The sequence below is a fragment of the Vibrio cidicii genome (assembly GCF_009665415.1).
Lineage (GTDB): Bacteria > Pseudomonadota > Gammaproteobacteria > Enterobacterales > Vibrionaceae > Vibrio > Vibrio cidicii.
Window position 1 is genome coordinate 1,208,263 of the sequence record NZ_CP035921.1, and the last position, 115,343, is coordinate 1,323,605.

The following is a 115,343-nucleotide window of genomic DNA, read 5'->3' on the forward strand; positions in this document are numbered from 1 at the left end:
GATATTTTCGAACAAGGCCACCAGAAACTGACCGCAGCAGGGTATGTGCAGTACGAAATCTCCGGTTACAGCAAACCGGGTTATCAGTGCCGTCACAACCTCAACTACTGGCGCTTTGGCGACTATCTCGGCATCGGTTGTGGTTCCCACGGTAAACTGAGTTTTGCCGATGGGCGCATCATTCGCACCACCAAAATCAAACACCCTCGTGGCTACTTAGCGGCATATCAGAATATGGTCAAACCCTATCTTGATAGTGAGCAGTTGGTTACGGCGCAAGAGAGACCATTCGAATTCTTTATGAACCGTTTTCGTCTAATGGAAGCCTGCCCTAAGCAAGATTTTATCGACACCACAGGGCTAGGATTAGAAGCGATTGCAACGACGATTCAATGGGCGTTGGAAATGGGCTACTTGCGTGAAGATGCCACGCAATGGCAGATCACGGAGAAAGGCAAACTGTTCCTCAATGACCTGCTCGAAGCGTTTATGCCTGACGAAGAGTAAGTTACTCCACCATCAAATTCGCGTCGAGCATTTGCCAAATGTGTAAGGCAAGATAAGTGCGGTAAGGCGTTGCGGCTTGAAGAATCTTCTCTGCGGCAACGCCTTCTTTTTCGGCCAAGAGCTTAAGACCACGAGCGAGGGCAACATCGCCAGCCGACCACACATCGGGCAAAGCAAAGAAAAACATCAACGCCATTTCCGCCGTCCACTGACCCACTCCCCACAACTGCACCAACTGCTTGGTAATAAAGTCCGCGTCATTGCTGTGATAGATTTGCGCAGAAATCGTGCCGTCGTTGAGTGCGCGGTTAATCCCAAGCAAGGTTTTTACTTTAGCGTTAGATAGGCCACAAGTGCGCAGCGCCTCATACTGTTCATCCACCAGCACCGCGTGCAGCGAACCATGTTGCTGACACTGCGTTTCGACACGCCCCCAGATGGTTTTCGCCGCGTTGACAGACAACTGCTGCCCCGCCACCGCGCGGCTCAGATAGGGTAAAAACTTATCCGCCTCTTGGCGCTCAAGGCTTTGCGGGCCATTGAGCGTAAGGACTCGACTCAGATGAGAGAACGCCGCACATTGGCTTAATAACTGCTGATGGATCTGTTCACGGTTGACTGTCATTAGCTTCCCTGCCTCCATCTCGTGAAAAATAGTTCCGTTAAAAATAGCCGTATTAAAAAATAGAGCGCCCGATACGCTGTGAAAATAGCTCAAGCGCTTTCGTCCCTGCCAGCGAGTTACCCGACGCATCAAGCTCTGGTGACCAAACCGCAATGGTCATATCGCCCGGCACCACGGCAATAATCCCGCCGCCAACCCCCGATTTGCCCGGCATACCGACACGGTAAGCGAACTCTCCGGCGCCATCGTACAGCCCACAGGTCGCCAGCAGCGCGTTGAGCTGCTTGGTCTGCACCGGGGTAATCACTTTCTTACCTGTGTGCACCGAAGTGCCTTTGTTGGCGAGATAACTGAAGGTTTTCGCCAGATCGACACAGCTCATCTTTAGCGCGCAGGCGTGAAAATAGTTGTTCAACACAGGAATCACGTCGTTGTCGAAATTGCCAAACGAGCGCATCAGATACGCAATCGCCGCGTTACGATCGCTGTGCATCATCTCGGAAGCCGCCACGATTTTATCGTAGCAGATATGGTTATCCCCCGAGAGCTGGCGAACAAACTCCAGTAGGCGCTGGCGTGGTGCGGACAAACGGCTGGCGAGCAAATCCGCCACCACAATCGCCCCAGCATTAATAAACGGATTGCGTGGAATTCCCTGCTCCATCTCAAGCTGGATCAGCGAGTTAAACGCCTGCCCCGAAGGCTCTTTGCCCACTCGACGCCAAATCTCATCGGGCTGATACAAACACATTGCCAACGTTAAGCTTAGCGCTTTGGAAATCGATTGAATGGAAAAGCTCTCTTCGGCATCACCGGCCGCGATGATTTCACCGTCATTGGTGTACACCGCCATACCCAGTTTCTCCGCCGGAACTTTCGCCAGTGCGGGAATATAATCGGCAACCTTGCCACGCCCAATCAAGGGGCGAACTTCGTCCAGAATTTCAGCGAGCAACGCTTTTGTCGGCTTCATGACTTTTTACCTGACTGCTTGTTATTTTTCTTGTAGGGTCAAAAAAGCCAACATCGATAATGTTGGCTCTTTGTTATGCAGTGTGCGGATTTTACAAAAACCAGTCAAACACTAATTGGTACGTTTGTACTTGATGTCCCACACACCGTGACCTAAACGGTGTCCACGTGCTTCAAACTTAGTTAGAGGACGCTCTTCTGGACGCGGAATGTAGTCACCGTCCTGTGCGATATTGGCAAAGCCTGGCGCTTGATTCATCACTTCAATCATGTGCTCTGCGTAGTTTTCCCAATCTGTCGCCATGTGGAAAATCCCTTCATTCGGGATCAATTTCTGGCGTACCATTTCAGCGAACTCAAGCTGCACGATGCGGCGCTTATGGTGACGCTTTTTATGCCACGGATCAGGGAAAAACAGTTGCAGCGTCGCCAAGCTGTCATTGGGGATCATGTGTTCAAACACTTCCACCGCATCATGGCACATTACGCGCAAATTGGTCAGGCCCGCTTCGCGTGCATCCGACAGACACGCACCGACACCTGGGCTGTGCACTTCGATACCAAAGAAGTTTTTCTCCGGCGAGTTTTTCGCCATTTCGACCAGCGAAGCGCCCATGCCGAAGCCGATTTCAAGAATCACTGGATTATCGTTACCAAAGACCTCTTTCCAATCAAGAAGTTGTGCTTGGTAGTCGATGCCCATTGTCGGCCAGCACTCTTTCATCGCATTCTCTTGACCTTTGGTTAAACGGCCTTCGCGACGAACAAAACTGCGTATCTTACGGATCAACTTACCGTCTTCATTGAATTCGTTAGTGGTCACTTCACTCATGGATTCTGCCTGCACATTGATTAATCAAAGCGGGGATTATCCAAAGAATTTTCTTTGGCGCAAGTGTTATCCGTAAAAACGAGTATCCCCACACTTTGTCGGTTGTACTTTCACCCTATTCTGTGATGCAATTTTGCCTACAAATAATAGAACACAGAGCAAGTCGTGACCCCTTTTGCTAATGCCATTTTGAAATGGTACGACGCCTACGGAAGAAAAAATCTCCCTTGGCAACAGAACAAAACTGCCTACAGCGTCTGGCTGTCGGAGATCATGCTGCAACAGACACAAGTTGCGACCGTGATCCCTTATTATCAACGCTTTTTGCAACGTTTCCCGACCGTGACCGATCTGGCTAACGCCGAGCAAGATGAAGTCTTGCATCTGTGGACTGGGCTTGGTTACTACGCGCGGGCGCGCAACCTGCACAAAGCGGCCAAAATCGTCGCGCAGCAATATCAAGGCGAGTTTCCCACCGATATTGAACAGATGAACGCCCTGCCGGGCATTGGTCGCTCTACCGCTGCGGCGGTGCTCTCTTCTGTTTATAAACAACCGCACGCAATCTTAGACGGCAATGTCAAACGCACCCTTTCAAGAGCTTTTGCGGTTGAAGGTTGGTCTGGGCAAAAAGCGGTTGAGAATCAACTTTGGCAGCTCGCCGAAGCGCATACACCGCAGCAAGATGTCGATAAGTACAATCAAGCGATGATGGACATGGGCGCGATGATTTGCACGCGCAGCAAGCCCAAATGCAGCTTGTGCCCGGTAGCGGATTTGTGTGTCGCTCAAAAGCAAGGCAACCCACTCAATTATCCCGGCAAAAAGCCGAAGAAAGAGAAACCGACCAAGCAGACTTGGTTTGTGATGCTGCATCACGACAATCAAGTGTGGCTAGAGCAGCGACCGCAAAGCGGAATCTGGGGCGGGCTGTTTTGTTTCCCGCAACAACCAGAGGATGACCTGAGCGACTTGTTGGCCAAACGTGGTATCCGTGACGAGCACATTCGTACGCAGCAAACCTTGATCGCGTTTCGCCATACCTTTAGCCACTATCACCTCGATATCACGCCGATTCTGTTGGATTTATCAAAGCAACCCGATGTGATAATGGAAGCGGGCAACGGTCTTTGGTATAACTTAGCTCACCCCGAAACCATAGGTCTGGCGGCTCCGGTCAAACAGCTACTGGAAAGCCTGCCCCATGAACTTCGTTAAAGCTTTATTTAAGGAGTCACTATGAGCCGCACTGTTTTTTGTGCTCGTCTAAACAAAGAGGCTGAAGGCCTAGATTTTCAACTTTACCCGGGCGAGTTGGGTAAACGTATTTTCGATACCATTTCCAAAGAAGCTTGGGGGCAGTGGCAGCATAAACAAACCATGCTGATCAACGAGAAAAAGCTCAATATGATGGATCCAGAACATCGCAAACTGCTCGAAACCGAAATGGTGAACTTCCTGTTTGAAGGCAAAGAAGTGCATATCGAAGGCTATACTCCACCAAGTCAATAAACTGGGTTTGCAAGCTCTTCAATCAATGACATCATTGCCGACGCACTGATGTCATTTTTTTGTTTAATGGAACCGCCATGAAGAAACTTGGATACATACTGATCACGCTATTGCTGGCAGGTTGTAGTCGGGAATTCATCGAGAACATCTACGATGTCAACTATGAACCGACCAACCGCTTTGCCAATAATTTAGCGCAACTGCCCGGTCAGTTTGAAAAAGATACCGCAGCGCTGGACGCGCTGATCGATAGTTTCTCCGGCAACATTAAAAAGCGTTGGGGCAGCCGAGAGATAAAAATGGCGGGTAAGAGCAACTACGTCAAATACATCGACAACTACCTCAGCCGAGCCGACGTCAACTTCACCACTGGCAACATTTTGATTGAAACCGTCTCACCCACTGAGCCGGAAAAACATCTCAAAAATGCCATTATCACCACCTTGCTCACTCCCGATGATCCCGCGAACGTCGATCTCTTTTCCTCCAAAGAGATCCATTTAGAAGGACGCCCGTTTCTCTACAACCAAGTGGTTGATCAAGACAAAAAAGCCATTCAATGGTCTTGGCGTGCCAACCGCTTTGCCGATTACTTGATTGCTACCCAGCTTAAAACCCGCACCGTGGACTTCAAAAAAGCCTACTACGTAGAAATTCCCATGGTGGCTGACCACATCATGAAGCGCAGCTACCAGTACGCCGATATCGTGAGGAAAGCATCGCAAAAGTACGGCATTGATGAAGATCTGATTTACGCCATCATTAAGACCGAAAGTAGCTTCAACCCCTATGCGGTGAGTTGGGCCAATGCCTATGGCCTGATGCAGGTGGTACCCAAAACAGCAGGTCGCGATGTGTTCAATTTAGTCAAAAACCGCTCTGGTGAACCTTCGCCGGAATATCTGTTTAACCCTGAAAACAACATCGACACAGGCACGGCTTACTTCTATCTGCTGAAAAATCGCTACCTCAAAGACGTCGCCCACCCGACATCACTCGAGTACTCGATGATTTCGGCCTACAACGGCGGCACGGGCGGTGTGCTCAACACCTTTAACCGCAGCGATCGCAAACGCGCCATGCGCGATCTCAATGCCTTACAGCCCAACCAAGTGTATTGGGCCTTAACAAAAAAACACCCCAATGCAGAAGCCCGGCGCTACTTAGAGAAAGTAACTCAGTTTAAGAAAGAATTTAATCAGGGCTAATCTTTGTAGAGACCAAGGGTAAAGTTTCATCACTCAGACTTTTTTCAACGATTTATTGAAAAAGGGGTTGACGCTTGAAGAGAAAATCCGTTTAATATCGCTCCGTTGCCCGGATAGCTCAGTCGGTAGAGCAGAGGATTGAAAATCCTCGTGTCGGTGGTTCGATTCCGCCTCCGGGCACCACGAATTAAAATCGTTGGTGCTAAGTGTACGAGCGATAACAATATAGTGTGCCGACTTAGCTCAGTAGGTAGAGCAACTGACTTGTAATCAGTAGGTCACCAGTTCGATTCCGGTAGTCGGCACCATTTACAATAACTCTTGCATTGCAAGAGTTACCGAATAGTTCCTCCTTAGCTCAGTCGGTAGAGCGACGGACTGTTAATCCGCAGGTCGCTGGTTCGAGCCCAGCAGGAGGAGCCACTTTTAAAGCCAAGTCACTGACTTGGCTTTTTTCTTTTCTGCGTATCGCTATTTTCTCCTATCCCCCGCACTGCATTATTCAAACGAGTGTTGTACCACATAAAAAATCACTTATTTCACGGTAAAAATTTAATCCACATCATGCTTTCTATACAGGCTGCTATTCGTTTCAAATTGACTACACTAAGATGAAATATACGTGAAACAGATCTAACAACCGCTTTAATTTGTTTACGCCATCATCATACGAGCCATTATATGAAACTAAAAACACAAGCTTATTTATTATCGGGAATTATCTTACTCGCCCTGCTTGCTTTAACCGCAACGGGTCTCTGGACGCTACGCGTGGCCAGCAACTTAGACAACAAAGCCCGAGTCACCGAATTGTTTCGCAGCGCCTACAGCATATTAACCGAGATCGAAAAAATGTCGGTAGAAGGCAAAATCCCCGAGGCCGAAGCCAAAGCACTCGCCACTCGCCTATTGCGCAACAACATTTATAAAGACAATGAATATGTTTATGTCGCCGACGACAAGATGATATTCATCGCTACACCACTTGACCCGCAGCTTCACGGCACAAGTTTCCATGACTTTAAGGATGGTAAAGGCAACAGCGTTGGTCAGTTAATTCTCGATATTTTAGGTCGCCGAACTGGGCAATTGGTCGAGTACACATGGACACAGAAACAAGCCGATGGCTCAATTGAAGAGAAACTGTCAATAGCAGAAAGAACACCGCATTGGAAATGGGTGGTTGGCACGGGCATCGGTTTCAACGAAGTGAACGCGCGCTTCTGGTCTACCGCACAGTGGCAACTTTTCTTGTGCTTAGTGATTGCGGGCGCCATCTTGACCGGACTTATCATCTCTATCAGAAAAATGCTCAACTTGTTGGGCGGAGAACCCAATGACGTGCGCAAAGCGGTGCAAGCCGTAGCCCAAGGCCATATTCAAACCAGTTTTGATACCCAAGCTCCGCAGGGAAGCATCTACCAAGCGGTACAAGAGATGAGCCGTTCATTGGCGCAGATGATCACTAACTTAGACGGTTCAATGCATGCTCTACGTGGCGAACTGGCATCGGTTGAATCCCGCTCGGATTCCATTGCTCATCTGTCTGCTTCTCAACAGCAGTCCACTGCCATGATTGCCACTGCTATGACAGAAATGGCCTCATCTGCTAACCATGTGGCAGATTCGGCCAGCGATACAGCGCGCAATACCGATGAAGCGGACAAACAAAGTCAGCACACACAAAAACTCATCAACAACACCGTAGCGAACATTCAAGGCCTTGCTAATCAATTGGGAACCGCAAGCCAAGCGGTGGCTGACCTCGATCAAGATGTCAATAACATTGTCAAAGTACTGGATGTCATCGGCGATATTGCCGAACAGACTAATCTATTGGCGTTGAATGCGGCGATTGAAGCGGCTCGTGCAGGCGAGCAGGGGCGTGGCTTTGCCGTGGTTGCTGACGAGGTTCGTAATCTTGCGGGTCGAACCCAAGCAAGCACCAAAGAAATTCAACAGATGATTAATAACTTACAACAAGGATCGCGCAATGCCATCCAAACCATGGAAGTGTGTGCCGAGACTAGCCAGAGCACAGTCGTTGAATCACAAAATGCTTCCGATGCCCTGCAACAAATCGTCATTGCACTGGAATCCATCAGCTCAATGAGCCAGCAAATCGCCACTGCGGCAGCCGAACAGACCCAAGTGAGCGATGACATTGCAAAAAGAATCAATATGATTGAAGACAGCGGCAACCAACTAACGGCCGTGGTGACAGAGAGCCATAACAGCACCCGTAGCCTAGCGTCATTAGCGAATGATCTGGAAAGTTGGGTCAACAAGTTCTCCGTTAAAAACTAAACGCACTCCATTTCAACAAAAAGCACGCTTTATCGCGTGCTTTTTCGTATTCAAAGCCATAAAACAACCAATTAATCTCGTAAAAAACAGGCGCGATAATGTTTACAGACTGTACACTCTTGTCATCAAATGGATAAAAACGCCCCGTTACGCACACAAAAACAGCAAACGATATTTTTTTTGCATTTTTGTATTGACCTCCCTAACGAAAAACCGTTTAATACACCTCGTCGCCCGGATAGCTCAGTCGGTAGAGCAGAGGATTGAAAATCCTCGTGTCGGTGGTTCGATTCCGCCTCCGGGCACCACGAATTAAAGTCGTTGGTGCTTAGTACGAACGACAGTAAAAAGAATATCGTGTGCCGACTTAGCTCAGTAGGTAGAGCAACTGACTTGTAATCAGTAGGTCACCAGTTCGATTCCGGTAGTCGGCACCATTCTTTTGCCTCGATAGCTCAGTCGGTAGAGCAGAGGATTGAAAATCCTCGTGTCGGTGGTTCGATTCCGCCTCGAGGCACCACTTTTGATAGCTGTGTTTTGATGAAGTTAAAATAACTTTTTGAAAAACATCGGCCAGTGCCCTAGGCGGGCCCGTTATTCCGCCTCGAGGCACCACTTATTAAAGTTGTGCTAAAACACAATAAAGAATAGTTCCTCCTTAGCTCAGTCGGTAGAGCGACGGACTGTTAATCCGCAGGTCGCTGGTTCGAGCCCAGCAGGAGGAGCCACTTTTCGTTAGCAAGATTTATCTTGTTAACAAAGCCGACTTAGCTCAGTAGGTAGAGCAACTGACTTGTAATCAGTAGGTCACCAGTTCGATTCCGGTAGTCGGCACCATCAAATTAAAATAGTTCCTCCTTAGCTCAGTCGGTAGAGCGACGGACTGTTAATCCGCAGGTCGCTGGTTCGAGCCCAGCAGGAGGAGCCAAATTCAGAAAGCTGCATCACCGATGCGGCTTTTTTTACGCTTTATTCCTGTGTTACTTGTCCCAAATAGCTTGTTTCCTGCGATAAAAAGCTGGCGTGTTTCCAGCGCCAGCTGGTTAAACATCTCGCTTGAGTAGAGCCGAACTCTACAAGTCCCCTAAGCAAATGTATTTAGTTTCGAGGAACTCATCCAAACCTTGTCTCGCCCCTTCTCGCCCAAGGCCAGATTCCTTGATACCACCAAACGGTGCTACTTCGGTCGAGATTAGCCCTTCATTTATGCCAACCATACCGTATTCTAACGCCTCGCTGACTCGTACAGCACGCTTGAGGCTTTCAGTATAGAAATAGCTAGCCAGCCCATATTCCGTGTCATTGGCCATTGCGATCACTTCATCATCATCCGTAAAGTCAACAATCGGCAACACCGGGCCAAAAAGCTCTTGATGAATAATGTCCATTTGATGCGTTACACGATCAAGTAAGATTGGAGGCATAAAATGACCGGGTAAAGATTGAGGAGTTATCAGCAGTTGTGCCCCTTCAGCCAAAGCCTCTTCAACAAGTGCTTCCAACCTATGTTTCGCCGCAATCGAGATCAGCGGCCCCAATGAGTTACCCTCTTCCAATCCATTCCCGGCTTTAAGCTGTTCTACTCGTGGTATGAGCTTGGCAAGAAAAGCATCCTTAATATTGCGATGCAGATACAAACGATTAGTGCACACACAAGTTTGTCCAGCATTACGAAACTTCGACGCCATCAAGCCATCAACGGCTTGGTCGAGATCCGCATCATCAAACACAATAAAAGGAGCATTGCCGCCCAGTTCCATCGACACCGCTTTTACAGTGGATGCGCTCTGCTGCATTAATATTTTTCCAACTCGAGTAGAGCCGGTAAATGAGAGTTTTTTAATTCGCTTATCCCCCGTGAGTAATTCACCGACTTCGCTGGACTGAGCACTCACTATGACTGAAAGTAAGTGTTCGGGGATACCCGCCAGATGCGCAAGATGCACAGCAGCCAGGGCGGTAAGCGGTGTCAGCTCTGAAGGTTTAACCACCATGCCACATCCTGCCGCTAGAGCAGGAGCCGCTTTTCGCGTGATCATCGCTAATGGAAAATTCCATGGTGTTATTGCTGCACAAACCCCGACAGGTTGGCGAATGGTCGTAATACGCTGATGCACCTTGTTTGCCGGAATAACCTCGCCATACGCGCGCTTTGCCTCTTCAGCAAACCACTCCACAAACGAAGCTCCGTAGGTAACTTCAGCAAGACTTTCGCGAAGAGGCTTCCCTTGCTCAAGCGTCATTAAGGTGGCCAGTGCCATCTGGTGTTGGATAAGTAACTCAAACCAACGCTTCAACAGCAGAGCACGTTCTTTTGTACTCCTTGCAGCCCACTCTTTCTGAGCAACACTGCATGCGTCAATCTGGCTATCCACGCTTTTCAATGAACTCGGCTCAAGTGAGATTAACGTTTCTTGCGTTGCCGGATTGATAACATGCAGCCCCTCAGAGACGGCGAGTTCTGTCAGTAACGCATCGAGTATCGGATCATTTAGTTGCAGCATATTGTCTCTCCTAGCTATTCCATGCGCAGGGTAATGCGACCAGCACGCACTGTAAAGCAAACAAAGGTTTCATAGCGGATGACTTATACCAGTCTGATGAGTAGCTAATACAAGATGAAACTTCAACAAAACACAACGATTCATCTCTGAGCGCCGCGTGGGTAACCCAAGGAACAATCGTCGCTTCGCCAATCCCTCTCGCGGGACAGACAGAACCAAACAGATACGCATATTCAAATTGTTGTTGCTTCACGGCTCTGGGACGTGTTCCTTTCTCTGCCCATAACCGTGTTGTTGTGTTTTGTTGCCCAAATCTGGCTTCATCTTGAAACCAGACATCCACATGCTCTAAAGCGATATGCCCTGGGATGTTCAGGATCGTTTCAATTTTGAATTTTTTAAAATCGTCTGGGATTGTCGAGGATGCCTGGGTCGAGAAGTTATCCAAGAGAAGCCCATGTGGTCGAGCAGGTATGTCGCGCATGGAATCAATTTTTGGAAGGCACTGGTAAGATGAAAACAATGTTGGATTGAGCTAACTAGTCAGCTTTACAGATAGGTATAAATCCGAAAAACAAAAACCCCAACATTTCTGCTGGGGTCTGGAATACACGGGCGGCTTTCTAATCGACTGAACTACCGCTACTTATTAGTTATACTGTAAGTCTGGCACCAGGTTTTACCTAATGCGATATATTTAAAGCCTAGCGATGTCCTACTCTCACATGGGGAAACCCCACACTACCATCGGCGCTACTTCGTTTCACTTCTGAGTTCGGTATGGAATCAGGTGGGTCCAAAGTGCTATTGTCGCTAAGCAAAATCATGGTGCTGATACCCAGAATCGAACTGGGGACCTCATCCTTACCAAGGATGCGCTCTACCGACTGAGCCATATCAGCATTCAAACTTAGAAAACCCGCTAGACAAAGCGAGTTTTAAAATTAAAAGCCTGGCGATGTTCTACTCTCACATGGGGAAGCCCCACACTACCATCGACGCTGTTTCGTTTCACTTCTGAGTTCGGGATGGAATCAGGTGGGTCCAAAACGCTATGGTCGCCAAGCAAATTCTTTCTCTCTATTTCTAGAGAATAATTCGGAAAGCTGTTTCAGTTCTTTTTAACACATTCAAATTTGTTCTTGCTTTGAGTCCACCAAAACCCTTTGGGTGTTGTATGGTTAAGCCTCACGGGCAATTAGTACAGGTTAGCTCAACGCCTCACAGCGCTTACACACCCTGCCTATCAACGTTCTAGTCTCGAACAACCCTTTAGGACAGTTAAACTGTCAGGGAAGACTCATCTCAGGGCTCGCTTCCCGCTTAGATGCTTTCAGCGGTTATCGATTCCGAACTTAGCTACCGGGCAATGCGTCTGGCGACACAACCCGAACACCAGAGGTTCGTCCACTCCGGTCCTCTCGTACTAGGAGCAGCCCCCTTCAATCTTCCAACGCCCACGGCAGATAGGGACCGAACTGTCTCACGACGTTCTAAACCCAGCTCGCGTACCACTTTAAATGGCGAACAGCCATACCCTTGGGACCGACTTCAGCCCCAGGATGTGATGAGCCGACATCGAGGTGCCAAACACCGCCGTCGATATGAACTCTTGGGCGGTATCAGCCTGTTATCCCCGGAGTACCTTTTATCCGTTGAGCGATGGCCCTTCCATTCAGAACCACCGGATCACTATGACCTGCTTTCGCACCTGCTCGAACCGTCATTCTCGCAGTTAAGCGGGCTTATGCCATTGCACTAACCTCACGATGTCCAACCGTGATTAGCCCACCTTCGTGCTCCTCCGTTACTCTTTGGGAGGAGACCGCCCCAGTCAAACTACCCACCAGGCACTGTCCGCGACCCCGATGAGGGGCCAACGTTAGAACATCAAACATACAAGGGTGGTATTTCAAGGACGGCTCCAACGCAACTGGCGTCACGTCTTCAAAGCCTCCCACCTATCCTACACATGTAGGTTCAATGTTCAGTGCCAAGCTGTAGTAAAGGTTCACGGGGTCTTTCCGTCTAGCCGCGGGTACACTGCATCTTCACAGCGATTTCAATTTCACTGAGTCTCGGGTGGAGACAGCGTGGCCATCATTACGCCATTCGTGCAGGTCGGAACTTACCCGACAAGGAATTTCGCTACCTTAGGACCGTTATAGTTACGGCCGCCGTTTACCGGGGCTTCGATCAAGAGCTTCGCTTACGCTAACCCCATCAATTAACCTTCCGGCACCGGGCAGGCGTCACACCGTATACGTCATCTTGCGATTTTGCACAGTGCTGTGTTTTTAATAAACAGTTGCAGCCACCTGGTATCTGCGACTCTCGTCAGCTCCATCCGCGAGGGACTTCACCATCAAGAGCGTACCTTCTCCCGAAGTTACGGTACCATTTTGCCTAGTTCCTTCACCCGAGTTCTCTCAAGCGCCTTGGTATTCTCTACCCGACCACCTGTGTCGGTTTGGGGTACGATTCCATCAAATCTGAAGCTTAGAGGCTTTTCCTGGAAGCATGGCATCAATGACTTCACTGCCGTAGCAGCTCGACGTCGTGTCTCAGCCTATCGAGTGTCCGGATTTACCTAAACACTCAGCCTACGCACTTGAACCTGGACAACCGTCGCCAGGCCCACCTAGCCTTCTCCGTCCCCCCATCGCAATTTGATCGAGTACGGGAATATTAACCCGTTTCCCATCGACTACGCCTTTCGGCCTCGCCTTAGGGGTCGACTTACCCTGCCCCGATTAACGTTGGACAGGAACCCTTGGTCTTCCGGCGGGGAGGTTTTTCACCCCCCTTGTCGTTACTCATGTCAGCATTCGCACTTCTGATACCTCCAGCATGTTTTACAACACACCTTCAACGGCTTACAGAACGCTCCCCTACCCAATGTTCATAGAACATTGCCGCAGCTTCGGTTTACAACTTAGCCCCGTTACATCTTCCGCGCAGGCCGACTCGACTAGTGAGCTATTACGCTTTCTTTAAATGATGGCTGCTTCTAAGCCAACATCCTAGCTGTCTAAGCCTTCCCACATCGTTTCCCACTTAGCTGTAATTTGGGACCTTAGCTGGCGGTCTGGGTTGTTTCCCTCTCCACGACGGACGTTAGCACCCGCCGTGTGTCTCCCGGATAGTACTTACTGGTATTCGGAGTTTGCAAAGGGTTGGTAAGTCGGGATGACCCCCTAGCCTTAACAGTGCTCTACCCCCAGTAGTATTCGTCCGAGGCGCTACCTAAATAGCTTTCGGGGAGAACCAGCTATCTCCGAGTTTGATTGGCCTTTCACCCCTAGCCACAAGTCATCCGCTAATTTTTCAACATTAGTCGGTTCGGTCCTCCAGTTGATGTTACTCAACCTTCAACCTGCCCATGGCTAGATCACTCGGTTTCGGGTCTAATGCTAGCAACTATACGCCCAGTTAAGACTCGGTTTCCCTACGGCTCCCCTAGATGGTTAACCTTGCTACTAACATTAAGTCGCTGACCCATTATACAAAAGGTACGCAGTCACACCACGAAGGTGCTCCTACTGCTTGTACGTACACGGTTTCAGGTTCTATTTCACTCCCCTCACAGGGGTTCTTTTCGCCTTTCCCTCACGGTACTGGTTCACTATCGGTCAGTCAGGAGTATTTAGCCTTGGAGGATGGTCCCCCCATATTCAGACAGGATAACACGTGTCCCGCCCTACTCGATTTCACTGAACATGCGCCTATAACTACGGGACTATCACCCGGTATCGTTGGCCTTTCCAGACCATTCGTCTAACGCATATAAAGCTTAAGGGCTAATCCAATTTCGCTCGCCGCTACTTTCGGAATCTCGGTTGATTTCTTTTCCTCGGGGTACTTAGATGTTTCAGTTCTCCCGGTTCGCTTCGCTGCACTATGTATTCATGCAGCGATACTGGCTTATGCCAGTGGGTTTCCCCATTCGGAAATCGGTGACTCAAGTGGCTCTTACTGCCTCATCACCGCTTATCGCAAGTTAGTACGTCCTTCATCGCCTCTGACTGCCAAGGCATCCACCGTGTACGCTTAGTCACTTAACCATACAACCCGAAAGGGTCTTTACGTTAAACAACCAAGGTTGCTATCTCATTATTTGAATGAGCGAGATAGCTTTGATTTGCCGGACTCAATTTTGAATCGTCACTTAAAAGTGACATTCCCAAGAACACTTGAATGTGTTTTGTTGGTGCTTGTCTTAAAGACAAACATTGAGAACTTTACAAACAACAATAAATTGTTGTTTTGTCAGCTTTCCAAATTGTTAAAGAGCAATGTCATTTCTCGATGAGAAACCACTTTTTAAAGACTTTCAGCGTCGAAAAATCGACCATCCACATGAAGGGGAGGCTGAATTAAGCAACACAAAAATATTTAAAGAGTGGTGGGCGATACCGGGTTCGAACCAGTGACCCCCTGCTTGTAAGGCAGGTGCTCTCCCAACTGAGCTAATCGCCCACGTATTTTACTTCCTGTGGAGGAAGGAAATGGTGGGTCGTGCAGGATTCGAACCTGCGACCAATTGATTAAAAGTCAACTGCTCTACCGACTGAGCTAACGACCCGTGGTATCCCGTAGGGGAGTCGAACCCCTGTTACCGCCGTGAAAGGGCGGTGTCCTAGGCCTCTAGACGAACGGGACGATGGTGGAGCTAACCGGGATCGAACCGGTGACCTCTTGCATGCCATGCAAGCGCTCTCCCAGCTGAGCTATAGCCCCACTAAAATACTCTAAACTTTCTAAACCATATCAATCTGTGTGAACACTCATCGCAATAATCATCGTATAAGGAGGTGATCCAGCGCCAGGTTCCCCTAGCGCTACCTTGTTACGACTTCACCCCAGTCATGAACCACAAAGTGGTGAGCGTCCTCCCGAAGGTTAAACTACCCACTTCTTTTGCAGCCCACTCCCATGGTGTGACGGGCGGTGTGTACAAGGCCCGGGAACGTATTCACCGTGGCATTCTGATCCACGATTACTAGCGATTCCGACTTCATGGAGTCGAGTTGCAGACTCCAATCCGGACTACGACGCACTTTTTGGGATTCGCTCACTTTCGCAAGTTGGCCGCCCTCTGTATGCGCCATTGTAGCACGTGTGTAGCCCTACTCGTAAGGGCCATGATGACTTGACGTCGTCCCCACCTTCCTCCGGTTTATCACCGGCAGTCTCCCTGGAGTTCCCGACATTACTCGCTGGCAAACAAGGATAAGGGTTGCGCTCGTTGCGGGACTTAACCCAACATTTCACAACACGAGCTGACGACAGCCATGCAGCACCTGTCTCAGAGCTCCCGAAGGCACTCCAGCGTCTCCGCCAGATTCTCTGGATGTCAAGAGTAGGTAAGGTTCTTCGCGTTGCATCGAATTAAACCACATGCTCCACCGCTTGTGCGGGCCCCCGTCAATTCATTTGAGTTTTAATCTTGCGACCGTACTCCCCAGGCGGTCTACTTAACGCGTTAGCTCCGAAAGCCACGGCTCAAGGCCACAACCTCCAAGTAGACATCGTTTACGGCGTGGACTACCAGGGTATCTAATCCTGTTTGCTCCCCACGCTTTCGCATCTGAGTGTCAGTATCTGTCCAGGGGGCCGCCTTCGCCACCGGTATTCCTTCAGATCTCTACGCATTTCACCGCTACACCTGAAATTCTACCCCCCTCTACAGTACTCTAGTCTGCCAGTTTCAAATGCAATTCCCAGGTTGAGCCCGGGGCTTTCACATCTGACTTAACAAACCACCTGCATGCGCTTTACGCCCAGTAATTCCGATTAACGCTCGCACCCTCCGTATTACCGCGGCTGCTGGCACGGAGTTAGCCGGTGCTTCTTCTGTAGGTAACGTCAAATGATGCTGCTATTCACAACACCACCTTCCTCCCTACTGAAAGTGCTTTACAACCCGAAGGCCTTCTTCACACACGCGGCATGGCTGCATCAGGCTTGCGCCCATTGTGCAATATTCCCCACTGCTGCCTCCCGTAGGAGTCTGGACCGTGTCTCAGTTCCAGTGTGGCTGATCATCCTCTCAGACCAGCTAGGGATCGTCGCCTTGGTGAGCCCTTACCTCACCAACTAGCTAATCCCACCTGGGCATATCCTGACGCGAGAGGCCCGAAGGTCCCCCTCTTTGGCCCGTAGGCATCATGCGGTATTAGCCATCGTTTCCAATGGTTATCCCCCACATCAGGGCAATTTCCCAGGCATTACTCACCCGTCCGCCGCTCGCCACCCGAGAAACAAGTTTCTCTGTGCTGCCGCTCGACTTGCATGTGTTAGGCCTGCCGCCAGCGTTCAATCTGAGCCATGATCAAACTCTTCAATTAAAAGTTTTTTGAAGCTTGCGCTTCGGCTCAATGAATACTGATAAGTTTCTAGTCCCTAGAAGCTAGTTCCTAGAAAACTTGAATTGACTGTGCTCGATACCGAAGTATCAAATTGGTCACTCAGTTCATTGATAAGTCTTTTGGATTATCATCAACGAGTGCCCACACAGATTGATAGGTTTATATTGTTAAAGAGCTTGCTTTTCGAGAAGCTTTTCTCTCAAAGCGGAGGTGCATTCTAGCGAGTTAATTTGAAGAGTCAAACACTTTTTCAAATTTCTTTTTTAGAAGCCTTACCCTCTTACTGCACTGCTGAAGCCTTGTGGCGTCTGCCGTGTCAGTGGATGCGCATTATAGAGAATGCTTTTTTCTTGGCAAGTGGGAAATCGCATTTTTTGATAAAAAAACGCTTAAGTGAACATTATTCGCTCAAGCGCCCATTTTGCCTTAATTTACACTCAGCTTGCACAGAGGATATTCACAAAATCCTGTGGATAACTAGTCATCACTATCAAAGAAATAAGAGATCCGCGATCTAGGATTCAGGTACTCTTTCACTTTTTCAGGCAATTTGCTGGGGTGAATAGCACTTACAATCTTAATATCTTTATCGGCAAGATCGATGATCGGAGCCTGCGTCCGAGGCACGGTAGGATCATAGACCAATACATTAGGGTAAAGAAGGTGAGATGCATTCACCGAAATAACTAAACCAACCATGTTATTGGAAAGTTGAACAACCGTGCCCGGCGGGAATACGCCCATGAATTTGATCAAAATGCTGAGGTTCTCAACATTATAAAGATGCTTACAGTTCTTATATAAGAAAGAAAGCGCGGTATAAGGTATCTTTTGCTCCGCCTGAACATTGTGGTGGCACAAGTTATCAAACGCATTGGCAACGGCAATCACTTGAGTGAGTTCATCAATGTCAGCACCTTTCAGCCCTTCAGGATACCCCGAGCCATCATTCATTTCATGATGTTGTGCTATCACTAATTTGGCACTTTCAGGGAAATCACCGATGGTACTCGCTAAATCAACACCGTATTTAGTATGCAACTTGAGGTAATTGAACTCGGGCTCGGTCAAGGGCGTCTGCTTACGAATGATCGCGGAAGGCACTTTAATCTTGCCAATATCGTGAAAAAGAGCGGCAAAAGAGAGCTCTTTCAAACGCTCTGCATCAAAGCCTTTCACTCGGCCAATCATCATAGCTATCACCGAGACGTTAAGTGAATGAAAATAGATGTCTTCAAATTCACTTTTACCATTCATCAAATGCAACGTGACATTGTCATCGCTCATGAGCTTTTCAACAATATCATCAATAAGCTGTTTTGCTTCATCAACCGCATCCATTGGCCGATTACGTATTTTCATCATCACGGAGCGCATTCTTGCCAATGAACGCTCAAACTCTTTCTCACATTGAATCACACGACGTCGGTATGAACTGAGTTTTTCAATGCGCTTTTGCTTTTCACTCCAAAGTTTTTGGGTTTCGACGTCAAGTTTATCCGACTGGCTTTCATCATGGCTTGCAGTTTGATTGGCAGGAAGAAGCTGTGTATCGCTCTGACTCACGTTCAGATAGACATACTTCACGCCGAGGTGGCGAATCATATCGACCTGCTCCTGATCTTTAATTTTGAAGCTATTAAACAGGAAGGGGTGTTCGTTCCACTTCAAGGGCAGACGTATATGTAATCCAGGCTGAATACGATCTACGGTAATTTTAATCGTTGGCACTTCTCGTTCTGACCTAAAATTGCTACGTAAGTTGTGAATATTAGTGGAGATTGCGAATTAATTCATCAATAACACTTCACGATCATATTGGTAATGCTAATAAAAAGGAGCGACAACATCATGCGCATCTCTTGCAATACTTAGGACGTCGTCAAGAAACCTTAACAACCCACCGCTGGTATAGTAAACAGCCAGAAGAGTGTTATTTTCTCCTTAAGTACAAGATAGCTGACAACAGACTAAGTTGCAGATAGGTAAAGTACGCTGCTATGAATTTCTCTTAATTTGCAATAACCAGTTTAATTCGTCCATCGGCAGCATTGCTATAAACTGTATTCCTTATCCAGCGAGCACATCTCATATTAACTTGCGGGAAACATGCCAATGGGCAAAGACTTTCTCATTCAATAGTGGATAAGCTTACCACAGCTATCCTATCAAAAAGCTTGCTGTCAGCCTTTCATGGCATAGAAAGGAGAAACAAAGCAGAAAGTAGTCACAATGACTTTTTTACCAGACATGGTCACTTGACCTGTCTACTACTCTACAGTTCATACTATCCAAATACTAAGAACACTTGGGTCAAATCTCACATGTACTTGATTTCGGAATTGGCAGCAAAGGCTGGCATCTCTCGCACCACCTTACTCTATTACGAGAAGTTAGGGCTGATTAACGGCCAGCGTCTTGACAATGGATATCGCTATTACAGCGAAAACGATTTGCAGCGACTGTTATTGATTCAGCAACTTCAAAGCGCAGGGCTCTCACTAAAGGAGTGCGAACAATGCTTGGACGCGAAGTTAAGTAGAAGCTTATTGGAAAATCGGCTGACTCAACTCAACCATGAAATTGATAAAAAAATCCACGCTCGTGAGTTGCTACTGGCGTTACTTGGGGAACGTCCACAAAGAGAGTTACACCATTCCCTGAGTCAAAGTGCGCCTAGCGCTTACTTAAACTGGTTAAGTACGCAGGGTTACAGTGAAAAAGAAGCGCTCCGATTAAAGTGGCTATCAAAAGATATGAACGAACACGAGAGTTACATGAAAGACTTTATGACGGTCTTTGCAACCTTAGAAAGATGGGGGCCAGGGAGTTACAAGGACTCTTTAAAAGCGATTTCATTAATGTCGCCTCAGACAATGACCGATATTTTAGACATTGGTTGTGGCACTGGCATCTCAACATTACTGCTAGCCGATAATAGTACCGCGCACATTACCGCCGTGGATAATGAGCCTTTTGCCATTAAGCAGCTCGATAAAAAAATACAAAACGCACAGTTGCATGAGCGCATTTCTCCTGTTTGCGCCTCCATGACGGAACTGCCATTTCAGGCAAAGAGCTTTGATGCCATTTGGGCGGAAGGCTGTGTGTACATTATGGGAATGGAGAACGCACTAAAACAATGGAAGCCGCTGTTAAAAGATAATGGCGTTTTGATGGTGAGTGACTTGGTGTGGCTGACTGACTCTCCCGACGAAGAGACAAAACAGTATTGGCTGGCAGACTACCCAGACATTCAATCGATACCTAAACGACTCGCTCTGTTCCAAAAGCATGGCTACGACGTGATCGAACACTTCTCATTAGGCGTCGATGCATGGCAAAACTACTGGCGACCTCTGCAAGACCGAGTTGAGGAATTACAAGCTGCTATGCCTGCGTCCCAAGTGTTATTAGACATTAACAAAGAGATTTCGATTTACGAGCGCAGTGCTGCAAAAGATTTTACCTATCAGTACTTTATTTTAAAAATTGCAAACTAGAGATAGATATATGAAATACGCTTTGTACAAACAAGAACAAGCTCAAGAAATCATTACACTGTTCAATAACACATTTTCGGATTCAGAGGGTAAAGAAGAAGGTGCATTAATTGCGAAACTCGTGGAAGACTTTCTCACTTTACCAACCAAAGATGAGGATCTTTATGTGTTTATTGCTCAAGATGAAAGTGAACGCATTGTCGGCAGCATCCTTTTCTCTCGCCTATCGTTTCCAAATGGTGAAAACATATTCCTTTTAGCCCCCGTGGCCGTTGCAACAGATCGTCATGGGCAAGGTGTAGGTCAAGGACTGATCAAATTTGGGTTAGCGACACTGAAAGAAAAAGGCGTCACCGTTGCCATTACTTACGGGGATATCAACTTTTACTCAAAAACAGGATTTGCCCCAATCAGTCAGGATTTGATTCAAGCCCCGCTAGAATTGTCATATCCCGAAGGTTGGATTGCACAATCTTTGCTCGGTGAAGCGATCCCTAACATTGTGGGCAAACCAACATGCTTACCGGCTATCGACAATCCCTATTATTGGTAGTTAATTGGCGTGAAAATTCCTTCGTTTCTGAATTTAGGTATCGATGCTTAAACGCTATTTTCTAAGCGGCACTCTTACCATGCTCACCTAGCCACAACGAACATACCGTGTATGTTCTAAGCAATTATTCTTTGATAACCTAAAGAAACCACTGATAAATTTGAGGGCTATGATGAAAGTAAGAAAAGCCGTTTTAGATGACTTACCCTACCTTGTTGACTTCACTGCTGAAGAGGCAAGAGAGGCTGAGGGGAGCATTAAGATCCCAGAAACACTTGAAAAGGGCATTCTGGTCGCACTTCGTGACCCTTCAATTGCTACCTATTGGGTTTTAGCGGATAAGAACAACACTCCCGTAGGGAGTGTCTCTGTGGTTCGCGAGTGGAGCGACTGGAACGCTGGTTATTACTGGTGGATTCAAAGCATGTTCTTATCCAAATCACAGCGAGGCAAGGGTCGTATGTCATTGCTTTTGGATGCGGTAAAACATGAAATGAAGGAACAAAAAGGCTTAGAGCTGCGCCTATATGTTCACAAAGAAAACCGCACAGCTGTTAGAGCTTATCAAAATGCTCATTTTTCAAAGTCCGATTATGAAATCATGATTTTAAGCGATTGAGTGAATTGTCATCGGTATCGTACCCACTTACGTTACCCCAAATAGGTCAATTTATGACAAGATATATGTGTCCTGACTCTTAGGTTAGAAAGGTGTGGGGCATTTCCAAGTCAGATCACTTTAGAGCCTATTGGAGCGAAAAAGAGGTGACAACAGAAAAGGAAAACTCAGGTAAGCACCTGAAAAGTTGAATATTTTCAAACACCAAAAACGACGAAAGGCCGCTATAAAAGCGACCTTTCTATGTATGGTACCGGTGGGCGGACGTGAACCGCCACTCCCGAAGGAAACGGATTTTGAATTCCTCTTAAGCACTTGTAATTACTTGCATTTAAGAGGATTTCTTGGGATATCAAGGACCATGAAATAGGATTTAATTGGATCTTTTTAGCATGCGTCGAGCACAGATTTAAAATGGTGCACACACTAGACCACCCTTTGTAACACGTTAATTAGATGGTACGCCCCACACCTAAACTACACTCAGCATAGTCGCTGAACTTCGGGAGGTGCCATCATGTCAGCTATCAAAACAATCGGTATCGATCTTGGTAAATCTACCTTTCACTTGGTAGGTCACGACCATTCTGGTCAAGAGCTATATCGACATAAGTTTTCTAGGGCAAAACTAATGCAATTTATCTCTGTACATGAACCTGTAACCATAGCAATGGAAGCTTGTTGTGGTGCAAACTGGCTAGCTAGACGCTGCCAGGAATTTGGCCATGAGGTTAAGCTCATTCCACCTCAATACGTTAAGCCGTATGTTAAAAGCCACAAGAATGACTTCATTGACGCTGACGCTATAGCCGAAGCTGCGACAAGACCTAAAATGAGGTTTGTAACGCCTAAATCTGAGCAAGCGCAATTAGGAAGTGTGACTCGTCGAATTCGAACTGGCTACATTAGGGAAAGGACGGCTGTGATGAACCGAATTTCTTCAATTCTTGTCGAGTTTGGCTTTAGTTTCCCTCGTGGTCATGCAAATATGAAACGGCTTTTTCAGTGGCTTGCTGACACTGGGCAATCAGTTCCTCCACTACTTGTTTTTGAGTTACGAGAACAATTAGATCATTACAATCTCCTCAATGAGAAGATTAAAGAACAAGATAAGAAGATTGAAATGCTTAATGATGACAATGAGCTGTTTACTTTGCTGCAATCTATTCCTGGTATCGGGCCAATGACTGCTGCCTGTTGTCTGTCAGCAGTATCCAATCCAAAAGATTTTTCTAACGGTCGTAACTTTGCTGCTTGGATAGGATTGGTTCCATTCCAATACTCAACAGGTGGAAAATCGAGGCTTCTTGGTATATCGAAGCGGGGTAACAAAGAGCTTCGCGAACTGTTTGTTCACGCAGCTAGATCAGTGCTGTGGCGAGATGCAACTGCGGAGAAATATTTTGGTACATGGTTACTAGACTTGAAGAGTCGGAAGCCTTTCAATGCAGCTTTGGTTGCTTTGGCGAATAAGCTAGCCAGAATCGCTTGGTCAGTCATGGCAACTCATAAAACTTTCGAGATCAGAACATAAATCAAGTTTGCATATGAAAATGAAAGATGACAAAACGGTTAGACCACCAGATTGAAAACCTGTTGTCCAGAACAGCAACTAGAGTGCTTTCACATTTTTGAGGACAATCTGGCGCGGATCTCATCGTGGAGCTGGGGCTAAAGCAAAAAGTCTCAATTAGACTCCGAATACATTAGCGCAAACCAACTCCGTTATTTTGAATTTTTACTTGCAAAACGGGGCGTACCATACATTCATTGTATCTATCTCCTTATTTTACAATATAAAAACCATAGTCGACATCCTTTAAGAACACCACCAACTCACTTCTATTATGCTACGTAGCGCAGCGAGAACCGGTACAGCTATCGTGATTAGGTCAGCTGGATAAACTTTGCAAGTGGTATTGGTCTTGAATAGAGATAACCTTGTACGTAATCACACCCCATATCGGCCAATGCTTGCTGCTGTTCAAGCGTCTCAACGCCCTCTGCTATAACTTCAATACCTAGCTTATGTGCCATCACGATAATAGATTCACACAGAATCGCGGAATCAGCAGGGCCATTAAGTTGCTGTACGAAGTGCCGATCTATTTTCAGGTAATCAATATCATATTCTTGGATGTAAGCTAAAGAAGAGTAGCCTGTGCCAAAGTCGTCCAATGAGACCTGAAAACCTGCATCCCTAAAATGTAGCAGAGCAGAAAGACTCTTACCTTTGTTGTCCATCAACAAGCCTTCGGTGATTTCGACCACTATGCTACTAGGCTGAATGTCGTTTCCACTTAAGTACTCAGGCCATTTAAGCAACTTACACTCTGCATCTGCGAATTGCACTGGCGACACATTAATGCTCAATCGAAAGTCTTCACCATAGCGCTGCTGTAACGTTTTCAATACCTGGCAACTTTTGTTAAACACCCACTCTCCGATCGGTATGATTAGCTTGGTTTGCTCAGCGAGCGGGATAAACTCATCCGGCGCGACAAGTCCACGCTCCGGGTGGTTCCAGCGAATCAACGCCTCAGCTTTAGCCACTTTTCCTGTTTTGAGCGACACGATTGGCTGGTAGTAAAGTTCAAACTGAGAATCTTGGAGGGCATATCTTAGTTCGCGAACCAAGCGAATCCGTTGTTCTGCTTGATCTTGCATAACCTGAGTAAAACAGCGAAAACAGTTTTTCCCCGCTTGTTTGGCTGCATACATCGCCTGATCGGCTTTTTTTAGCAGTTCAGCGGCAGTCTCACCATCGTTAGGGTAGAAGGCAAGTCCAACACTCGCGGATACAAAGATCGTTTCCTCCTTTAACAAAAATGGACGCTCAAAACTGGTCAGTAACCGTTCTGCTAAGCGAATAACAGGGGAAATGCTGGAAAGATCACCCATAACAACAATAAACTCATCTCCACCTTGACGTGCGATCATATCTTGCGAACGCGTATTATCACGTAGGCGTTGAGCCACTCTTTGCAGTAAAAGATCACCCATGTCGTGTCCCAAAGAGTCATTGATGTGTTTAAAGTCATCGATATCAATAAACAGCACTGCGCTTAATGTTTGATTGCGCTGCGCGACAGACAGCTGATGATTTAAGTGGTCGCTGAGTGTGCGCCGGTTAGGTAGATTAGTTAAGGGGTCATAATGAGCCTGGCGCCATATGATTTCTGTCGATTTCTTTTGCTCCGTAATGTCACGATAGAGAGCAATAAAATGAGAAACCGAGCCATCGGCTTGATATATTGCGTTGATGCTTAACCACTCAGGGAAAACTTCACCATCCTTACGCTTGTTATAAATTTCTCCCTCCCAACGGCCGTCTTTGCTCAAACACTGCCATAGTTTGGCATAGAACTCGTCACCATGGATGCCAGATGCAAGGATACTGGGATTCTTACCTAGTACTTCATGTTTTTGGTAGCCAGTAACCTGAGTAAACGCCGGGTTAACATCGATGATGCTGCCATTGTGATCGGTGACCACCATACATTCACGACTATTACTGAACACCGAAGCCGCCAATTTCAATGACTCTTCATCCTTCTTCCGCTCAGAGATATTACGAATCACAACAATGATATCTTGCGAGTTGGAAATGGAATTTACGCGAGCTTCAAAATGCTGCTCATCCCCTAAGATTGACAATCGATACTCCCAGGTAACCACCTCTTTTTTATCGCGTAACTCTGCTGTTTTTTGCTGCCAAAGTTGACCAATCTCTTCAGGTAGGACATCCGATATTTTGTTACCTACAAACACATCAGGACTCACATACAAGTCATTGGTATTGGCGGCACGATAATCAACAATCACCTCCTGTGTATCGACTCGAAAGTACAAATCGGGCAAAGCACTAAAAACGGCATCAAGTTCACTACTCCGCTTTTTCGCCACTCTTTCGGCAGTTAAACGAGCACTCGACATGCGAAGAAAATGCTCTTCTAAAATTCGTATTTCTTTTGCACCTTGTGTGTTTAGCCCTTGTGGCTGAATACCCAACCGGAGATTGAATGTAGCTTGGGTTAACTTTTCCAATGGTTTAATAAGGCTGGTATTCAGAATTTTTATCGCGAGTAGAGTCACAACCAAAACGCAGGCCAAAAAAGACAAAATGCGAGTCATAAATCGCTCATTGATGTGATTTAAAGCGCTATCTATAGGGATGCCAACACTGACTGTAACGCCTTTGTTATCCAACTTCGTGTACAGCGTTTGGTGAGTAAATATGCGTAACACTTGGTCTGTGCCTGTTACTTGCTCTGTGACCAACTGGTAATGTTGAGAAGGCTCGATGTTAACGTTGTAGTTATCAGGATCTCGTCCATGCACTTTTGAATCGAAAGGGTAATTCGCCACAATCCTTGCTTGCTCATCAGTAACAAACACCACCGCGTCAACAGGTAAATTGTATTCAGCGAGCCACTGACTCCATGCATCCAGTGAGACAACCGCTACCACGACCCCAACAAGCTGGTCGTTTAAATCAACGACGGGATAGGAAAAATTTATACTGGTTTTCCCTGAAGCTCGGTCCAGTTGATAACGACCAATCGCAAATGCATGCTGGGTGAGTGATTGCTGAAAATACGGACGATCAAAGACATTGACATCTTGCTCTAGTGGCAGCGCATTGCACAATAGATCGCCATTGGCCGAAGGCACGCCAATGTTAATATAGGTTGGGTTGAACTTGAGTATTTTACTAAGAAACTGCCCACAAGCGGAACTGCCGGGTTGTTGAACCTCCGGTATGCTAGCCAAGTACTCAAGGTAATGTTCGGTGTCACCTATGATTTTTTCCTGAGTCGAAAACAGTAACTGAGCAATAGTAACTGCTTGCTGAGCATGCAGTTGAATTGCTTGTTGTCGCTCTTGAGTGGTTTGATAAAAAATCATTAACACTGCGGGAAGTGTTATTATGCAAACCAAAAAATAAAGCCTAACTTTTAGCGTTCCCAACATGTTTTCCAAGCTTCCTGTCTTTATAATTATTCTTATACCCAAGTAACTTCAAGATCCCCCCTTCGCGAGAATAATTTTATTGGCAAGCGCGACAACGATGAGAAATTTGAGTGGCTGTAGATTCAGAATCGTTAATAAGGTGTGCAAGCGAGGCAAACTCACCGCTTACGTACGAATCTCTCGCCCTGTGTCAAGGCACTCGGAAAGGGCCTATGCTTCGACTACATCATTGACTTGAAACAAATATCGGCAAACACCTTGAATTTAATGGGCCATGTTCAATGTAGGACATAATATAACAGTTGGCAAACATGAACTGCGCACTTTTGTACGAAAGCATGGAACACAGCAAAATCTCGCGAGTTAAATTATGTAAACTGGTCAAATCTGCCAAAACCACTCCAAGGAAAAGGTCTATCTGAAGAAGGTTTTCTAGCATTCATAGATGGTTATATTAGAGAAAATAAGTAAAAAAAGGTGAGTGAAAGCCGCAGTCACCTTACGCAACTGCGGCCTTAAAAAAACCATGCTATCGACTACTTCAGCTCATAGAACAGCTCGGTCAAAGCCGCTTCACCAACCAGATCAACTAACTGCGCAACAAAGCCATCAAACTCATCAGTAAACCCAATTTTCGCTAAGCCATATTCAGCAGTAACTTGATCCAACGATAGGTTACGAACCTCACCCTTATTCTTAGCTCGACGAGCCTTGTCATTTAGCGAGGTAACGGCTTTACCCAAATCACCACCAGCAACCAGCGCGGGATTAGCAAGCAACAAATGGCGCGCAGACGGATAGAGCTTACCTTGGTAGAACATAGATTTGGACTGACCCTTTAACTTCTCACGCTCGGTGTGTGCAGCAGACAGCGCTTCCTCTACAGATATACCAGCCTTTATGCGGTTCATTAACGTACTTTGCGCCACACCTAGCTCTCTAGCCGCTTGTCGCATACTTGAGTACTCAGTGCCATCTATAACAACTTTCTTGCGGTAGTCACCTTTAGGGCGCGCTTCTAGTTCAAGGGCTTGCTCTAGTTTCCACCCGAACTTAGTAACGCGCTCATTAACCAGCTTGGGGTTCAAGCCATAGTGACGCGCAGCAGCTGTTCGGGAAGGGAACTCAACTCCCTCAATTTCATAGATATTTTTCATATAGTTATCACTTTTCAATTTGCTAAGCATAAAACCACACAGAGGCCGCCTGGACAAGCCAGACGACCTCTGCATGGTCACTACTCTAAATAGACCTTAAAACGGTGCATCATCGTCTACAGGAGCTTTTTGAGCTATACCATCGCCGAAGCTGACCTTAGATTTAATCTGCTCATACAACGCCAGCATGTCGCGCACCAGTTCTGCGTTTGGTCTCGGCTGTCCGTTAGGCTTCACCCAGTTCTGTTGCTCCCATTTAGGTGCCCATTCAGTGAGGGTTTTTATCGTCGCGGCATCCATCCCTATAATCTCGATAGAACTCACCTCCTGATCTAGCAAACTTTTAGCGATGTTTAGTGTGTTCATACAGAGCTGGTAGCGCATTGCCGAAACTGTAGGTTTCTTAACTTCAAATATTTGCGTGTCACCACCTACAACCGAAACCGTCGAACCCTTACCGCCAACACCAAGCTTACAGGTAATGGTCTTTTTCGTAGGTCTTGCTGCTAAAGTACTCAAAAAGCTTAAATCTTCTTTTGGTCGAGAACTACTGTATCGATTTCTCTTGGGCTTACTGCGCGCAAGGCGAGCATCACGTTCAACCACCAACTCCTGCAAGTATTCTTCGGCTTGTTTGTAGGTGAAAGCCCCCTTCTTCTTACCACCGGGGTTAGCAATAATTTTCTTACATTCAGTCCATGTTTTTACGATACGAGCTATGTTGTTATTTACCGATGCGTAAAAGTTAAATTTTTGATTAGACATAATAATGCTCCTTAAATTTTATTGAGTTAGCCGCCGGAATGACGGCTGTGAATTTGAATAAATGTCATTGCGTGTGAGGTTGGGTTTCTTATATCCCCAACGGTGCAATGGTTGATATGTAAAAAAGCCCTTTGAGATAAGGGCTTTCGATAGGTCAATATTTACGATCTCAACGGGCGTTGAGAGCTTCTCGCAGTGAGGAACGAGATTCAGGGTTGAAGAGGATTTCAACTTCGAAGTCAGGAAACTTCCAGACTATTAAGCGAGCTAAGTTGATGGTCAGCTCTGTCATCGGTACAGCGCCTTCAATCAATTTGGTATTCTTAGCACTACGTACTGCGGTCGCTTTGGTTGGATAGCCAATATCGGTCATCCACTCAGCTAATGCTTTAGCGCTAATCTGCTTCTTGCTCATACCACCTTGCTCTTGCGCGTAGAAACGCAAGAATAAGCGAGCCATTAAGCTATCCGAAGTCTCATCAGCCTTTAAACGCAGGTCCTTGTGACTCGTGCTTTCTGCCATTACCAAACGGTCTTGCCATGAGCACCAATCATCAACATCTTTTAGAACATGGGACTTGCGCCAGCGATCAAAGCGCAATCTTGTAAACAGCATCTCATCCAACGACTTGTGTGGTTTGGTTTCAAGCGCGATATGCTTACGTCCTTGCACATCAATCATCACCGGATTCAATAGTTCTCGCTTCTGGTCGAACTCCATGTTCAGGAAGATAGACCGCTTTTTCCAACATCAGATCCTTATGCTCTAAAAAGCGCATCCGGTTCGGTGTCAGGTAGCTACCATCAACTTTGTCTCCTGGTTTACGGGTTAAATATTTATCCACCATATAAGCACTTTGGTCATTGATGGTTGGATCGACTTTAACGCCACCTTTAGCCAGTATCGGCTCATAGCCTTCACTTTCGATAACGGTGTACTGAGCACGAGTCTTAGCACCGATAAGTTGCTTCGCTTGATGCTTGAGTTCTAGTACTTCACCGCCAGTTGGGTCTATACGGTGGTAGAGCTCTCGGAACCGCTGACAAATAGGACCTTTTAAGTCTATTTCATTCAGATCAGCATTAGTCAGGAAGCCGTCTGTCGTCACTGAAACAACAACCTTGTCATCGGGGATGTTATGTAACATTTCCCCTAATAAGGCACGAGCAAGCCCTGTGGTATAGGCAGCAAAGAAAGGGTTGGTTAGAGTGGATGGTGGTAGTTGCGTGGAGTAACCAGCTTGGATATCGAACGACCTCTTTGGGCGCAACGATTGAGCTAGCTTTCCATAACAACTATTTAACATCTCCTTGGTCAACTTTTCATCAAAGCTATTTTTAACGAATGACTTACGGCGTTCTCGACCCCAACGCATGAAGTCTTCGAAGATTCGTTTATCATTCTTCCATGGCACTACAAACGCTTGCTTGATGGTAATTTCCGCACCTTGGTTATAAGCAACTTCAAGTTCATGACCAGTGCAGTGCGTCTCACCCGATAGCGGAAATATCAATCCATATTCAGAGCGCACGGCTAAGCTTGGAAATCGAGTATGTTCAGGGAACTTAAACTCCACCCACGCCAGAGCACATTTGTCTCCAAACAGCTCTTTCAGATCTCTGGTCATGTACATCTGATCGTGCGCCAACTCGCGTAAACCTAGACAAATTGAGCTATAACATGATGGAACATCATAATCTTGCCATGTATCAATATCTGTCGGGCCAGCGATGAATGACTCGTTGCGACCACCGTGGTAACACTGGGTAGCAAAGTTTTCCAACGTCATGCGAGCCGTTACAGGCACATCACGAGTTATCGTTAGCGGTTTACTTCGGTCAGAAGGCCACACTTCTTTAGTCACCTTCTCAAAGCCAAACAAACCACGATAACCGCGCTTATCCTCTAAGCTATTCACAAAGGCTTTAACGGCGATACCGCCGATGGTGAACGGAACCGAATTTAGACCGAGTGTATTTTGACAGAAGGAAGAAACCCGCTCGAAATGACGAGCACTGATAATTGAATCAGTAATTGCATACTCAGCGAATTTCTCCGGTTGTGCTTCCAGAAACTCATCCATTCGAGAGATAGAGTACGGCTCTGGAATTTCTACCTTTGGAATCTTCAATAGCTCTCCGACAGAGGCTAGTGACGATCCATTGGGCGAAAGCAGCATGGTGTCGTAGAACGTGATATACAAGGTGTGTCGGTTGCGGGATTTGTCGTGAACATTGAGAGGCTCTTTATCGATACGTCGAGACATGACTTTATCAAGTTCCAGTCCGTATACGTCATCAAGACTCGCCACCGTCTTACGTAAACCTTTGACATGTGTCTTGAGTTGGTCAAAAGCTTGGCTGAAGTTAAACAAATCAGCCGATAGCCAATGAGCACACAAAATGATGTCAGTCGGCCACTTATCAAGTACTTCATCTTCCATCGCTTTTTCGATAGCCTGAACCAAGCATTTGTCCAGTGCTAGTCGTCCCGATTTTTTGGTTGATTCAGGGAACAAGATAATCGTTGATAACTTACCCTCGAAAAGAACCGCGAATTGGTAGCTCAAGATACGGTTGTAGCCTCCGCATTTAGATTCTACATACTCAGTATCCATGGCTATCACGGGACGTTCAAAGAACGGTGTTGCCTTTCGCTTTTTACGCTTGGTTTGCTTCTTCTTTTTGGGTTTGCGGAGCACTATGGATTTAGCTTTGCGCTTTACGCCATCAAAAGAAGCAGGCTCACTCGGTTGAGCTTCCCCCCAAGCACTTACCGCTTCTTCAGTCCAACCGGATGTTGCTAGATTGTCCATGCTTAAGTCAGAAGACTGCTCTAACCAATCATATGTTTCGTTCATATAACTACTCTCCAGAAACGCAAAAAGACGCACTAAGGCGTCTTTTTGCAAGGTTTACAATGATGATTACTTAAAGTCTGACCAAGCAATCTTAGGCAGGTCATTACCCTCACTGTACGTCAGTAAGGCTTCTGTAATCGCGTCACGCAAACCTTCGAGGTCACTGAACTCTTCAGGCGTAAACATAGCAAGCAAGTTGTCACTGTTTACCACCGTCATCAACAATGCACCCGACTTTGGAGAGATGAAAGCACCGCCAACCGTATCTGCATGAATCCAGCCACCGCTTTCTAACATGAAGCATTTATTCTTCTCAGGTTTCATCTTCTTCGATACCTGTTTAAACAATGACTCAGCCTCTTCACCAGTTTCAGCAACGATTAGATTGCCTCTTGCACCCAGAATAAGCAGCAGATCTTCAGACGGAAGAACCGTTTTGCCACCAAACACATTCGCTACACCAGAGTTAGTACGCACAAAAATAGAGTTACTCATTTTGATACCTCAAATCATTTAAATTGTTAAAGAGCAGCGAAGAAGCTCGCTGCCCCCTCGAAAACAACTAAGCGAGAGAATCGCTGCGTTGCTGAGGTTCATATTAGGGATGAAAGAAAGCACTCAACTAAGAAGAGAATCGAGTCGACAAGCCACAAAACAATTAACTCGTCGCTCAAAGTCCAGCGAAGATTTAGCGCAGAACCTAAGTCACGAAAGGCACTAGAAGAAATATCACTCGTCAAGGTTGTGATAGTAAAAAGATCAAGGTTAGGTACACTTTTGTTTGATTTTTATAGGCAGATACTAAAAAGCCCAAAGACGTCCTACCGGACGCCTTTGGGCTTTTATCTGTATTGAGAAATATTACTGTGTTAATGCATTGTCATCTCTTTTTCCCAACGCTCAACCTCACTACGCAAGAAGCGCACACTGCGACCTATACGCATCACTGGCGGTAAGCTTTTAGGGTTGCGAGTTACATTAGTTCGCACGGTTGCCGGGTTTAAGCCGTACATTTCAGCAAATTCTTCAATAGTTAGTACTCTGGACATATCGAACTCCTTAATCGATTTGTAAGTTGGGTAGCATAGCGTCAACGGTCTGCTGAGAGGCTTGCGCTAGATGGGTGTTTTGGTAATAGGCATAACGCTCGGTCACATTCACATTAGAATGACCAAGACTTTGCTGCGCGAGACGAATATCGTTCGTTGCAATCAACATTTGGGTTGCGTAAGTGCGGCGAAGATCGTGGATAGTAAAAGGTGCGTCCAGACAGCCTTCTTGCTTCATGGCTTGCTGAATGCGCTCCATACAAGCGCGTGGGTAGGCAATATGCTCGCCTTGGCTCTTTAACGAGGGGAACACCCAATCATTGAACGACACTTTGAGACATTTACGGATCAGGCGTTTTGCAGGCTCGGAGAAATAAATTCGCTGCGATTTACCAGATTTCGTCATCGGCAGGAGCGCAGAAGAAAGATCATCGGCAAGCATAGATCGAGTCAAACTCATCACGTTGCCAATGCGCATACCTGTCAACAAACTCAACATCAGCGCACTCGCATGTAGAAAGTTCGGCTCAGCACACGCATGACGACAAAAGCTTTCCGCTTCTTTCGAGGACAACACTCGGTCTTTCGCATTGTTCTCCACCCGTTTTTTAACGCCCTTTACTGGACTTTTATCAATAATCTCGTGCTCAACCGCCATCGAAAAAAGTTTCGACAAGAAGGCGTGATAACGGTTAATGGACGCATGACTTAAGTCAGTAAGTGAATTGAGAAAACGCTCAACATCACGGCGAGTCACGTCCGTAACACGCTCTTTACCAAACGCAGCCATTACGCGCTTAGAACGGGATAAAAAGGTCTTAGAATCGCGGTGATGATTACGACTGTATGGAAGTACAACGTCATCAAAGAACTGCTGAACCGTCAAACGCGCCCCCTTCTGGTATGCCCCAGACTGAACATCAGCGATAAATTGGTAAGCCAACTGATTGAATTCAGCAAACTTCATTTCGGGGTAAGTCCCAAACGACTCGTAGTAACGCTTTCCCTTCCAGCCAAGGCGAACTATCCAACGCGTACTCGTCGCGGTCACAAGTACGCGCAATCGGGGGTTTTTCTTCCAAGGATACTCAACACCTTGCTCGCCCTTAGCAGGACGAGGCAACGCATTGAGTACCTTCTGGTTCATTTCTATCGGTGTAGTACTCACAATATCTCACTCCGTATAAGTAAATCGTGAGCAAAGATTAAGGTGACACTGACCGAAGAGTGCCGACCACACGACTCCCTCTACAGACCATAAAATATGATGCACCGTAAGAAAAAAGAGTTCATACAAAGAGATTAACTCGTTAGTATGCACAGATTAAGGAACCATTTTGTTTGATTTAATATGCCTAGAAGAAAACCCGTACTCTATGAAAAAACGGTTTACCTTTTCACGCCAAAAGCTAAACCCTTATCAATTCATAACAAGCACTTGCTCATCATTACCCTACAGCGGCTATTTGGCTTCAGTCCTGATAAAGCTACCGCAGCATTGGAAAGTGCCTTTAAAAAAGCAGGGTTACACCAGTCGTTCCCAAAGCGTTCCGCACATTCCACTTATAAAACTAAGCACATTAAAACGCTCAAGCCATTGAAAGAATTGTCAAACAAGAAAAGAATTGCGCTCACTTTAATCGAGAGCAGCATTGTAGAATTGGACAGCAGTAAAGACGAGGCATACCAATATATAGAGATGCCAATCACGGTAGATATTCTAGACTTCCCACCCTGGTATAAACAAAACCGAGAATTTATCCAGCTCTTGGGAAACTTCATTTCAACCGAGCGAAAGTATGAAGAAGAAAGCCATCACCTGCTTCTTGAAGCCGTACGCAGAGCATCACCACCAGCAGAAAAGCACCTAATAGAAACGAATCTCAAGTTCTACAAAAAACATATTGGTCAACCAAGTACCAATAAAGTAGCTAACAAACAGCTCTTAGATGCCAAACTCGTTATCTTTAACACCATTAACGACGAGGTTGATAACAAAGATCGTAAAGCTGATACCAAAGAAAGCAAAGAGATTGAGACAACCACTCATAATTACTTAGATTATTATGACGATACGCGTGGCGAAACTGACGAGAAAGACGACGAACAGAGCACGTACCTTATCTATCTCTTGGTAAAACCAAGCAAAAGTATCAAATACATCCCGTTCAAAATTACCAACCTAAATCCGCTCTACAAATATCTTGGTAGTAGTGACAGCACTTACTCAGTGTATGCAATTAAAAACCGTAGTCAATTAACGCTCGAACTCGTTATTAGTGACAAAAGTCGAATAAAATATAAAGCCACCATCGAGCAAGACTTTCAGCAAGACGTACCTAACCCGTTTACTGGTCAGATATTATTCAATAAGTTCAACTTTTGGGATCCATCGTTACCTGACAAAAAACACACAATTGTTAGACAAAGAAAAATTCACACATGTAACGTAAAGCTCTCAACATCGGAGGGACATATCGGCAAACGCAGCATAAGGTATATCTTGCAACGTATGCACCAATCGCTCTCGCTGACAGAGTTTCACGATATCGTTACACCCAAAATGTTCATTGAAAGACCTCAAGCATATAAAACGAAACCTATCTTGCTCACGTGGCCGTGTGAAATTAAGAATGGTATTAATTCCCCAACGGACTAAATGAACACAGAGGAAAAAGTCCAACGAGACAAAGGGAAATCACTTCCCATAAGTTACGATAAAGAAAAAAGTAGAGGCGGTTGCGCCTCTACTTTTTCACTAGATAACATCTAGCTCATCCAACGCGCCTCCGATTAATGCACCTGCGACAAACCCGAGCGCCCCGCCAATCACGACCCCTTGGGGACCATAGCGGGTACCGAGTGTGGCACCGTACTTCGCGAATCGAACACCTATTGACGAGCTAGGCTTAAACCAGCGCTGCTGAGGGTTAGAATGAAAATGTGTTTTTGCCATACTGTTTTTCCTTTTCTATAGATACAGAAAAGGGCGATACCTTTCGATATCGCCCTTGTTGATAAGCCAAATTTAATGATGGGACTTAGTCATCGTCATCATCAGCCATGAAGTCGCCACCAAGCCAACCATCGTCGCCCGGCTCCATGTCGAAGTCCTGACTGAAGCCAGAATCTTCTGTGCCATCATCATAGTCACCTTGGTCTTCTGTCCAACCGCCCATAACGAATACTCCTTCTTAGCTGTAATCCATTGCGCCACATGTATCACATGATCCGCCCTTACTGACCCAACCGGGACAACCTAAAGAGCGGCATGAATAACCTGATGCCGTAAGTGGCTTAATGAATGTCACTTGCATTACTTGTTTCCTTTAATTGACGTTGTAGTAAATCTACGTTGTGTAGTATCCCACTGCGCTCGGACAGGATATGTCCAAGACCGCAGAATGAGTGTGAAAATAGGCATCGTCATTGCCCTGCCTTATCCAATGAAAGCTATGCCAAATCTAAGTGCGTGACGGTTAGAAACATTTAAAAATGTTTTGCCCTCAACCTGTCCGGAGGAAACCGTACGCTAGTAGCATGAGCGATAAGAGTGAAAAGCTAGCTTTAAGGCTAGGTGACATATTGACGAGATTGTTTATGGGAGAGGTGCTCTCCCCTGAGCAGTTGGTCGCGGATTATCAGGTAAGCGAGAAAACCCTGAGACGCGATTTCAATGAAAGGCTCGTCAACGCTCCGATTATCCGCACCAATGAGGGTTATCGACTGGACCCGATCATTCGAAGTCAGGGCAATTTAAACATCAATAAAGTGCTGTACGATATTGGTTTGTCCGAACTATTGCCTAAACACTACAAGCTCAATGGTCACGCACCTGTTCTGTTTAAGAACCCACGCTCTGAACGAACTGACAAATTCGATGCACTGTTTAAGCAACTGACCGAAGTCATCGCTGCTCAAGTGGTCATTGACCTTAACTACAATGAAAAACCGTTTGAATCTGTCCACTGTTATCGGCTGGTCAATGACAGGGGCATCTGGTATCTCGCCGCAACCTACTGTGACCAGTTACATTCGTACCGATTGCGAAATATTTCACAGATTCACCTACGGGAAGATAAATACAAACCCAGTCAAAAGGTCCACGAGGAGATACACAGACAAGGGATGGAGTGGTTAACTCCCGATAATGCTGAAGTACTTGTACAGGTTGACAGGGACGTTGCCCCGCGCTTTCTTGAAAGAACGATTCTCCCTCACCAGCAGCTATTGAAAGAACTGAGTGACGGTAGTTTGCTAGTTAGCAGTCGAGTATCAAGATTGAGCGATATCTTGCCTTTGTTGAAGTCTTGGATACCTCAAGTCGAGGTGCTTTCCCCAGTCAGCCTTAAGCTTGAACTTATACGCGATCTCCACGCGACATTGGATCGTTACAAGTAGTTGCCACGTTAATAAGTGACGCCCTAGCATTCCCTCTAGAAGCACAGCTACATGACAACAAAGCACCACGACATAATGTCGTTTCACTGCGCCGAGAGCGACCGTCCTAACCATCAACTTGCCACTATGTACCGATTTTGAGCTTACCTATGTGAGATAAGGGAAAGGGGTGATTTAGCGAAGCCTCAAACCGATACCACGAAAGGGAAAACTCAAAATGATGCCGTTTTTCAGCATTAATTAGAAAACACTAAAATAGTTCCGAAGGAAGCTGCAATTAAATAGGGGTATAACCATGATGTCTGATGCACGAACTCTGCTCCAAATCACTCAGTCCAGTCCGTATTTTTACCTAGTTGATATCGCTAACTTGTTAAGCTTCACCGCCGTTGGCTATCTACTGGGTATGATGACTGGATAAACAGAGCCATGAATTGAACTTGTCACTATAGATTCCGGTGACAAGTTCCTTTTGTTACACCTAACCTGTTTTAACTAGCTTCTGAAAATAGGTGAAAAATTTGAGTAAAAGTTCATTTGTGTCAATCCATTCACGAATATCGTTATAAATCCATCAGTTAGACTAGTGTTTTATAAGTGAAGCATGTTTAATCCGCGTATCGAAACCAAAACAAAATAGGTACAAAAACATGTCTATTTCATTCAATAAAACAGAGCATCTACTTAACGACTGTCAAAGTGAGAAAATTGCCAAGTGTGCGGCAGCAGCTTGGGGACATGAAGCAACAATGGGAACTCAAATGTTTTTCGCAGAGTCGGATCACTACTCGATTCAGATGGCAGAAGAGCATTTGGAAAACCCAGAAAGCCAAGAAGTTATCTTCATTGAATTTCTAGCTTACAGCGACCATGAAAAGTCACGCACATCTGCGGTTGTTTACGAGAAAGAAGACCTCGTCATGCTTTGTCATTGGTTTTCATTTGGGGATGATGAGGAAGAATATTTTGAGCCTGGATATCCTATGACCACTTCCGGATTCTTCAGCTACCTGAACTCTCTACCAAATATAAAGAGACATGTTCACCCATCTGCACTAGATGACAAGTATCAGCTAGGGTTGTCTCTACTGGACGAACTAAGCCAGTAAGTTATACCTAATTCTGTTTGTACTGGGGGTAAATTGGATAAGTTGTCATTTCGTATGGCAACGTTGAAAATACCCAAGTTTTCGCGCCAAACTACGAACATAAGATTAAGGGGCGCCTCTCGTCGCATAATAGGCAAGCCTTTATCCCTAGTTGCAGAGATAGCATCAGACAAATCATTCTCTCGGTATTTTCTATAGGCTTCCCGTCCCTTACTGCTCCCATTGCTTCGACATAGCAATGGGAGCTTTTAATAACAAAACACCAGTGTAAACCAACCAAACTCGTTAAAATTAAGACTCCCTTCCTTGGTGTTTCCACAGTCCATTGCAATCCAGCAACGCCATCCCCTCTGAATCCCGAAGGCAACGGATTGGGTAAACGTTGCTAAAACTTGCACCAATGAAAAAGGCTTCCCATCACACCATGATTAACATGGAGCAATGGGAAGCCTTAGTGTCACTAGGAAGTGAGTTGACTATTTTATGGTACATACATGGTGCTTTCTACTTGGTTTGTTGCTGATGGACTAATCCACCGTGACTTTTATCTCATCGAACACGCCCATTTCGACGTAGCTGAGAAAGTTGGACTCCCACATCGAGTAGAACTCCATTACCTCACTACTTGTTATCGGCAGTTCTGGAACATAGGAAAAACTCGCTGTTCCAGATGAGAAGTTAAAATCCACCTCTTTAACCAGTTCGGGATAAGGACCACCGCAATACGCAAAGTCAGTGATGTAATCAAAGATCCACTGGTCATAGAGGCGGACAAGCCTGATTTCAACAGGGTGCCAACCGCCATTTTCCGAACTATAAGATGAATCTCGGAAGTTAAATACGACCGATTGGATCATAGGTGTCCATTTGCCTGATTCGCTGATCACTCGGTTTAAAGCATCTTGAAGATCGACACTGACAGGCAGCAGTAATCGCTCAACGTCAAAAGTTAAGTTCATAATAAAATCTCTTTTAGTTTGTTAGGGATGCACTCTTGTTAAGTGCTCGGTATGAAAGCCAGAATTGGCTTAATGGGTAAGGATTGATGTGGATTTGGAGTTATTTGGCTTCGGTTTCACCGCCCACTAATGACAGGAGTTCATCACGACGTTGCTCGTAGTCAGGTGCTAGAACGTGGAGAAACACCGATTTCTCTGACTGGATGATAAGACCAAGCCCCCTGCAACAAGCAGCCATAAAACCAGCGTTGTTCGCTGACTGTCCAGAAAACACACACTTCAGCACAGAACTCTTGAACGGCTTATCACCCTGCACATCCAGAACAGCGGTAATATCTTTAAGTGGGATCCATTCCTTGCTGTGTAGACCGCCACCTTCATTGCCCGACATGCGGATATAGAGCTCGTTTTCCTTGTTATGTAAGGCGATTTGATAGAACACGTGGTTCTCCGTTTTCGGACTTAACTTCTTCGCTTTACCCTCGCGCACGATATTAGTGAAATGGTCTACTGGTTGATCGACAGTGACCGTGACTTGTTCATTGCCTTCTACGATTTCAGGTTGAACCGTTTCTTGTTGTTGGTTTGATTTACGTGCCATTGGACACCTCCTTTAAGATGGAATTGTTCAGGTTTAATTTGGTTTTAAGATTCAGCTTGGTCAGCTAACTTGGCGACAGGGAACGTGGGACTGTTCATAGGAGCACAGCAATACACGCCAGAACCTTCCATGGTCACTATGGCAACCGCTAATAGCCAAGGACAGGCATCATCGTTTAACAACAACACCCATTCAGGGTAATTAGTGACAAAGCGAAGGAAGTGCAGATCTTCCTCAGATTGTTCACTCAGTTTTTCATTCGTATCCCCTTCCTCAATCAAGTACAAGGTCGTACCGACCTCATCCCAAAACGTTTTTGTGCTTTCTTCATCACCGAATGGCTCTATCAGGTGCTCTAGCAGTTTTGCTTTCACACCATCCGGCATTGGCAGTGATTGAATGTCTTCAAACTTGTTTACTGTTTTCATTTCTAATCTCCGTTTAATAATGAAAAAGCCCCTGTTTAGCTCATCGCTAAACAGGGGCTTTTCTAATGTCATTTCTAAATCAACTGGTTAAACCTAACTTCTTCATTCCCAACGTATCTCTGGCTTCGCAGTCACCATATCCGACAATCGAGAGCCAATCTCCCTCCTACGCCCTACAGTCAATTTTGAGTAGCGCCTTGTTGATGACAGGTCAGCGTGATTGAGCTGCTTGGCTATGTCGTGTAACGAGACTCCTTGGCTAGCTAACAAACTTCCAACCGTATGACGAGCTGAATGCAGGGTTAGGTTCGCTTTATCACCGGGTATGTCGGGCAGTCCCATCTTGGTTTTGATAGCTTTGAAAGCATGCCTAGGTTGCCCTACTGGTTTACCCTTTTTGCGTCCAGGAAAGAGATACGGATTATTCGCCACATGAGGCACCGACCTCAAAATATCAAGCATGTAATCACTTAGGAATAAAACGTGACTAGTACCGTTTTTCGTATGTGGAATAGTGAGTGTTTTATCCTCCCAATTCACATCGGATTTCAAGCGCAAACGCAGTTCCTTATCCCTCGCGCCAGTCAAAAACAGCAAAGCTAGGTACGCGCCAATACTTTTGTCTTCATGGTTCAGAGCGTGACCTATGAACTCCTTTAGCTGTGATTCAGACAAGTACCCAGTTCGCACGTTATCTTCTTTCAACAAGCTCACCTTGTCCGCGATAAGCGGCGCGTCCATCAACTTGTATGCCTGACGATTGATCGTTTTGAGCAGAGCTAAAACACGATTTATCGAAGCGGGAGCATAAGGTTTGCCTTTAATCGTAACGGCGTTTTGCATCTCCATTTGGACTTTGATGATATCTGCGGCGGTTAGGTCGTGAATCGAGATATGATGTATCGATTTTGCTAAACGAAATCGCGCTGCGTCGTCCTTCCAACTGCGTTTCTGTTTAGCCAGTGGCAGGTACACTTCATCAAAGAACCGTTCCAGAGTCATCGTCTTCTCGGTAGTCTGATTGTCACGTTCAAGCTTGGGATCAACGCCTTCTATAATTTGCTGGCGATACTCTTTGGCTGTTTTGCGTAATGTGGCGAGGTCTGTTTCAGGATGCCTACCAAGACCAATAGATGCCTTCTTACCTGTTACCGGACTGGTATAACGCAGCAGGAAGCGTTTCCCACCAGACTTACCCACTAAGCAGCGAACGCCAGTAGGTAAACCAGAGTCTTTCATAGCGGATAAATTAACTTCGTAATCGGTGGATTTAGCGTTAGTCGGATTGGGTTTAAGGTTGTTGAGGAAGGGTACCGTCAGACGGGTTTTACTATTCATAATCAGTACCTTACATAATTATTAAGCTAGTAAATAATATATGTAAGATACTGGTTTTATTTCATTAACTTGCTTTGTACTGTTCAGCTAAGCCCACTAAATTAAGAGTTGAATAGCGCTCTCGGCTCCGCACAGGATAAGTTGAGTAAACAAAGTCTACAAACTCATTGAAGTACATACTTTTAGTCTTTTTAATAACAGCATCAAGTATGTCTTTCTCTCTATTTGAGAGTTCAATGTCATCTTCATCACCGTGGAAGGAAATTACATACTTTGATGTACCATACATTGTTTGTTCATGGTCAATGCGAAAACCACGGCGACCTTGCGCCGCATCCACAACATCATCGACATACGGACCATAGTGGTTAAATAGCCACTCAATATCCGTCATTTGTTCACCTTCAGAAACCGATGAAAACCAATCAGCAAGATAAACTAACTTGGTAAGCCTCGCTTTCGATAGCTCTGATGGATGAGGATAATGAAGGCAAATGTAAGCAATAATTTGTTGGATTTTATTCATCGCTACCTCCATTTAACAGTTCTAAAAAATCATCTTCTACTGATTGTACTTGATTCTCGGACTTTAAGTTAATTTCTTTACTGTATTTAAATCCGTCTCGCACAAATTTGGCAATCTGACTTTGGTGTTCTTCGCAGTAAGCTAATATTTCCTTAATTTTTTCATCATCTTCTCGCGATACAAAATCATCACTTTCACTCTCGAAAACAATGACTCCAATGTGAACCCCTGCATCAGATACGGCTTTGGCTACATACCTACAACTTTTCATAGTCAAGGACTCTAACTTGCTTAAATCATACCCATACTTTTGGTTCATGAAAGTCTTATACGCATCGAGATTTTCAGAAGAGGGGCATTCAACTTCAATACAAACATCATGCTGCCATGCTTGACCAATAACCCCCTGATTTAATGGAAACTTCTGTCTGTGAACTTTAGAAAAGTGAGGGTTTCTAGAATGTCTTGCTAGCAAGTAAAACTCTTCATCATGTTCATAATAAATAGTTATTCTCTCTTTACTATTCAAATCTAAGTGCTTACAGACTCCCAGTAGCCATGTCTCCACTAGATCAGTATGTAACTTGGAAAGCTCTGATTTACTTTCCTGAAGCTGCTCTTGAGTCGTATTCAATGCTTGCCTCGTATCAACGAGAGTTACGTTTTCATCCTGCAATGCACTCATTTTCTTATTTTGAGCAGATTGATCCTTAAACGTACCTAGAGCACCAAAAAGAAATGATGCACTGCCAAAAAATAAACTAGCATTTGGATTCCAAAAAATAAGCTTAAAGCAGTTCCACCAACCAGTTGTTTTATCCCACTCAATGCAAAACTCATAACTGCCTGCATACGCACCACCGATCGTTAAAAACACGGTACCAATTGCAGCTAAGACAATAAAGAACCCCTGATCAATCATGCATCCTAGCTTATTGAACAAGCTAGAGTTTTCAGTAAACCCAAAATGTTTAAACAAGTTCATCTATCCACCGACAAGGTTACATCTTTAATTGAATTGCATATGGTATTAGATCCATCTTAGTTTTAGTAGATAATTCATATATCCCCAACGCGCTTACTACACACACCGCAAAACCGCCTATCTCAAACTGACTTTTCAGCTATCCATTAAAACGATCAGTTGTTCCATAAAGGCAAAGCTAAAACCTCATAGCACCGTAAAGTCACCATGGTCGTACCATGGTTCTGGTAGCTCAGAGCCCTTGCTAATACTGGTTTGCGAGATGGCAGCTTTTAGCATTTGTCGGATTTACTAGGATTCCCTTGCGCACAGAATCGTCATGCGATGAACCATATATGAACCATGGGAGAAATTTCAAGGCGGATAAAGGGAGTCTATTTTGGTAAGAAAAGAGGCGATAGCAGGAAAGGAGGTTTGAGATAAGCACCTGAAAAGTTGAATATTTTCAAACGCCAAAAACGACGAAAGGCCGCTATATAAGCGACCTTTCTATGTATGGTACCGGTGGGCGGACTTGAACCGCCACTCCCGAAGGAAACGGATTTTGAATCCGTCGTGTATACCAATTTCACCACACCGGCATCTTCAGGCTATTGCCTTTCGATGCTTGGCATTATACGTAAGCTTTTCGGTTGTGCAAGAGCAAAAGATTGAAATAATTACCGTTTGCCTAGATTTTCGCCACAAATGAGCACAGTGTGCGTTAGCTCTCTTTTATTCCAATGGCGAGAACTATATCCTGACGCCCGATTTGGTGCCTTTATATACTTTAAGGCAGACATAAGATCTTAACCTAACTCTATGTGGCACAGCGTCATCAAATTCCGTTTCCTCAGGAGTGGTGGCTTATTTGCGCCCATTGTTGCAATTAGCTTATCCAAAACAACTCAATCGCTGCATGTGAGTCTGAATGAACTGAGCAGCAGCGGCATTAATCATTGAGGTTCACTGTTCGAATCCTTGTTGTCAGTTGCACTCCGTTGGTACTTTGGGTCAGTTCGTTAAGAGTGAAGATATACTCTTCGGTAAACTATTCGCCTGCACAAGCATACTCGTCGTGGAATTAGTACGTATCTGGTCTTTCACCATCTGCGTAGCTTCTTTGGCAAAATCAGTGTCTTTGATACGGCTGTTGCTCGCATCAATGTTAATGCCCTGGCTAGAAAGGTTGTTAATCGCTTTTTCTAATCGATTTTGAGTGCTACCAATACTTCCTTGAAAACTATTCACTTGATGCAAGATTAAATCACACATGTAGATCAACGCATTTCGATCATTGATGAAGTCAGTGTCATTAGGATCGTAGTCATCGATATGGTCAAAGTCGTGATTGATCAATTCTGTTAGACTTCTGTCCAACCCGAATGCAACAAAAGGATTTCCTCCCTTGAGTAAGTACCCTCTAGAACCATCTGGTTTGGTTAAATTTGCAAAACGTTCACCTGCAATGCCAAATATCTCTGCTTTTGAATAATCAGAACCTTTTTCGTATGCATAAGACAAAATGTTCTTCTCTACACCATCTTCATCGCTAAGATCGGTTAGAAAAAAACGGACTTTGTCATCAAACTGGTTGTTCAGGTAATTGACAACCCCCTCGATAGTTTGTCCTTGAGGAAGCTCTACTCGAGTCTTTTTTTCTCCATTCTCTTTAATAAAGAGAAAATCAATATAATCGCCTTTAGCTGTACGCCAACCAAGGGGAATGGGATCCCCCGTATAAGTCGAAGGTGTCGTGCGAATAAAACGTTCGCTGTTTAGTGCATCAAGGTTGGGGAACTCAAATGGCATTGCTTCACCCGCTTTCGATCCGATCTGAAAACGAATACTTTCTTTTGTGCCATTAAGTAAATTTAGGTCACCATAGGAACTGGTTTGAGTAATACGATGCAACTCGTCACCAAGAGCACGGATTTCTTTTTCAATGGCGTCTATGTCAGCTTGACTATTGGTTCCATTGACCGACAGCAACGCTAAGTCTCTAATTCGCTGAACATTACTGGTGTACTCAGCTATAGCCCCCTCTGTGACTTGTAATATAGAGACAGCATCGTTGGCATTGCGCATGGAAACATCTAGTCCCCGACTTTGTGTACTCAGACGATTAGATATTTGTAAGCCTGCAGAGTCATCTTTTGCCACATTGATTTTTTGCCCTGAACTCAACTTCGCCATTGAATTCGTCAGGTCACTCTCTGTGATTCTTAGTCGGTTTCTTGCCTCTGCAGCAACAATATTAGATTGGACAGTTAAAGCCATGACGTTGATAGTTCTAGTGAGTTTATCAAGTTTAATGCAACATGTATGCCATGCACGTAAGCGCTTAATAAAAACAACTACAACCACTGAATTGATAAAAATTTCACATGCATACTTTCTACACGGCAACAAGTTGCCATATGAGTATTCATTTGCACATCTTGGTCTTATGACAATGGAGATGCACTTGACTACACACAGTCATCAAACTCCGCTTCCTTCAGAATTGTGGTATCTTTAGGCCATTGCCTTTCGCTGCTTGATATCACACGTAAGCTTTTCGGTTGTGCAAGAGCAAAAGATTGAAATAATTACCGTTTGCCTAGATTTTCGCCACAAATGAGCACAGTGTGCGTTAGCTCTCTTTTATTCCAATGGCGAGAACTATATCCTGACGCCCGATTTTAACGGTAAGTGATGCATTTATGACTACAACAACGTTACCCCCTGCCGGCCTGTTCCGCCGGCTTGCGGCGCTTTTTTATGATGCCCTGATGATTATTGCCCTAGAGATGATTGCTGCTGGCGTGGTGATGGCGGTGCTGTTCGCTTTAAATGGAATGGGAATACTAAGCTATGGAGAATATCTCGATGCAGCGGATCTGCTCAGCAGACATCCGATATTTAGCCCAATGTTTACCTTTTACTTAGCGGCGGTGTGGGTCTATTTCTTTGTGTTTTTCTGGACCCGAGCAGGGCAAACGCTGGGCATGCGCGCTTGGAAGATCCAGGTAAGAAATCAAGACGGGACGATGATCAGCACCACTCAAGCCTTGATTCGTATCGCCACTTCTGCCTTTGGCCTTGCCAACCTTGCTGTGCCTTTTGACCCTCAGAAGCGAGGGTTCCATGATATTTGGGCAAAAACCCAAGTCGTGGTGTTGCCTGTGGCAAAATAAGTAATGGAAGGCCGAGGCCTTCCATTTTTTATAATTTCCGATTGAGCAGCATCACCGCGATAGTTAAAAAGACGATACTGGGGGCAATGGCACCAAATACAGGGGAAATGCCGTAGACCAAGCTGAGTGGGCCGAAAAATTCGCTGGAGATATAAAATGCGAATCCGGCAATCACACCAGACAGTACCCTCGCCCCCATCGTCACACTTCGCAGCGGGCCAAAAATAAACGACAGCGCCATCAACATCATCACCCCAATCGAGATAGGTTGAGTGATCTTGCGCCAAAACGCTAATTCATAGCGAGAAGCATCTTGCTCTGACGCTTTCAAATAAGTGACGTAGTCATACAATCCACTGAGAGAAAGCTCTTCAGGTTTGACGGTGACAACCGCCAGCTTATCTGGAGCCAGGGACGTTTCCCAATCCATTTGCTCTAATGACTGCTGAGTAATCACTTTCTCATCTTGCATATTGGTGATTTGTACATAACGCATCAACCAGCGGTTATTTTGTTGGTAATCCACCTCTTCAGCAAAGATAACCGATTGTAACTTTTTGTCGGCATCAAAACGCCACATGTTCAATCCGTACAGCTTATCGTCATCCACTTTGCCGATAAAGATGAAATCATTGGCATCTTTGGCCCAAACCCCACTGCGCACCGAGACAATGCTGCCGCCAGAAAGGGCAAAAGCGCGTAAGTCTCGTGCTAGCTTCTGCGCTTCAGGAGCACCCCACTGACCTAAAGTCATCACGACCAACATCAGTGGAATCGCTGTTTTCAGCACTGAGAGGCCGATGTCCAACTTAGAAAATCCCGCCGCTTGCATCACTACCAACTCTGAGCTAGATGCCAACATGCCTAGGCCAATCAGCGCCCCAAGTAATGCGGCCATGGGGAAAAACATTTCGATATCGCGTGGAATGCTCAAAACAACAAAGTAGAGCGCGTGCAACAGATCGTAAGCTCCTTTGCCGACTTTACGTAGTTGTTCCACATATTTGATGATGCCGGAGAGGCCGACAAAGGTCACCAGAACCAAAGAGGTGGTAGCAACGATGGTTCTACCAATATAAAGGTCTAGAATTTTGAACACGAGTTACGCCAACCTTTTCTTCTTAAAATTGTCTTTCATGCGTCGCACCGGAACACTGTCCATCAGATTGACCAAGATCGCCACCAACAGCAGCATGCCATTAATTGGCCACATACCAACCGATGTTGGAATGTCCCCTTCTTCTAATGCCGATTTGGTGGCACTGATCGCTAAGAAATAAGCGAGGTAGATCAAGATAGCAGGCCCCATCTTGGCAAATCGGCCTTGACGTGGATTAACCGCAGAGAGAGGAATCACCAGCATGGTCAGCAGCGGAATACAGACAAACAGTGAGAATCGCCATTGCAGTTCAGCTTGCGCTTCACGATCGGGGTGACCAATTAAGTCCAGCGTTGGCGTTGCGTCCCAATCTCGGCCACGATACTTCACCGCTCGCTGACCGATCAGCCCGTCATACTGGGCAAATTCGGTGATCATATATTCAACGCGTGTCGGAATGCCCTCATAGCGTGTCCCCTCCTTCATTGAGATGATCTGCCTGCCGTCAGACAACTCTTTCACCTCGCCAGAGCTGGCAAACATCACACTAGGAAGAATTGAGTCTCGGGGTAATAACTGTGCGACAAAGACATTGGAAAGCTGCTTGTCTCTAATATCGTCAATGAAAACCACAGAAGAACGGTCAGGAGTAAACTGAAACTGCCCTTTTTTCAATAAATCGACACTGTTCTCGGCCGCCACTTGCTCAGTCAGTTGCTCTACTTTATCCATCGACCAAGGAGAAAGCCAAAGCGCGTTGAAAGCCGCCAAGCCTGAGGTCATCACCGCGAGATAGAGTGCCGCTTGAATAAGAAATTTATTGCCGATGCCAGTTGCATTCATGACGACAATTTCACTTTCGGCATAGAGGCGACCAAAGGTAATCAAAATACCGATATACAAACTCAATGGCAGCATCAAAAGTCCCATGGAAGGCATATTCAATGCAACCACTGACACAATCAGACTGGCAGGGATATCACCATCCGACGCATCGGCCAGTACGCTAATGAACTGTTGGCTGAGAAACACCAAAAAAAGTACGAAAAAGATCGCAAATTGGCTCTTGAGTGTCTCGCGGATCAAATATCTAACAATAATCACGCTGAAATTACCTATACAAAACTTGTTTTTTTGGTCGAATCACTATAGTTTCCCGTTGAACCTTTTATTTTTTTAAAAAACTGACTAAATGTTAATCTGAGCTTTAACAGAGTAGACCGAGAATAGAATTCAACAAGTAAGCGGTCATTATCTAACATTTAGAACTATTTGTCTTCAGGATGTAGGAGTACGCATGGAGTTCAGTGTAAAAAGTGGCAGTCCAGAGAAACAACGTAGCGCATGCATCGTTGTTGGTGTGTTTGAACCACGTCGCCTTTCTCCAGTAGCCGAACAGCTCGATAAAATCAGTGACGGTTATATTAGTTCATTGCTTCGCCGCGGTGATCTAGAAGGTAAACCAGGCCAGATGCTACTGCTGCATCAAGTACCGGGTGTGCTTTCTGAACGTGTTCTTTTAGTCGGTTGCGGCAAAGAACGCGAACTGGGCGAACGTCAGTACAAAGAGATCATTCAAAAAACCATCAACACGCTCAACGAAACAGGTTCTATGGAAGCGGTGTGCTTCTTAACTGAACTGCACGTCAAAGGGCGTGACACGTACTGGAAAGTGCGCCAAGCCGTTGAAGCAACGAAAGATGGTTTATACACCTTTGATCAGTTTAAGAGCGTAAAACCTGAGACTCGTCGTCCACTGCGCAAATTGGTATTCAACGTACCGACTCGTCGTGAACTGAACATGGGTGAGCGCGCTATTACTCACGGCCTTGCGATTGCTTCTGGCGTGAAAGCGTGTAAAGACCTTGGCAACATGCCACCGAATATCGCCAATCCTGCCTATTTGGCCTCTCAAGCTCGCCGCCTAGCAGACGACTACGACACCATCTCTACCAAGATCATTGGCGAGCAAGAGATGGAAAAATTGGGCATGACTTCTTACTTGGCGGTTGGCCGTGGTTCGAAGAACGAATCCATGATGTCGGTTATTGAGTACAAAGGTAACCCAGATCCAGACGCTAAGCCGATTGTGCTGGTCGGCAAAGGCCTCACATTTGACTCAGGCGGTATTTCGCTCAAACCCGGCGAAGGCATGGATGAGATGAAGTACGACATGTGTGGCGCAGCCTCCGTCTTCGGTGCAATGAAAGCCGTGGCCAAGCTCAAACTGCCACTCAACGTGATTGGCGTACTAGCGGGCTGTGAAAACATGCCGGGCAGCAACGCATACCGCCCAGGTGACATTTTAACCACTATGTCAGGTCAAACGGTCGAAGTGTTGAATACTGACGCGGAAGGCCGTCTGGTCCTGTGTGATGCGCTCACCTACGTTGAACGTTTCGAGCCAGATTGTGTGGTCGACGTAGCGACGCTAACGGGTGCGTGTGTGATTGCCCTTGGCCACCACATTACGGGTGTGCTAGCGAACCACAACCCACTGGCACACGAGCTGGTGAATGCCTCTGAGCAAGCGAGTGATCGCGCATGGCGTCTACCAATGGCAGATGAATACCATGAGCAACTTAAGAGCCCATTTGCGGATATGGCCAATATCGGTGGTCGTCCTGGTGGCACCATTACAGCGGCCTGTTTCTTGTCTAAATTCACCAAGAAATACAACTGGGCGCACTTGGATATCGCGGGTACGGCTTGGCGCTCTGGCGCAGCCAAAGGCTCAACGGGCCGTCCGGTCTCAATGCTGGTCCAATTCCTATTGAACCGCAGCGGCCACCACGAAATTGAAGAGTAATACTCTCAACAACAAAAAGGGCCTCAAGGCCCTTTTTTAATCGTTCAACCTAAGGTTCAACGACGATGCAAAGAGCCACGTTTTACATTATTCAGCCACAAAGCCCTCAAGCGAGTGATCTCGGATTCGCCCACTACGTGGTGTTTCTCGCTCATCATTTTGCTAAGCAAGGGGCCAAAGTGTATCTCAACTGCAACAGCAAAACTCACGCCGAGCAGTTGGCGGAGTTTTTTTGGCAAGTCGAACCTGAACAGTTTGTCGCGCACAATTTGGTCGGAGAAGGACCGAAATACGCCACCCACATTGAGATCGGCCATTCTGCTGTGCGCCCTTGTTGGAATCGGCAGTTGGTCATAAACTTGGCGGAAAATGAGACAACCTTTGCGAACCAGTTTGCTGAGGTGGTAGACTTCGTCCCTTGCGAAGAAAAAGCTAAACAGCTCGCGAGAGAAAGGTATAAAATCTATCGCCAAGCTGGTTATCAGCTGCAAACCATCGAAATTGAGCACAACTAGCCGTCAATCCTTATAGTTAAGCTCTCTCTTTAGAGAGTTCACTTATAGAGATTGACTCAGATTCAACCATCAACGTATCCATTTAAAGAGCGCTATGGAAAAGACATATAACCCAACTTCAATCGAACAAGCTCTGTATCAGACTTGGGAAGAGCAAGGCTACTTTAAGCCACACGGTGACACGACGAAAGCGTCATACAGCATCATGATCCCGCCGCCAAACGTCACAGGTAGCCTACACATGGGCCACGCGTTCCAAGACACCATCATGGATACGCTGATCCGTTGTGAACGTATGAAGGGCAAAAATACCCTTTGGCAAGTCGGCACCGACCACGCAGGTATCGCGACTCAGATGGTTGTTGAGCGTAAGATCGCAGCAGAAGAAGGTAAAACCAAACACGATTACGGTCGTGACGCTTTCATCGACAAAATCTGGGAATGGAAAGGCCAATCAGGCGGTACCATTACTCAGCAGCTTCGTCGTCTTGGCGCGTCAGTCGACTGGGATCGTGAGCGCTTCACCATGGATGAAGGTCTGTCGAATGCGGTTCAAGAAGTGTTCGTGCGTCTCTACGAAGATGACCTCATCTACCGTGGTAAGCGTCTGGTTAACTGGGATCCTAAACTGCACACTGCTATCTCCGATCTCGAAGTTGAGAACAAAGAGACCAAGGGCCACATGTGGCACTTCCGCTACCCGCTCGCAGACGGCGTAAAAACCGCAGATGGCAAAGACTACATCGTTGTCGCCACCACACGTCCAGAAACCATGCTCGGCGATACTGGTGTGGCGGTGAACCCAGAAGATCCTCGTTACAAAGATCTGATTGGTAAAGAGATCATCCTGCCTATCGTTGATCGTCGTATCCCAATTGTAGGCGATGAACACGCCGACATGGAAAAAGGCACGGGCTGTGTGAAAATCACCCCAGCGCACGACTTTAACGACTGCGAAGTGGGTAAACGTCATCAACTGCCGATGATCAACATCTTCACTTTCGATGCCAACATCCGCGATGCGGCGGAAGTGTTCACCACCAACGGTGAGCCAAGTGATGTGTACTCAACCGAGATTCCAGCCAAATACCAAGGTATGGAGCGTTTCGCGGCGCGTAAAGCGATCGTGGCGGAATTCGACGAACTTGGCCTTTTGGAAGAGATCAAAGATCACGACTTGACGGTGCCATACGGCGACCGTGGTGGCGTGGTCATCGAACCTATGCTGACTGACCAATGGTACGTGCGCACGGCACCGCTGGCAAAAACCGCGGTTGAAGCGGTTGAAAACGGCGACATCCAATTCGTGCCTAAGCAATACGAAAACATGTACTTCTCTTGGATGCGTGACGTTCAAGACTGGTGTATCTCTCGTCAGCTGTGGTGGGGTCACCGTATCCCTGCTTGGTACGACAACCAAGGCAATGTTTACGTAGGTCGCAGCGAAGAAGAAGTTCGTCAAAAGCACAACCTAGAGTCAGTGATTGAACTGCACCAAGACGAAGACGTACTGGATACCTGGTTCTCTTCTGCACTTTGGACCTTCGGTACGCAAGGTTGGCCAGAGCAAACGGACGATCTGAAAGTGTTCCACCCTTCAGATGTACTGGTGACGGGTTTCGACATCATCTTCTTCTGGGTTGCACGCATGATCATGATGACCATGCACTTCGTCAAAGACGAAAACGGCAAACCACAAGTACCATTCAAAACCGTGTACGTTACTGGCCTGATCCGTGACGAAAACGGCGACAAGATGTCTAAGTCGAAAGGTAACGTACTTGACCCAATCGACATGATCGATGGTATTGATCTTGAGTCTCTGGTTGAGAAGCGCACTGGCAACATGATGCAGCCTCAGCTTGCAGCGAAGATCGAGAAGAATACGCGTAAGACATTTGAAAACGGCATTGAAGCCTACGGTACAGACGCACTACGTTTCACACTTGCTGCAATGGCATCAACCGGCCGTGATATCAACTGGGATATGAAGCGTCTTGAAGGTTACCGTAACTTCTGTAACAAGCTATGGAACGCAAGTCGTTACGTAATGATGAACACCGAAGAGCAAGATTGTGGCTTTGGCGCAGGTGAGATCGAATACTCACTGGCGGACAAGTGGATCGAGTCTCAGTTTGAACTGGCAGCGAAAGCGTTCAACAACCATATCGACAACTACCGTCTCGACATGGCAGCCAACACCCTGTACGAATTCATCTGGAACCAATTCTGTGACTGGTACCTAGAGCTGACTAAACCGGTTCTATGGAAAGGTACTGAAGCGCAACAACGCGGTACGCGTCGTACGCTAATCACAGTGCTGGAGAAGACGCTACGTCTGGCTCACCCTGTGATCCCTTACATCACCGAAACGATCTGGCAAAGCATCAAGCCTATCGTTGACGGTGTGGAAGGCACTACTTCATCAGAAAGCACTATCATGCTGCAATCTCTGCCTCAATTCGATGAAGCGAACTTCAACCAAGCAGCGCTCGATGACATCGAATGGGTAAAAGCCTTCATCACTAGCATTCGTAACCTACGTGCTGAATACGACATCAACCCAGGTAAGCCTCTGTCTGTGATGCTCAAAGCGGCGACAGCAGAAGACGCTGCGCGCGTTGAAGCCAACAAGCAGGTGCTGGTTTCTCTGGCTAAGCTGGAGTCAGTACGCGTGCTCGCAGCCGGTGAAGAAACGCCAGCCTGTGCAACGGCACTGGTCGGTAAATCTGAGCTGATGATCCCAATGGCTGGCCTGATCGACAAAGATGCCGAGCTTGCTCGTTTGGATAAAGAAGTAGCGAAAACACAAGGCGAAATCAAACGCATCGAAGGTAAACTGGGCAACGAAGGTTTTGTCGCCAAAGCCCCTGAAGCGGTTATCGCCAAAGAGCGTGAAAAGCTGGAAGGTTACAAAGAGACACTGGCTAAGCTAGAAGAGCAAAAAACCACGATCGCGGCACTCTAATTCCAAAGTGAATTAAAAGATCCATGATTAATCAGAAAAGGCAGCGAGTTCGCTGCCTTTTCTATTGGCTTTCTTTAGCCCCTTGCGGTTTGCCGCACACGTTTCCGCTACCGTGAATCACTACGCGCAGCATCGATGCGGGAGTCAAAATCAGGATGAGTGCTCAGCCATGCGGGCACTTCCCCCTCACTTTGCTGCTGAAAACGCTCAAACATCTCTGCCATCGGTTCACTGCTACCATATATCTGCCGCATCGCCAGTTTCGCGTAATGATCCGCCTGCTTTTCGGCCTCACGCGATTGGCCATTGGAAGCAATGAATACGCCCATCCCCGCCAGATTATCAACGATGCCCGAACTTTCCCCCGTAATCAGAGAGACACTGACGGAGAGTATGGTCGATTGCACCAATTGCTTCATCATATGCCGGTGATGAACATGCCCTAACTCATGCAAAATGATGCTATCAAGCTGCGCCGGCGTCTCTGCCAGAGCCACCAGCTCATCTAAAAGAATGATGGTGCCACCGGGCAGCGCAAACGCATTCGCTCCTTGAGCCGATGAGCGAAACTGCACATTGATAGCAAAAGGCAGCGGAGCAAGCTTTTCGACGTGCTGTGCCACACGCAAACGAATCGCCTGCTGCTGCGAGGCGTCAAGCTCGCTGGGGACGAGGTGCTCGTCTAGGGTTTGCAAGATCTTCTCACCCAGAAGCAACGAGACCGAGTCGGGCAAACGCTCAGCTATTTTGTCACTCGCCCAAGGCAACGCGTAGACGTACCCCCAAAGCAGAATAGCGATACAGATGAGCGAGGAAACCACCCAAGCGGTGATATTCCCTTCCATCCAATCGACAAAGCGAGTTCTGCGCTTACGATGACGCAGCAACCATTGCTCTATTGCCGCACTGCGGGGAGCAACAAACACCCACCCCTGCGCAAAAGTAAAGCGGATGGGCAGATTGCCCACCGGATCGCTGACCGTCACATGATGCTGCTCACAACTGATAATGTCCCCATTTATGTGCAGCGCGACAAAATTGGCCTGAGAGAGATCTAACATCGCCTCGTGTCGCTCTGAGCTACGAGGCGCAAACGCGGTGCCTTGAATGCGTGACATCAGCTAATGCCCATGCCAAGATCAAACACCTGCGCCAGTTCGTCACTGATGGCCGATTTCACCTCCGAATCCTGATCCCAAGCTTTCAGTTGCGTCATGTCGCCAAGCACTGCCGTATTAGCTGCGAGATATCGCGTAGTGCGCACCATCACCCAAGGACGTGCTAAACCAAGCGTCACCACTTGCAATAAGAAGTTGCTGATCACTAACGTGGTGTAACTCCACACGCCCATGGTCGAAGAAAAAGTAAACGTTTGTTCACTGTCACTTGCTTGCTGCGCACGTAGACAAGAGAAGACATAGTTGCGAATACGAGTGGTCGTGTAGGCCGTCATGACGACCGACATAATTAAAATCAAAGCATACATCAATGGAACAACAAACAAACTCGAATGATTCTCAAGAGTAGAGAGATCGCCATTCACTAAATCCATCAACACACCTGAGCCAAACACATACCCGAGCACAACCCCACCGATGATGGCGCTAAAGAACGCACCGAGTAGACTCGCTTTCAGGTAAACCGAAGCAAAGAAACCTGTTTTCAACTCGGCACTAAATTGCCATTCGCCATACTGATAACCATTGGCAAAATAGTGATGCATACCCACCGCCATCCAAGCGTAAAGCACGGCGGCGACAACCAGCCCAAACAGACCGAGTAACATGGCGGCCATTCCTGACGAGAAAGCCGCAGCAAACACTAGGCTACCGTACAATCCAAGCACAACCAGAGAGACAATACCACGCCCCAAAATGGCAGTATAGGCGCCACTAAGTGAGGCATTAAAGGCAAAATGCACGTTGCGATAGCTAGTCATAGCCGCATCAAAGCGAGCATTGCTCCACATCAGCCAAGGCAAGGAGAGATAAAACGCGATCAAAAGCAGCGCACTGAATAACGGGAAGATGGTGTTGGTCACCGCCCAGACAAGCACCACCAACAAGGCTACTAAACGGCCTTTAAGCAATTGAGTCGGGGTGGCGTGATACTCAAAATTATCACCTGCGAGCTCAGTATTGCCGTAAAAGTAGCGTTTTGTTCTGACCTTTGCCCAAGCCGAGTAGATGCCTAAGGTGATAACAGACAAAAGAATATTGACGATCCAGATGCCAAAAAACTCGCCCCCTTGGCCGTGAAATTGGATGGCATTTCGCGTTGATGTGTTGTTCATTGAAACTATCCCTGACGTAATAATTAATAAGAAAATCAGTAATTTTATAAAACCTGTTATTCTAACCGGATTACACTCCCCCATTCAGTGATGAATCTAAACAAAACACATTGATTTCCTATATAAATCACTCAGCAACCCATATATAGCTTTTGACGATTAATTAGATAGATTCAATCGAATATCTCTTTAATTGTTTTTCTCAGATACTGTACTCAACGCCGAACCAACTACGATGGCTCACTGAGAGGATCGATCATGAAAAAGACCCTAACTTTTGCTGCCCTGCACTTTACTATCGCCTTTACGGTCGCTTACTTGCTGACTGGGGATATTCTGATCGGCAGCTTGATCGCCATGATTGAGCCCTCAGTGAACACCGTGGCATTTTACTTTCATGAGAAAGCATGGGCGCAAGCACCTGCGTTAAGAGCGCGTCAGTGGATGACCAAACTCAAGACTGCCAGCTTTGCGACCGTCCATTTCAGCGTGGCCTTTTCTGTCGCCTATCTGTTGACTGGTGACCTTTTGGTCGGTGGCGTCATGGCGATGATTGAACCTTCGATCAACACAGTGGTGTACTACTTCCATGAAAAGGTCTGGTTACGCCACAGTGCAAGCAAACAAACGCGCAATTCGCACCGTTTTTGTTTGCACCCAACAGCGTAGCCACTCTATAGTTTTGACCATCATGAACTGAACTATGAATGACCTTATGTCACAAGAAATGGAATTTACCTTACGCCCGATAACCCTTGAGGACAACGCCTCAATAGCCAATGTGATTCGCCAAGTCTCGGCCGAATATGGCTTAACCGCCGATAAAGGCTACAGCGTCGCCGATCCGACACTGGACGATTTGTACAGTATCTACAAACAGCCACGCGCTGCATATTGGGTGGTGGAACATCAAGGCGAAGTAGTCGGGGGCGGAGGCTTCTCGCCGCTCAGCGGCGCTGAAGATATTTGTGAACTACAAAAAATGTATTTTTTACCCATTTGCCGCGGCCAAGGGCTGGCCAAGCAAATCATCGCCTTGTGTAAAGCGTTGGCGAAAAATATGGGCTATCAACAATGCTATCTTGAAAGCACCGCCAACTTAAAAGAAGCGCTGGCACTGTATGAAAAAGTTGGCTTTCGCCATCTCGATGCGCCACTGGGTAACACCGGTCACGACGCCTGTGAAGTGGTGATGATCACAGAGCTCTAACTCACCACACCCAATGACTGACACAGAGATCTTGGCTAAGCGCCACTGAGAACTCTTGGCGTTGCCCATCGAGCTCCACCGTCAGTGAGTAAAGATCTCGCGGATCGGGATCGTTGAGATCGGCATAGCGCGGCGCTTCGATCTGAAACAGCGCGCAAGCGTGTGCCGCTCTCACATCAATCGGGATCTGATACGTCATACCGTTGAACTTCACCGCTGCCGAGACTAAGCCGGACGCAAAAGTTTGATAATAAAGATCAACCTTAAATTCACAGCCACCACCGTGATGCCAGATCTGCTCGGTGGTGATGTGATCGAGTCGCACATGGCGGATAAATTGCAGATACGGCGCTTGCCAGATGCCGATACGCTCATCGCTTTTGTGATAGGCATTGGCCGTCAGTACGCACACATCCGGCTCATCTTCGTCAAACAGTAAAGATTCTTCTTCCTCAAGAAAAAGGATCTCGAAACGATTTCGCCCCAGTTGCAGATAAGGCCGGATATCTTTGCGATAGACAAGTTGACTTTGGTCGCAATCAAACACCGCGACCCCATTGAGGCGCACTTCAGCATGATAATCAACCCCACCGAGTACCAGCTCAACCGCCGGAAAGGCCAGCATCGCCTCGTCAACCTCAATGTCATGCATCAAATGCCACTCTTGCTGGACAATTTCCTGCTCTGAGAGATCGTCAGGCAAAATTTGGCTCAGCGGAGCGGGAAAAGTAATGTCATCTTGAGCGATGGAGAGATCCGTTAGAGGAGAAAGTTGCCAAAGGCCGCTAAGCGAGAGTTGCATAATAATATTGAGCCAGATCAAATTTGCACCATTATACGCACATTCGTATCGCAGAGGCGAGACATCGCGGCGTAGATTAATGACCACATAATCAAATCGTTGGGTGGTGAGCACAACAGGCAATAAAAAAGCTGGCGTTTGCCAGCTTTAAAATCAAGCGATTAATCTTCGTAATCGTCGTCTTCATCATCATCAGGGTAAAGTGCGTCTTCGCCTTCGTAGTACGTGCCCCAACCATCATAAATAATGTCGTATTTTTCAGCTAGATGAACCAATTTCTCAACTTGGGCGTCAATCGCTTCGGCATCAAGGGCAGATTGCATGGTGGCATCACAGCAAAGCAGGATCTTACCATCTTCGTCTTCGGTCTCTTCGGCTTCGAGAACCTCAAAACCCATTTTAAAGGCTTCAACCACCGCTTTTTCCAGCGTCTCAAAGTCTTCGGCAAACAGATGGTGCTCAATTTCATACAGAGCATCAGGATCACTGCCATCTTCGAGTAGGGCAGCAATAATATCGCGAGTATCTTCCTTTTGAATCTCGATTAATTCTTCAACTGACAGATATTCATCTTCGTGAGACATGGTTTAGCTCCGGAATCGTAACTCTAACTTGGTTCATCGTTAATGCGGTGAAATATGGCATGGATCGAGCGGAAAAGCCACCGACAAACTCTTTTCCTCTTTATCTTTCTCTGCTGCGGCGAGCAAAAGTCACAAGCACGTCAACTTCGCTACACTAAATTAACAATTTTACTCTTTCCGTAAGATTCAGAAGATCCTACGTGAGCAAAAATGGACAGCACATAAATATAATTGCCTAAAAGTTGCCGCTTCATTCACGATTAAATCCTGTCAAAAAGCAAGATTGCGACTAATGGAGCGGCAATAAGTGCATATTATTGAATGTCTATTCAATCATTTCCTAAGATTCCTCATCCAGAGAGCACTGAGTAACGCGCATAAAAACGCATATTTTGCCCTTGAAAAGAACAAACACCAAAACAAGACAAGAAACCAAATAAATAACAGAAACCAGCAATAAAAACCAATATTAAAACAAAATACAGAATTTAAATAAAGCAAAGCGATTTGCATCTTATAGATAAGGTTGTCATAAATAGCGGCAGGATAAATTGTAAGGATGCAAAATGAGCAAGCTGTATGTCGGCTCCGAGGTCGGTCAACTACGACGAGTGTTGTTAAACCGCCCAGAGCGAGCCCTAACCCATCTCACCCCCTCCAATTGCCACGAGTTACTGTTTGATGATGTGTTAGCGGTTGAGGCGGCGGGGCAAGAACACGATGCGTTTGCCAACACGCTACGCAGCCAAGGGGTTGAAGTATTACTGCTGCACGATCTCTTGGTTCAAACCCTCGCCGTACCGCAAGCCAAACACTGGCTGCTGAATGTGCAAGTGTCGGATTTTCGCTACGGGCCGATTTTCGCCCGCGATCTGCGCCACTATCTCTCTGATATGGACGATGAGCATCTGGCAACCATTCTACTCGGCGGATTAGCCTACTCTGAGTTGCCGATCAAATCCGCGTCTATGCTACCAAGAATGAAGCGCCCGCTGGATTTCGTCATTGAGCCGCTGCCCAACCATCTCTTCACCCGCGACACCTCATGTTGGGTATACGGAGGCGTGTCACTCAACCCAATGATGAAAGCGGCTCGCCAACGGGAAACCAACCATTTGCGCGCGATTTACCAATGGCACCCGACGTTTGCGGGGCAAGATTTCATCAAATACTTCGGTGATGAAGACCTGCACTACGACAACGCCAATATCGAAGGCGGCGATGTGCTGGTGATCGGCAAAGGCGCGGTGTTAATTGGTATGTCTGAACGCACCACGCCACAAGGGGTAGAAAACCTCGCGGCGAGCCTGTTTAAGTCCGGTCAAGCAAAAGAGGTGATCGCCATCGATCTGCCGAAGCACCGCTCTTGCATGCATTTAGACACCGTCATGACGCACATGGATGTCGATACCTTTTCGGTCTATCCAGAGATCATGCGCAAAGACCTCGATACGTGGCGTCTCACACCACAAGGAAACGGTGAAATGCGCGTCGAGGCATCGCATAACTATCTGCATGCTATCGAAACGGCTCTTGGTTTGGATCAGCTCAACATCATCACCACAGGTGGCGACAACTACGAAGCCGAACGCGAGCAGTGGAATGATGCCAATAACGTGCTGACCGTCAAACCGGGTGTGGTGATTGGCTACGAGCGCAACGTCTACACCAATGAGAAGTATGACAAGGCAGGGATTGAGGTTTTAACCATTCCCGGCAATGAACTGGGGCGCGGCCGTGGCGGCGCACGCTGCATGAGTTGTCCGATTGAGCGCGATGACATTTAATCTCGCTAACTCCTAGCCGTTTCAACAAAAACCGATGTTTGCGCATCGGTTTTTTCTTACGCAAATAAAAATATTTATTCACAAATACAGCATTTATATGTTTTACTAGCGCCATAACTCTTCATAGAAAAAGGGCTGGCTCATGGCATTTAATCTTCGCAATCGCAATTTTCTCAAGCTGCTGGACTTCTCACCGAAGGAAATTCAGTTTTTGCTGGACCTCTCCGCGCAGCTAAAAAAAGCCAAGTACGCCGGAACCGAGAAGAAAACCTTACAAGGCAAGAACATCGCGCTGATCTTCGAAAAAGCGTCGACCCGTACACGCTGCGCCTTTGAAGTGGCCGCTTTTGATCAAGGAGCACAGGTTTCTTACATCGGTCCATCCGGTTCGCAAATCGGCGACAAAGAGTCGATGAAAGATACCGCTCGAGTGCTCGGGCGAATGTACGATGGCATTCAGTATCGCGGCTTTGGTCAAGCGATTGTTGAAGAGCTTGGCGCCTACGCAGGCGTGCCTGTTTGGAACGGCCTGACCGACGAATTCCATCCCACGCAAATTCTTGCAGATTTCCTCACCATGCTAGAGCACGGCCAAGGTAAAGCCTTGCATCAAATCAAATTTGCCTATCTTGGCGATGCGCGCAACAACATGGGTAATTCGCTCATGGTTGGCGCGGCCAAGATGGGCATGGACATTCGCTTAGTCGCGCCGAAAGCCTTTTGGCCGCAAGAGGAGTTAGTAGCCCTTTGCCAAACCATTGCCAGCGAAAGCGGAGCAAAAATCACCTTAACCGAAAGCGTCGAAGAGGGCGTGGCCGGGTGTGATTTTCTCTACACCGATGTGTGGGTTTCCATGGGCGAAGCAGCGCAAGCGTGGGATGAGCGCGTGGCGCTGATGAAGCCGTATCAAGTCAATATGGCGATGCTCAAGCAAACGGGCAATCCCGCGGTGAAATTTATGCACTGCTTACCCGCCTTCCATAACGATGAAACCGTCATCGGCAAACAAGTGGCGGAAAAATATGGGATGAAAGGGCTAGAAGTGACAGAAGAGGTGTTTGAATCAGACCACTCCATTGTCTTTGATGAAGCAGAAAATCGCATGCATACCATCAAAGCGGTGATGGTGGCAACGCTGGGCAGCTAAGCAAAATACGAGTGAGTTAATCGATTACATTAGCGCATAAAAGATTGATGTAATCGCTTGCGCTCACGCGCTTGATGCGTATAATACCCGGCAATTTGTCCGAGGGTTATGAAATGACAACGCGTTTGACAACCAACACAGCACGACGAGCAGGCACTCAATCTCACCTGCATGGCGCTGTTTCTTCTGTCGTTGCATTGACTAATTCGATTGATTTTTAAAGCCTCCCTCAATGGGAGGCTTTTTTATTGCCTGAAACATTCAGATAGGGAAGACGACTATGACAAACTCGCTTTATAAAAAGCACATTATTTCCATTCCGGAGCTGAGCCGCGCTGAGCTGGAATTGATTGTCAAAACGGCTGGTCAACTCAAAGCAGAGCCAAATCCAGATCTGATCAAAAACAAAGTGGTGGCGAGCTGCTTCTTCGAGCCTTCGACCCGAACCCGCTTGTCGTTTGAAACGGCGATTCAGCGCATCGGCGGCGACGTGATTGGCTTTGACGATGGCGGAAACACCTCGCTGGCGAAAAAAGGCGAAACACTGGCCGATTCGGTGCAAGTGATCTCTAACTATGTGGATGCGTTTGTCATGCGCCACCCGCAAGAGGGCGCCGCGCGTTTGGCGTCGGAGTTCTCAAACGGCGTGCCCGTGATTAACGCGGGCGACGGCGCTAACCAGCACCCCACGCAGACCCTGCTTGATCTGTTCACCATTTCTGAAACCCAAGGCCGCTTGGACGAACTCAACGTAGCGTTTGTCGGCGACCTCAAGTATGGCCGCACGGTCCACTCGCTCACTCAAGCACTGGCGAAATTTAACAACATCCGTTTCTTCTTTGTCGCACCTGATGCGCTGGCGATGCCAGAGTACATTCTGGAAGAGTTGGATGAAGCAGGCATCGCCTACAGCGTGCACAACGACATGGACAGCGTGATCCCAGAGTTAGATATTCTCTACATGACCCGCGTGCAAAAAGAGCGTTTCGATGCCTCAGAATATGTGCACATCAAATCGGCCTACATCCTCACCGCCGCTATGCTGGAAAATGCCCGCGATAACTTGAAAGTGCTGCACCCGCTGCCACGCGTCGACGAGATCACCACCGATGTGGATAAAACGCCTTACGCTTACTACTTCCAGCAAGCAGGCAACGGCGTATACGCGCGTGAAGCCCTGTTAGCCCTAGTTTTGAATGAATCACTGTAATCGGAGAGAAATAGCATGGAAAAAGAGACAAAATTGCAGGTTGAAGCGATTAAAAACGGTACAGTGATTGACCACATTCCGGCGCAAGTGGGCATTAAGGTGCTGAAACTGTTCGATATGCACAACTCTTCTCAGCGTGTCACCATCGGCCTCAATCTGCCCTCTTCCGCGCTTGGCAGTAAAGATCTGCTCAAAATTGAGAACGTCTTCATCAGTGAAGAACAAGCGCGCAAACTGGCGCTGTATGCCCCGCACGCGACCGTTAACCAAATCGAAAACTATCACGTGGTGAAGAAACTGGCATTAGAGTTGCCGGAGTTTGTCAGCGATGTGTTCGAGTGCCCGAACAGCAACTGCATTTCTCACAACGAGCCCGTGGCCAGCAGCTTTCGCGTGTTTGAAAAGAAAGGCGATGTGCGCTTGAAATGCAAATACTGCGAGAAAGTATTTTCACGCGAAATCGTCACCGAACGTTAATCGTCACAAGCACTTCCCAGCCTTCGCGGCTGGGGATTTTCTCTTTACCAATCATCCCTTTCGCGGCACACTGAAGCCTCTTTTGTTTTCCCCTCAATCAAGATGGAACATAACAATGACTAAAGTACTTCACACTGATTCGGCGCCTGCGGCCATCGGCCCTTACATTCAAGGTGTTGACCTTGGCAACATGGTCCTAACTTCTGGCCAGATCCCCGTCAACCCTGCGACCGGCGAAATCCCAGCAGAGATCGCAGCGCAAGCACGTCAGTCGCTCGACAACGTCAAAGCCGTGGTCGAAGCCTCTGGCCTGAGCGTGGGTGACATCGTAAAAATGACGGTTTTCGTCAAAGATTTAAATGACTTCGGCACAGTGAATGACGTGTACGGCAAGTTTTTTGACGAGCACAACGTGGCGCACTACCCAGCGCGCTCTTGCGTAGAAGTGGCTCGCCTACCGAAAGATGTTGGCATCGAAATCGAAGCGATTGCGGTACGCAAATAATCGATTGAGTCGGCTCACCGAGCTCGGCAAAAAGTAAGGGTGACATGAGGTCACCCTTTTTTGTCTCTGCGCGAGCTTACACTACGCGATTTAACGCTTCACCGCGCCAAAACGCATTGATGTTTTCCATCAGGATCTCGGCCAGTTTGCTGATCGCCGAATCACTGCCCCACGCCACATGCGGCGTGAGCAGCAAGTTTGGCAGTGCCATGTTCGCCAACAGCGGATTGGTTTCATCTGCAGGCTCTTGGCTAAACACATCCACGCCCGCACCGGCAATCACACCATTTTTCAGCGCAGCGACCAACGCCTGTTCATCGACCAAACCACCTCGGCCAGCATTGAGTAAAATCGCCGATGGCTTCATTTGCGTCAGTTCATCCGCACCAATCAAATTGACCGTGTGCTCAGACAGCGGACAGTGCAAACTTATGGCGTCACTGTTTTGCAGCACTTCGTCAAGCGGCAGATACCCCTCGCGGCACTGCGTCGCTCCTTTGTGCTCAGCAAAAAGCACCTGCATACCCAGCGCTCGCGCCAGTTTGGCGGTGGCTTGGCCCAGAGCACCTGCGCCAATAATGCCTAAGGTTGTGCCAGCAATATCACCAATCGGATGGGTAAAAAAGCAGAACTGCTTATCTTTTTGCCAGACGCCAGCGGCAATATCTTGATGATAAGCAAACAGATTACGTCTTAGCGCAAACAGCATCGCCATCACATGTTCCGGCACTGAGTTACCCGCATAGCCTCGCACGTTACTCACTGCGATCTGCTTGGCCGAGCAGTAGTCCACATCTACATTATTAAACCCGGTGGCTGCCACCGCGATCAGGCGCAGATTGGGCAGTTGACTTAACACCGTTTGGTCTAACACCACCTTGTTGGTGATAACCATATCGGCCGCTTGCAGGCGCTCCACCACTTGCTCTGGCGAGGTGAGAGGGTACTCAATCCAGTGGTGAGCAAAATCGACTTGCGGCAGTGGAATGTGAGCGGGAATGGTGGCTCGGTCGAGAAAAACGATAGTGGGCAGTGACATAGCAACTCCTGTAATGCACTGCCCATCGCTCGTTGATTAAGGATTGGACAGCGTTTTGTAATCCGGTAATTTACGCGCAGGATCGTAATAAGAAAAGATCATCTCTTGCGCCTCCGGATAAAAATCACACGGCACAAAGATGCTGCGCAGCCAACGATTCTTCGGATGATAAAAGCTCAGTTCAGCGGCATGCAACTCTAAACGTGCAGAAAAGGCGCGCGCTTCACCGCTGGCGTAAAACTCATCCCCGACAATCGGATGGCCGATGGACTGCATGTGCACGCGCAGTTGGTGCGTACGACCGGTGATCGGTAGCAGGCGCATGATGGTGGTTTTCTCACCATTAGGGTGCACTTCACGCTTGGCCACATGGAACTTGGTCTGCGATGGCCTGCCCTCTTCATGACACACTTTCTGCAACGGACGATTTGGCCAGTCGACAATCAGCGGCAGATCGATCATGCCTTCATCGGCTTCCACATGGCCCCAAACGCGAGCGTAGTAGATTTTGTGCGTTAAACGGTATTGAAACTGCTTCTTCAGTGCCGATTCTGCATGTTTGCCTTTGGCGAGCAGCATCAAGCCTGAGGTGGCGAGATCCAAACGGTGTACCACTTGAATGTCTGGATCTTGCTGTTTCAAACGACTCCAGACGCTGTCGTTGTATTGCGGCAAGCGCCCCGGCACCGACAGCAGGCCAGACGGCTTATTGACCACCAAAATATGCCCATCTTCATAGACAATGTCTATCCAAGGGTCGGTCGGCGGATGGTATTCAAACTCAGACATAAAAGTGTCTCATAACAAAATCAATCAAGGTCGCCCGTTGAGTCTCATATCACGGTAACGGGCGACGCGAATTAGTTGTGGCTGACCACAATCAAACGCAGTGAATCAAGCTGGTACTGCGCTTTGCCAATGTAACCACTCAGCTCTTTGATTTGCGCGTCAATCGCTTCCAACTCTTCGTCACGAATATTCGGGTTGACCGCTTTCAGCGCTTGCAGACGTTCCAGCTCACCATTGAGGCTTTGCTGCATCTCTTGCTGTGCTTGCTGACGAATCGCTTCGACGCGCTCAACCACCAGCGCATCACCGGACTCGATCAAACGGTGAATATCTTGCTGTACCGACGAAACCAGTTTGCTGGCCAGATGACGGTTCACTGGGCTAAGTTGACGGTTAAAGCCTTCAAACTCAACCTGAGCCGACAAATCGTTGCCGCGCGCATCCATCATCAAACGGATGGGCGTGCGCGGTAGGAAGCGGCCGATACCGCTGCGTTTTGGCGCTTGGGCATCCACCGCATAAATCAGCTCGAGCAAAATTGTGCCAACTGGCAACGCTTTGTTCTTCAGCAGCGACACCGCACACGTGCCGACGCCTTCGCTCATCAACAGGTCGATACCGCCCTGAATCATCGGGTGTTCCCAACTGATAAAGTGCATGTCTTCACGCGACAGCGCCGTATCGCGGTCAAACGTGATGGTCGCTCCTTCGTACGGTAGGCCCGGGTAGCTTGGCACCATCATGTGCTCGGATGGCGTAACGACAATCGCGTTTTCGCCTTTATCGTCTTGGTTAAGGCCAATGGTATCAAACAGGCTCAGCGCAAAGCTCACCAAGTTGGTATCGCCATCTTTGCCCGCGATCTCTGCCACGATCTGCTGCGCTTTTTCGCCGCCGTTAGAGTGCATTTCCAACAGGCGATCGCGCCCTTGTTCTAACTGCGCTTTTAGCTCGAGGTTCATTTTGGCCGATTGGGCAATCACCTCTTCCAGCGGCGTACTGTCACCGGATGCGAGGATCTCAATCAGCGTATCGGCGTATTGATCATACACCGCACGACCGGTTGGGCAGGTTTCGGCAAACGCATTCAAGCCTTCATCGAACCAACGCGCGAGCACCTCTTGCGCAGTGCCTTGCAGGTAAGGAACATGAATGTCGATATCACGTTTTTGTCCGATGCGATCCAAACGGCCAATTCGCTGCTCAAGCAGATCCGGGTTAAACGGCAAATCAAACATCACCAACTGGTTAGCGAACTGGAAGTTACGGCCTTCTGAGCCGATCTCACTACAGATCAGCACCTGAGCGCCGCCCTCTTCCTGAGCAAAGTACGCCGCTGCTTTGTCGCGCTCGAGAATCGACATGCCTTCGTGGAACACGGTGGCGCGAATGCCTTCACGCTCGCGCAGCGCTTGCTCTAGTTGTAATGCCGTGCTGGAGCGCGAGGCGATAACCAAAATTTTCTCGCTGCGTTTGGCGAGAATTTTTTCCAGCAGCCAGTTTACCCGCGAGTCAAATTGCCACCAGCTTGAATCGTCCCCTTCAAACTCTTGGAAGATCTCTTCCGGATAAAGGTTTTTCATCGCACGCGCTTCCGGCGTCATTTTACCGCCAATCATGCCTGAAACACGCATTGAGGTAGTGTATTGCGATGGGATCGGCATCGGCAATAGGTGCACGTTACGCACTGGGAAGCCTTTGATGGCCGCACGGGTGTTACGGAATAGAACACGTCCCGTGCCGTGGCGATCCATCAGGTTGTCAATCAGCTCTTGGCGCGCAGCAGCTTTGCTCTCTTCGTCGGCGTTGCTTTCAATAATACGGAACAGCGGTTCAACGTCCTGCTCCGAAAGCAGTTCAGTGATCTGATTTTTTGCCTCATCAGGCAGCAGCTTGCCCGAAAACAGCGCAGTGATCGCATCGGCAACTGGCGCGTACTGCGCTTCTTCTTCGACAAACGCCTCGTAGTCGTAGAAACGATCTGAATCCAGCAGGCGCAGACGGGCAAAGTGACTCTCGCGGCCAAGCTGCTCGGGGGTCGCGGTCAGCAGCAATACGCCCGGCGTGCGCTCAGCCAGCCCTTCAATCACTTGGTAGCCGCGGCTTGGTTTGTCTTGGCTCCATTCCAGATGGTGCGCTTCATCGACCACCAACAGATCCCAATCTGCCTCCAGTGCTTGCTCAAAACGTTTGCGACTTTTGCGCAAGAAATCCAGTGAACAGAGCACGTACTGCTGGGTGTCAAATGGGTTGTCCGATTCGGCGAATGCTTCAACGCAGCGCTCTTCGTCAAAAATCGAGAAATGCAGGTTGAAACGACGCATCATTTCCACCAGCCACTGGTGCTGCAAAGTTTCCGGCACCACAATCAAAATGCGCTCAGCACGGCCAAGCAGCACTTGTTGATGAATGATCATCCCCGCTTCGATGGTTTTACCTAGGCCCACTTCATCTGCCAGTAATACGCGCGGCGCATGACGACGCCCCACTTCGTGGGCAATATAAAGCTGGTGAGGAATAAGGCCAGCGCGCATGCCACAGAGGCCGCGCATTGGGCTGCGATGCTGCTCATACTGATTTTTCAATGCGCGGTAACGCAGCACGAAGTTATCCATGCGGTCGATTTGACCAGCGTACATTTTGTCTTGCGGCTTGTTGAAACGGATTTGGTTACTAAGGAAAATTTCACGCAGCGCGACTCCGGTCTCTTCGGTGTCTTCGCGCGTGCCGAGGTAAGTGTAAAGGCCTTTCTCCTCCACCACTTGTTCAACACGCAGTGACCAGCCTTCTTGACACTCCACGACATCACCGACGTTAAAAATCACTCGGGTTACTGGGGCATCGTTACTGGCATAAACACGGTTTTCCTCTGAAGCGGCGAACATTAATGTCACCGTTCGCGCGTCTAACGCGACCACCGTACCTAAACCCAAATCACTTTCCGTATCGCTGATCCAGCGTTGCCCCAGAGCAAATGTCATGAATTGACTACCTCGTTTTGATTATGAATTCTAAAAGCTTAGTTCTGCTTACGCCCCTCGCCAACCGGGAAAAGGCGAATAATTCGCTGTAAAAATCGCCGCAGAAAAAGGCCGCTAATCTTACTTGATGCCGTGATGGAGGTCACGCCCAAACACTGGGATTCACTTTATTTTTTTCACCAAACGTGGATGAAATCAAAATGTAAAAAACTCATGGCATTTGTGGGATCTGGTGTGATCAAATTTGCGTATACTTAAACAGAACCTGTTCGCCCTTTCTCGCCAGAAAGCGGACAGCGGCACAGATAATGCAGGTTCTCGGTACACGTTTAGGATCAACACGGGTTTGCAGTAAGTCGTCTCGCTACTCGGTTGACATGCCATATGCGCCCCCAATGGTGCCTCTGTCGGTAATGGCCGGAAGTATTCGACCTCTGCTGCAAGCATACGGCCAAGCAGAAGACCTCTGTCTTCGCTTGGTACTGAGCAAGCAAAGCCGCGTTGCGGCAAGGAGACGCTATGGGCGATACCGACCGGAAACTGTTTGTACTTGATACCAACATACTGCTACACGAACCCTTCGCTATCTACTCGTTCAAAGAGCACGACGTGGTGATACCCATGACGGTGCTTGAAGAGCTGGACCGAATCAAAGACAGTAAACGAGATGTGGCGCGCGATGCGCGCGTGGCGATTCGTGCACTGGAAGACCTCTTTCGCGATGCCACCCCGGATGAAATTTCAGAAGGCATTCCCGTCTCCGGGGAAGGCAACAGTCGCGGTACCATTGCTATTCTGGCCGATTTCGAACTGCAAGAAACGGTCAAAGCCTTTGCCGATAAAGCGGGCGACAACCGCATTCTCAACGCCGTGCTCTATCTGCAAAACAAACGTGCGCCACGTGAAGTGGTGCTGGTTACCAAAGACATCAACATGCGTCTGCGCGCCAAAGGGGCCGGTGTACGCTTTGTTGAAGACTATCGCACCGACCAACTGATTGACGATATTCAATACCTCACCAAAGGCTTTCAACAGCGTGAAGGCGATTTTTGGCAAAACGTGGATCAGGTTGAGAGCCGCACGCTCGGCGGCCGGACCTATCACACCCTCGATAGAGCGCCGTTCGACCCGACTTTTATTAACCAATATGTGATTGATGAAGAGAGCGACTTCGCCGGCCGTGTGGCGGAGATTGACGGCGACAAACTGACACTGCTCGACATCAGTCGCGAGCGCATGATGCACCGCCGTGCTTGGGATATCTCACCGAAGAACATCTATCAGGCGATGGCGCTGGATGCGTTGCTGGATCCGACCATTGACCTAGTGATCCTCACTGGCGCGGCGGGCAGCGGTAAAACCTTGCTTGCCATGGCCGCCGCGCTAGAGCAAACCATAGAGAAAAAGATGTTCGATAAGATTATCGTGACGCGTAACACCCCAGACATCGGCGAGTCAATCGGCTTCTTGCCCGGCACCGAGGAGGAAAAAATGATGCCTTGGCTTGCGTCGGTGACCGATACACTGGAAGCGCTGCACAAAAACGATCACTGCACCGAAGGCTCGCTCAAATACATCGTCGATAAAGCCAACATTCAGTTCAAATCGATCAACTTTATGCGCGGCCGTTCGATTCAAAATGCGTTTGTCTTGCTGGATGAGTGCCAAAACCTCACCGCATCGCAAATCAAAACCATCATCACTCGTTGTGGGGAAGGCACTAAGATCGTCTGTTCCGGTAACCTAGCGCAGATTGATTCCCACTACCTGACTCCAGTCACCTCGGGCCTGACCTACATGGTCGAGCGCTTTAAGAATTTCGAAGGCAGTGCCAACATCCACCTCAACGGCGTGGTGCGCAGCCGCTTGGCGGAATTTGCCGAGGAGAATTTGTAGTGAAGAAAGAGAGGAACTAGATTGCTAGGTGCTAGGTGCTAGGTGCTAGGTGCTAGGTGCTAGGTGCTAGGTGCTAGGTTACTCATAAATAAGCAAACGAGACAAGAGTGAGCTTAAAAAGGGGGCGATCATTTCGCCCCCTTGCGTTATTACTGTGTGGGATTATTCCGTGCCGCCTACCGTGATGGAGTCGAGTTTCAGGGTCGGTTGCCCAACACCAACCGGAATACTCTGCCCGGCTTTGCCACACACGCCCACACCGCGATCGATGCTGAGATCGTTGCCGACCATCGACACTTGCTGCATGGCTTCAATCCCAGAACCAATTAAGGTCGCGCCTTTGACCGGGCGAGTGATCTTGCCGTTTTCGATTAAATACGCTTCCGAGGTTGAGAAGACAAATTTACCGGAAGTGATGTCTACCTGACCGCCACCGAAGTTAGGCGCGTACAAGCCTTTTTTCACCGTGGCGATGATCTCTTCCGGCGTGTGCTGACCCGGCAGCATGTAAGTGTTGGTCATGCGCGGCATCGGCAGGTGAGCGTAAGATTCACGGCGACCGTTGCCCGTTGGGTTCACGCCCATCAAACGTGCGTTGAGCTTATCTTGCATGTAGCCTTGCAAAACGCCGTTTTCAATCAGGGTGTTGTATTGACCATTTACCCCTTCGTCATCCACGTTCAAAGAACCGCGCAGATCTTTGAGGGTGCCGTCATCGACAATGGTACACAGTGGCGAGGTCACCTGACTGCCGATTTTGCCGGAGAAGACGGAAGAGCCTTTACGGTTGAAATCTCCTTCTAAACCATGGCCGACCGCTTCATGTAGCAGTACGCCCGGCCAGCCCGAACCGAGCACCACAGGCATGGTTCCCGCTGGCGCAGCGTCGGCTTCAAGATTGACCAGCGCCATGCGAATCGCTTCATCAGCAAAGTGGAACGCGCGTTGCACGCCATCTTCTTCACCGATAAAGAAATCGTAGCCAAAACGGCCACCACCACCCGAGCTGCCACGCTCACGGCGATCGCCTTTTTCCGCCAATACGCTAATGGACAATCTCACCAGCGGGCGCACATCGCCTGCGTAAGTACCATCGGTTGCGGCAACCAGCATCTGTTCATGCACGCCGCTTAAGCTGATCGATACCTCTTTGACCAGCGGCTCTTTGGTGCGAATATAGGCATCGAGCGATTTAAGCAGTTCGGTTTTTTGCTGTTTTTCCCAGCATGCGAGTGGATTGAGCGCCGCATAATAGTGCTGATTATCGCTACGGCGAAAGGCTTGCACTTGACCATTTTGCCCTTGCTGGGCAATACCGCGCGCGGCAAGAGCACTTTGACGCAAACCGTCCAACTGAATTTGGTCGGCATAGGCAAAACCGGTTTTCTCACCCGTCACCGCACGCACACCGACACCACAATCAATATTGAAAGAACCGTCTTTGATGATGCTGTCTTCCAGCACTAAAGATTCGTGCCAGCTGGACTGAAAATAGATGTCGGCATAGTCAATTTGGCGCGTTGCAATGCTGCTTAATGTCTCCGCCACGTCCTGCGCTGTTAGACCTCCCGGTGCTAACAGTGCCTCTTCTACTTGATTAATACTCATAAGCTTGGCTCTGCTTTTTTATTTAGTAAATGGGTAAAACGACCATGCTGAGCAACGGGCATGTTTTGTCGAATCTTCTCGCTATAGGCTAAATCAATCTCGGCAACAAGCAAGTCGCCCTGTTGTGGGAGTTGCGCCACCACACTTCCCCACGGGTCAATCACCATCGAATGACCCCACGTTTCTCGCTTGGCGGTGTGCTGGCCACCTTGCCCCGCGGCAATCACCCAGGTTTGTGTTTCGATGGCGCGGGCTCTGAGCAGTACTTCCCAGTGCGCTTCGCCAGTGACGGCGGTAAAGGCCGCAGGCACCAAGATTATTTGCGCGCCTTGCTCGCGCAGCGCTTGGTAGAGTGCAGGAAAACGCAAATCGTAGCAGATGCTCAGACCAAGTTTGCCAACCGGCGTCTCCACCACGCAAATTTCATTGCCGGGTTGAAAACTGTCGGACTCGCGATAGCTACCATGACCATCGGCGACATCGACATCGAACATGTGCAGTTTGCTGTAATAGCCTAAACGCTCACCATCGGGACCAAACACCAGACTGGTGGTGGTCACGCCAGTGGCGCGGCGGATCGGCATACTGCCGACCACCAAGGTGATCTGCAGGCTTTGCGCCAACTGCGCCAAAGCGCGTTGCAGCGGCCCCTCTCCCAGCACTTCCGCATGCTGGTGGTAAGCTTGTTTGTCAGCAAACAGCAGCGCATTTTCCGGTGTCACCACCAGTTTCGCCCCTTGTTTGGCCGCCTGCTCACAGCCACGCTGAATCGCCGCCAGATTCGCTGAGGGTTCGGCGCTTGAGGTCATCTGAATAATGGCAATCCTTTCCATTGCACACTCCTATTGTTGCACTTCGCTGCGCATTTTCTCTGGCAGGGTAAACTCGCCGCGGCTACGGGAAATCTCTTTTACCGTCGGCGCTTCGAGCGGCCCTTTGACTTCGTAGTTAACCTGCGTAAACACCTCAACCACGGGCGAGATCACCGTCGAGATCGCCAGCACGTACAGCGCGGTTTGCGGCGCTACGGCAAACGCCGTCAGAATCGGAAGGCCCGAGGTAACATCGGGAATAAACTGCACTTCGGCATCGACCGTGCGTTGCCCCATGTCCGCCAAACCGCGAATGCGCATTTCACCGGCCAGCGCATCCATAAAAATGTCGTTAGTAACAAACACACCATCTTGAATTTTGCCGGTGCCTTTGATCGAGTTAAACGCCATACCCTGATCAAACACGTCGGTAAAATCGAGCTGCATTTTACGGATGATCGAGTCTAGACTGAATAGCCCCAGTAGACGCGCCGCGCCGCTCACATCGGAGATCACTCCTTTGCCAAACTCGCTCTGCACTTCACCATCTAAGGTGCTGACACGCATCGACCAAGGTGCGCCATCCCACTCCACTTGCGAGGTGATCTCAAACGGCGCTTTTTGGATCCCCGAGGTAATACCAAAACGCTCCATCAAGTCGCTGTTATTTTCACCGCTCACTTTGAGATTCATTTGAGAGTGACTGCGCTCGCCATCCAGCATCCAGCGCCCGCTCACATCCACCTGACTATTGCCACTGGCGAGCTTGAGCTGTTTCCACTCCAGCGCGTTACCTTGACGCTGCAAATCGACGTTAACAGTGCCAACTTTGTAGCCTTGCAACCAAAAATCATCAATGTTGAGAGTCAGATTCGGCATAGCTTGGTGAAACTGGCGATCAAAACCGCTGATGAGCGGCGCATCTTCACTTTCTGCGGTCAATAGTGATTCTTGCTTGGCTTTTTTCTCATCCAAACCGGGAATATAGAGGTGCAGTTTCTCCAACGATACCGCTAAGTCATAAGGTTCAAGATAGTGTGCTTTGCCGTCGACTTCCTGACTTTTCACCTCAAGTTGCCAACTGAGGTTCTTTTTACGTGCAGAGAAATCCACATCGTGGAACTCAATCCCCGCAAGGCGCAAGGTCGGCGTTTCCAATTTGACTCGAGTCGGTAGCGGAATTTCTGGCGTTTGCATTCCGTCAAGCGCGGATTGATTGCTCGCGGGCTTCGCCATCACCACATCCAGCCACTCATCAAAATCAAAGTAGTCAGTGCGGATCAACGCATGATGCCCCACCACTGGGCTGATTTTGAACCCACCATTACCCAGTACTAGGTTGGTCGCGGTCAACTGCGGCACTTTACCGGTAATGTCGATTTCGGTTTGATATTTCGCATTGGGAAGTTGCAGACGCGCGGTGATCGACTCTTGATTACCCGAGGCTTGCAGCCGCGCATTCCAGTTTTCACCCACCGATTTATTGAGTGGATACGGGTAGCGACTGGCGACGCGATCCAACTTAGCGCTGAGATCTAACTGATAAGTAAAACCGACGTCATTGAGCTGCAAATCAATGTCCATCAGCCAAGGCGCATGGCCGGAAAGCCGCCCTAGCCATTGCTCGCCGACATAAGGAACCAGCGGCTTCACATCCCAGTCTGCCACGGTGTTGATCTTAACGCTGTAGCCGTAATCGGCGCCTTCACCAGCAAAATCGATGGCGATGTTCTGCTTGAGCAACTTGGCCGACAAACCGGAGGCTTTCACCACATCGTTGTCGAACTCAATCCGTCCGGAGACTTTTTCCAATGCCATCGGCGGCGCATCAATATCGACATGATTGCCTTTCAGATCAGCGTAGCCCCACGCACGCGGCTCTTTGCTGCTCTCAAAGGGAATATTGAGTTGGAACTGCGAGACTACTGGCCCTTTGACTTGTAATGCTGTGAGTGCAGCGCCGACAGAGTCCACCAACGGCGTTGCGGTCATGTAATCACGCACCGCATTGCCTTCCGCCGTGGCACTCGCCTCAATTTCAATATGCCCACCTTCAGCCAGTTCCGGAATACGTCCGGTGATACGCGATGCTTGCACCTCTTTTAAGGTCGCCGATTTCGAATCAAGGTACATGGCATCATTTTGGAACAACAGATCCATCTGCAAATCCGTTATCGGCGGCCACGCGGTATCAAAACTGAATTTCCCCTCTTGCAAACCGACCCAAGCTTGGAACATGCCATCGTTGTCTCGGTAAGGGAACTGACCCAGTTCACCGTACCAAAGCAGCTTGGCGGTATTGACTTTACCACCTTGGATTGCACTGGAGAGATAGTCGGTTAACTCGCGCCCAAGCGCCAACGTCGGCAAATAACGCCACGTTTCGCCAGCATTGTAAGCGTCGGCTTCGGCATAAAATGAGAGGAACGGACTCTGGTTGTCTGGAAAGTCTAAACGAAACTCGCCCAACACTTGTAAATCTGGTGTGGCGGCGGTCACCTTGTCGGCCCATAGTCGCCAGCCACCAGTATAGTTTTGCCACACAAGGTCAACTTGCCCTTGCTTGATATTGAGCGGCGCCTGAAACACATCTCCGTACGGAAACACATCATCAATCACCGCCAAAGAGACTTTGGCTTGCGTCGGCGTGCCGAAAATTGAGCCTGTTACATTGTGAAAACCCGGCAACAGCTCCCACTGCTGCATGGCTAAGGAATCGACTTCTGCCGAGTAGCGCAGTGAATCAAACCCATCGCTCATTTTAAGGCGAATGTCTTCAATCAGCCCTTTTGGCTCCAGTTTGGCCAACACATCGGTCACCTCGGTAGAGTCGGGCATCAATTTAACCAACGGCAGTAAGGCCTGAATGCTCAGTTGCGAGAGGTTTAGCGTCCAACCTTGTGGCTGCCAATCAAAGGCGACATCCAGCTCCGGCCAGTCGGTTTCGTCGGTGCGCAGACTCAGTGAGTGACCATTTACTTTCCACCCTTCTTTATCGGGAGAAAGCTTGAATACTCCCGATTCGAGGATCAGCGCATGGCGATTTTTTTCACTCCAGATCAGCTCGGAAGGCAACAATTCCACATAGGCATTACGCGGCTTCGAGTGCTGCAGGGTCAGCCAAGACTTGAGGCTCACCTTGCCAGATTCAATCCCGCTCTCACTTTTCATATAGCGGGTTAGCCAAGGCGTTACGGAAATCTCCTCGGCATTAACGTAAAACTCCCCACTGACATCCAAGAGCGAACCGTGGTCGACAAAGTTAGCGGTTACTAACAGCGCATTGAGATTGGTGCCAGCAATGCTGACCACTCCTTCCGCTAAGTGGTGCGCGCCTTGATTACGCCAACGCAGCTTCTCAATATCCAGTCGGCGATTTTCGCCCGACACCGAGCGATACCAGATTTTCGATTGCGTGAGCGACACCTCTTCAAGCTGCCTGAGCAACAAGCTATCGAGCCGTTCAATCAGTTGCGAGGTTTTACTGTCTATCTCAGGTTGTGCAGCGACTTGACGGCTTTCGGATGGTGGCGGAATCAGGTTTAACGAGCGCACATCCAAAGCCAGACCATTGAGGTCGAGATTGGCAACCACTGGCTGTAAAGTTAGTAAAGATTGGAGTAAATCGAACTCGACGTAGATTTCATCCACCGACAAGTTGATCTCTTGTTCACCGGGCATTTGCGCCTCAAGCCCATGCAGCGCCACCGAAGGGTGGCTATTGCGCCAAGCGCCAGCCACACTGCGGATCGCCACATCAAGGCCTGTACCCTGCTTCACCCAAGTGGTGATTTCTTGCTGAAAATGGTTCATGCGCGGCAGAGCGATCCGCAGCGCAGTGACAGTGATAGCCAGCAGCAGTAGGGCTGACACGATCAGCCACAGCAGCGCTCGCCCAAGGCGGGTAACAACAGAGATCACAAATTTTCCATTACATCATCACGACATCAAACTGCTCTTGAATGTACAAAGGCTCCGCTTGAATACGTACTTGCTTACCAATAAACACTTCCAACTCAGCCAAGGCATGCGACTCTTCACCGTGCAGGGCATCGGCCACCGCTGGCGACGCATACACGACAAACTTGTCGGCGTCGTAAGCGCGGTTCACTCGCGTAATTTCTCGCAGGATTTCGTAGCAGACGGTTTCGACCGTTTTCACGCTACCGCGCCCTTCACAAGTTGGACAACTGGAGCAGAGAATATGTTCGATACTTTCTCGCGTACGCTTACGCGTCATCTCCACCAAACCAAGCTGAGTAAAGCCGTTGATGTTGGTTTTCACTCTGTCTTTGCTCAGCGCATTTTCCAACGAGGTAAGTACCCGCTTACGGTGCTCTTCAGAAGTCATATCGATAAAGTCGATAATGATAATGCCGCCTAGGTTGCGCAAACGCAGTTGACGGGCGATGGCTTGGGTCGCTTCGATGTTGGTGTTAAAAATCGTCTCTTCGAGATTGCGGCGACCAACAAACGCCCCGGTATTGATGTCCACCGTGGTCATGGCTTCGGTCTGGTCGATGATCAGATAACCGCCAGATTTAAGCTCAACTTTGCGTTCCAAAGAACGTTGCACTTCGTTCTCGGTATCGTACATGTCGAAGATCGGTTTATCGCCTTCGTAGAGTTCAAGCTTATCGGTCAACTCCGGCACGTACTCAGAGGTAAACTCTTTCAGGTATTCGAATTCCTGACGGGAGTCGACCAGAATCTTATCCAGCTCAGTGCCCACAAAATCGCGCAAAATACGTTGTGCGAGGCCCAATTCGCCATACAGGGTAGAACGAGTCTTGTATTTCGCCCGGCGCTCCATCACCTTGTTCCACAAACGTTTGAGAAAGGCTGCATCTTGTGAGAGCTCTTTTTCATCTGCCCCTTCAGCGGCAGTGCGAATGATAAAGCCGCCGTGTTCATCGCAGTAGTGAGTAACAATGCGCTTAAGGCGCTCTCGCTCGGTTTCGCTTTCGATACGTTGCGACACGCCGACGTGGCTGGCCCCCGGCATAAAGACTAAATAACGCGACGGAAGAGTAATGTCGGTGGTTAGACGGGCACCTTTGGTACCGAGCGGATCTTTAACCACTTGCACGACGATGTCTTGCCCTTGGCGCACCAGTTCAGAAATGTCGCGCACCTGAAATTGCTGTTTTTCATTTTCGGCGACGCACTCGGTGTGCGGGACAATATCCGAGGCGTGAAGAAAGGCGGCTTTATCCAAGCCGATGTCGACAAAGGCAGCCTGCATGCCCGGCAGAACCCGGCTGACCTTACCTTTATAGATGTTACCGACGATGCCACGACGAGCTTCGCGTTCAATATGAACTTCTTGTAGTACTCCACCTTCAATCATGGCCACGCGAGTCTCACTCGGGGTCACGTTAAGCAGCAACTCTGCACTCATGTGCGCACCTCAGTTTAAAAATTATAAGAATTCGTGCAGCAGCTGGTCAGTTTCAAACAGAGGGAGTCCTACGACAGCGTGATAGCTGCCCTCAATACGGGTAACAAAACGTCCACCCAAACCTTGAATTCCATAACTGCCAGCTTTATCGCATGGTTCACCTGACTGCCAGTATTGTTCGATTTCTTCGTCTGTCAGGGCTTTAAACCACACCTCCGTCGTTACCACGACTGAGCGTTGTTTGTTGGATGTCACGACAGTCACCGCCGTCATCACCTGATGACGACGATTTGAAAGCTGTTTAAGCATGCGCTTCGCATCGTCAAGATGCTGCGGTTTCTCGAGTACTTGATCATCACAGACCACAACAGTATCCGAGCCAATCACCACGCTCTCAGAACTGACCAAAGCAAGCCCTGCGAGCGCCTTTTCCTGCGACAAACGCAGTACGTACTCGGCAGGAGATTCATGCTCTGCTTTGGCTTCTGCGATATTTGGCACCACAATCGAAAAATCATGACCAAGCTGGGACAACAGCTCTTTGCGTCTTGGAGAGCCCGACGCGAGCACCAATTGGCTCATGCTCATTACCTTACATGCCAGTGGCGACGTATCCGTCGCATCAATAAAAACACCCATGGCCAAAGTATACAGTTAATTACCGCAGTCCATAGCGATAATGGATTGAATACCACGTCCTGGATCAAATATTCTCCACAGAATATCAGCACTTCTAGTGTGGCACTCAAGCCCGCCACCAGCATGGCTTGTTGCCAGAGCGCCATATTGCGGATTAGCAAAAAATTCAGTGCAACCAAATAGATGACGATAGACATCATCATGCCGCGTATGCCTAAGGTCGAGCCGATCAGCAGATCCCACAACAGGCCAAGGATCAGCGCGCTGCCGACATTGACGCGGTGCGGCAATGCCAACACCCAGTAGCAGGTCACCAGCAGCAACCACGACGGACGAAACAGATCCAAACTGCCCGGCCAAGGGATGGTTTGCAGCACCAGCGCGACAAAAAAGCTTAGGCCGATCACTATTTGGCTACGTAACACACTATTCGCCATCGCTTACCTCTTGTGTCACTTGCTCACTGTTATTGGCATCCAATACTTTGTGCTGGCGATCTTCATTTGGCCACACCAAAAGCAGATAGCGCAGGCGGTCAAATTCCACCACAGGCTTGGCTTTAATCGCCGCGAACTCACGTCGAGTATCATGCTCGACCGAGGTGACATGCGCCACAGGGTAGCCTTCTGGGTAAACCCCTCCAAGACCCGAAGTCACCAGCAGATCGTCCACCTGAATATCGGTACTGGTTGGGATGTATTCCAACTGGATCTCATCGATTTCACCGTTGCCCGACGCAATCACGCGAATATCGTTGCGGATCACTTGCACTGGAATGGCGTTTTTCGCGTCAGTGAGCAACAAAACACGGCTGTTGTGCGCCGCCACAAACGTGACTTGCCCGACGATGCCTTTTTCGTTGATCACTGGCTGGCCGACATACACACCGTCGATACGACCTTTATCAATCACCACTTGATGACGATAAGGAGAGGTGTCCACCGCCATCACTTCCGTGACCATTTTCTTTTCATCGCGCACAAAAGAGGAGCCGAGCAGCTTACGTAAGCGCAGGTTTTCCTCTTTGTATTGATCAAGCAGCAGTAAGTCGCTGCGCAGACGCAACACTTCACGCCTTAAGTTTTGGTTGCCTTCCAACAGTGACTGCTGGGTATTAAAACGCTCGTACACCCCATCAAACATGGTACGTGGCAAATCCGCCGTGTACTGAATCGGTGCAACTAAGCTATTGAGAAAGTATCGAACACCCGAGAATGCGTCTAAACGGTTGTCTGCAAACATCAAACTGGCGGATGCGATCACTGCAAACAATAGACGCAACTGTAGAGAAGGGCCTCTACCAAAGATTGGCTTCATTGTGTTTTAGAACCTTAGGTTTGTCAGCTTGGGCAAGCCGCGCTTACCCAAGCCGTGACCATTATTCTTCTGAAAACAGATCGCCACCGTGCATGTCGATCATTTCGAGCGCTTTACCACCGCCACGCGCCACACAAGTCAGCGGATCGTCCGCAATCACAACAGGAATGCCCGTTTCTTCGGTTAGCAGTCGGTCAAGATCTTTCAGCAGTGCGCCACCGCCCGTCAAGACCATGCCGTTTTCGGAAATGTCCGAAGCCAGCTCTGGCGGACATTGTTCCAGAGCCACCATCACCGCGGACACAATGCCAGACAGCGGCTCTTGCAGCGCTTCGAGAATTTCATTGGAGTTAAGGCTAAAGCTACGTGGCACACCTTCAGCAAGGTTACGGCCGCGCACTTCGATTTCATGCACTTCATCGCCAGGGTAAGCCGAGCCGATTTCGTGTTTGATTTTTTCTGCCGTCGCTTCACCAATCAAGCTGCCGTAATTACGACGCACGTAATTGATGATCGCTTCATCAAAACGATCGCCACCGATACGAACGGAAGACGAGTAGACCACACCGTTAAGCGAGATTACCGCCACTTCTGTCGTACCACCGCCGATATCGACCACCATAGAACCGGTAGGTTCAGAGACGCGCAAGCCTGCACCGATCGCCGCCGCCATTGGCTCGTCAATCAGGTAGACTTCACGTGCGCCGGCACCCAGCGCCGATTCACGGATCGCGCGGCGTTCAACTTGGGTGGAGCCACAAGGCACACAGACCAAAACACGCGGGCTTGGTTTTAGGATACTGTTGTCGTGCACTTGTTTAATAAAGTGCTGCAGCATTTTTTCAGTAACGTAGAAGTCCGCAATCACGCCATCTTTCATCGGGCGAATCGCAGAAATGTTGCCAGGAGTACGTCCCAACATTTGTTTGGCTGCATGGCCGACCGCAGCCACACTTTTCGCCGAACCAGCACGGTCCTGACGGATTGCAACTACAGACGGTTCGTCAAGAACGATGCCTTGTCCTTTTACGTAAATCAGAGTGTTGGCGGTACCTAAATCGATCGATAGGTCATTGGAAAACATGCCACGAAGTTTCTTAAACATACTCTTCGCTCATCCTGCAAGAAAAATAGAAGATAAAAATTGCCCTAAATGTACCAATGCCTTGCTATCACAGCAAGGCATTGATCCATAAACATGGACTAAAACACGCAATTTCTGACCATACTTTAACGCAGCGTCATCAAACGGCTAAAAAACACCGATTTACCATCAATTCGATTCTCGCCACCAGATGACTCGATTGCTCCCGCTATAAAAGCCAAACTGGGCTAGTCCAACCGCACTCTTCTGCCAACTCAGACTTTGCTGATGATATGTTCTCAACCAAGGTAAACCATGCGTTTCTAAATCCAATAAAGCTTTGATAACACCACGATTGCCCAATCCAGGGGCAGAATAGTCAAGCGCACTCAATCCCTTATCCAGCAGCAATGGGCCATTTGTTTGATTTTCATAAGTCACCACCACGGTCGGTAAGGAGCCAGCTTGGTTTACACTAAAGTTATCGGAGCTAAAACTAGAAGACGTTAAGGCTGGGAGTTGAGTACAACTATCATGGGTATTGGTAACAAACCCAGAAGTCGTGTAATACTCACTCGCAATTTTTTGTTTTAACTGTTTATTTTCAACACCAGCAACATCTTCAACCACTACGCGCCCCCAATAAAGTGGCATGGCTTGGTCGATGTTGTTAAAGGTATAATCTAAACATTCGGTTGAATAAGATGCTCGATAGCAGACACCATCTTCATCTTTTAAATCGGCTTTTTTAATTAAAGCCCCGCTCTCATCTAGTAAATCTTCGGCAAATAAGTGCAAAGAAAAGTCCGTATTAAATGGAATGATAGGATTAACTGGTTTTTGATAGCGTAATTGTTCATTAATTAATATCACCCCACTGGTCGATGGCGATTGACGAATAACCTCTATATCTGAATTAAGTTTCTCAATCAATAAACCATTACTGTTATTAATATACTCCCGCCTCTCCCACGTATTGTTATAACGCCACCAATCTCCAATTAAGTAGTTAAGCGTATCTGAACCGCTACCTGATTTAGGCTGTAAATAAAGCCCCATAGGACTGTTGCCAGCATAACCAAATGGCTGACCAAGATAAGTAAAGGGCTGGGCTCCGGCACTACATGCTGCCTCAAGCGCAACAGTCATGGGGGAGACAGCAAAATAAGCCGGAATAAAGCGGCCGATATTGCCTGTACTGGCGGCGTTAATGGTATAGGCACTACTGCCTAAATAGGTGGCTGGCGGCGTGACGGTAAAATTAAACACCCCCACTTCGCTGACCGACTGCTCAACCGTGTTGGTTCCACCGACAATCGGCACTTGCTGATAACTGGCGGTGCTGAGAGTTCCGGCTTGCCCCGAAGCAGGCGCAACCAAAGTGTGCGTCAGCGCCATATTGCTGTGCTGATAGTTAGGGGTCACTACATCGCCTTCACCGTACGCGGTGACAAGCAAATCAAACCGCTCCCCCGCCGCAGCAAACACGTCGCAACTCGTATTGGCAGTGGTGCACTGCCCATTGTCACTCTGGCTGTTACTTGCACTGATCTGGAGATATTTGGGAAAGCTGACAAACTGATCGCTGCCAACCATCAGCAAACCATCTTCAGCACCGCTGCCTTCATAACGTGCATTAAGCTGCATCTTGCCTGCATCAGGGTAATTTAGCGTAAAACTCGCCTCGCCAGAGGCGTTAAAAGTCATCTCAATTTCGCTGGAGAGCGCTTGGCTTTTGCCAATCTCTTCCGTATTGATGCTGACCGCCGGACTTCCCACCACCGATGAGCTGTCTGGCGCGATATAGCTGCTCCAAAAATTAATCGTCTTATCAACGTTGGCAAATTCAGGCACACATTGCAAAGAGGCATCGCTGGTTTTGACCGCTTTGATAGTCGCTGTTGCCGATGAATTGGCGATGAAATCCGGCACATCAATGACAAAGCCACTCTCTGCAAAGGTGATCGAGCAGTTACTTGCTGACCAACCTCCACCCGTTTGACATAAGGTGGTGGCGAACGGCTTGGTTGTGGGTGATGAGCCACTCACCCCTAAGGTGATACTGCCGGGCTGATTTTTCCGCAGTTCAACCGTGGTCGAGCCGCCGCTGAAGTTGATAACGTTGCCTCCAACCCAACCGCCTCCACCGCTGACCGTAGCAGGGCTGAGTGTCGCCTCCACAGGATCGGTAAACAGCTCGCTACAATCGGCATTATTACAAGCTAGGATGGTGACACTTTCAGCGCTGCAAGTGACGCCTTGCCCAGTATGAATGATGCGGAAATGATCGATCTGCTGATCAATCGGGCGCGAGTCCAGCGCACACACCTGAAAATTATCGATTTCATGGATATTGTTCGAGCCCCCAGTCGAGCCCGTAATCGACAAGAGAAAGTCATCTGGTACCGCCGCCTGATTATACTGACTATCAAGCACATTAAGCGGGCCCACAATCGTCTGCCAATTACCACTGCCTACCTTACGCAGGATTTCGACTTGCGACTGATTACTCACTCGTGAGTCGACCACAATTTTATAGCGGTGGACATCACCACTGTTGTTGTTATCTACCGTTGGGCTTAAGCAGCTACCACTGGTATTGGTGGTACCGTTATTACAGGCCCCCGCCAAATAACGATAACCGGTTTCATCTTCGCCTGAGCCGCGCAAAGCGACTGACTGGCGACGACGACCAGGTTTAGAACCTTGCCCGCCTTCATTGGAAAAGTTGCCATATTCGTCAATGCCGATCCCGAGCCAGCCACCGGCAAACCCCGGTTCATTGGGTTTAAAACCATAACCCAGCGGGCCACCAAAGGAGCCCGCTCGCGGCGTGACTCGCGCATCGGAAAGCACCACCGCGATGCCATCGGCACCAGAACCATCATAAGCAAAGTGATCAAACTCGACTTCAACAAGATTGTCGCGTGCAGGGAAAAGACGCTGGTAACTTGATGACGTTGATTGATTGCCAACCGCTTGGGTAAAGCGCAAACGGCCATTGACCACGCCCGGCTGAAAACTTCCTTTACTGGTCGATGTCACCCAAAGATCGGACAGTGAGCTATCAAAACTATCGCTAAAACATTGCAAAGTGGGACCGCTGCTGCAAGGATGCCGTTGCCGATATAACTGGAGGATTTGTGCATTACTCAGCGCTTGAGAAAAAATTTGCACTTCATCAATAAAACCATCAAATGCACGACCAGCGAAATTTTGGTCTTGGCCTATTTGTAATGGGCGGTTATTGGTCGCCAAAGTATCATTTCGGTTTGACGATCTATCTAATTGCCCATTAATAAATATCGCTTGCCGTTGATTGCTTAGATTTCGATCATAGCGAATTGTAATATGAGACCATTGATTTCGTGGAATAGCCCCATTTGAGGTTAATGAACGAGTGCCAGAAGGAGATCTTTCCCAATACCAATACACTCGCCCTGAACTGTCTAAATGAAATTCATAGTTGCCATCTTTCGAAACGATACTCATCAAGCCAGAGTTGGGATAATCCTTAGGATAGACCCAGGCTGAAACGGTCAACGTCTCCTCGAAATCAAGTAGTGGAGAGTCTGGGATTTCTAAATATTGGTTCGACGATTTATTAAATACCCCATAACCACATGTTCCAAGGTTATTTAATGTCGGCAGTGCTGGCGTGGCAAGCGCGGTAACCGCGCCATTCACCGCGCGACCATGTAAAGCATTGCCGGAATCATCAAGAACCTCATTGGCACCACCATCCCAGACTTGCTCTTCTAAATGATAGCGAGCAACAGCACTTGGTAAGGCACTCGCTCCACATGCATTCGCTGGTACTGAGTTGTAAAGACAAGCACCTTCAACAACGCTACCGCCATTAATGTTCACAATCCCCCAGTTAGGTTGTCCTGCGGTAACATCACCTAATACATATGAACCATTGTTTAATGTCACTTGATTGTTGGTACTAGTAAGGTTTCCGGTGACGGAGGTGTTGTCAATAATAACGTTACCATTCGCACTGACACTACCAACAACATTGGCGTCAGTAATCGCCACACTATTATTTGGGGTTGTGATATTTCCCGATACATCTGATCTAGTAACAACAATATTGCCATTGGCACTTAAACTACCCGTAATCGTCGAGTCGGTCACCGTCAAAGTCTTATTTGGCGTTGTGATATTTCCCGATACATCCGATCTAGTAACAATGATATCGCCATTGGCACTTAAACTACCCGTAATCGTCGAGTCGGTCACCGTCAAAGTGTTATTTGGCGTTGTGATATTTCCCGATACATCCGATCTAGTAACAATGATATCGCCATTGGCGGTTAAACTCCCCGTAATGGTGGAGTCGGTAATCGTCAAAGCGTTATTTGGTGTTTCAATACTTCCACTGACAGACGAGCCATCAACTAAAATATTGCCACTCGCAAATACAGCACCTTGAACATTGGTGTTTTCAAGTGTAATACCATGATTATTGGAACGAACATCGCCACTCACACTTCCGCCTTGAATGGCAATTGCCCCTCCAGTGGTAATTGCGCCTTGTACATCGACATTATCGAACGTGACTGGTGTATCAGCAGCTTGATAGTTGCCAAAAAGTCGATTGTTACTACCTTGCCAAGTTGTCGAGCCAGACGAAGAAAGCAAATCCACTACCGTCGTGACAGAGCCAATCGTATTGCTGCCCGCTAGGCTAAAACCCGCATCCGCTGATAAGATCGCTTGTGAAGTAGCCGTGATGTTATCTCCAGAGGAGAGGGAGACCGAGCCATTAGCGCAGTGATAAGTACGTATGCCACCTGAGACACTTTGCTGCCAATTGTTGCTGCTACACGTGGGTAAATCAGCATTGGTAGCGCCAGAGAAAAGCAGATAATCTCTTGCAACGGAAGAAAAGGAAGCCAGTAAAACCAGCAAAGCAAATGCAACTCTACCCATCATCTCTCACCCCAACTTCAACCACTCGTTGCAACGTCCAATCTCCGGCCTGACATCGCCCTGTGGCGGTCAATTGAAACACATTTCGTCCATCATCCATTGCGCCGACTTCAGCACAGCTCACCTCCGCCTCACAGTTGGTTAAGCCGTCACCACTGAAACTATAGTTCTGCACTGCGTTGAGGTGGCAACTTCCTTGCGTAGTCGATTGATAAAATTGACTGATCTCGATCTCCGCTGCTGAACGTGCCGCCATTTCGGCTCGGGTGCCAAGCACCATAGAAACCAGTTGCTGGCTATTACGTTGCTGGTTGCGGTTAGCTACCGCGGCAACAAAACCGACCACGACGATAATAAAGATCACCAAAACCAGACCGCTGCCACGTTGGCTACGGCGTGTTGTAGATAAGTGCGTCATGATCAAATCTCACCTCTTCACCGCGATCGGCAAAGATCAGTTCTATTTTGATTAAACCGTTGCGCTGCAACTCGGGCTCAGCCACCTGAAAACTGGCTTGGCTGAGGTTTTCCGCCATTAAGACTCCCGTACCGAGCTCGCTTGGCTGTAGAGCCGAGCGATCCAGCCCATAATCTGCGTAACGATAGATTCGGTTGTTCTCATAACAAAAAGCCACCGGGGTGCGATAAAAATAGACGCGCCTTGCAGGCGATTGGCGCTCAAAGCTCGCTGCTTGGGTCAACGTTACATTGACCATAGTACGATCGTTTGGCGAGGTAAAATCGACATCAGTGGCAACCTGCGCGGTTTGCGCTGCGCTTGAAACCGCTTGACGCAACGCTTCACCATCAAGCGGATAGACGACTAACCGCTCATCCGCTGCAAGGCTTTTTTCTATTGGCAAAAGGCGAATCGTCGTGGACGGCGCCAAAGAAGAAGGCAAGCTACTGTAAATGGCACTGTTGGTAATCGGCAAAAACTCAATACAGCCGTTGACAACCAGCACGCTGTTTGGCACCGCTTCACGCAGCTCACGGCTAAGGCGTTCGGTGACAAAACGCCCTTGTTGGATCAGCGCTTCACGCGCGCTGCTATCGACATAAATGCTTAGTCCTTGACGAATCACCGAGCCGAGAAAAAGCCCGACCACCGCCAGCAAGATAATGGAAATCACCATTTCGATCAGGGTAAAACCACGTTGCATCAGTAGTTCCCCCGAATGGCGCTAAACGGATAGCGATTGCCCTGCGGGTCAATAATCACCACTGCAATGCGTTTATAGTGAGTGGCTGTGGCGGCCGCTTGCGCAGAAAAAGAGCCGCCATTGTCCTGCACATAAAACACGCTCACTTCTACCTGATAACGGCGGTATTCATCGGCTCGGTCTTCTCCTAGCACATCCACCACCGAGCCGCTTAGATCATGAAAATCATCCACGTCGTTGTACAGCGTGCGGTCGCTTTCATCATCCGTAGTGTCAGGCCCAAGTAGGGTGGGATCAGTGCACAGCGTGTGACCAGTGGTCGCGACTAACACGCACTCCGGCAAGCCGCCATTGGGGCCCGAGTTGTGATCAAACTTCCGGCCGACGATTTCATCGAGCACCGCGCGACCGAGATCGGCGGCTTTGACCGCTAAGGCTTGTTCAGCGCTCTGCTGCGAGCGCGGATAGAGCGCCGCCGTCAGGCTGGTGATGGCAATAGCAATCAAGGTGATCACGATGATCATTTCCACTAGGGTAAAACCGCCACCTCGTTTAACAGCCATAAATATACCCTTGCGTGTTGATGCAAATTTGCCGCGTTTCGCCGTTTTGTGTGTTGCTTAAAGTGACGGTACAGATAGCACTTTGACACTGCGCGGCACGGCCAAGCGCATCGAAATCGAGGTAACTATTGCCTGCATCATTGCTTAAGCTGAGCGAAACATCGCTATCGGCGGCATTCACCACACTGGCGTCGTTGGCGCCAAATTGGCTGTTATCACAAGCGCCTGTCAGTTGCGAAGGGGAGACTTGCTTGGCTTCGGTGGCGCTGAGTAGCCAGCGATTGCAATAACCGCTTCGTTGCATTGCGCGGCTTTGCACTAAACGCAGCGAGGCAAGCAGTTCACTTTGGGTGGTGATAGTAGAAAAAGAAGCAGGGCCAGAAAAACGGCTGGCAGCGTAAACCGAGATGATGCCGAGCAGCAGAATCACCACAATCAGTTCGACTAAAGTAAAGCCATTGGGTTTACGTGCCATACAGATACGGAGTTAAGATTAAGAAAATAAAGGCCAGCGTTGCTGGCCTGTTATGATTTAGTTAACAACCATCACTTTTCACAACTGTTGATGGTACACTGCTAGAATTAGCCGCCTCAGTATAAGAAACGAAACAATTGGTTGCGACGATTTGAGCAGCTGTCAAAGTGCCTTCGGTTGGAAACGTAGCTAAGTACTGCGCGCCCGCAGCGCCAGAACCAGAAACCGCCGTTTCCCAGTCCTCAGGTAATCCGTTAACCGCTACTTGGATACCTGTCGTTTCTGCAGTTGGGTAACCAAAATGGGTGTTTACACCTCCAGCTGCAGGCGTGGTCGCTGCACCTTTAGAAACCGTTTCCTCACCTTCAATGGCTGATTTACCGTAAACAATACCAGCTGCGCCATCCATTGCCCCTTTCAAACCTTGCAATGCTGACCCGCGTGCGTCGCCCTGAAGATTCAGAAAACGAGGCGCTGCAGTGACTGCTAGGATACCCAAAATAACTATTACCACCACCAATTCGATTAGGGTGAAACCGCCTTGTCTTTTCATAGTGTTCTCTCTCTATGTTCAATCATCAACGCAGGATTACTGCAACGTTACGGTCACACGACCATTTTTCACTTCATATTCAAACTGATGAGCGGTGTTGCCATCCAGTTGAATATAGGTACATTTGGCATCGGTGTTGTTGGCCGACGCCGAATATTTAAAACCGCTGTCGCTGCTGGTACTTGAGCCAGCGATGCCCACTTTCGGTGGGTTTTGCAACAGATTATCCATTAAGTCTACACACATTTGGTCGGTTAGCGCACTCGGGTAGCTTGAGGCATCGCCCGCTAATCCCCACGGGTAGCCATCGCGAAAGCCAGTGTCATTGCCCGAGGCATCTTTACTGCGCGTTAACCAAAAGTCTACTCCGTCGTAATTGACGTTGTTTTGATCCTGACCACCTATCGTGACAGAAGGGCGCGCCAGCGCTTCCCATTGCGCGCGAGCAGAAAGCACGCCGGTGGCAAAACCGCCCGCTACACCTTCCACACTGGCTTTTTTCGCTGCATCGGTGACATCAAGAAAACGCGGTAAAGCGGCTACCGCCAGCAAACCGACCACAACGATCACCACCACCAATTCAACTAAAGAAAAACCACTTTGTTTCTGCTTCTGTTTCATAACAAACCTTCTATTAACTGCTTACTCATTATACCCACTTCTGCAAGAGGATACACAGCAAGGCGTCAAAAAAACTCACTCTGACAAAATATCGGCGCTGATTTTTTGTATTTTATCTTTTTGATAAACCACAATTATCTGCTTAAAACCATAATTAAACTCACATTGATAAGCTTGATTTATCCATCGCTCGCGCACAGATTGCAGTGACGAGTCCAAAATCTTGCCATCCGGATAATGCAATGCCAGCCAACGCTGACAGGCAAACTGCTCCTGCTCATCAACTAAAGGTACCCAACCGTAGCGCGTAAGTGGAACGGCTTGCCCCTCCACCACAATCTGTGCAGGCTTTCCCTGCAAAAGCCATTCCTGCTTATACTGATTGGCCACTTCCAGCATGCGCCGCGCCGCCAGTTCCGTTCCAGCCTTGTACGCTTCCAGCTCAACGGGCTGCCATACGCGAGCAAAAACGGCCACGATACTCGCAACAATCGACATCCACATCACAAACAGCATCAATTGTTTAAACACGGCTAACCCTTAATCGCATCGAGCATTCCCCACATCGGCAGGAAGATGCCCAGCGCCAGCACCAGCACCATCGAGGCGACCACCACCAGCAAAATCGGTTCGATGCGCGCCGTAAGGGTTTTGAGATCGTAATCCACTTCACGATCATAAAAGTCCGCCACTTCGAGCAGCAGCTCATCAATCCGCCCGGTCTCTTCACCGACCGAGATCATCTGGATCACCAGCGGGGTAAAAATGCCGCTGTTAATCGCCGTAGCGGAGATGGCGCTGCCCGCTTCGATCGCCGCTTTCATTTCCAAAATACGCAGTTCGAGAAAGCGGTTACCGATCGCTTCCGCCGACAGTGCCAGCGACTGGTTAAGCGGCACGCCCGCTTTTAGCATCAGCGCAAAGGTACGCGAAAAACGCGACAACTGCGCCCGGTTGACCACGCCGCCGACCACGGGCAATTTCAAGCGCCACTTGTCCCAGCGCTCTCTGCCGTTACTGGTGCCGACCCAAGCGCGAAACGCGAATACTAAGCCGACAATGCCGCCGAGCAGTAGCATCCAGTAGTTAACAAAAAACTCCGACATGCCAATCAAAATGCGCGTTGGTAATGGCAGATCAACCCCAAAGCGGCTAAACATCGAGGCAAACTGCGGGATCACTTTGACGTTGAGCACAAACATCGCCACCAAAATAAAGCTGATTACAAACGTCGGATAACGCATCGCGGTTTTGATCCGTTTGCGCGTTTCCAGATCTTGCTCATAGTAAGTAGCCAGTTGCTGCAACGCTTGATCTAGCCGACCTGTATTCTCACCAACGTTGATCATCGAAACAAACAGCGGGCTAAACACCTTACTGTGCATCTGCATCGCCGCCGACAAACTGCGTCCATTGGTCAGCTCTGTCACCACCTCTTCCAGTGCCGCTTTGAGCTGTTTGTTTTCGCAGTTTTGCACCAGACCGCGCATTGAGCGCAGCAAAGGCACGCCCGCCTTGGTGAGGCTAAAAAGTTGGCGACAAAACAGCACCAAAATTTCCAGTGGAATGGCGGGCGTCAGCAAACCGCGCAAATCAAACTGGCTGCCGCCAGCACTTTTGCCTTGGCGAATCTCAATTGGAATAATACCACGGCTCATCAACTGCTCGGCCGCCGCCTCGGAGGTGACCGCATCAATCTGTCCGCTGGTTTTGTTGCCCTCTAAAGTGCGCCCTTGATACCGAAATGTCGCCATAATTTCCCTTAAAGCAGAATCGCGTCAGCGTGGCCGGAGGTATCCCCTTCGCCCAGCGTCATCACTTCATCAAGGCTGACCACCCCTTGCAGCGCCAGCTCCATCGCTGACGCCAACAACGGTTTGTAGCTTTCGCTGCGTCTCGCCGCTTCGGCAAAACCGACCGCATTATTGGCGCGTAGTGCGTCCATCATGCTGTGATCGAGCTCCAACATTTCAAACACACCTATCCGGCCACGATACCCGGTTAAGTTGCAGTTCTGGCAACCTCGCCCTTTGACAAAGCGCGCTTCGGTCTGATTAGGAAAGCGCTGACTCAGCCACGCTTGGCGTGCCTCATCAACGCTGTCTTCGGTTTTGCAATCGGGACAGATGCGCCGCACCAAACGCTGCGCGACCACCGCACGCACCGCACTGGCGACCAAATAACCCGGCGCGCCCATGTCTATCATGCGTAGCGCGCTATCCACCGCATCATTGGTGTGCAGGGTACTGAGCACTAAGTGGCCCGTCAGGGCGGCGCGCAGGCCAATCTCAACCGTCTCCTGATCACGCATCTCACCAATCAAGATGATGTCTGGATCTTGGCGCAAGAAGGTGCGCAGCACGGTAGAAAAGTCGAGATCGATCTTCGGGTTGATCTGCACTTGGTTCACCCGCGACAGGCGATATTCAACCGGATCTTCGGCGGTAATGATCTTTTTGCCCGGCTGATTGAGCTCGGTAAGCGCGCCATACAAGGTGGTGGTTTTGCCCGAACCTGTTGGCCCGGTCACCAAGATCATGCCGTGCGGGCGTTTTAACTGGCGGCGCAATCTCAGCAGAAGATCCTCCGGTAAACCGGACTCTTCCAACTTGCGCACTCCGCTCGACTGATTGAGCAAACGCATGACCACCGATTCGCCGTATTGCACTGGCATGGTGGAGAGACGCACGTCAACCGACTGCCCTTTGGCGCGAATGTTAAAGCGCCCATCTTGTGGCAGACGCTTTTCTGAAATATCCAGATTGGCCATCAACTTAAGGCGCAGTACCAACGCAGGCGCAATGTTGACTTCGTTGAGTAAGGTTTCATGCAAGATGCCATCGATGCGCTGACGCAAACGCAGTACATTGGCATCCGGCTCGATGTGAATGTCGGACGCAGCGACCTGAATCGCATCTTCAAACATCGAGTTGATCAGCTTCACGACCGTCACTTCATCGCTGTCGTCGTCTTCGAGGCTGTAATCAAAGCTGTCGTTGCCTTGATGCTCGGCCTGCAGCTGTTCGGCGAAGCTGGCGATCTCTTTAGTGCGGCGATAATAGCGGTCAAAGCTTTCCACTAGTTGCCGCTCAGGCGCGATGACAAACTCCAACCCGTACTGACCAAGCTGACCAAGCAGTGCTTCCTGCGCGATCAGATCGGCGGGATCACTCATCGCCACGCGCAAGGTGTCACCTTGCTGACCGATGACTAACGCACGCAGACGGCGAGCATGCACCTCGGGCAGCAGTTGCACCGCATCAATGTCCACCATGGCGCGGCTTAAATCGATCAACGGTAGATTGAGCTGTTGAGAGAGAAACGCTAGCATCTGCTGTTCGGTGAGAAAGCCGAGATCAATAAGCGTATCGCCAAGCTTGCGGCCACTACTGCCTTGCACGCTCAACGCCTGATTGAGTTGGGTTTCGTTGATGATCCCCTCTTCAACCAGCAGATCTCCCAGCCGTTTTCTTAAGCGAACTTTCATTGCACACTCTCCAACTCTTGCAATACTTTGAGGCGCTCTTGAATAAAGCGCTGCGACTGACTGGAAATGCCCATTTTTTGCAGTGCTGTTTGGTAAGAGACTTTGGCATCTTTTAGCTGCATGGCGCGCTCTTGCTGTATTGCCACCCCTAGCCACCAGCGTGCATTGTCGCTGTCTAGCTGGATCAGTTGCTGATAGCTTTCTAGGGCAATCTCATCTTTTTTCAGTTTTTGCGCCAGCGCAGCGCGCATCGCCAAATAGTCTTGGCTCGGTGCAGCGCTTAGTGCCAACAAAGGGCTAAGCGCCGCTTCTTCTTGATCGGCTTTGAGTAACATTTTCGCCAGCGCCAAACGCAGCGTTTCGCCTTCTGGGTTAAGGTTGATGCCGGTTTGCAATAGCTCATACGCTTTGCGGTTATCCCCTTTGCCAAAGTAGAGCGTCGCCAATTTTTGCCGCGTCATTTCATCGTTAGCGGTGTAGCGCAGCGCTTCGTTGTAGGACGACAACGCAGTTTGCAGATCGCCCGCATCGAGCGCTTTTTCCGCGCGGCTGACCGACTTTTCGGCCAGTTGTGCAGGTGTCAGCTCCACTTGCTCAATCACCATAGTGGCGCTCGGGGCTGCGGGGGCGCTTGCGTTGTTGCTCTTTGCTCTCGTCGCTTGCGGCTTTTCTGCCGCCTTCACCGCCATGGCGGCGGGCTTAGTAGTTGTGCTTTTCTCTTGCACAACCTGGCGAGTAGGCAGAGCGCGCTTTTCGTCTGCCTGCTTATGCGCGCTCATGTTTTTTTGTTGTTCTGGCTTTTTCTGCGCAGTGGGAACGGCGGAGAAAGGCTCCGCTGGCGTGAGCAACTCGGCAGACGGCATTTTCAATGTCGGAGAAAGAGTCGCTGCGGCCTGAGTCGGCGCTGCGCTTGGCGCGCTAACGGCCATGTGGGTTATCGGCGCTTCTTGCATCGACGTCGACTGCGTAACAGCCCAGCCTCCCACGGCGAGACTTAAGCTAAACCCGACAACGATCCAGAGAAAAGGCTTGCTGGACGGCAGACGCGGAATCTCCGCCCGTTGCAATTGAGCTGTGGTTTGTTTTTTGCTCGCCAGATCGGCCAGCGCTTGGTTAATTTCGCTCAAGTATGACTCCATCCCCACCAAATCGGGGTCGTAAACATCGGTTTGCAGGCATCAAAGGTGTCCTGCATCGCCAGATAGAGATGACGGTTTGTCACCACCGCACTTTGCTGCTGATAGGCCAGTAATAACGCTTTGTGGCAAAGCTGATTCATCAGCCTCGGGATCCCTTTTGCGCTGCGCCAAAGCGCTTTTTTCTGCTCCAGAGTCAGCAAATCACTCCTGCCACCGGCTTTACTCAGCCGATTATCAAGATACGCCACCCCTTCTGCCACCGTGAGTGGGCGCAAGGTGCAATTGAAGGTGATGCGCTGGCGCAGCTGTCTGAGCTCGTGCTGCGCCATGCGCTCATCCAGCTCTGGCTGACCAAACAGGACGATCTGCAACAGTTTATCTTGCTCGGTTTCCAAATTGCCAAACAGGCGCAGTGTTTCCAGCGCCTCGAGTGGCAGCGCCTGCGCTTCATCAAGCAAGAGCACTGTCGGTTTGTGCTCGCGCTTGGCGGCAATTAACGCCTGCTGAATGCGTGGCACTACATCAATGCTCTCCACTGAGCTTAATCCGAGCTCTCTCGCTACCGCCATTTGCAGCTCGCTGCCAGAAAGCACCGGAGTGGGCAGATAGACCAGTTGCGTGCGCTCGCTTAGCTGCTCAATCAACATGCGGCACAGCATGGTTTTTCCCGTGCCCACTTCACCGGTCACTTTGATCACCCCTTCGCCCATCTCCAGCGCCGCGATCACGGTTTGAATCGCCTCATAGTGAGGTGCCAAGCCTAAAAACAGCTCGGTATTGGGCGTTAACGAAAACGGCGCAAAGTGAAAACCAAAGTGTTGCCAATACATGTTTTTTCCGCAGTTATTCTGGGAACCATTCTTGCAGCAGATCGCGCGAACGCTCTAGCTCTTTCTGCCACGTGTTGACACCAACCACCGTTGGTTTAAGCAAAATCACCAGCTCGGTTTTTTGTGTCAGCTTGTTGGTATTGCGAAACAGATGCCCCAAGGCAGGAATATCGCCTAAGAAGGGCACTTTCGATACTCGATCGATGGTGTTCGATTTCATCAAGCCACCAATCACCACCACATCCCCATCGCGCGCGCGGATCACTGAGTCCGATTCACGAATGGAGCTTTTGGCAAGTGGTAGCGACACATCGGAAAAATTCCCGCCTAATTTGAGATTTTTGACGTCGGTTTCGACTTCGATCACCGCTGGGTGGACATGCAAGAAAACATTGCCGTTATCATCAATTTGCGGCGTAACATCGAGAGAAATGCCGGAGAAGAACGGGGTTAACGTCACTTCCGGCGCGACATTGGCGCTGTCTCCGGAACCCGCGACACTCGACATTGCCGTTACATAATACTCATCGCTGCCGACTTTAATCACCGCTTTCTGATTGTTCGCCGCCGTCACTCTCGGGCTAGATAAAACGTTAAGATCGCCTTGGGTCGACATAAAACTCAGTACTGCTTCAAAACTACCACCAGAAACCACCATGTTGCTTTGACCACCAAGCAGTGAGCCAATTGAGCTTAACCCCGGTAGAGTCTGAGTCAGTATGTTGCCGTTATCATCTTTGGTGATGGCCCCTGAGCCAATTTGATATTGTGTTCCACCCGATGAGGTAAACATTTTTGACCAGTTGATCCCTTGCTGATAGCCATCACTTAGGGTCACTTCCAAAATCTTTGTCTCTAAAATCACTTGGCGCTGCATACGCTGCTGAGAGACGCCCAAAAACTGACGCACTTCGCGAATCTCATCTGGGTAGGCGCGTACGGTGATCACACTCGCTTGTGGCGTCACCACCACACTTTGCCCGTCACCTGAGCCAATCAGGCGGCTGACCGCTTGCTGCAATAAGGGCCAGAAATTACTTTCGGTAACCGTGTCAATACGAGTCCCGCCCCCCGCCGTCGTTGAGCTATCTTTAGAGCTACCCGATGAATTACTACTGGAATCATTGGAACTGCTTGAACTCGATTTCGATGAACTGCTAGAGCCACTGGAACCGCTGGACGTTACTGAGCTGGTGACAATACTGGTCAGCGAGCGGCCAGAGCGTTGAAACTGGATATAATCAACCGGGATCGTCACGGTGCGCAGCCCCGCCGGATAAACTTGGATCACTTTGCCCGTTTTGACCACATCGTAGCCATACATGTCTTGCACTACGGATAAGATGTCATCAAGAGTCACATCACTGACATTCAGAGTAATACGGCCAGCCACATTCGGATGGACAGCAACACTAAATTCAGTTCCTTTGACCAGAGAGGCAAAAAATGCACGCGCTTCGACTTGGTTGGCTTGAATGCGAAAGCGCTTCAGGGTTTTGTCGCTATTATCGAAGTCGTTATTGCCCAGCTCCGGCATCAGATCGTCTTGCACCGACGCGGGCAGCTCATCGAGCGCGCGGCTGTTGCTTTCATTGATTGATTGATTCAAGGTCTGCTTAATCTCAACAGGATCGCGATGCCCCATGGCACAACCAAGCAAAGAGGCTGAGACGATTCCAACTACAATCTTTCGCATCATTTGATTCAACCTTACTTATTGTTTTACATCTAAATTAAACAGTTCAAGCTGCCATTGGCGCGTACCTTGCGCTAACGTCACTACCTCAGGAGTCACTTTCTGCACGCGAAAACCGCGCAACACATCACCACGGGCGACGACTTGGTCATCCATCACCGCCACGCATTCGCGCTCACTCTCACACACGATACTTTGCAAATTCGGTAAACTCACTGTCCGATGGGTCGATTGGGCTTGCACTGGCGCAGGCGCCATCCACGACAGCGGCGCAGTTGGGTCTTGCGCGGCCCAACTTGGCAGCGTTAGCAAGCACAGCCACAACATCACTATTCTAACCACCGATAAACTCCTGTCTCGTGCCCAAGGTATACACTTGCAGAATCAATCGCGCCTGCGGATAGTTTTCTACCTTGTAATGGAAACTGCGCCAATAATAGTTCACCGGTAGGTTCTCCAGTTGATTGAGATAATTGACCACTGCAAAGTAGCTGCCAGTCAGCTCAAGGCGCACGGGGTGGACGTAGTAGCCCGAGTAAGCCGAGTTTTGCGCATCGCCACCAATGGGCTCTGCGGTTAACGACTCCAGTGAGACCAATTTGATGCCGCTACTGGTGTCGAGCACGCTTTCCAAAAGGGCCGCCATCTGGCTCGGCGAGATCAAATTGCTCACCACCTCTGAAAGCTGCATGTCGAGCTCTTGGCTTCTTTGCATTAGGTTCTTAAGTTCAATATCGACCTCTTGGTTAGGATCTTTATTCAGCTTAGCCTGAATCACCAGCAGCTCCCCTTCATGGCGCTGGTTATTCAACACCAGTGCTGATAACTGCGTTTTTTGCGCTTCCAACGCTTTCCACAAAGGCTCAAGCAACAACGTCGAGACACTAAGCACTATCACCACCAAACCACACAGGGTAATCAAGCCTTTTTCTCGGCCACTCAATGCGATGAACTTGTCGTTAAGTTCTTTCCACCACGAAATCATTATTTACCCTCTGCGCGAGTTCTGAGTTCAAAGGTAATCACATCCTGTTCATTGCGGCCTAAACGAACTTTTTCAAAGTTACGGCCAACCAAGCTCACTTCCTGCTTAAACTGGTTTACCCAGTTGGGCACCACACTGGCACTACGAGCCAGCCCTTTTAAATCGAGTCGATCATGCGTGATGTAGATGTCGCTCAGAGAGATGTCATTTCTGCCCAGTTTAGCCAGCGCTTGCATGATATCCGAGTAACCACCTTGGCGAGATTGATCATAATTGCCGACCGCCGCCAACGAAGCTTGCGTGGCCTGAATTTGCTGCTTTAAGCGCTCCACTGCGGCGAGCTTTTCTGCAGACGGTTTATGCGCCGCCAATTTTGCCTGCTGCGCGGCCAACTGCTGCTTAAATTGTTGTGCTTGTGCTTGTGCAACGGCCAACTCTTGAGCGAGCTGCGCCTGCTGCCAGCGCGCCAATCCATACATGCCACCAAGAACAAGCGCAGCGAGAAACCAAGAGGCAAGTAGCGTGGTGAGATTAAAGCGAGCTCGCTTTGGCTTGAGATGTTCTGGGTAAAGATTAACCGAGGGCAATCCGAGTGAACGTGCCGTATTGACGACGATTTGCCCGCACTGCAGTGCTGGCGAGGCGAGCACAGACGTTGTCGCAGTCAGACGCTCACTCAGTGCGGCCACCAGCGCATTTTGATCTTCATCATCACAGCAGATTTTCAGTTGATTGAGCGTCACCCCTTTCAATTGTGATGAGAGGTAATCCATTGAACGCTGCAACTCCAGCGCCAGTCCATCAAGTTGCAAGGCACTGGCGGATTCCCCCGTCAGTGGCGGGTAGACAGAGCGGATGGTGCGCTGAAAAGTGGGGGTATAATCAACGAACGCGCCGAGTTTAAACTGCCCTTTATGGCTACGTTGCAGCAAAATGAAGTTCGCCAAATCGCCTGCGCTGTGCGCCCATACCTCATCTTCAGGAATAATGGCATCCAATTCGCATTGATTGCGCAGAAGCACGTCGATAATTTTATCGACTACTTTTTTGGCCAATACGTAGACTTGGATCTTGTTGTCACCGGGCAACAAGCGCCCATCGGCGACAATGTCGCTCACCCTCTCAGAGATAAGATCTTTGACGAGAAAAGGCAGCGCCGCAGGCCATTCGCTGCGTGGAATCGCGGGCTTATCTAACTGGAAGATTTGGTAGTGATGGCTGGCCAGAACGATAGAAACTCGCTGCCCTGGCGTGGCTTTCAGTTGCAAAAGATGCGCTAGGCTTTTTTCCCAGCTACTACTGATAGGCTCAACGTGTGCGGGTTGGTCGTGTTGTGCGCTCGAGGCAAAATAGACCGCATCGGGCTGCAATAAGGCAACATGATGATGGCCTTGCTGAGACTGGCCTTTCAGCTTCGCGAACAACGACTGCACATTCATTTAGAGTTCCACTTATTTCCGTCGCCAGCGATTACGTCTCCCTGGCTTGACTTGTTTGTCTTCATTTTTCACTGGCGGCGGCAGCAGTTGCGATTCTTGGCTAAAGTAGCGCCCCTGGCCTCCGTGAATGCCTAATTCAACTAAGGTGTCCCACTCTTGCTGGGTCTCCACACCGACCGCAATCACCCGAGCCTTTGTACCTTCACCAGCGCCCAGCATACTGCGCACAAATAGTTGATTTTCATGCCGCTTTTCGATGTTTTTTGCCAAGCTTCGATGCAGTTTCAAATAATCTACGTGCAGATCTTTCAGATAATGGGTACTGACGATGGTTCTGCCAGCTTGCCCGACCACCAACTGACAACCTAAGCCTTTGAGCATTTTCGACACTGGTCGCATATAGTCGAGGTGTCGCACCAGATGGCTTTCAACAAACTCGAAGCTTAATAAAGCGCGCTGTTCACTAGTTAACTGTAGCAGTTCATCACGGAACCATTTGAAATGGCGGCGGTTTGCAAAAGGAGTGACATTCACATTCAGAGAAAAAGGCACGCTCTGCTGAGTGGACGAACGCAAAAAACCAAATGCTTTACTTAACACCGCCCTATCCATTTGGCTTTCAAACCCGACTTGCTTGAGCGCCGACATGTACCTCGACGCTTTCACAATCCCATTTTCCGGATCGTGAATTCGGCACGTTAATTCAGTATGTAGTAAATCCAACTGATTGTTATTTAATAGATAAGCGGGCTGTCCAAAGAGTAACACACTTTCAGCATGCAGTGTTGTCTCAAAAATGGTACGCCATTTCACGCTGCCGCGGATCTCATCGATATGGTTCCACTTTTTAAAGCGACTCCAGTTGTTATTGTTCTGCAGTTGCGCACTGCGCAGGGCGGTTTCCGCTTCGTCCATGATCTGGTTGTGGCGCTCCCCTTCCTGATACATAGTGATACCGATATGGCACCAGTTCTCTTTGTCGAGAGGATACGGCGGGTGTAGTTTTTCCAGTTGACGAATACACTGTGAAGCAAGGTTGGCCACATCTTTAGCACTTTGATGGGGAATAAAGAGCGCAAAATCGGCGTTGTAATAGCGAGAAAAGACCACATCGGGATAACGTTGCACAAGATTGGACAGCAAACTGCCCACTTCGACAATGAACTCATCGGCGATCAGTTTGTCATTCTCTTCCAATACGCTTTTCCAATCGGCAATACGTACCAGCACCACACCACCTTGCGCACCGCTCTCTTGTAACGCCGACTCTAATTTGTTGTCGAACAACACGCGATTGGCTGTACCTGTCAGCTTATCAAGAAAAGTCTGGGTACGAATAAAGGTATCAAAGCGGCTACGTTCTTGCCGTGCATCTTGCAGCTCTTCAATTAAACGATCCAACGCTTCACTGGCAGTATAGGGCCACTCTTGTTCATCACCTTTGGCAAACTGCTCAACCCTCCCGGCTAAAATCATCCGCCCACGCTCTTCGAGCAACTCTGAGCCATGCAACTGCGCTTTTAACCATTTCAGGCCGCGCATTAAGCAGAAGATGATTAACCCGACCGCTAGGGTGATCGACCAAAACGCTTGCAGCGAGTAACCAAAACCAACATAAGGTGGCACCGCTTTAAATTCGACGTGATAACCGGGATTGCGTTCGAGCTGATAACGTTGCTCGTAAAGGCGATTGGGGTCAATTTGTGGCGAAGTATCTTTGAAACGGTAAACCACGCCGGAATCGGTGGAAAGCTTCATTTCGACAATGTTGGACGCTTGCAGCATTTTGGGCATCCAGCGCTGCATGGAATAGGCGGCATCCGGATCTTCCATCTCCTTGTCCAGCACTTCGACAATGCCAGCCAAATAGTGGTTGAGATATTCCTGCCCAAGCCGTTTAAACGACAACGTGCCGCCGACAAAAAGAATGAACATGGCGCTGATCACGATGACAGTGACGAAAGCCACTAGGCGAGTGCTAAGCTTGAGAGTTGGGGTATACCTCATGAATACCGAATTCCTTTTCCATTCATCATATACCGTATTGATCTATATATACTTGATAAGAGAATGGTTAACAATCTAATGACTTAAGATGTGAGAAGTGTCATTGAAAAAGCCGCGGGATCGCGGCTTTTGGTAGGTCTCAGGTAAACCTCAAAAAGGAATATCGTCATCGAAATCCATTGGCGGTTCGTTGTACTGCGGCTGAGATTGTTGAGATTGCTGCGGCGCATGCTGCTGTGCAGGTGCTTGATATGACTGCTGCTGATGCGCGGCTGGCTGTTGCGGCTGTCCCCACCCACCTTGCTGCTGCGCTTGAGGTGCACCACCCATCGCGGGCGCGCCGCCTTGCTGGCGTCCGCCAAGCATCTGCATCACACCGCTGTAGCCTTGTACCACGATGTCCGTTGAGTAGCGATCTTGACCATTTTGATCTTGCCATTTGCGCGTCTGCAATTGGCCTTCAATGTAAACCTGAGAGCCTTTACGCAGGTATTCACCTGCGACTTCAGCGAGTTTTCCATACAGGGTAACACGATGCCATTCCGTTTTTTCACGCGGTTCGCCAGTCGCTTTGTCGCGCCAAGTTTCCGAAGTAGCAACGGTAATGTTAGCCACTGCACCGCCGCTTGGCATATAACGAATTTCAGGGTCGTTCCCTAGGTTCCCTACCAAGATTACTTTATTAATTCCACGGCTGGCCATGATGTGCTCCGTTTAAGCTGTCGGTACTAAATTTTAGCGCATTAGGATAGCACGCTTTGTCTGTGGTAAAAACAGTCAAAAGAGTGTCTGATTTAACACTCAGCAATAAAAGCCTCATCGCGCATTTTTTCAGAGCAGCTAAACGCTTTTTCTCTCTGACAAACTGCTCATTTACTTGCCGCTTTGAAACTCGACGCATTTCATTTCAGCCCTGCTGGTATTGACCTGCCATCAATGACAATTTCTCACTCATCCCCCTTGTTATTAGGTCAACTTTTATCTTTCGGAGCCACACATGAGAAAATCCTCCTATGCCAGAAGCTTGTTCTTTCTCCAGCGAGCAAACGCACAACCCCCAGCATTTATCGATACCTTAGCGCGCGCCATCGAGCTTCCCATACCAGCAATTACCACAGAAACCTTGATGCGAACCGATCCCTTGCACCGTAACCGCATCTTGTTGATCGACTATCAAGAACACAAAGTATTGCTGTTACAAATTAGAAACCTGCCACTGATTTGCAAAAACTTTGAAACCATCATTTTCAACGTACCAAAACGATTGAGCACCGATGAGCTGCTCGGCCTTGGACAGAGCAAAGCGGTTTTCTACGCAGATTGCAGCATGGAAAAAATTGCCGAAGGCGTTATTGCCGTGATTGAAGGGCAAAACTGGCTACCTCGCCACGTTCAGGCGCAGCTTCTGCATTACTACCGCAATATGTTCAACACCCATACCGCACCCGCCAATGTAGATTTGACCATTCGCGAAATTCAAGTGCTACGCTGCTTACAAGCAGGAGCGAGCAATGCTCACATCGCCGAGGATCTGTTTATCAGCGAGTACACGGTCAAATCACATCTTTATCAGATTTTTAAAAAGCTCTCGGTAAAAAATCGTCTTCAGGCCACCGCCTGGGCCGATCAACATCTACTCTCGTAACAAAATGGGCAGAATTTGTGGTTTGTTTATAGGGCATCGCTCGCTCTCGGGTTAGAATCGCAGCATCTTATGCAGCCAACCGTGCAGCGAGCGCCCTTTCATGCGCCTGTCACACTCAGTTTGCTATCGTAATGGGCTGCAACCACAGTTAAAGGACGCCGTTTGATGATTAAGAAATGCCTCTTTCCTGCCGCTGGTTATGGCACACGCTTTTTACCAGCGACTAAATCCATGCCAAAAGAGATGATGCCTGTGGTGAATAAACCGCTGATTGAATATGGTGTTGATGAAGCCATTCAGGCGGGAATGACTGGGATGTGTATCGTCACTGGTCGCGGTAAGCACTCGATCATGGATCACTTCGATAAAAACTACGAGCTAGAGCATCAAATCAGCGGCACTAATAAAGAGGTTTTGCTTGATGACGTGCGAGCACTGATCGACGCGGCCAACTTCACCTATATCCGCCAACGAGAAATGAAAGGCTTAGGCCATGCGATTCTCACCGGGCGTGAGCTTGTGGGTGACCAGCCTTTTGCCGTGGTGCTGGCCGATGACTTGTGTGTCAACCAAGAACAAGGCGTGCTGGCACAAATGGTCGCGCTATTTAAACAGTTCCGCTGCTCAATCGTCGCCGTGCAAGAAGTTCCAGAGAACGAAACACACAAATACGGCGTGATCGCTGGCGAAATGATTAAAGATGATCTATTTCGTGTGGACAACATGGTTGAAAAACCAGAACCCGGAACCGCGCCAAGTAATTTGGCGATCATTGGCCGCTATATTCTCACTCCCGACATTTTCGATTTGATCGAACAGACAGAGCCCGGCAAAGGCGGCGAAATCCAGATCACCGACGCACTCTTAAAGCAAGCCAAATCGGGCTGCGTATTGGCATACAAGTTCAAAGGACGCCGTTTTGATTGCGGCAGTGTCGAAGGCTACATTGAGGCCACCAACTACTGCTACCAGAACCTTTACTTGAAAGATGAGAAGAAATCGGAACTCGGCAAACAGTCGACTAAACGCCAGCGCTAAAGCGCCATTTGATCGCTTCTATCTATTGTGACGGCGCGGTTGAACTGCGCCGTTTTTAACTGTTTTTTTATCCAGTATTTTATTGCACATTTCTCACACTATGTAATACTTGCTCCACTTGGTATTTCACAGAGCATTGAAGATGGACAAGATAGAAGTTCGCGGAGCACGTACTCATAACCTAAAAAATATCAATCTCACCATTCCCCGAGACAAATTGATCGTCATTACGGGCTTATCCGGCTCAGGTAAGTCATCCCTTGCCTTCGATACTCTCTACGCCGAAGGGCAACGACGCTATGTAGAATCACTCTCGGCTTACGCGCGCCAGTTCTTATCTCTGATGGAAAAGCCGGATGTGGACCACATAGAAGGGCTTTCGCCAGCGATCTCCATCGAGCAGAAATCCACCTCACATAACCCTCGTTCTACCGTCGGTACCATTACCGAAGTGTATGATTACCTGCGTCTGTTGTACGCACGGGTCGGCGAACCGCGCTGCCCTGAGCACAAAGTGCCGCTGGCAGCGCAAACCGTGAGCCAAATGGTCGACAAAGTGCTGGAGATGCCCGAGGGCAGCAAAATGATGTTGCTGGCGCCGATCGTCAAAGAGCGCAAAGGCGAACACGTTAAAACGCTGGAAAACCTCGCCGCGCAAGGCTTTATTCGCGCTCGTATCGATGGCGAGACGTGCGACCTGTCCGATCCACCGACACTGGAATTGCACAAAAAACACACCATTGAAGTGATCGTCGATCGCTTTAAAGTGCGCGCCGATCTGCAACAGCGTCTGGCAGAATCGTTTGAAACGGCACTAGAGCTCTCCGGCGGTATTGTGGTTGTCGCTCCCATGGAAGGTGAAGGCGAAGAGATCGTCTTTTCGGCCAACTTTGCCTGTCCGCACTGTGGTTACAGCATGCAAGAGCTAGAGCCTCGCCTGTTCTCTTTTAACAACCCGGCTGGCGCCTGTGGCACTTGTGACGGTTTGGGCGTGCAGCAATATTTTGATCCAGACCGAGTGATCCAAGATGCCAATCTCAGTCTGGCACAAGGTGCAATTCGCGGCTGGGATCAAAAAAACTATTACTACTATCAAATGCTCACTTCGCTGGCTGATCATTATGGTTTTGATCTGCATGTGCCGTTCAACACTTTGTCGAAAAAGATCCAAGAGATCATTCTCAAAGGTTCGGGCCGTGCTGAAGTGGAGTTCAAATACATCAATGACCGCGGTGATATTCGCGTTAAACGTCATCCGTTTGAAGGCATTCTCAATACTCTGGAGAGACGCTACCGCGACACCGAATCCAACTCGGTGCGCGAAGAATTAGTTAAATACATTTCGACCAAGCCATGTGCCAGTTGTGGCGGTACTCGCTTGCGTTTAGAAGCGCGCAACGTGTTCATCAATGACACCACCCTGCCGCAGATTGTCGAACTCAGCATCGCCGAGGCATTGGCCTTTTTTGCCAATCTCAAGCTTGAAGGGCAACGCGCGCAGATCGCAGAAAAAGTGATGAAGGAGATCAACGACCGCTTACAGTTTTTGGTCAATGTTGGCCTCAATTATCTCAACCTGTCGCGCAGCGCAGAAACCCTCTCAGGCGGTGAGGCGCAGCGCATCCGCTTAGCAAGTCAAATTGGTGCAGGTTTGGTGGGGGTGATGTATGTGCTCGATGAACCCTCCATCGGTCTGCATCAGCGCGACAACGAACGGCTGCTGAAAACGCTCAATCACCTGCGCGACTTAGGTAACACTGTCTTAGTGGTTGAGCACGATGAGGATGCGATCCGCATGGCCGATTACGTGATTGACATCGGTCCGGGTGCCGGGGTGCACGGCGGGCAGATCGTCGCTGAAGGCAGTGTTGACGAGATCATCGCCAATCCGGATTCACTTACAGGTCAATACCTGAGCGGCGTGAAAGAAATTGCTGTACCACGTGAGCGCACCCCATACGATGCGAGCAAAACCGTCGAGTTGATCGGCGCGAGTGGCAACAACCTGAAAAACGTCAACCTCTCGGTGCCCGTGGGTTTGTTTAGCTGCATCACCGGCGTATCCGGTTCTGGCAAATCCACACTGATCAACGACACCTTCTTTAAAATCGCCCACACCGCGCTCAATGGCGCCACCACTGCTCAACCCGCGCCGTACAAAAGCATTAAAGGGCTGGAGCATTTTGATAAGGTGATCGATATCGACCAGAGCCCGATTGGTCGCACGCCGCGCTCAAACCCGGCCACCTATACAGGCATTTTTACCCCGATCCGCGAGCTGTTCTCGGGCACGCAAGAGTCTCGTTCACGGGGTTACAAGCCCGGGCGCTTTAGTTTCAACGTGCGGGGCGGTCGCTGTGAAGCCTGTCAGGGCGATGGCGTGATCAAAGTCGAGATGCACTTTTTACCCGATGTGTACGTGCCGTGTGATGTGTGTAAAGGCAAGCGTTATAACCGCGAAACACTGGAAGTGCGCTATAAAGGCAAATCAATTGACGAAGTGTTGGAAATGACGGTCGAAGACGCACGCGAGTTCTTTGAACCCGTTCCGGTAATTGCGCGTAAATTGCAAACCTTGATGGATGTCGGCCTCTCCTACATTCGCCTTGGTCAAGCGGCGACCACACTCTCCGGCGGTGAAGCGCAGCGGGTGAAACTGGCGCGCGAATTGTCCAAACGCGACACAGGTAAGACCTTGTATATTTTGGATGAACCGACCACGGGTCTGCATTTTCACGATATCCAACAACTGCTCACGGTCCTGCATCGCCTGCGCGATCACGGCAATACGGTGGTGGTGATTGAGCACAACTTGGATGTGATTAAAACCGCTGACTGGATCATCGACCTTGGTCCTGAGGGCGGGCAAGGCGGCGGCGAGATCATTGCCCAAGGCACACCGGAAGATGTGGCCTTGGTCGAAGGTTCGCACACTGCGCGCTTTCTTAAGCCTATGTTGAACTAGAAAAAACAGGTAAAGTGATGAAACCAGCTGCGTGCTGGTTTCATTGTTTACAATTACAGAAAACGTTTATGGCAACCATACATGTAAGTGGAACTCAGCTCGACCAGCCACCCGCCCGTATTCCGTTGAACAGAAAGTTTCTCGCGGCGATGGCGGCCGTGTTTCTGGTGGCGATGCACTTTTTTATGCCCAATCCTGGTGGTTCTGGGTTGGCGCTGTCGTTTAATCCAACCACTTGGATAGCCTTTTCGGTCGCTTTCGGTATCGGCTGCTATCATCTCGCCCGCAATCAGGCGCTGCGCTATTCCAAGTTGACCATCGGCTTACTGGTCAGTTGCGTGATCCTCTCTATCCCGCTGTTTTATTCCACGACCAATTACGAACTCTCGCTCGGACGCATGCTGGGGTTGTGGGCGGGGATGGCGTTTTTTATCCTGCTGCAACAGTTCAGCTTTAGTAATAAACACAAGCAGAGACTGCTGTGGCTGGTAGTGCTGGCGGTGGTGATTGAAGCCTGTCTGGGTTATTACCAATATCTGTGGCTTAAAGCGGACAACTGGATGGGCTACGACACGCTCTCCAATCGTCCTTACGGCATCTTTCAGCAACCGAATGTGATGGCCAGCTTTCTTGCAACAGGGTTGGTGATCTCAGGCTATTTGCTGGCAAGACAACCACACAAATACAACAAGCATTTGAGCGAAATCACCTTGCTCTACCTTGTGCCGCTCTTCACCGTACCACTGATTGTAGTGCTGGCGTCTCGCACTGGGTGGTTAGCGGCGTTATTGGGCGTATTGCTGCTGCTCCCTTACCTCTACCGCTTTGGCACAAAAATTCGCTTTTGGGGTTGGCTCATCGCTGTCATTGCTGGGTTGGTGTTGGCCAGTGCGATGCTCAATAACGTCAATCCCGATGGTGACAGCCTCGCTGCACGCAAAGCCAATCTCGACTCAGCGCGCGAATACACCTTCCCTCAGACACTGGATATGCTGATAGAAAAACCGTTTACTGGTTACGGCTACGGCAACTTTGAATCCGCTTACACCTTGTATACTGCAAGGCAGCACTTGCTTAATCACAATTATCCCGCTGGCTTACCAGCCATGGATCATCCGCACAATGAGCTGCTTTATTGGGGGGTAGAGGGGGGAATCATCCCGCTGATTGGGATCTTGCTGGCGGCCTTGTTAGTGCTTAACCGCATTATGAACACCAAGAAAGGCACCCGTTTGGCGGTGTTCGCGCTGTTTGTGCCCATTGTGCTGCACAGTCAACTGGAGTATCCCTTCTACCATTCAGCGGTACACTGGCTGACCTTCATCATTTTGCTGTACTGGATTGATCAGCGCGCGACACGGATGAAGTCTGTCTCTTTTAGTGTTATCAGCAAAACCGTCTTACGAGTGATGAGCTTGGTGGTGCCTATCCTCACGGCGTTTTATATGTTAAGCGCTCTGCACACCAACTATGTCCTAACCAAATTTGAAACCACACGACCACTTGACCCAGATCGGCTCAAGCAAGTGACCAATCCTGTGGTGTGGAAAGATCGCTTCGATTGGGATGTGTACAGCACCTATCTCAACATTGGCTTAGCCACTCAAGACGCGGCGTTAATCCAACCTTATATAGACTGGTCGTTGGAAATCATCCAGAGCAAGCCGCGCCCGGCATTTTACTCCAATCTGATCCTCGCTTACCAAGGCTTGGGGGATCTTAGTAAGGCCGAACAAGTGCGCGCCGAAGCGGAGTTTCTCTTTCCCAAGCACGACTTTACTCAAGTGCAGTATCAACCGCCCTCAAGTGCACGCTCGGCCACGGTTTCTGCGGGCCAATAAAGGCATCAAGCGAAGCGCATCCACGCTTCGCTTTTTTATTTAGAGCACTCAAGCGTTGTTACAGCGCCAACGACTCTTCTAATGCGCGAAGGCACAGTGCAACGTTTTCTTCTCGTGCTCCATAGCCCATCAAACCAATTCGCCATGCTTTGCCCGCCAGCGCCCCTAAACCTGCGCCGATTTCTAAGTTATAGGTTTCGAGCAGATGCGAGCGTACTTTCGCTTCATCAATGCCTTCCGGTACGTAAATGGCGTTGAGCTGCGGCAGACGGTGAGCTTCATCTACGACAAAGCGAAAGCCGAGTTTCTCCAGCCCGGATTTCAGTTTGTCGTGCATCGCTCGATGGCGTGCCCACGCATTCTCCAGCCCTTCATTTTTCAGCAGCAGTAGCGCTTCATGCAGTGAATAGAGACTATTGACTGGCGCTGTGTGGTGATAGCTGCGTTTGCCTGCGCCGCTCCAATAGCCGAGTACTAAGCTTTGATCCAAAAACCAGCTTTGAATCGGCGTGGTGCGCGCCTGAATTTTTTCAATCGCGGCTTTTGAGAAGGTTAATGGCGACAATCCCGGTACGCAAGAGAGGCACTTCTGACTGCCAGAATAGACCGCATCCAACTGCCACTCATCCACTTTGAGCGGCACGCCACCGAGTGACGTAACGGTATCGGCAATGGTTAACAGCCCATGCGCTTTGGCTAGTTTACCGAGCGCCTCGGCATCGCTCATCGCACCGGTTGAGGTTTCAGCGTGTACAAAGGCGAGGATCTTGCTGTCTGGATGCTCCGTAAGCGCTTGTTCTACCTTCTCAACTGAAACGGGGCAGCCCCATTCATCGTCCACCAGCACCACTTCGCCACCAGCACGAATCACGTTTTCCCGCATCCGCTCACCAAACACGCCATTACGACACACAATCACTTTATCGCCGGGCTCAATCAGATTGACAAAGCAGGCTTCCATACCCGCACTGCCGGGCGCCGATACCGCGATGGTGAACTCATTTTCCGTTTGGAAAGCGTATTTGAGCAGTTGTTTTAGCTCGTCCATCATGGCGATAAAAAGTGGGTCTAAGTGGCCGACCGTCGGGCGACTTAACGCCTGTAACACCTGCGGAGAGATGTCCGATGGCCCAGGCCCCATAAGAATTCGACGTGGTGGATGAAAACTTTGTATCGTCATAGCGGCTCCTTGCTAAGCGTGAAAGGGTTGTTATGGACTTAGATTAGTATTGAAAGCTGAGCTTTCCACACTAAAGCAATATTTCCGCCACGGCAATTAGCCGACCGTCTTACAGGTCTAACCAGTGTCACAGTTTTGTTAATAAAAACTTTCACTCCTGCCTGAAATAGCCGTTGACATTAAGTGGCGAAAAACGTTCAATGTTTGAGCTTTATGCAGAAGAGGAGCACTGCCCAGGTAGGTGTTTCGTGGAGCCGCAACTCCGATACGAAATACTCAGGGGGAGCAGTGCCGAGGTAGATCAAGGTTGCTGGAATTGATCTGTCGGTTGACTTGGGTTGAGTCCCATCAACTGTCATCAGCACCGTCTGATGAAGAGCTTCTGAGGGACATTCTCTGATTATTCAAACTGACCTCTTTCAATTGCTCTATCCCCTTTCCTCACCAAAACAAACATCGGATGTTGGGTTACCAACGATAGTTATTTTTTTAGAAGTCGTGGGAGAAATGCCGTGAGCGCATTAAATGTAGCGAAATTTGGTGGAACCAGTGTGGCCAACTTTGAGGCGATGAGCCGCAGTGCCGCCGTGGTCGAAAACAATCCAGACACGCGTCTGGTAGTGAGCAGCGCCTGTTCTGGGGTGACTAACTTATTGGTTGAACTGGCAAATGGTGTGCAAGCGCAAGAGCGACGCAACCAAATCCTCAGCCAACTGGCAGAGATCCACGATGCGATTCTCAATCAGTTGCAAGACGCCAGCGAAACTGCCGCCGAAGTGTACGCTCTGCTTGATACCGTGACCAGCTTAGCCGAAGCCGCTTCCATTCAAGCCAGCACCAAACTGACCGACCACTTGGTCGCCTGCGGTGAGCTGATGTCAACGCACATTCTCACTCAATTGATGAAAGAGCGTGGTTTGAATACGGTTCGTTTTGATATCCGCGACGTACTACGCACCGACAGCAACTTTGGCCGCGCAGAACCAGATGTAACGCAAATTTCCCTGCTCGCCCAAGAAAAACTGTTGCCGCTGTGCCGTGATTTTATCGTCGTGACACAAGGCTTTATTGGCTCTGACCTTGATGGCAACACCACCACGCTTGGCCGTGGAGGAAGCGACTACAGCGCCGCGCTGATTGCTGAAGGATTAAAAGCGACGGGTCTTGAGATCTGGACCGACGTCCCGGGCATCTACACCACCGATCCGCGCATTGCGCCAAAAGCGGCGCCGATCCCTGAAATCAGTTTTGCTGAAGCGTCAGAAATGGCGAACTTCGGCGCAAAGATCCTTCATCCTTCAACACTGGTTCCGGCGCTGCGTCATGATATTCCAGTATTTGTCGGCTCGTCCAAAGAGCCCGAGAAAGGCGGCACTTGGATTCGTCATGAAGCACAGAGCTCGCCGCTGTTTCGTGCGTTAGCCCTGCGTTGCAACCAAACCATGGTGACGCTGCGTAGCGCTAAGATGTTCCACGCTTACGGTTTCCTCGCCAAAGTATTTGAAATTTTGGCAAAGCATAAGATTTCTGTTGATCTGATCACCACTTCAGAAATCAGTGTTTCGCTTACTCTGGATAAAACCGACACCTCGGGCGGTGCACCAGAGTTGCCGCAAGCGGTTCGCAGCGAGCTTGAAGAGCTGTGCCACGTAGAAGTCGAACACAATCTATGTTTGGTCGCCTTAATCGGCAACCACATGGAGACCAAAGGTTACGCTAAAGAGGTGTTTAGCACACTAGGCGATTTCAACCTGCGCATGATCTGCTACGGAGCGAGCGATCACAACCTGTGTTTCCTCGTCGATGCGCACGACTCGAAGAAAGTGATTCAAAAGCTGCACCAAGATCTGTTTGAGACGCAGAATTAATACTCACCAATGTAAAAATGGGTTGCCTCGTGGCAACCCATTTTTTCGCTCGAAAGTGTGCGGTTTAACCGTTGATATTCGGCCCCAACCATTTTTCCGCTTCAAGTAGATCCCAGCCTTTGCGCTGCGCGTAGTCTTCTACCTGATCTTGTTGGATCTGTGCGATCGCAAAGTAGCGAGATTCTGGATGAGAGAAATACCAGCCCGACACGGATGCCCCCGGCCACATTGCATAACTGCTGGTCAGTGACATGCCGATCGTTTGCTCGACATTGAGCAGTTCCCATAATGCCCCTTTTTCCGTGTGCTCCGGACACGCGGGATAACCAGGTGCAGGGCGAATACCTTGGTATTTCTCGCGGATCAATTCTTCATTGGATAAGTTCTCATTCGGCGCATAGCCCCAAATTTCTTTGCGCACTCTCTCATGCAGATATTCGGCAAAGGCTTCTGCCAGACGATCCGCCACCGCCTGAATCATGATCGCGTTGTAATCATCGCCCTGCGCTTTGAACTCATCAGCCAGTTCTCGCTCATTGATGCCGCCAGTGACCGCAAACGCACCAATCCAATCCTTTTTGCCTGAAGCTTTCGGCGCAACGTAATCCGACAAACAGTAGTTGGCGCCTTTCGGCTTCTCGGTTTGCTGTCTTAAATTGTGCAACACTTTGACCACTTGGCTACGCGATTCGTCGCTATACACCTCAATATCGTCACCAATGCTGGCGGCTGGAAAGAGCGCACACATGCCACTGGCTTTCATCAACCCTTCTTGCTCAATTTTATCCAGCCAATCATTGGCATCTTTGAACAAGCGTTGCGCCTCTTCACCGACCTCCTCGTGGTCGAAAATGGTCGGGTATTTACCCACCAGCGACCACGTCATAAAGAATGGGGTCCAATCGATATACTGACGCAAAACCGCCACATCAAAATCGGCAAACACATGCACACCCGGCTTAGCTGGTGCTGGCGGCGTGTAGCTCTGCCAATCGATCGCCGCTTTGTTGGCGCGAGCTTCTGCCAAGGTGACGGGTTTACTTCTCGGTTTCTTACGATTGTGCTGATCGCGCACCAACTCATAATCGGCCTGCAAGCGTTCGACAAACGCCGGACGCAGTTCGTCAGACAGCAGCGAGGTACATACCCCAACCGCACGCGAAGCATTATTGACGTACACCACGGGATGAGAATAGTTCTGCTCAATTTTGACTGCGGTGTGCGCTTTGGAGGTGGTCGCACCGCCGATCAGCAGTGGCAAATCAAAGCCCTGACGCTCCATCTCTTTGGCCACATGCACCATTTCGTCCAAAGACGGAGTGATAAGACCTGAGAGACCAATGATGTCGACCTGCTCTTCTTTGGCCACTTTGAGGATCTGTTCACACGGCACCATGACACCTAAATCAATGATTTCGTAGTTGTTACATTGTAAAACCACACCAACAATGTTCTTGCCGATATCGTGCACATCACCTTTGACCGTGGCGAGCAGAATCTTACCGTTGGTTGTACCGGACTGCTTAGAGGCATTAATAAACGGCTCTAAGTGAGCCACCGCCTGCTTCATCACCCGCGCCGATTTTACCACCTGAGGGAGGAACATCTTGCCTTCCCCAAACAGGTCGCCGACCACGTTCATGCCGTCCATCAACGGCCCTTCAATCACTTCCAGTGGCTTAGACGCGTTTAGCCTCGCCTCTTCGGTGTCTTCGACGATAAACTCGGTAATACCCTTCACCAGCGCATGCTCAAGCCGTTTAGCCACAGGCCAAGTACGCCACTCCAATGCCGAAGCATCTTCCACTTTGCCCACGGCATTTTCACGATACGCTTCGGCGATTTCCAACAAGCGTTCAGTGCCATCTTCACGGCGATTCAGCACTACATCTTCGACCGCTTCACGCAGTTTCTCTGGTACGTTATCGTAAATTTCGAGCTGCCCGGCATTGACGATGCCCATGTCCATGCCGTTTTTAAAACAGTGGTAGAGGAATACCGCATGAATCGCTTCGCGCACATAGTTATTGCCGCGGAAAGAGAAAGAAACGTTCGACACCCCACCAGAAATCATCGCATGCGGCAGGTCGCGTTTGATGTCCGCCACCGCGTTAATAAAGTCGACCGCGTAGTTATTGTGCTCTTCAATGCCAGTCGCGATGGCAAAAATGTTCGGGTCGAAGATCACATCTTCCGGTGGAAAGCCGACTTCATCGACCAGAATTCGATAAGCGTTGGTACAGATCTCCAGTTTGCGCTCGCGCGTGTCCGCTTGGCCCACCTCGTCAAACGCCATGACAATCACTGCCGCGCCATAACGGCGGATCAGTTTGGCCTGCTCAACAAACTTGGCCTTACCCTCTTTGAGGGAAATCGAGTTGACGATACCTTTGCCTTGAATGCATTTCAGGCCCGCTTCAATCACTTCCCACTTCGACGAGTCCACCATCACCGGTACTTTGGAAATTTCTGGCTCGGACGCACATAAGTTGAGAAAACGCACCATACACGCCTCGGCATCCAACATGCCTTCATCCATGTTGATATCAATAATCTGCGCACCGTTTTCTACCTGCTCGCGAGCCACATCCAAGGCTTCATCGTAAAGCTCTTCTTTAATCAAACGCTTAAAGCGCGCAGAGCCGGTTACGTTGGTGCGTTCACCGACGTTAACAAACAAGGTATCTTTCGCTATCGTCAGAGGCTCTAGCCCAGAGAGACGACACGCCACCGGAATGTCAGGCAAGACACGCGGCGCGACCCCTTCAACCGCCAGCGCCATATGGCGAATGTGTTCGGGCGTAGTGCCGCAGCAGCCACCAACGAGGTTGATAAAACCGCTTTGAGCCCACTCTTTGACGTGCACCGCCATCTCCTCTGGCGAGAGATCGTATTCACCAAACGCGTTTGGTAAACCGGCGTTCGGGTGGGTAGAGACGTACGTTTCTGAGATACGTGACAGCTCTTCAACATACGGACGCAGTTCGTCCGGCCCCAAAGCACAGTTCAAACCAAACGAGATAGGTCTTACATGGCGCAAAGCGTTGTAGAAGGCCTCGGTTGTTTGCCCGGAGAGTGTACGCCCGGAAGCATCGGTAATGGTACCGGAGATCATCACCGGTAAGCTGATACCAAGTTCCTCGAACACGGAATCGACAGCAAATGCGCACGCTTTCGCGTTCAGGGTATCAAAAATAGTTTCAATCAGAATGAGATCGGATCCGCCGCGGATCAGAGCACGAGTCGATTCCGAATACGCTTGCACCAAAGCATCAAAAGTGACATTGCGGTAGCCCGGATCGTTCACATCAGGAGAAATAGAACAAGTACGATTGGTTGGACCGAGCACCCCAGCCACATAGCGTGGTTTTTGCGGATTTTTAGCGGTCCACTCGTCCGCCGCTTCACGAGCCAGTGTAGCCGCAGCGAAGTTAATCTCTTCGCTTAAGCTTTCCATTTCGTAATCCGCCATGGCAATGGTGGTGGCGTTAAAAGTGTTGGTTTCGAGAATATCGGCACCCGCTTCCAAGTAAGCGCAGTGAATTTCTTTGATCAACTGAGGCTGGGTTAACACCAGCAAGTCATTGTTGCCTTTGAGATCACAGTGCCAATTTGCGAAACGCTCACCACGATAGTCTTGCTCCTGCAACTTGTAACCCTGGATCATGGTTCCCATACCACCATCAATCAATAAGATACGTTGCTTTAGTTGCGCTTCAATCTGCTCTCTAATATTACTTCCCACGATAACGCCTCATTCCTTTCAGTATTACGACATCCTATCACACAATCTTCAGGAGTCTAGACGTCTAAAAACTCTAATTCGGCCTATTTTCTGCACCTTGTCGATTGATAAAAGAATTAGCAAAAAATGTTTGCTATTTGTGCAGTGAAGAAAGAAAATTTCGTTCATAATTTGTTACAAAGAGAAGCTCATGTCGGTCTACTACACTCTCTGTTTTTTGTCTGCAGCAGCTATGCTGATCGCGTTTGTTAACAGCAAAATCGGCAAAATGCAGACCACCATTGCTATCACGGCGGGTTCTATGGTGCTGTCACTCCTTATCCTTATCGCGGGTCAAAATAACTGGTTTCATCTCAGCGAGATCGCTAC

General features: G+C 48.8%; 90 protein-coding genes, 15 tRNA genes, 4 rRNA genes, 3 pseudogenes and 1 riboswitch (2 of these 113 only partly in view). Of the genes and pseudogenes, 41 read left to right on the plus strand and 71 right to left on the minus strand.

The features are described 5' to 3' along the window. Nucleotides 1-507 carry the 3' portion of a radical SAM family heme chaperone HemW gene (hemW, locus tag EWA64_RS06475; RefSeq protein WP_061893190.1) on the plus strand. 666 nt of this gene lie to the left of the window's left edge, so only the last 507 of its 1,173 coding nucleotides appear in the window; its start codon lies off the left edge, out of view; it ends in the stop codon at nucleotides 505-507. Between the two features lies 1 nt (nucleotide 508). Here the strand turns inward: hemW and EWA64_RS06480 are convergent, their stop codons facing one another. The 3 genes from EWA64_RS06480 to trmB all read right to left on the minus strand — a co-directional run bounded on the left by EWA64_RS06480 (nucleotide 509) and on the right by trmB (nucleotide 2,936). Further along, entirely contained in the window at nucleotides 509-1,132 is a 624-nt protein-coding gene (locus tag EWA64_RS06480) for a DNA-3-methyladenine glycosylase family protein (protein ID WP_061893189.1), read from the minus strand. Nucleotides 1,133-1,184: 52 nt separating this feature from the next. Continuing rightward, nucleotides 1,185-2,105, minus strand: a complete 921-nt coding sequence (gene glsB, locus EWA64_RS06485) for a glutaminase B (RefSeq protein ID WP_061893188.1) — start codon at nucleotides 2,103-2,105, stop codon at nucleotides 1,185-1,187. Nucleotides 2,106-2,216: 111 nt separating this feature from the next. Next, the gene (gene trmB / locus EWA64_RS06490) at nucleotides 2,217-2,936 is read right to left on the minus strand and encodes a tRNA (guanosine(46)-N7)-methyltransferase TrmB (protein ID WP_061893187.1); all 720 of its coding nucleotides are present in this window, start codon (nucleotides 2,934-2,936) and stop codon (nucleotides 2,217-2,219) included. A 165-nt stretch (nucleotides 2,937-3,101) separates the two neighbouring features. On the opposite strand from trmB, the gene mutY reads away from it, so the two are divergent. The 13 genes from mutY (at nucleotide 3,102) to EWA64_RS06555 (ending at nucleotide 8,891) form a co-directional block, all read left to right on the plus strand. Further along, on the plus strand, nucleotides 3,102-4,154 hold the full coding sequence (gene mutY / locus EWA64_RS06495) for an A/G-specific adenine glycosylase (RefSeq protein WP_045572498.1): 1,053 nt from the start codon (nucleotides 3,102-3,104) through the stop codon (nucleotides 4,152-4,154). Between the two features lie 21 nt (nucleotides 4,155-4,175). After that, nucleotides 4,176-4,448 (plus strand): oxidative damage protection protein, encoded by a 273-nt coding sequence (locus EWA64_RS06500; protein ID WP_039430535.1) that lies wholly within the window; start codon nucleotides 4,176-4,178, stop codon nucleotides 4,446-4,448. Between the two features lie 77 nt (nucleotides 4,449-4,525). Further along, nucleotides 4,526-5,656, plus strand: a complete 1,131-nt coding sequence (gene mltC / locus EWA64_RS06505; protein WP_061893186.1) for a membrane-bound lytic murein transglycosylase MltC — start codon at nucleotides 4,526-4,528, stop codon at nucleotides 5,654-5,656. A gap of 107 nt (nucleotides 5,657-5,763) precedes the next feature. Continuing rightward, nucleotides 5,764-5,839: transfer RNA gene (locus tag EWA64_RS06510), tRNA-Phe, on the plus strand. 49 nt (nucleotides 5,840-5,888) lie between these two features. After that, a tRNA-Thr gene (locus EWA64_RS06515) sits at nucleotides 5,889-5,964 on the plus strand. 39 nt (nucleotides 5,965-6,003) lie between these two features. Beyond that, nucleotides 6,004-6,079 (plus strand) — tRNA-Asn (locus EWA64_RS06520). A gap of 258 nt (nucleotides 6,080-6,337) precedes the next feature. Beyond that, the gene (locus EWA64_RS06525) at nucleotides 6,338-7,963 is read left to right on the plus strand and encodes a methyl-accepting chemotaxis protein (RefSeq protein ID WP_061893185.1); all 1,626 of its coding nucleotides are present in this window, start codon (nucleotides 6,338-6,340) and stop codon (nucleotides 7,961-7,963) included. Between the two features lie 232 nt (nucleotides 7,964-8,195). Continuing rightward, nucleotides 8,196-8,271, plus strand: a tRNA-Phe gene (locus tag EWA64_RS06530). A gap of 53 nt (nucleotides 8,272-8,324) precedes the next feature. Next, nucleotides 8,325-8,400 (plus strand) — tRNA-Thr (locus EWA64_RS06535). Nucleotides 8,401-8,407: 7 nt separating this feature from the next. Beyond that, a tRNA-Phe gene (locus tag EWA64_RS06540) sits at nucleotides 8,408-8,483 on the plus strand. Between the two features lie 132 nt (nucleotides 8,484-8,615). Then, nucleotides 8,616-8,691: transfer RNA gene (locus EWA64_RS06545), tRNA-Asn, on the plus strand. A gap of 33 nt (nucleotides 8,692-8,724) precedes the next feature. Continuing rightward, a tRNA-Thr gene (locus EWA64_RS06550) sits at nucleotides 8,725-8,800 on the plus strand. Nucleotides 8,801-8,815: 15 nt separating this feature from the next. Further along, nucleotides 8,816-8,891, plus strand: a tRNA-Asn gene (locus EWA64_RS06555). Nucleotides 8,892-9,036: 145 nt separating this feature from the next. On the opposite strand, the gene EWA64_RS06560 is transcribed toward EWA64_RS06555, so the two are convergent. The 12 genes and pseudogenes from EWA64_RS06560 to EWA64_RS06615 all read right to left on the minus strand — a co-directional run bounded on the left by EWA64_RS06560 (nucleotide 9,037) and on the right by EWA64_RS06615 (nucleotide 18,569). After that, the gene (locus tag EWA64_RS06560; RefSeq protein ID WP_061893184.1) at nucleotides 9,037-10,467 is read right to left on the minus strand and encodes an NAD-dependent succinate-semialdehyde dehydrogenase; all 1,431 of its coding nucleotides are present in this window, start codon (nucleotides 10,465-10,467) and stop codon (nucleotides 9,037-9,039) included. A gap of 169 nt (nucleotides 10,468-10,636) precedes the next feature. After that, a pseudogene (locus tag EWA64_RS06565) lies at nucleotides 10,637-10,938 on the minus strand (IS630 family transposase); the annotation flags it as partial. 231 nt (nucleotides 10,939-11,169) lie between these two features. Then, nucleotides 11,170-11,285: ribosomal RNA gene (gene rrf, locus EWA64_RS06570) — 5S ribosomal RNA — on the minus strand. An 8-nt stretch (nucleotides 11,286-11,293) separates the two neighbouring features. Continuing rightward, nucleotides 11,294-11,369, minus strand: a tRNA-Thr gene (locus EWA64_RS06575). Between the two features lie 48 nt (nucleotides 11,370-11,417). Continuing rightward, nucleotides 11,418-11,533, minus strand: a 5S ribosomal RNA gene (rrf, locus tag EWA64_RS06580). A gap of 111 nt (nucleotides 11,534-11,644) precedes the next feature. After that, a 23S ribosomal RNA gene (locus tag EWA64_RS06585) occupies nucleotides 11,645-14,531 on the minus strand. A 339-nt stretch (nucleotides 14,532-14,870) separates the two neighbouring features. Next, nucleotides 14,871-14,946, minus strand: a tRNA-Val gene (locus EWA64_RS06590). A gap of 30 nt (nucleotides 14,947-14,976) precedes the next feature. Beyond that, nucleotides 14,977-15,052, minus strand: a tRNA-Lys gene (locus EWA64_RS06595). A 1-nt stretch (nucleotide 15,053) separates the two neighbouring features. Further along, nucleotides 15,054-15,129 (minus strand) — tRNA-Glu (locus tag EWA64_RS06600). 2 nt (nucleotides 15,130-15,131) lie between these two features. Continuing rightward, a tRNA-Ala gene (locus tag EWA64_RS06605) sits at nucleotides 15,132-15,207 on the minus strand. A 67-nt stretch (nucleotides 15,208-15,274) separates the two neighbouring features. Then, nucleotides 15,275-16,817 (minus strand): 16S ribosomal RNA (locus EWA64_RS06610). The 16S, 23S and 5S rRNA genes sit together here with 5 tRNA genes alongside, the layout of an rRNA operon. Before the next feature lie 498 nt (nucleotides 16,818-17,315). Then, nucleotides 17,316-18,569, minus strand: coding sequence for an HD-GYP domain-containing protein (locus EWA64_RS06615; protein WP_061894845.1), 1,254 nt, complete (start codon nucleotides 18,567-18,569; stop codon nucleotides 17,316-17,318). 593 nt (nucleotides 18,570-19,162) lie between these two features. On the opposite strand from EWA64_RS06615, the gene EWA64_RS06620 reads away from it, so the two are divergent. The 4 genes from EWA64_RS06620 (at nucleotide 19,163) to EWA64_RS06635 (ending at nucleotide 23,047) form a co-directional block, all read left to right on the plus strand. Then, on the plus strand, nucleotides 19,163-20,341 hold the full coding sequence (locus EWA64_RS06620) for a MerR family transcriptional regulator (RefSeq protein WP_061894846.1): 1,179 nt from the start codon (nucleotides 19,163-19,165) through the stop codon (nucleotides 20,339-20,341). Between the two features lie 10 nt (nucleotides 20,342-20,351). Continuing rightward, a complete protein-coding gene (locus EWA64_RS06625; protein ID WP_061894847.1) occupies nucleotides 20,352-20,894 on the plus strand; it encodes a GNAT family N-acetyltransferase in 543 nt (180 codons plus the stop codon). 172 nt (nucleotides 20,895-21,066) lie between these two features. Next, nucleotides 21,067-21,513, plus strand: coding sequence for a GNAT family N-acetyltransferase (locus EWA64_RS06630; protein WP_369435819.1), 447 nt, complete (start codon nucleotides 21,067-21,069; stop codon nucleotides 21,511-21,513). A gap of 517 nt (nucleotides 21,514-22,030) precedes the next feature. Further along, nucleotides 22,031-23,047: an IS110 family RNA-guided transposase gene (locus EWA64_RS06635; RefSeq protein ID WP_061894849.1), complete on the plus strand. Its 1,017-nt coding sequence runs from the start codon at nucleotides 22,031-22,033 to the stop codon at nucleotides 23,045-23,047. A gap of 353 nt (nucleotides 23,048-23,400) precedes the next feature. On the opposite strand, the gene EWA64_RS06640 is transcribed toward EWA64_RS06635, so the two are convergent. After that, on the minus strand, nucleotides 23,401-26,487 hold the full coding sequence (locus EWA64_RS06640) for a bifunctional diguanylate cyclase/phosphodiesterase (protein WP_082796682.1): 3,087 nt from the start codon (nucleotides 26,485-26,487) through the stop codon (nucleotides 23,401-23,403). A 345-nt stretch (nucleotides 26,488-26,832) separates the two neighbouring features. Between EWA64_RS06640 and EWA64_RS06645 the strand changes: the two are divergent. Next, nucleotides 26,833-26,958: pseudogene (locus tag EWA64_RS06645) on the plus strand (hypothetical protein); the annotation flags it as partial. Nucleotides 26,959-27,023: 65 nt separating this feature from the next. Here EWA64_RS06645 and EWA64_RS06650 read toward each other — a convergent pair. The 7 genes from EWA64_RS06650 to EWA64_RS06680 all read right to left on the minus strand — a co-directional run bounded on the left by EWA64_RS06650 (nucleotide 27,024) and on the right by EWA64_RS06680 (nucleotide 33,487). Continuing rightward, nucleotides 27,024-27,644, minus strand: coding sequence for a hypothetical protein (locus EWA64_RS06650; RefSeq protein WP_061894903.1), 621 nt, complete (start codon nucleotides 27,642-27,644; stop codon nucleotides 27,024-27,026). Between the two features lie 96 nt (nucleotides 27,645-27,740). After that, nucleotides 27,741-28,409, minus strand: a complete 669-nt coding sequence (locus tag EWA64_RS06655) for a ribonuclease H family protein (protein ID WP_061894851.1) — start codon at nucleotides 28,407-28,409, stop codon at nucleotides 27,741-27,743. A gap of 169 nt (nucleotides 28,410-28,578) precedes the next feature. Next, complete coding sequence (locus EWA64_RS06660) at nucleotides 28,579-29,091, minus strand: hypothetical protein (protein WP_369435820.1); 513 nt, start codon at nucleotides 29,089-29,091, stop codon at nucleotides 28,579-28,581. Next, nucleotides 29,084-31,270 carry a DNA polymerase gene (locus EWA64_RS06665; protein ID WP_244881494.1) on the minus strand — a complete coding sequence of 729 codons (2,187 nt, stop codon included), beginning with the start codon at nucleotides 31,268-31,270 and terminating at the stop codon, nucleotides 29,084-29,086. Before EWA64_RS06665 ends, EWA64_RS06660 begins: the two co-directional genes overlap by 8 nt. 66 nt (nucleotides 31,271-31,336) lie before the next feature. Then, nucleotides 31,337-31,765: a hypothetical protein gene (locus tag EWA64_RS06670; protein WP_030000669.1), complete on the minus strand. Its 429-nt coding sequence runs from the start codon at nucleotides 31,763-31,765 to the stop codon at nucleotides 31,337-31,339. A 374-nt stretch (nucleotides 31,766-32,139) separates the two neighbouring features. After that, complete coding sequence (locus tag EWA64_RS06675) at nucleotides 32,140-32,319, minus strand: helix-turn-helix domain-containing protein (protein ID WP_005484891.1); 180 nt, start codon at nucleotides 32,317-32,319, stop codon at nucleotides 32,140-32,142. 10 nt (nucleotides 32,320-32,329) lie between these two features. Then, a complete protein-coding gene (locus EWA64_RS06680) occupies nucleotides 32,330-33,487 on the minus strand; it encodes a site-specific integrase (RefSeq protein ID WP_244881496.1) in 1,158 nt (385 codons plus the stop codon). A gap of 183 nt (nucleotides 33,488-33,670) precedes the next feature. Here EWA64_RS06680 and EWA64_RS06685 point away from each other — a divergent pair, with 183 nt between their 5' ends. Then, on the plus strand, nucleotides 33,671-34,978 hold the full coding sequence (locus EWA64_RS06685) for a hypothetical protein (protein WP_061894853.1): 1,308 nt from the start codon (nucleotides 33,671-33,673) through the stop codon (nucleotides 34,976-34,978). 99 nt (nucleotides 34,979-35,077) lie between these two features. On the opposite strand, the gene EWA64_RS06690 is transcribed toward EWA64_RS06685, so the two are convergent. Both EWA64_RS06690 and EWA64_RS06695 read right to left on the minus strand, forming a co-directional pair. Then, complete coding sequence (locus tag EWA64_RS06690) at nucleotides 35,078-35,275, minus strand: hypothetical protein (protein ID WP_061894854.1); 198 nt, start codon at nucleotides 35,273-35,275, stop codon at nucleotides 35,078-35,080. Between the two features lie 85 nt (nucleotides 35,276-35,360). Beyond that, nucleotides 35,361-35,498: a hypothetical protein gene (locus EWA64_RS06695; protein ID WP_023585706.1), complete on the minus strand. Its 138-nt coding sequence runs from the start codon at nucleotides 35,496-35,498 to the stop codon at nucleotides 35,361-35,363. A gap of 361 nt (nucleotides 35,499-35,859) precedes the next feature. Here EWA64_RS06695 and EWA64_RS06700 point away from each other — a divergent pair, with 361 nt between their 5' ends. From EWA64_RS06700 to EWA64_RS06710, 3 genes are all read left to right on the plus strand, one after another. After that, nucleotides 35,860-36,720: a helix-turn-helix transcriptional regulator gene (locus EWA64_RS06700; protein WP_061894855.1), complete on the plus strand. Its 861-nt coding sequence runs from the start codon at nucleotides 35,860-35,862 to the stop codon at nucleotides 36,718-36,720. A 295-nt stretch (nucleotides 36,721-37,015) separates the two neighbouring features. Beyond that, nucleotides 37,016-37,141, plus strand: coding sequence for a hypothetical protein (locus EWA64_RS06705; RefSeq protein WP_255212448.1), 126 nt, complete (start codon nucleotides 37,016-37,018; stop codon nucleotides 37,139-37,141). Between the two features lie 229 nt (nucleotides 37,142-37,370). Beyond that, the gene (locus EWA64_RS06710; protein WP_061894856.1) at nucleotides 37,371-37,829 is read left to right on the plus strand and encodes a hypothetical protein; all 459 of its coding nucleotides are present in this window, start codon (nucleotides 37,371-37,373) and stop codon (nucleotides 37,827-37,829) included. Nucleotides 37,830-38,356: 527 nt separating this feature from the next. Here EWA64_RS06710 and EWA64_RS06715 read toward each other — a convergent pair. The 8 genes from EWA64_RS06715 to EWA64_RS06750 form a co-directional block, all read right to left on the minus strand. After that, on the minus strand, nucleotides 38,357-38,788 hold the full coding sequence (locus EWA64_RS06715; RefSeq protein WP_061894857.1) for a DUF2787 domain-containing protein: 432 nt from the start codon (nucleotides 38,786-38,788) through the stop codon (nucleotides 38,357-38,359). A gap of 100 nt (nucleotides 38,789-38,888) precedes the next feature. Then, nucleotides 38,889-39,389 (minus strand): hypothetical protein, encoded by a 501-nt coding sequence (locus tag EWA64_RS06720; RefSeq protein ID WP_061894858.1) that lies wholly within the window; start codon nucleotides 39,387-39,389, stop codon nucleotides 38,889-38,891. Between the two features lie 44 nt (nucleotides 39,390-39,433). After that, a complete protein-coding gene (locus EWA64_RS06725) occupies nucleotides 39,434-39,817 on the minus strand; it encodes a hypothetical protein (protein WP_061894859.1) in 384 nt (127 codons plus the stop codon). A 102-nt stretch (nucleotides 39,818-39,919) separates the two neighbouring features. Next, nucleotides 39,920-41,155: a tyrosine-type recombinase/integrase gene (locus tag EWA64_RS06730; protein ID WP_061894860.1), complete on the minus strand. Its 1,236-nt coding sequence runs from the start codon at nucleotides 41,153-41,155 to the stop codon at nucleotides 39,920-39,922. Nucleotides 41,156-41,219: 64 nt separating this feature from the next. Then, on the minus strand, nucleotides 41,220-41,681 hold the full coding sequence (locus EWA64_RS06735; protein WP_061894861.1) for a Panacea domain-containing protein: 462 nt from the start codon (nucleotides 41,679-41,681) through the stop codon (nucleotides 41,220-41,222). Next, the gene (locus EWA64_RS06740) at nucleotides 41,674-42,666 is read right to left on the minus strand and encodes a hypothetical protein (protein WP_061894862.1); all 993 of its coding nucleotides are present in this window, start codon (nucleotides 42,664-42,666) and stop codon (nucleotides 41,674-41,676) included. Before EWA64_RS06740 ends, EWA64_RS06735 begins: the two co-directional genes overlap by 8 nt. A 496-nt stretch (nucleotides 42,667-43,162) precedes the next feature. Continuing rightward, nucleotides 43,163-43,247 (minus strand) — tRNA-Leu (locus tag EWA64_RS06745). A 412-nt stretch (nucleotides 43,248-43,659) separates the two neighbouring features. Further along, entirely contained in the window at nucleotides 43,660-44,925 is a 1,266-nt protein-coding gene (locus EWA64_RS06750; protein WP_065860332.1) for a flagellin N-terminal helical domain-containing protein, read from the minus strand. Between the two features lie 425 nt (nucleotides 44,926-45,350). Here EWA64_RS06750 and EWA64_RS06755 point away from each other — a divergent pair, with 425 nt between their 5' ends. Beyond that, nucleotides 45,351-45,824: an RDD family protein gene (locus EWA64_RS06755; protein WP_061894864.1), complete on the plus strand. Its 474-nt coding sequence runs from the start codon at nucleotides 45,351-45,353 to the stop codon at nucleotides 45,822-45,824. 28 nt (nucleotides 45,825-45,852) lie between these two features. Here EWA64_RS06755 and lptG read toward each other — a convergent pair whose 3' ends face one another. Next, the gene (gene lptG, locus EWA64_RS06760) at nucleotides 45,853-46,923 is read right to left on the minus strand and encodes an LPS export ABC transporter permease LptG (protein WP_061894865.1); all 1,071 of its coding nucleotides are present in this window, start codon (nucleotides 46,921-46,923) and stop codon (nucleotides 45,853-45,855) included. Between the two features lie 3 nt (nucleotides 46,924-46,926). Beyond that, nucleotides 46,927-48,027 carry an LPS export ABC transporter permease LptF gene (lptF, locus tag EWA64_RS06765; RefSeq protein WP_061894866.1) on the minus strand — a complete coding sequence of 367 codons (1,101 nt, stop codon included), beginning with the start codon at nucleotides 48,025-48,027 and terminating at the stop codon, nucleotides 46,927-46,929. Between the two features lie 193 nt (nucleotides 48,028-48,220). Here lptF and pepA point away from each other — a divergent pair, with 193 nt between their 5' ends. The 3 genes from pepA (at nucleotide 48,221) to EWA64_RS06780 (ending at nucleotide 53,215) form a co-directional block, all read left to right on the plus strand. Further along, nucleotides 48,221-49,732: a leucyl aminopeptidase gene (gene pepA, locus EWA64_RS06770; RefSeq protein WP_061894867.1), complete on the plus strand. Its 1,512-nt coding sequence runs from the start codon at nucleotides 48,221-48,223 to the stop codon at nucleotides 49,730-49,732. Nucleotides 49,733-49,797: 65 nt separating this feature from the next. Continuing rightward, a complete protein-coding gene (locus EWA64_RS06775; RefSeq protein ID WP_061894868.1) occupies nucleotides 49,798-50,247 on the plus strand; it encodes a DNA polymerase III subunit chi in 450 nt (149 codons plus the stop codon). A gap of 94 nt (nucleotides 50,248-50,341) precedes the next feature. Continuing rightward, complete coding sequence (locus EWA64_RS06780) at nucleotides 50,342-53,215, plus strand: valine--tRNA ligase (protein ID WP_061894869.1); 2,874 nt, start codon at nucleotides 50,342-50,344, stop codon at nucleotides 53,213-53,215. Between the two features lie 107 nt (nucleotides 53,216-53,322). Here EWA64_RS06780 and EWA64_RS06785 read toward each other — a convergent pair whose 3' ends face one another. Both EWA64_RS06785 and EWA64_RS06790 read right to left on the minus strand, forming a co-directional pair. Then, nucleotides 53,323-54,333, minus strand: a complete 1,011-nt coding sequence (locus tag EWA64_RS06785; protein WP_061894870.1) for a M48 family metallopeptidase — start codon at nucleotides 54,331-54,333, stop codon at nucleotides 53,323-53,325. Continuing rightward, a complete protein-coding gene (locus tag EWA64_RS06790) occupies nucleotides 54,333-55,508 on the minus strand; it encodes a YjgN family protein (RefSeq protein WP_061894871.1) in 1,176 nt (391 codons plus the stop codon). The genes EWA64_RS06785 and EWA64_RS06790 overlap by 1 nt, the downstream gene beginning before the upstream one ends. A gap of 258 nt (nucleotides 55,509-55,766) precedes the next feature. On the opposite strand from EWA64_RS06790, the gene EWA64_RS06795 reads away from it, so the two are divergent. Then, nucleotides 55,767-56,177 carry a DUF2061 domain-containing protein gene (locus tag EWA64_RS06795; RefSeq protein ID WP_061894872.1) on the plus strand — a complete coding sequence of 137 codons (411 nt, stop codon included), beginning with the start codon at nucleotides 55,767-55,769 and terminating at the stop codon, nucleotides 56,175-56,177. Nucleotides 56,178-56,223: 46 nt separating this feature from the next. Beyond that, the gene (locus EWA64_RS06800; protein WP_061894873.1) at nucleotides 56,224-56,718 is read left to right on the plus strand and encodes a GNAT family N-acetyltransferase; all 495 of its coding nucleotides are present in this window, start codon (nucleotides 56,224-56,226) and stop codon (nucleotides 56,716-56,718) included. A gap of 1 nt (nucleotide 56,719) precedes the next feature. Here the strand turns inward: EWA64_RS06800 and EWA64_RS06805 are convergent, their stop codons facing one another. Next, nucleotides 56,720-57,520: a glycosyl hydrolase 2 galactose-binding domain-containing protein gene (locus EWA64_RS06805; RefSeq protein ID WP_061894904.1), complete on the minus strand. Its 801-nt coding sequence runs from the start codon at nucleotides 57,518-57,520 to the stop codon at nucleotides 56,720-56,722. Between the two features lie 161 nt (nucleotides 57,521-57,681). Further along, entirely contained in the window at nucleotides 57,682-58,104 is a 423-nt protein-coding gene (gene rraB / locus EWA64_RS06810) for a ribonuclease E inhibitor RraB (RefSeq protein WP_039430553.1), read from the minus strand. A 566-nt stretch (nucleotides 58,105-58,670) separates the two neighbouring features. Between rraB and arcA the strand changes: the two genes are divergently transcribed. From arcA to EWA64_RS06835, 5 genes are all read left to right on the plus strand, one after another. Beyond that, nucleotides 58,671-59,891: an arginine deiminase gene (gene arcA, locus EWA64_RS06815; protein ID WP_061894874.1), complete on the plus strand. Its 1,221-nt coding sequence runs from the start codon at nucleotides 58,671-58,673 to the stop codon at nucleotides 59,889-59,891. Between the two features lie 142 nt (nucleotides 59,892-60,033). Further along, nucleotides 60,034-61,038, plus strand: coding sequence for an ornithine carbamoyltransferase (gene argF / locus EWA64_RS06820; RefSeq protein ID WP_061894875.1), 1,005 nt, complete (start codon nucleotides 60,034-60,036; stop codon nucleotides 61,036-61,038). A gap of 280 nt (nucleotides 61,039-61,318) precedes the next feature. After that, on the plus strand, nucleotides 61,319-62,248 hold the full coding sequence (gene pyrB, locus EWA64_RS06825) for an aspartate carbamoyltransferase (protein WP_039430559.1): 930 nt from the start codon (nucleotides 61,319-61,321) through the stop codon (nucleotides 62,246-62,248). A gap of 15 nt (nucleotides 62,249-62,263) precedes the next feature. Continuing rightward, the gene (gene pyrI / locus EWA64_RS06830) at nucleotides 62,264-62,725 is read left to right on the plus strand and encodes an aspartate carbamoyltransferase regulatory subunit (RefSeq protein WP_039430560.1); all 462 of its coding nucleotides are present in this window, start codon (nucleotides 62,264-62,266) and stop codon (nucleotides 62,723-62,725) included. A gap of 115 nt (nucleotides 62,726-62,840) precedes the next feature. Further along, nucleotides 62,841-63,230 (plus strand): RidA family protein, encoded by a 390-nt coding sequence (locus EWA64_RS06835; RefSeq protein ID WP_045571669.1) that lies wholly within the window; start codon nucleotides 62,841-62,843, stop codon nucleotides 63,228-63,230. Nucleotides 63,231-63,306: 76 nt separating this feature from the next. Here the strand turns inward: EWA64_RS06835 and EWA64_RS06840 are convergent, their stop codons facing one another. From EWA64_RS06840 to rapA, 3 genes are all read right to left on the minus strand, one after another. Continuing rightward, complete coding sequence (locus tag EWA64_RS06840; RefSeq protein WP_061894876.1) at nucleotides 63,307-64,269, minus strand: D-2-hydroxyacid dehydrogenase; 963 nt, start codon at nucleotides 64,267-64,269, stop codon at nucleotides 63,307-63,309. Nucleotides 64,270-64,305: 36 nt separating this feature from the next. Continuing rightward, nucleotides 64,306-65,058, minus strand: coding sequence for a pseudouridine synthase (locus EWA64_RS06845; protein ID WP_039437419.1), 753 nt, complete (start codon nucleotides 65,056-65,058; stop codon nucleotides 64,306-64,308). A 71-nt stretch (nucleotides 65,059-65,129) separates the two neighbouring features. Next, a complete protein-coding gene (gene rapA / locus EWA64_RS06850) occupies nucleotides 65,130-68,039 on the minus strand; it encodes an RNA polymerase-associated protein RapA (protein WP_039430567.1) in 2,910 nt (969 codons plus the stop codon). Between the two features lie 519 nt (nucleotides 68,040-68,558). On the opposite strand from rapA, the gene EWA64_RS06855 reads away from it, so the two are divergent. Next, the gene (locus EWA64_RS06855; RefSeq protein ID WP_039430568.1) at nucleotides 68,559-69,935 is read left to right on the plus strand and encodes a PhoH family protein; all 1,377 of its coding nucleotides are present in this window, start codon (nucleotides 68,559-68,561) and stop codon (nucleotides 69,933-69,935) included. 162 nt (nucleotides 69,936-70,097) lie between these two features. Here EWA64_RS06855 and tldD read toward each other — a convergent pair whose 3' ends face one another. The 27 genes and pseudogenes from tldD to EWA64_RS06985 form a co-directional block, all read right to left on the minus strand. Further along, complete coding sequence (tldD, locus tag EWA64_RS06860; RefSeq protein WP_039430570.1) at nucleotides 70,098-71,543, minus strand: metalloprotease TldD; 1,446 nt, start codon at nucleotides 71,541-71,543, stop codon at nucleotides 70,098-70,100. Continuing rightward, nucleotides 71,540-72,376: a carbon-nitrogen hydrolase family protein gene (locus EWA64_RS06865; protein WP_061894877.1), complete on the minus strand. Its 837-nt coding sequence runs from the start codon at nucleotides 72,374-72,376 to the stop codon at nucleotides 71,540-71,542. The genes tldD and EWA64_RS06865 overlap by 4 nt, the downstream gene beginning before the upstream one ends. Before the next feature lie 9 nt (nucleotides 72,377-72,385). Beyond that, nucleotides 72,386-76,276, minus strand: coding sequence for a YhdP family protein (locus EWA64_RS06870; protein WP_061894878.1), 3,891 nt, complete (start codon nucleotides 76,274-76,276; stop codon nucleotides 72,386-72,388). A gap of 10 nt (nucleotides 76,277-76,286) precedes the next feature. After that, the gene (gene rng / locus EWA64_RS06875) at nucleotides 76,287-77,756 is read right to left on the minus strand and encodes a ribonuclease G (protein WP_061894879.1); all 1,470 of its coding nucleotides are present in this window, start codon (nucleotides 77,754-77,756) and stop codon (nucleotides 76,287-76,289) included. A 21-nt stretch (nucleotides 77,757-77,777) separates the two neighbouring features. Continuing rightward, nucleotides 77,778-78,338, minus strand: a complete 561-nt coding sequence (locus EWA64_RS06880; RefSeq protein WP_061894880.1) for a Maf family protein — start codon at nucleotides 78,336-78,338, stop codon at nucleotides 77,778-77,780. Nucleotides 78,339-78,343: 5 nt separating this feature from the next. Continuing rightward, complete coding sequence (mreD, locus tag EWA64_RS06885; RefSeq protein WP_039430580.1) at nucleotides 78,344-78,832, minus strand: rod shape-determining protein MreD; 489 nt, start codon at nucleotides 78,830-78,832, stop codon at nucleotides 78,344-78,346. After that, nucleotides 78,822-79,712, minus strand: a complete 891-nt coding sequence (gene mreC / locus EWA64_RS06890; protein WP_039430582.1) for a rod shape-determining protein MreC — start codon at nucleotides 79,710-79,712, stop codon at nucleotides 78,822-78,824. The genes mreD and mreC overlap by 11 nt, the downstream gene beginning before the upstream one ends. Before the next feature lie 61 nt (nucleotides 79,713-79,773). Then, entirely contained in the window at nucleotides 79,774-80,817 is a 1,044-nt protein-coding gene (locus EWA64_RS06895; protein WP_039461330.1) for a rod shape-determining protein, read from the minus strand. Nucleotides 80,818-80,985: 168 nt separating this feature from the next. Beyond that, complete coding sequence (locus EWA64_RS06900) at nucleotides 80,986-85,734, minus strand: DUF6701 domain-containing protein (RefSeq protein ID WP_061894881.1); 4,749 nt, start codon at nucleotides 85,732-85,734, stop codon at nucleotides 80,986-80,988. Beyond that, nucleotides 85,727-86,152, minus strand: a complete 426-nt coding sequence (locus EWA64_RS06905) for a hypothetical protein (protein WP_061894882.1) — start codon at nucleotides 86,150-86,152, stop codon at nucleotides 85,727-85,729. Before EWA64_RS06905 ends, EWA64_RS06900 begins: the two co-directional genes overlap by 8 nt. After that, the gene (locus tag EWA64_RS06910; RefSeq protein WP_039440432.1) at nucleotides 86,124-86,897 is read right to left on the minus strand and encodes a PilW family protein; all 774 of its coding nucleotides are present in this window, start codon (nucleotides 86,895-86,897) and stop codon (nucleotides 86,124-86,126) included. The genes EWA64_RS06905 and EWA64_RS06910 overlap by 29 nt, the downstream gene beginning before the upstream one ends. Then, entirely contained in the window at nucleotides 86,897-87,460 is a 564-nt protein-coding gene (locus EWA64_RS06915) for a type II secretion system protein (RefSeq protein WP_061894883.1), read from the minus strand. Before EWA64_RS06915 ends, EWA64_RS06910 begins: the two co-directional genes overlap by 1 nt. Further along, nucleotides 87,450-87,935: a GspH/FimT family pseudopilin gene (locus tag EWA64_RS06920; protein WP_061894884.1), complete on the minus strand. Its 486-nt coding sequence runs from the start codon at nucleotides 87,933-87,935 to the stop codon at nucleotides 87,450-87,452. Before EWA64_RS06920 ends, EWA64_RS06915 begins: the two co-directional genes overlap by 11 nt. 61 nt (nucleotides 87,936-87,996) lie before the next feature. Then, nucleotides 87,997-88,488, minus strand: coding sequence for a type II secretion system protein (locus EWA64_RS06925; RefSeq protein WP_061894885.1), 492 nt, complete (start codon nucleotides 88,486-88,488; stop codon nucleotides 87,997-87,999). Between the two features lie 36 nt (nucleotides 88,489-88,524). After that, a complete protein-coding gene (locus tag EWA64_RS06930; protein WP_039430590.1) occupies nucleotides 88,525-89,109 on the minus strand; it encodes a prepilin-type N-terminal cleavage/methylation domain-containing protein in 585 nt (194 codons plus the stop codon). Between the two features lie 75 nt (nucleotides 89,110-89,184). Continuing rightward, nucleotides 89,185-89,640, minus strand: a complete 456-nt coding sequence (locus EWA64_RS06935) for an MSHA biogenesis protein MshF (protein ID WP_244881497.1) — start codon at nucleotides 89,638-89,640, stop codon at nucleotides 89,185-89,187. 2 nt (nucleotides 89,641-89,642) lie between these two features. Beyond that, a complete protein-coding gene (locus tag EWA64_RS06940; RefSeq protein WP_061894886.1) occupies nucleotides 89,643-90,863 on the minus strand; it encodes a type II secretion system F family protein in 1,221 nt (406 codons plus the stop codon). An 8-nt stretch (nucleotides 90,864-90,871) separates the two neighbouring features. Further along, on the minus strand, nucleotides 90,872-92,596 hold the full coding sequence (gene mshE / locus EWA64_RS06945) for an MSHA fimbrial ATPase MshE (RefSeq protein WP_061894887.1): 1,725 nt from the start codon (nucleotides 92,594-92,596) through the stop codon (nucleotides 90,872-90,874). Next, nucleotides 92,593-93,723 (minus strand): tetratricopeptide repeat protein, encoded by a 1,131-nt coding sequence (locus EWA64_RS06950; RefSeq protein WP_061894888.1) that lies wholly within the window; start codon nucleotides 93,721-93,723, stop codon nucleotides 92,593-92,595. The genes mshE and EWA64_RS06950 overlap by 4 nt, the downstream gene beginning before the upstream one ends. Continuing rightward, nucleotides 93,720-94,565, minus strand: coding sequence for an ExeA family protein (locus EWA64_RS06955; RefSeq protein WP_061894889.1), 846 nt, complete (start codon nucleotides 94,563-94,565; stop codon nucleotides 93,720-93,722). Before EWA64_RS06955 ends, EWA64_RS06950 begins: the two co-directional genes overlap by 4 nt. Nucleotides 94,566-94,578: 13 nt before the next feature. Continuing rightward, nucleotides 94,579-95,538 (minus strand): pilus (MSHA type) biogenesis protein MshL, encoded by a 960-nt coding sequence (gene mshL / locus EWA64_RS21210; protein ID WP_439655062.1) that lies wholly within the window; start codon nucleotides 95,536-95,538, stop codon nucleotides 94,579-94,581. A gap of 39 nt (nucleotides 95,539-95,577) precedes the next feature. After that, nucleotides 95,578-95,769: pseudogene (locus EWA64_RS21215) on the minus strand (pilus (MSHA type) biogenesis protein MshL); the annotation flags it as partial. Between the two features lie 510 nt (nucleotides 95,770-96,279). Then, nucleotides 96,280-96,603 carry an MSHA biogenesis protein MshK gene (locus EWA64_RS06965; protein ID WP_065860333.1) on the minus strand — a complete coding sequence of 108 codons (324 nt, stop codon included), beginning with the start codon at nucleotides 96,601-96,603 and terminating at the stop codon, nucleotides 96,280-96,282. Continuing rightward, complete coding sequence (locus EWA64_RS06970; protein ID WP_061894892.1) at nucleotides 96,596-97,246, minus strand: type II secretion system protein M; 651 nt, start codon at nucleotides 97,244-97,246, stop codon at nucleotides 96,596-96,598. The genes EWA64_RS06965 and EWA64_RS06970 overlap by 8 nt, the downstream gene beginning before the upstream one ends. After that, nucleotides 97,246-98,685: a hypothetical protein gene (locus tag EWA64_RS06975; RefSeq protein WP_061894893.1), complete on the minus strand. Its 1,440-nt coding sequence runs from the start codon at nucleotides 98,683-98,685 to the stop codon at nucleotides 97,246-97,248. Before EWA64_RS06975 ends, EWA64_RS06970 begins: the two co-directional genes overlap by 1 nt. A 12-nt stretch (nucleotides 98,686-98,697) precedes the next feature. Further along, on the minus strand, nucleotides 98,698-100,692 hold the full coding sequence (gene csrD, locus EWA64_RS06980) for an RNase E specificity factor CsrD (protein WP_061894894.1): 1,995 nt from the start codon (nucleotides 100,690-100,692) through the stop codon (nucleotides 98,698-98,700). A gap of 150 nt (nucleotides 100,693-100,842) precedes the next feature. After that, nucleotides 100,843-101,394 carry a single-stranded DNA-binding protein gene (locus EWA64_RS06985; protein ID WP_061894895.1) on the minus strand — a complete coding sequence of 184 codons (552 nt, stop codon included), beginning with the start codon at nucleotides 101,392-101,394 and terminating at the stop codon, nucleotides 100,843-100,845. Nucleotides 101,395-101,689: 295 nt separating this feature from the next. Here EWA64_RS06985 and EWA64_RS06990 point away from each other — a divergent pair, with 295 nt between their 5' ends. The 4 genes from EWA64_RS06990 (at nucleotide 101,690) to EWA64_RS07005 (ending at nucleotide 108,181) form a co-directional block, all read left to right on the plus strand. After that, entirely contained in the window at nucleotides 101,690-102,337 is a 648-nt protein-coding gene (locus EWA64_RS06990) for a LuxR C-terminal-related transcriptional regulator (protein ID WP_061894896.1), read from the plus strand. Between the two features lie 165 nt (nucleotides 102,338-102,502). Then, nucleotides 102,503-103,375 (plus strand): UTP--glucose-1-phosphate uridylyltransferase GalU, encoded by an 873-nt coding sequence (galU, locus tag EWA64_RS06995; RefSeq protein WP_061894897.1) that lies wholly within the window; start codon nucleotides 102,503-102,505, stop codon nucleotides 103,373-103,375. 142 nt (nucleotides 103,376-103,517) lie between these two features. Next, a complete protein-coding gene (gene uvrA, locus EWA64_RS07000) occupies nucleotides 103,518-106,340 on the plus strand; it encodes an excinuclease ABC subunit UvrA (protein ID WP_039435748.1) in 2,823 nt (940 codons plus the stop codon). 68 nt (nucleotides 106,341-106,408) lie between these two features. After that, nucleotides 106,409-108,181: a PglL family O-oligosaccharyltransferase gene (locus tag EWA64_RS07005; protein ID WP_061894906.1), complete on the plus strand. Its 1,773-nt coding sequence runs from the start codon at nucleotides 106,409-106,411 to the stop codon at nucleotides 108,179-108,181. A 58-nt stretch (nucleotides 108,182-108,239) separates the two neighbouring features. Here the strand turns inward: EWA64_RS07005 and EWA64_RS07010 are convergent, their stop codons facing one another. Beyond that, nucleotides 108,240-109,361 carry a pyridoxal-phosphate-dependent aminotransferase family protein gene (locus tag EWA64_RS07010; RefSeq protein ID WP_061894898.1) on the minus strand — a complete coding sequence of 374 codons (1,122 nt, stop codon included), beginning with the start codon at nucleotides 109,359-109,361 and terminating at the stop codon, nucleotides 108,240-108,242. A gap of 211 nt (nucleotides 109,362-109,572) precedes the next feature. Next, nucleotides 109,573-109,751, plus strand: a riboswitch (Lysine riboswitch). Between the two features lie 122 nt (nucleotides 109,752-109,873). Here EWA64_RS07010 and lysC point away from each other — a divergent pair. Then, on the plus strand, nucleotides 109,874-111,229 hold the full coding sequence (lysC, locus tag EWA64_RS07015; protein WP_061894899.1) for a lysine-sensitive aspartokinase 3: 1,356 nt from the start codon (nucleotides 109,874-109,876) through the stop codon (nucleotides 111,227-111,229). Nucleotides 111,230-111,293: 64 nt separating this feature from the next. Here lysC and metH read toward each other — a convergent pair whose 3' ends face one another. Next, a complete protein-coding gene (gene metH / locus EWA64_RS07020; RefSeq protein WP_061894900.1) occupies nucleotides 111,294-114,974 on the minus strand; it encodes a methionine synthase in 3,681 nt (1,226 codons plus the stop codon). Nucleotides 114,975-115,164: 190 nt separating this feature from the next. Between metH and EWA64_RS07025 the strand changes: the two genes are divergently transcribed. After that, on the plus strand, nucleotides 115,165-115,343 hold the start of the coding sequence (locus tag EWA64_RS07025; protein ID WP_061894901.1) for a cation:proton antiporter. It continues 1,102 nt past the right edge of the window; 179 of the gene's 1,281 nt are visible here — the first part of the coding sequence; it begins with the start codon at nucleotides 115,165-115,167; its stop codon lies beyond the right edge, outside the window.

Excerpts from the sequence above, each read along its gene's own strand:
- EWA64_RS06480 (WP_061893189.1), bottom strand. The coding sequence starts at position 1,132 with ATGACAGTCAACCGTGAACAGATCCATCAGCAGTTATTAAGCCAATGT.
- glsB (WP_061893188.1), bottom strand. The coding sequence starts at position 2,105 with ATGAAGCCGACAAAAGCGTTGCTCGCTGAAATTCTGGACGAAGTTCGC.
- trmB (WP_061893187.1), bottom strand. The coding sequence starts at position 2,936 with ATGAGTGAAGTGACCACTAACGAATTCAATGAAGACGGTAAGTTGATC.
- EWA64_RS06500 (WP_039430535.1), top strand. The coding sequence starts at position 4,176 with ATGAGCCGCACTGTTTTTTGTGCTCGTCTAAACAAAGAGGCTGAAGGC.
- mltC (WP_061893186.1), top strand. The coding sequence starts at position 4,526 with ATGAAGAAACTTGGATACATACTGATCACGCTATTGCTGGCAGGTTGT.
- EWA64_RS06525 (WP_061893185.1), top strand. The coding sequence starts at position 6,338 with ATGAAACTAAAAACACAAGCTTATTTATTATCGGGAATTATCTTACTC.
- EWA64_RS06560 (WP_061893184.1), bottom strand. The coding sequence starts at position 10,467 with ATGCTGCAACTAAATGATCCGATACTCGATGCGTTACTGACAGAACTC.
- EWA64_RS06620 (WP_061894846.1), top strand. The coding sequence starts at position 19,163 with ATGTACTTGATTTCGGAATTGGCAGCAAAGGCTGGCATCTCTCGCACC.
- EWA64_RS06625 (WP_061894847.1), top strand. The coding sequence starts at position 20,352 with ATGAAATACGCTTTGTACAAACAAGAACAAGCTCAAGAAATCATTACA.
- EWA64_RS06630 (WP_369435819.1), top strand. The coding sequence starts at position 21,067 with ATGAAAGTAAGAAAAGCCGTTTTAGATGACTTACCCTACCTTGTTGAC.
- EWA64_RS06635 (WP_061894849.1), top strand. The coding sequence starts at position 22,031 with ATGTCAGCTATCAAAACAATCGGTATCGATCTTGGTAAATCTACCTTT.
- EWA64_RS06640 (WP_082796682.1), bottom strand. The coding sequence starts at position 26,487 with ATGTTGGGAACGCTAAAAGTTAGGCTTTATTTTTTGGTTTGCATAATA.
- EWA64_RS06650 (WP_061894903.1), bottom strand. The coding sequence starts at position 27,644 with ATGAAAAATATCTATGAAATTGAGGGAGTTGAGTTCCCTTCCCGAACA.
- EWA64_RS06655 (WP_061894851.1), bottom strand. The coding sequence starts at position 28,409 with ATGTCTAATCAAAAATTTAACTTTTACGCATCGGTAAATAACAACATA.
- EWA64_RS06660 (WP_369435820.1), bottom strand. The coding sequence starts at position 29,091 with ATGATTGATGTGCAAGGACGTAAGCATATCGCGCTTGAAACCAAACCA.
- EWA64_RS06665 (WP_244881494.1), bottom strand. The coding sequence starts at position 31,270 with ATGAACGAAACATATGATTGGTTAGAGCAGTCTTCTGACTTAAGCATG.
- EWA64_RS06670 (WP_030000669.1), bottom strand. The coding sequence starts at position 31,765 with ATGAGTAACTCTATTTTTGTGCGTACTAACTCTGGTGTAGCGAATGTG.
- EWA64_RS06675 (WP_005484891.1), bottom strand. The coding sequence starts at position 32,319 with ATGTCCAGAGTACTAACTATTGAAGAATTTGCTGAAATGTACGGCTTA.
- EWA64_RS06685 (WP_061894853.1), top strand. The coding sequence starts at position 33,671 with ATGCCTAGAAGAAAACCCGTACTCTATGAAAAAACGGTTTACCTTTTC.
- EWA64_RS06690 (WP_061894854.1), bottom strand. The coding sequence starts at position 35,275 with ATGGCAAAAACACATTTTCATTCTAACCCTCAGCAGCGCTGGTTTAAG.
- EWA64_RS06695 (WP_023585706.1), bottom strand. The coding sequence starts at position 35,498 with ATGGGCGGTTGGACAGAAGACCAAGGTGACTATGATGATGGCACAGAA.
- EWA64_RS06700 (WP_061894855.1), top strand. The coding sequence starts at position 35,860 with ATGAGCGATAAGAGTGAAAAGCTAGCTTTAAGGCTAGGTGACATATTG.
- EWA64_RS06705 (WP_255212448.1), top strand. The coding sequence starts at position 37,016 with ATGATGTCTGATGCACGAACTCTGCTCCAAATCACTCAGTCCAGTCCG.
- EWA64_RS06710 (WP_061894856.1), top strand. The coding sequence starts at position 37,371 with ATGTCTATTTCATTCAATAAAACAGAGCATCTACTTAACGACTGTCAA.
- EWA64_RS06715 (WP_061894857.1), bottom strand. The coding sequence starts at position 38,788 with ATGAACTTAACTTTTGACGTTGAGCGATTACTGCTGCCTGTCAGTGTC.
- EWA64_RS06720 (WP_061894858.1), bottom strand. The coding sequence starts at position 39,389 with ATGGCACGTAAATCAAACCAACAACAAGAAACGGTTCAACCTGAAATC.
- EWA64_RS06725 (WP_061894859.1), bottom strand. The coding sequence starts at position 39,817 with ATGAAAACAGTAAACAAGTTTGAAGACATTCAATCACTGCCAATGCCG.
- EWA64_RS06730 (WP_061894860.1), bottom strand. The coding sequence starts at position 41,155 with ATGAATAGTAAAACCCGTCTGACGGTACCCTTCCTCAACAACCTTAAA.
- EWA64_RS06735 (WP_061894861.1), bottom strand. The coding sequence starts at position 41,681 with ATGAATAAAATCCAACAAATTATTGCTTACATTTGCCTTCATTATCCT.
- EWA64_RS06740 (WP_061894862.1), bottom strand. The coding sequence starts at position 42,666 with ATGAACTTGTTTAAACATTTTGGGTTTACTGAAAACTCTAGCTTGTTC.
- EWA64_RS06750 (WP_065860332.1), bottom strand. The coding sequence starts at position 44,925 with ATGGCTTTAACTGTCCAATCTAATATTGTTGCTGCAGAGGCAAGAAAC.
- EWA64_RS06755 (WP_061894864.1), top strand. The coding sequence starts at position 45,351 with ATGACTACAACAACGTTACCCCCTGCCGGCCTGTTCCGCCGGCTTGCG.
- pepA (WP_061894867.1), top strand. The coding sequence starts at position 48,221 with ATGGAGTTCAGTGTAAAAAGTGGCAGTCCAGAGAAACAACGTAGCGCA.
- EWA64_RS06775 (WP_061894868.1), top strand. The coding sequence starts at position 49,798 with ATGCAAAGAGCCACGTTTTACATTATTCAGCCACAAAGCCCTCAAGCG.
- EWA64_RS06780 (WP_061894869.1), top strand. The coding sequence starts at position 50,342 with ATGGAAAAGACATATAACCCAACTTCAATCGAACAAGCTCTGTATCAG.
- EWA64_RS06785 (WP_061894870.1), bottom strand. The coding sequence starts at position 54,333 with ATGTCACGCATTCAAGGCACCGCGTTTGCGCCTCGTAGCTCAGAGCGA.
- EWA64_RS06790 (WP_061894871.1), bottom strand. The coding sequence starts at position 55,508 with ATGAACAACACATCAACGCGAAATGCCATCCAATTTCACGGCCAAGGG.
- EWA64_RS06795 (WP_061894872.1), top strand. The coding sequence starts at position 55,767 with ATGAAAAAGACCCTAACTTTTGCTGCCCTGCACTTTACTATCGCCTTT.
- EWA64_RS06800 (WP_061894873.1), top strand. The coding sequence starts at position 56,224 with ATGTCACAAGAAATGGAATTTACCTTACGCCCGATAACCCTTGAGGAC.
- EWA64_RS06805 (WP_061894904.1), bottom strand. The coding sequence starts at position 57,520 with ATGCAACTCTCGCTTAGCGGCCTTTGGCAACTTTCTCCTCTAACGGAT.
- rraB (WP_039430553.1), bottom strand. The coding sequence starts at position 58,104 with ATGTCTCACGAAGATGAATATCTGTCAGTTGAAGAATTAATCGAGATT.
- arcA (WP_061894874.1), top strand. The coding sequence starts at position 58,671 with ATGAGCAAGCTGTATGTCGGCTCCGAGGTCGGTCAACTACGACGAGTG.
- argF (WP_061894875.1), top strand. The coding sequence starts at position 60,034 with ATGGCATTTAATCTTCGCAATCGCAATTTTCTCAAGCTGCTGGACTTC.
- pyrB (WP_039430559.1), top strand. The coding sequence starts at position 61,319 with ATGACAAACTCGCTTTATAAAAAGCACATTATTTCCATTCCGGAGCTG.
- pyrI (WP_039430560.1), top strand. The coding sequence starts at position 62,264 with ATGGAAAAAGAGACAAAATTGCAGGTTGAAGCGATTAAAAACGGTACA.
- EWA64_RS06835 (WP_045571669.1), top strand. The coding sequence starts at position 62,841 with ATGACTAAAGTACTTCACACTGATTCGGCGCCTGCGGCCATCGGCCCT.
- EWA64_RS06840 (WP_061894876.1), bottom strand. The coding sequence starts at position 64,269 with ATGTCACTGCCCACTATCGTTTTTCTCGACCGAGCCACCATTCCCGCT.
- EWA64_RS06845 (WP_039437419.1), bottom strand. The coding sequence starts at position 65,058 with ATGTCTGAGTTTGAATACCATCCGCCGACCGACCCTTGGATAGACATT.
- rapA (WP_039430567.1), bottom strand. The coding sequence starts at position 68,039 with ATGACATTTGCTCTGGGGCAACGCTGGATCAGCGATACGGAAAGTGAT.
- EWA64_RS06855 (WP_039430568.1), top strand. The coding sequence starts at position 68,559 with ATGGGCGATACCGACCGGAAACTGTTTGTACTTGATACCAACATACTG.
- tldD (WP_039430570.1), bottom strand. The coding sequence starts at position 71,543 with ATGAGTATTAATCAAGTAGAAGAGGCACTGTTAGCACCGGGAGGTCTA.
- EWA64_RS06865 (WP_061894877.1), bottom strand. The coding sequence starts at position 72,376 with ATGGAAAGGATTGCCATTATTCAGATGACCTCAAGCGCCGAACCCTCA.
- rng (WP_061894879.1), bottom strand. The coding sequence starts at position 77,756 with ATGAGTGCAGAGTTGCTGCTTAACGTGACCCCGAGTGAGACTCGCGTG.
- EWA64_RS06880 (WP_061894880.1), bottom strand. The coding sequence starts at position 78,338 with ATGAGCCAATTGGTGCTCGCGTCGGGCTCTCCAAGACGCAAAGAGCTG.
- mreD (WP_039430580.1), bottom strand. The coding sequence starts at position 78,832 with ATGGCGAATAGTGTGTTACGTAGCCAAATAGTGATCGGCCTAAGCTTT.
- mreC (WP_039430582.1), bottom strand. The coding sequence starts at position 79,712 with ATGAAGCCAATCTTTGGTAGAGGCCCTTCTCTACAGTTGCGTCTATTG.
- EWA64_RS06895 (WP_039461330.1), bottom strand. The coding sequence starts at position 80,817 with ATGTTTAAGAAACTTCGTGGCATGTTTTCCAATGACCTATCGATCGAT.
- EWA64_RS06900 (WP_061894881.1), bottom strand. The coding sequence starts at position 85,734 with ATGGGTAGAGTTGCATTTGCTTTGCTGGTTTTACTGGCTTCCTTTTCT.
- EWA64_RS06905 (WP_061894882.1), bottom strand. The coding sequence starts at position 86,152 with ATGACGCACTTATCTACAACACGCCGTAGCCAACGTGGCAGCGGTCTG.
- EWA64_RS06910 (WP_039440432.1), bottom strand. The coding sequence starts at position 86,897 with ATGCAACGTGGTTTTACCCTGATCGAAATGGTGATTTCCATTATCTTG.
- EWA64_RS06915 (WP_061894883.1), bottom strand. The coding sequence starts at position 87,460 with ATGGCTGTTAAACGAGGTGGCGGTTTTACCCTAGTGGAAATGATCATC.
- EWA64_RS06920 (WP_061894884.1), bottom strand. The coding sequence starts at position 87,935 with ATGGCACGTAAACCCAATGGCTTTACTTTAGTCGAACTGATTGTGGTG.
- EWA64_RS06925 (WP_061894885.1), bottom strand. The coding sequence starts at position 88,488 with ATGAAAAGACAAGGCGGTTTCACCCTAATCGAATTGGTGGTGGTAATA.
- EWA64_RS06930 (WP_039430590.1), bottom strand. The coding sequence starts at position 89,109 with ATGAAACAGAAGCAGAAACAAAGTGGTTTTTCTTTAGTTGAATTGGTG.
- EWA64_RS06940 (WP_061894886.1), bottom strand. The coding sequence starts at position 90,863 with ATGGCGACATTTCGGTATCAAGGGCGCACTTTAGAGGGCAACAAAACC.
- mshE (WP_061894887.1), bottom strand. The coding sequence starts at position 92,596 with ATGAAAGTTCGCTTAAGAAAACGGCTGGGAGATCTGCTGGTTGAAGAG.
- EWA64_RS06955 (WP_061894889.1), bottom strand. The coding sequence starts at position 94,565 with ATGTATTGGCAACACTTTGGTTTTCACTTTGCGCCGTTTTCGTTAACG.
- EWA64_RS06970 (WP_061894892.1), bottom strand. The coding sequence starts at position 97,246 with ATGATTTCGTGGTGGAAAGAACTTAACGACAAGTTCATCGCATTGAGT.
- EWA64_RS06975 (WP_061894893.1), bottom strand. The coding sequence starts at position 98,685 with ATGAATGTGCAGTCGTTGTTCGCGAAGCTGAAAGGCCAGTCTCAGCAA.
- csrD (WP_061894894.1), bottom strand. The coding sequence starts at position 100,692 with ATGAGGTATACCCCAACTCTCAAGCTTAGCACTCGCCTAGTGGCTTTC.
- EWA64_RS06985 (WP_061894895.1), bottom strand. The coding sequence starts at position 101,394 with ATGGCCAGCCGTGGAATTAATAAAGTAATCTTGGTAGGGAACCTAGGG.
- EWA64_RS06990 (WP_061894896.1), top strand. The coding sequence starts at position 101,690 with ATGAGAAAATCCTCCTATGCCAGAAGCTTGTTCTTTCTCCAGCGAGCA.
- galU (WP_061894897.1), top strand. The coding sequence starts at position 102,503 with ATGATTAAGAAATGCCTCTTTCCTGCCGCTGGTTATGGCACACGCTTT.
- uvrA (WP_039435748.1), top strand. The coding sequence starts at position 103,518 with ATGGACAAGATAGAAGTTCGCGGAGCACGTACTCATAACCTAAAAAAT.
- EWA64_RS07005 (WP_061894906.1), top strand. The coding sequence starts at position 106,409 with ATGGCAACCATACATGTAAGTGGAACTCAGCTCGACCAGCCACCCGCC.
- EWA64_RS07010 (WP_061894898.1), bottom strand. The coding sequence starts at position 109,361 with ATGACGATACAAAGTTTTCATCCACCACGTCGAATTCTTATGGGGCCT.